The sequence below is a fragment of the Corynebacterium liangguodongii genome, from assembly GCF_003070865.1.
GTDB lineage: Bacteria > Actinomycetota > Actinomycetes > Mycobacteriales > Mycobacteriaceae > Corynebacterium > Corynebacterium liangguodongii.
This window is the reverse complement of the sequence record NZ_CP026948.1, coordinates 1-112,833: the sequence shown is the minus strand read 5'-3', so window position 1 is coordinate 112,833 and position 112,833 is coordinate 1. Positions and strand designations below refer to the sequence as shown.

Genomic DNA, 112,833 nt, shown 5'->3' with positions numbered 1-112,833 from the left:
GTGCTGCCCGGCACCCGCCAGGTCACCATCGGCGGCGCGATCGGGCCGGACATCCACGGCAAGAACCACCACTCGGCCGGGTCCTTCGGCAACCACGTCGTCTCCTTGGAGCTGCTCGTCGCCGACGGCCGCGTGCTCCACCTCGAGCCGCACGGTACCGCCGAGGACCCGGACGGGACGCTGTTTTGGGCCACGGTCGGCGGCATGGGGCTCACCGGCATTATCCTGCGCGCCCGCATCGAGATGACGCGCACAGAGACCGCCTACTTCATCGCCGATACCGACCGCACCGACACCCTCGACGAGACGATTGCGGCGCACTCCGACGGCTCCGAGGTCAACTACACGTACTCGTCGGCCTGGTTCGACGCGATTTCGGCGCCGCCGAAGACGGGCCGCTCGACGATCTCGCGCGGCTCGCTGGCCACCCTGGCTCAGCTCGAGGAGTTCGCCCCGAAGCTGGCGAAGGATCCGCTGAAGTTCAACGCGCCGCAGCTGATGACAGTGCCGGATGTCTTCCCGTCGTGGACGATGAACAAGCTCTCGCTCATGGCGATTGGAGAGGCGTACTACCTCATGGGCGCGCCGGCGCGCAACCAGGTGAAAAACCTCACGCAGTTCTACCAGCCGCTCGATCTCATCGGCGAGTGGAACCGCGGCTACGGTTCGAAGGGCTTTTTGCAGTACCAGTTCGTCGTGCCTACCGATGCAGTTGAGCCGTTTAAGGACATCATCTACCAGATCCAGGCCTCGGGCCACTACAGCGCTCTCAACGTGTTCAAGCTCTTCGGCGAGGGCAACCGAGCACCGCTGTCCTACCCGATGAAGGGCTGGAACGTGTGCGTGGACTTCCCCATCCGCCCCGGCCTCGGCGAGTTCCTCGACCGCCTCGACGAGCAGGTCATGGAGTTCGGGGGCCGCCTCTACCTGGCCAAGGAGTCGCGCACCTCTGCCGAGAACTTCCACGCGATGTACCCGGGCCTGGCGGGTTGGCTGGAGACCCGCCGAGCGATCGATCCGACCGGGGTGTTCGCCTCCGACATGTCGCGCCGCCTCGAGCTCAACTAAAAGGAGAACTTTTTCATGCTCAACGCAGTAGGACAAGCACAGCACATCCTTCTTCTCGGCGGCACCTCCGAGATCGGCCTGGCCATCGTCGGCGAGCTCGCCTCGCGCGGCGGCAGCCCCACCGTCACGCTCGCCGCGCGCGAGGGCTCCCCGCGTATCGACGCCGCAGTGACCGAGGCCCAGGCAGCCGGCGCCGGCGAGGTCCGCGTCGTCGACTTCGACGCTCGCGATACCGCCTCGCACCCCGCCGCAATCGAGGCCGCTTTCGCCGGCGGGGACGTCGATGTCGCCATCGTCGCCTTCGGCACCCTCGGCGATCAGGAGCAGCTCTGGCAGGACCAGGCCGCCGCGGTGGAATCCGCCGAGGTGAACTACACGGCCTTCGTCTCGGTCGGCGTGCTGCTCGGCCAGCGCTTCAAGGCGCAGGGCCACGGGACCATCATCGCCATGAGCAGCGTCGCGGGCCAGAAGGTGCGCCGGTCGAACTTCGTCTACGGCGCCTCCAAGGCGGGCATGGACGGGTTCTACCTGCAGCTCGGCGAGGCGCTGCGGGACTTCGGCGTGCGGGTGACCGTCGTGCGCCCCGGCCAGGTGCGCACGAAGATGACCGAGGGGCTAGACGAGGCCCCGCTGACGGTGAACAAGGAAGACGTCGCCAAGGCCGCCGTGGAGGCCGCCCTCGCCGGGCAGCGCGCGGTCTTCGTGCACAAGGCGTTCGGCCCGATCTCTTTCGTGCTCCAGCACATCCCGGCGCCGATCATGCGCCGGCTGAATTTTTAAGCTATGACACACTGTTAGCCATGACAGACACTCGCGGGGTAGGCGCGCACGTCGCGCGGGTCGCGGCATCCGCGCTCGGCGCGGCCGTGCTCGCTTTACTTTCCTGGTTCATCCTCCGCTCGGCATCCCTGCCCGCGTTTAACACCTCGATGGTGACCCGCGGGTTGGCGACGGCGTTTTCGATGCTCCTCATCGTCGCCACCGCGGCGGCCTTGTGGGCGTGGATCCGCGGCGCGCGAGCGCTGCTCACCGAGGTCATCGCCGCGCTCGCCCCGGCCGGCTTGGTTGTCACCTCGCTGGGCATCCCGCTGAGCGCAACCCGCCTCTACCTCGACGGGGTCCAGGTCGACCAGGGCTTTCGCACCCAGTTTTTGTCCCGGATGACTGAGACAATGTCCAACCAGGACATGAACTACGTCGGGTTGCCCACCTTCTACCCCATCGGCTGGTTCTGGCTCGGCGGGCGAATGGCGGGGGCACTCGGCATGGACGGTTGGGAGGTCTACCAGCCGTGGGCGCTGGTGTCCCTGGCTGCCGCCGCCGCGGCGCTGACGCCGGTGTGGCGCGCGCTCACCGGCTCCCTGCCGCTCGCGACCGCGATCGCGCTGGCCACCACCGCGATCGTGCTCACCGAGACCCCGGATGAGCCCTACGCGGCGATCGTCGCCATGTTCGTGCCGGCCGCGGCGGTCGCGGCTTCGAAGGCGCTTGCGGGGTCGTGGACGGCGACCGCCGCCCTCGCCCTTTACCTGGGGGTCTCCGCAACCTTCTACACGCTCTTTACCGCTCTTACCGCCTTGAGCGTAGTCGCCCTGGCGCTCGGCCTCGCCCTTGCGCGCCGCTCCTGGGTGCCGCTGGTGCACTTGGTTGCGGTGGGTGTGGCGTCGCTAAGCATCGCCCTGCTCTCGTGGGGGCCTTACCTCTACAACCTCGCCTTCGGCGACTACCAGGCGAGGTCCACGGCGAACCACTTCCTGCCGGTGCACGGAACCCAGTTCCCGCTACCGTTCTTCACGTTCTCCGTGCTCGGGGTGCTCTCGCTGATCGGGTTGTTCTACCTGTGCGCGGCGATCCGCCGCCCCGCGGTCACCGGGCTCGCGGTCACCATCGCGGTGTGCTACGCGTGGGTCTTCGCCTCCATGGTCACCCCACTGCTGGGCACCACGCTGCTCGGCTTCCGCGTCGAGGTGCTCATCCTGCTGCTCTTCGCCACCGCCGGCCTCGTCGCGCTGTCCCACACCGGCCCGCTCCTCGAGCGCGCCTTCGGCTCGCTCGCCCCCGCCGCGACCGCGGCCGGGGTGATCCTGCTCGCGGCCGCCGGGGGACTCTACATCCAGCAGATTCCCGAGAAAAACCAGGCCCACATCGACCAGGCCTACGCCGATACGGACGGCAACGGCGAGCGCGCCGACCGCTTCCCGGCCGACGCCGGGCGCTACTACGGGGAGGTCCGCAGCTTCATCTCCGCGCACGGCTTTGAGCCGACCAATACCGTCGTACTCACCGATGAGATCAACTTCATGGCCATGAACCCCTACTACGGTTTCAACGCGTTTACCAGCCACTACGCCAACCCCCTCGGCGAGTACGACCGGCGAGTGGAGGCGCTCACGACGCTCGCGGAAGGCTCCTACGACGCCCTGGAAGACCCGCAGGAGATGCTCGCGGCCCTCGACTCCCTGCCGTGGCGCGCGCCCGACGTGTTCCTCTTCCGCGGCAACCTTGACGACGAATCTGAGCCGTATAAGACCCACGTGGGCCACGACATCTTCCCCAACGAACCGAACATGGTCTACGAGCGATTGTTCTTCAACCCCGCCTCGTTCGACTCCCCCGAGTGGGATAAAGCCCAGATCGGACCGTTCGTGGTGGTGGTCCGTTCCCGATGAGCACGCACCGCCCAGTAGAGTTCAACGACGTGTTAGCCGAAGCCGAAAACCGCGCCCCCCGTCCGCTGGTCTTGTGCGCCATCGTCTCCGGGCTCCTCGCGTTCACCTGCTTCTTGCTCACCCCCATCCTCCCGATCAACCAGGTGGAATCGACGGTGAGCTGGCCGCAGAACGAGTCGCTGGGCTCGATCAACGCACCGCTGATCTCCCTGGCGCCCGAGTCGATCGAGCTCGATGTCCCGGTTAAGGAGTCCATCGCGGCGCTGCGTGACGGCGAGACGCTCATCGCGGGCACCCTGCCCGCCTCCTCCCAGGAGGCCAGCGACCGCGGGCTCTTCGTCTCCGCGCCGGACGGCGGCCTGCTCGTCACCTCGCTCAACGAGGTGCTCTTCGAGCTCGATGCCGCACAGGTTGCCTCCCTTCCCGCGAGCGCACTGCTTGAGGTCTCCGCCACCTCGGAGGGTACGAGCATCGCAATTTCCGGCACGGACCTCAGCGAGGACGGCGAGGAAGACCTTCGCCCCCAGGTCACCGGCATCTACAGCGAGCTAGAGGGCGAAGCGGGCACGCTTGTCGACGCCGGGCTCGCCGCCCAGGTCAACGTCAATTCCCGCTTCACCTCCTCGCCGACCGCGCTGAAATCCGGCGCGATGGCGCTCGGCGCGGCCTCCCTCATCGTCGCGCTCTGGGCGCTGTGGCGCCTCGACGCGCGCGACGGCCGCCGCTTCCCGCTGCTGCGCAGCCAGTGGCGCACCTTCCGCCCCCTCGACGCTCTCGTGCTCGCCGTGCTCGGCTTCTGGCACATCTTCGGGGCGAACACCTCCGATGACGGCTACCTGCTCACCATGGCGCGGGTCGCATCCAAGTCGGACTACATGGCGAACTACTACCGCTGGTACGGTGTGCCGGAATCTCCCTTCGGCTCGCCGTACTACGACATCCTCTCCGCCTTCGCGCAGATTTCCACGGCGTCGATGTGGATGCGCCTGCCGTCGTTACTCGCGGGCGTGGCCACGTGGTGGATCCTCTCCCGGGAGCTCCTGCCGCGGCTCGGGCCCGTCGTTGCCGAGAGGCGCATGGCCCACTGGACTGCCGCGCTGGTCTTCTTGAGTTTCTGGCTGCCCTACAACAACGGCACCCGCCCGGAGCCGATCATCGCGCTCGGGCTCATTGCCACGTGGGCGTCCTTCGAGCGAGCGATCGCCACCGAGCGACTCTTCCCGGCCGCGGTGGGCACGATCCTGGCCGCATTCACCCTCGCCTGCGGACCGACCGGCCTGGCCGCCGTCGGCGTGTTCCTCATCTCCTTACCGGCGCTTTTCGCCATCATGGAGCGCCGCTTGCCCCATGCCCCCCGGTTGGCTTTTATCGCCCCGTTCCTCGCCGCGGGCTTCGCGGTGATGCTCGCGGTGTTCCACGACCAGACGCTAGCCACCGTGCTCGAGGCGACCTCGGTGCGCTCGAAGGTGGGCCCCGCGCTGGACTGGTACTCGGAGTGGGTGCGCTACGGCACGCTGTTCGACCAGACCGTGGACGGCTCCATGACCAGGCGCTTCCCCACCTTCGTCTTCTTCGCCTGCCTGGGGCTTATCGCCTGGGCGCTCGTGCGGATGGGCTCCATCCCCGGCGCGGCGAAGGGGCCTACGGTGCGCCTGGTTCTCATCGTGGCGCTCTCGACGTTCTTCCTCATGTTCACCCCGACGAAGTGGACCCACCACTTCGGCATCTACGCGGGGATCGGCGGGGCGGTGGCCGCCCTCGGCGCCGTGGTGCTCTCCCACATCGCACTGCGCTCGGCGCGCAACCGCACCTTCGCGCTTGCCGGGGTGGCGTTTCTCATGGCCGTGACCCTGGCCGGGTGGAACGGCTGGTGGTACGTCTCCTCCTTCGGGGTGCCGTGGTGGGATAAGACGGTGCAGCTCCACGCCGTGGAGGCCAACACTGTCGTGCTCGTCATCGCGCTTGTGATCCTTATGATCGGGGTCTTCCAATCGCTCCGGCACGCCCGGGCAACGCGCGTGGGCGCGGGCCGCTTCGCGGGGCTCATGTCCGCCCCGATCGCGATCGTCGCCGCGCTCATGGTGGCGTTTTCCTGCCTCACCTTTGTCAAGGCTTTCCTTGACCAGGCCCCGGCCTACTCGGTGGGGATGGGTAACGTTCGCACCTTCGCCGGAAATTCCTGCCAGCTCGGCTCCGACGTCTTGCTCGAGACCAACACGAACGAGTCCTTCCTCTCCCCGATCGGGGGCGTCGCGTTGGCCGATTCCCTCGACAGCGGGGATAACCGCGGGTTCGACCCGGAGGGCGTGCCCTCCTTCATCGTGGAGGAGGACTCCAGCTCGTCCGCGTCGAGCCCGCGCACCGATGCCAATAACAACGCCTCGGCCTCGACCCTCGACCCGAGCGGGGCCACCAATAGCGCCACCACCGGCAACGGCACCGGCACCAACACCAACGCAGGGTCGGGTTCCGCGGATGCCGCGAAGGCCACCACCGAGCAGGAGCAGTCCACCACCCGTACGAGCACCCAGGGCAACCGCCCGGAGACCATGCGCGGGGCCAACGGCTCGACCGTCCGCCTGCCGTTTAACCTCGACTACACCAAAGTTCCCATGCTGGGGTCCTACTCCGAGGAGCCGACGGGCTCGGCCCAGCTCGAGACGGCCTGGTTCGCCCTCCCGCCCGCGCGCGAGGACGCTCCGCTCGTCGTCGCCTCCGCCGCCGGGCGCATCGCGCACAAGGACATCAACGGCGTGGAGCAAGAAGGCGCCGACCTCAAGCTCGAGTACGGCGCGCTTCGCGACGGCACCTCCGTCGAGCGCCTCGGGGAGGTCGAGATGCTCGACCAGGGCCCGACCCCGTCGTGGCGCAACCTGCGCTACCCCATCGCGGATCTGCCCGAGGAGGCAGACGTGGTCCGCCTCGTTGCAGAGGACTCCTCGCTGGCGGATCGGGATTGGATGGCGCTGACCCCGCCGCGCGTGCCCACGCTGGCGCCTCTCGGGGATGTCTTCGCCCCCTCCACCCCCGGGTTGCTGGACTGGTCGGTGGCGCTGCAGTACCCCTGCCAGCGCACCTTCAACCACTACGCGGGCGTGGCGGAGATCCCTGAGTTCCGCATCATGCCGGACGCCCCGGGCAAGGCCCAGCTCTCCGGCTTCATGGACTTCCTGGGCGGCGGCGCGCTGGCGACCACGGAGGCGGTGAACTACTCCTACGACATCCCCGGATACCTGCGAAACGACTGGGCGCGCGACTGGGGTTCTGTGGCGAAGTACGAACCGCGCACGAACTCCGCGGGCGAGGTCCCGCAGGTCGCAGCAGTGGAACACGACAATGCGACCCGCTGGGGCTGGTTCACCCCTGGCCCGATGAAGATCCGCGACCCCGAAGAGAAGAAAGACTAGAAGGCATGGCAGCGAGCACAGCAAGGACATTCATCAACGCGCTGGGCGCTGCGGCACTTCTCGCCGCCGTGACCATCGGTGCGACACCGCGGCCTGCCGGGGCACAGGAAATCTCGTCGAACAGGGCGAACACCGTGGTCAACGAGCAGGGCTGCAGCGCGCACTACCTCATCGCCGTGCCCGGCGGCGCCAACACCGTCGAAGGTCTGCCCACCGCGATCCCGCACGGCGGCAACGTCTTTAGCACCGGCCTGATTGTCGAGGCACAGACCCACGGGGCCGTGGAGGCGCTGTGGGTGTCCTACCGCTCGCTGCCCTTCGCCGTGGATACCTACCCCGCTGCCTTCGACGATGGTTACCGCGAGACCCGAAACGCGGTGACCACCCTCGCCCAGCGCTGCCCCGAGGCGCGCTTTAGCTTCACGGGCTACTCCCTCGGCGCCCACATCACCTCGCAGATGACCAGCGACATCGCCCACGGCCGCGGCCCGATCGGCCCCGAAAGGGTCGGCTCCGTGGCGCTGTTTTCCAACCCCCACCAGGGCGGCAACGGCGCGGTGCTATCGCCCGGGACCCCGCCCGATTCGAGGGGTGCGCTCGGCTCGCTGCCCGAGGGCTACGGCGAACTCGGGCCGCGGGTGTTGGAGATCTGCCACGCCGACGACGTCGTGTGCTCCATGCCTCCTAGCCTGCGCGGGCTGGTCGCCCCGGCGATGCAGGTTGGCCTGGCCAGCGGACTGGCGCCGCTAGCTCCGGTCGCCCACGTCTTGGCTACCTTGGGCCTCGACGTGTTCAAGCTCGCCGCCGGGATCACCGCCCACGGCGGCTACGAAGGCCCCGACCGCCGCGAGGCCGCGGGATGGATCACGGCGCACGCGTAGAGTGGTGGCATGAATGACCTCTTTGAGCTAGTGAACGGACAGTGGGTGGCCACCCACGAGATCCCGGCCGATCGCGGCATCGACGGCGCCTTTTACGCGTTGCGGGACAAGTCCGAAGCGGACGTCCGCGACCTGTTGGAAGACGGCGTCGGGCGCGGCGGCGATCTCTACTTGTCCTTCATGGATACCGCCGAGATCAACGCGGCCGGCCTCGCCCCGCTCGAGCCGGACCTGCAAAAGCTGGCGGTATCCAACATCACGGAGCTGGCCCGCAGCTTCGGTGAGCTCGAGCGCGTCGGCGTCGGCGCGCCCGTGACCTATTGGGTGGAGAAAGACTCCCAGGGCGAAGACTCGATCGCCTACGTCGTGCAAAGCGGCCTCGGGCTGCCGGACGAGGCGTACTACCGCGAGGAGCAGCATGCACAGACCCTGGCGGAGTACAAGGCCCACGTCGCTCGGATGCTGGGCTACCTCGATTCCGCGCCCCTGCTCGGGCTGCCCGCCGAGGTGGCCGCGGAGCGCGTGGTCAACCTCGAGACCCAACTCGCGGCGAGCCACTGGGATGTGGTTCGGTCCCGCGACGCGATCGCGACCTATAACCCGGTCGAGCTAGGTGAGCTTCCTCCGCTGGTGCAGGAGATTTTGCGCGGCTCGGGCCTGGGCGAGGGCCCGGTGGTGAACATGATGCCCTCCTATACTGAGGCGCTCGGCCAGATGCTGCGTCCCGAGACGCTGGCTGACTGGCAACTGTGGGGCGCGTGGAACATCCTGCGCTCGCGCGCGGGGCTCCTCCCAGAAGACATCGGGGCGGCGAACTTCGAATTCTTCGGCGTAAAGCTCGCCGGGGCGACCGAGCAGCGCGACCGCTGGAAGCGCGGGGTCAGCCTCGCGGAGTCCCTCGTGGGCCAGGAGATCGGCGCCCGGTACGTGGAGAAGCACTTCCCGCCTGAGTCGAAGGAGCACATGCTCGCGCTTGTGGGCTACCTGTTGCGCGCCTACCGTGAGCGCATCTCCCGGCTCGAGTGGATGGGCGAGGACACCCGCGCCCGCGCACTGGAGAAGCTCGAGCAATTTGCCACGAAGATCGGCTACCCCGATTCGTGGCGCAGCTTCGACGGCCTGGAGTTCAGCCAGTCCGGCAAGGACCTGATCGCCAACGTGCGCCGCGGTGCTGCGTTCGAGCACGACTACCAGCTGGGTAAGGTGGGCCGCCCGGCCGACCGCGGCGAGTGGGTGACCACCCCGCAGACTGTCAACGCCTTCTACAACCCGGTGGTCAACGACATCACCTTCCCCGCCGCGATCTTGCAGCCGCCGTTTTTCGACGCCGAGGCCGACGCCGCGGAGAACTTCGGCGCGATCGGGGCGGTGATCGGCCACGAGATCGGCCACGGGTTCGACGATCAGGGCTCGCGTTACGACGGCCACGGCAACCTCAACTCGTGGTGGACCGAGGAGGATCGCGAACGTTTCGATTCTCTCACCTCGAAGCTCGTTGAGCAGTTCAACGGCCTCGTCCCCGCCGTGCTGCAGGGCACCGAGGGGGTCAGCGGGGTCAAGGGCGAGTTCACCCTCGGTGAGAACATCGGCGACCTCGGCGGCCTGGGAATCGCGGTGGCGGCCTACAAGCTCTACCTCGATGACAACGGGCTGAGCGACGGCCCCGCCCAGCCGTTCGGCGAGCTCGAGGGAACCTACACCGGCCTCCAGCGCCTGTTTTTGGCGTGGGCGAGGGTGTGGCGCTCCAAGACGCGCCCGGAGATGGCCGCACAGCTCCTTGCCATCGACCCGCACTCCCCTAACGAGTTCCGCTGCAACGTCATCGCGGGCAACATCCCGGAGTTCTACGACGCGTTCGATGTGCGCGAGGACTCCGCGATGTGGGTCGCCCCCGCCGACCGGGTGCAGATTTGGTAGTCGGGCCGCTCGAGCAGGGCGCCGAGGGCGACTCCTACCCGCTCAACGAGCAAGAAGACCCGAACTTCAACGTCGGTGGGGTGCGCCGCACCCTCCCGGACAGCCTGCAGTTCGAACAGATCCGCTCCTACATGGAGGCGACCTACCCGCGCCCGAACGGCGCCGATGCGGACGAGCTTGACCGCTACCTCGCCCTCATGCCCGACCGGCTCACGCACGCGGCGATGCTTATGCTCGGCTCCGCGGTCGACCACACCATGCCGGGGGTGGCTTTCAGCGCCGGCGTGGAGGTGGGCACCTGCGACTACGGGGCGTGCATTCGACCCGCTGATCGCACAACCGGGGTGTGGGTTATCGCCGCCGGGCCGCCCACGCCACGGGCGCGGGAGTTTTCTTGGCAGCCCGAGGTCGCCGCGGTAGTGGCGCTGTCCGGAGCGGTGGCAATAGATGTCGACACGCGTGAGCTCATCGAGCCCGCCATCGCCTACGCGCGCTCGCGCGGGGCCACCGCGGTGGTGGCGTGGTTCGCCGGAGATGGCGCCGCGACCAGCGCTGATGCCGCAGTGCTGTCGTTTCCCAGCCGCCCGTCGGTCACCGGCCCCACCCTCGTGCAGGCCGCGCGTGGGGCGGGGGTGCGCGCGCCCGGCGCGGACGTCATCGAATACTACGCGGCTGAGGGGATCTCCACCCCCGCGGAGGCGCGGCGGCGCATCACCGAAGTCGCGGCGTATGTAGGCCGCTTCTCAGCCGAGGTCTAGCGGCGTAAACTTCACCGGCAGTCCGTCTCCGGGCTGCCAGCCGCTTATGCCCCGTCTCAGCCGCAGCTTCAGCGCCGCGAGGTCGTCGACCTGGTTGACGCCCTTTTTCACATCTGCCGTGTTCTCTTCGGCGTCTCCCCAGGTCAGGGCGGCGACGACCCAGACGTCGTCACCAATTTCGCCGAAGGCGACGCTGCCGGTCTGAGACTCCTGGTCGTCGGACCACCCCGTCTTCATGCCCTCGACGCGGTCCAAGGTGGCGGCGCCGAAGAGCTGATCGAAGCCGTCACGGGCCTTTTCCTGCATCTGGCGCATGCCGTCGAGCAGCGGCTCGGCGCGCGGATCCCACAGGATCGAGGCGATAAAGGTCGCCACATCGTAGGCCGAGGTCTCCGTCCTCCCCCACGCGCCGTAGCGGGCGGTGTCTTGCAGGTCGAAGTCGTCCGCGATCTCGCCGATGGCCTGCGGGTACTTGCGGTCGAGGCGCTGGGCGTAGTCGTCGCGGGAGAGCGCGATCATCTCCTCGACCAAGTCCTTGTCCTCCTCGGTGCCGTTGTATAACACCCAGTAGCCGAGGTAGAGCTTGGCCAGGGAAAGGGCGGGGCGCGGCTCGAGCGCGTCCTCCGATCCGGACCAGCGCCCGTCCGGGTGGACGACGGCGAGGGCGGTGCGATCGCTGTCGAAGTCGCGAGCGACCTCGTAGGCTCCCGCGGGGGCGACCGTCGATGCGAGCGCGGCGGCGAGCACCGCCGTCGCCGCTAGGGCAGCGAATGTTCTCACAGGCCCAGCACGGAGTCGGACTCGCTGAGCAGCTCCTCAGGCGCAGGAGCTTCTACCTCGCAGAGCGTCACGGTCGCCCCGGTCGGATCGGCCACGAGGACGAGGGGTCCAAAGGGCGAGTCTTCGGGGCCGTGTACGACCTCGCCACCGAGCTCTTGCGCGCGACGCGCCGCACGCGCGACGTCCTCCACGCCGAAATAGGTCTCCCAGAACCCGGCGAGTGCTGCGACGTCCGCGTTCCCCGAATCGTCCCGCAGCCCGAGGAAGGGTGCGCCCTCGGCGGTGGCCAGGTAGTAGCCCTGCGAGTGCGTCACCTCCCAGTCGAACAGCTCGGCGTAGAAGTCGATGCATTCACGGGCGCGATCGAGCGCGACGTACTCGTGCCAGACGGGAGTGCCCGGCTCCCCGGCCGCAACGAACTGGTCCTCCCCCGCCGGTTCGATCACGCCAAAGATGGCGCCGGCCGGGTCTGCGCACAGCACCATCGTTCCCAGCGACACCTCGGCGGTAGCCAGCACCTCACCGCCGCGCGTGACGACGCCCCTTTTCACCCCCTCCACATCGCGCGTGAAAAAGTAGGTCACCCAGGCATCGCTCATCGTCGGGTCGTCGAGCCCGCCGATGAACCCTGCCACCGGCAATCCCTGCGTGCGCGCCATCCGGTAGAGGTCGCCCTCGACCTCCCAGCCGAGCAACTTGGAGTAGAAGTAGGCGGACTTGGTGGTGTCAACGGTCGCGAGATCCTGCCAATACGGCATCCCCGGCAGCGCTTCGAAGGCGGGCATTTACATGTTCCTCCACTTCTCCGGGTCGAAGTCGTCGTTCGCGGTACGCTCATCAAAGTAGTCGCCGCCCTCGGCACCGGTGACTACTGTGAGGCTCTGGCCGGCGGCGGTGACCACGTCGGCGTCGACAAGCATGTGCCCACGGGCCGTGACCACCTCGCCGTTGACCGTGACCTGGCCGCCCGAGATGAGTTCCTTGGCGTGCCCGCCGGTCTCGGCGACGTTGGCTACCTTGAGAAACTGCCCGAGCTTGATCGAATCCCCGCTGATCTCTACATCCACGCGCTCAAGCTTAGCGGGCGACGGCGCAAAGCCCTTCGAGAAGCATCCACAGGGCGATGGCGACGAAGATGGCGCCGGTGACGCGGTCGATAACGAAGCCGTAGCGCTCGATGGGGGCGGCGAGCTGCCGCACCGCGAGCGCGAAGCCGATAAACCAGGCCAGCCCGATGGCGATGAGTGTCACCGCGATGGCGAGCATCGCCGCGCTACCCATGTCGGGGCGGACGAACTGGGCGAAGATCGCGCCGAAGAACAGCACCGCCTTGGGGTTAGAGAGGTTGGTGAGGATGCCTGCGCGCAGCGCCCGCGCCACGGTCGCGTCCGCCGTGGCGCGCGGTGCCGCCCCGCCCGTGCTGCGGATCGCGCCGATGCCCATCCACAGCAGGTAGGCCCCACCAATGATCTGGAGCGCGGCGAGGATCTCCGGCCGGGCCTGCATGAGCGCGCTGAGCCCCACCAGGGAGGCGACGATCCAGACCGTGTTGCCCACCATGATGCCCAGGGCGCAGGCCACGCCCGCGGCCCGGGACTTCGTGCCCATACGGATGATCTGGAACAGGTCGGGGCCGGGGCTGACGATGCCCGCGATCCACGCCCCTATGAGCGGAAGCACCTAGCGTTCCGCCTGGTCCAGCGGCATGATGCTGAGCGTGTCAATGTTGACGTGCGCCGGCATACTGGCGACCCAGCGCACCGTCTCCGCGATGTCCTCGGCCGTGAGGTTGAGCTTGCCCTCGTAGACGGCCCTTGCTTCCTCCTCGTTTCCGAGGCGGTTGACAGCGAAGTCCGTCTCCACCCGGCCCGGGTCGATTTCGGTGACGCGGATGAGGTTGCTCGCCTCCTCGCGGCGCAGTGCCCGGGTGAGCCCGCGCAGCCCGTACTTCGCCGCGTTGTAGCCGGAGCCGCCGGGGTAGGCGTCGGTGCCGGCAACCGAGCCGATGTTGATGATCAGTCCGCTGGCCTCAAGCAGCGCCGGGTAGAGCGCCTTGATCACGCGGGCGGTGCCGTAGACGTTGGTTTCGTACATCCAGCGCCAGCGCTCTTCGTCGGCGTCGCGCAGGTAGTCGACCCCCTTCGCGCCGCCCGCGTTGTTGACCAGCAGGTCAACGCGCTCCAGCTTCGCCGCCAGCTTATCGACGCTGCCCTGATCAGTCACGTCCAACTCAACCGCCACACCCCCGATCTCCTCGGCGATGCGCTGGCAGAGCTCGTAGCGCCGCGCGGCAACGTAGACGGTCCACCCGTCCGCCGCCAGTGCCCGAGCACTCGCCTCACCAATGCCTGCCGATCCGCCCGTGACTACCGCAATGCGTTCCATACTCTCTCACCTTATCTGTGCACCTGGCGCATCGTGATGTTGATCCTGCCCTCTGCCAGGCCCGTGCCCGCCGGTCCCGTGCCGGCCCTGGCGCCTGCCACCCCGTGGCGGGCCCGGCGCGCGGGTCCGCCGAAGACCAGCGCGTCGCCAGACATGAGCAGCACCTCGCGGCCCTCGATCCGAAACAGGATATCGTCGCCGATGGACAGGCTCACCACCGGGTTTTCGGCCTCTTCTTGGCCGTCGACGTGCTCGCCCATGCCGGCGCCCGGCGGGTAGAAGTTCACCAGAGCCGTCTCCACGCGGATCGACTGCCCCACCGCTTCGTCGACCTCGCGGGCGGCGGCGAGAACGCGATCGGCGATGCCCTGGAAGTTGTCCGGGACCGGCGGTACGGCGTAGCCGTCGACCTGCCGGACCAGCCGGTAGGGGTTCGTCGCCCAGAACCACCCCAAGGAGAGCAGGTAGGCCTTCATCTGGCCCTTTCCAACCATCGGGCGGCGCATCGCCACCGGGGTACCGGCGACGCTGCGCGCGATCTCGCGCGCCTGCACAACCAACTCCGCCTGCTGCTCGAGCTGCAGGAAGTTCGGCAGGTGCACGACACCGGGCATGATGCGCTTAGGGGGCCGGGGCAGGGCGGAGGCGTCGATAAGCATGCCCTCAACCTACCGCTGCTGGTAGCGTGAGCCGCATGACCAGAGATTTCAACGTGGCCGTCGTCGCCGCTGTCGTGGTCGCCGTGGTGGTTGCGGCGTACTTCCTCTCCGAGGGCACGTGGGCTGCCCCGCTGGTGGTGCTTGCGGCATCGGCGCTCGCGATCTTCTCGCGCCGGTGACCATCGGGGCTGGAACGCTTTTCGGACCCGCGTGTCAACTGATCACCGTGGGCCACCCCGTGGACGACCACGCCAAGCGCGCCGCAGGTTGGGAGATCGCCCACCCGATCACGATCGGCGATAACTGCTGGTTCGGCGCCGGTGCGATGGTGATGCCGAGGGTGACTATCGGCGACAATTGCGTGATCGCGGCGGGGTCCGTGGTCACAGCCGATGTGCCCGCGAACTCCCTCGTGGCGGGCGTACCGGCCGTGGTGAAGCGTTCGCTATGAACTTAAACCCCCTCACATGCAAGAGAACGTTCGCTCGAGTAGGCGGCGTCAGGGGCATTAATGCTTGTCGACGTCCACGCGCAGCGCACCACAGCCTGGTTTGCCGCCGGGTCAAGTCCTAGGCAGTGGGTAGCTGATGGTGTACCTCAGTCGGAGGTGGCCCCACCGACTCGGGATCGGGTGGACTACCTTGTACAAGTACCTTGCTAGTGGGGTCGGGTAGATTCCCTATTCTTTTACAGTCTGTGGCTCCCGAAAAATTTCCTCTCTCAGAGGGGCGATTTTAACCAGATCTAGTCAGCACATTGGCTGAACTCTTCCTGTGTGACAATGCTGGTCCCAGACCCTCCTATAACTGTACTTTTGCCGATGAGAATTTCACCAGGCTGAAGTTGGAGGAGCGACTCTTTTTGCACTGCTACCCCCGCGGTCTCTTTATCTTGACTAGACGAGAATGCACTAATGAGAAGCCACGCGGATTCATCTGCCGGCAGGTTGATCGGCGATTCGATTTTCCATGGGGCGGTGGGACTACTGAGGTTGACAGCAAACAGGTCCTGTTGGGGAACATCGGCTTTCAGCTTCCCAAAATCAGGATTACCCCCTGTGGACGGAGCTGAGGTATCGTTGGGTTCATTGGTTGGTTGTTTCAACTCCCCGGATATGGTGATTTGGTCTATCCTCGTGCCGCAAGGCTGAACATAGATTTCGATTTCGCTACTTGCATTTAGGGCTACCCCTGTTTTCCCCTCAATGTCCGTGTATACAAGGTTGCCGCAGGATGGCAGCACTGTAATCGCAAAAACGGTGAGACATACGGCCCCGGCTAGCTGCTTTTGGCGTCTGTAAACGCAGGTCTTAGTCATGCTTTTCCTCTAAGGGTTACTTATGTGCCCTTCCCAATGGGAAGGGTGTGCTACTACCACTACGTCGTAGTACATGCGGGCGTTCCTGCGGCATGGGGGAAGGTTTCGAGGGGTGTCTACATACACGTTGTTGCACACTGTGATGAGGTCTTTTTCGAACTGCCGGTTGCAAGCGTAGCGCATTCCCGAATCGGCATCATATTGCTCATAGCATAGATCATGACGGGCGCATGAACCGCGCAAATCCGCGATAACAGCACGTTCAGCGTAGGGGTAATCTGGCGATGCCGTCGGGTCGAAGAAGTCAGGTGAAGACGAACAGTAGTCGTGCAAGTTTCCTTTCGAGGGGTCATAAACGTATCTGGCTGGAATGCCGACACCCCCATCGTCGTATTTCGCGGTTGTAATTGCTGCGAAGGGGGTTAGGTCCTGCGGAGCATGGCCTGTTTTGTGCTTATTATCTGGGCAAACGTTATTGTCTACTTTCCGCCGAGGTTTTCGGTCAGCCCAGTGGAGATCCCCGGTCCAGACGAGTTTTCGCAAAGCAAACGGGTCCCCGTGGAGAGGCCGCGAATGCCGATCCAAACCATTAGCCAACCTCACCGGAGGAATGCGTGGTGGCTGAGGGGCGCCATTGTGTCTATAAGTACACCCCAGTGTCGATGACGGCCTTGGTGTTGCGGTAGGCAGCTATGGTCGTTGCGCTCGGACAGTAGGGACTCGGGAATTGCCCTTAATCCATGTCGCAGCATCAGGATCAATGAAGTTTGCCACCATCTGGATAGCGTTATCAATTGAGTCGAGATAGTCAGTTTCGCGGGATATATCGCTTTGCTGAACGATGGATTCGTGGTGAGAACACCTGTTTCGCATCTCGTAGATAGTAGCTACAAGAGCTTCAAAATGCTGTCTGCTGCCGGGCTTTTGCTTCAAGGCCTTCTCTACCTGAGGCCAAATGCTCGCCTGGTAGTAACTGCTTAAGAGGAAGCGCCAGAAGTCAAAGCTGAGCTCAGCGATGATTTTTCCCGGAAGCACCTCGCTGCCTCCGGCTCGCCCCTTACTCAAACTGAGTAAGGCCGACCGTAATTAATGTTCTCGTTACTTCTTTCTGTGAACGGTGACAGCAAGAAACGACTCTTCCATGGGCACGGGACCCGCCACAGGTACATGTTATCGCCTAAGTAGCCGTCTTCGTTTAGTGTTCCTTCCCGTTCAGGTTGGGGACGCACGATTCCCAGGAAATCTCCTGGGACACGAGCCTTACGTCCTACCGGATCCGACCATTGAAGATCCCGGTTCCAGGGGTCTTCGTCCATAAAGGGGCCGGTGAATTGGACGAGGATTTCACGCGGTGCGGCGCCGGAATGAGGGTAATCATCGATGGGAATGTCCTCGTACCAAATATCGTGGTTTATCCGTTTCCCCTCATCGATCCAGTCGAGGACCGTCTTTTCCTCGAAACTAGCCCCAGCCAGGATTTGTAGCGGATGGCGGGGAGTATCTAGGCGAAAACGTTTCACATACGCCAGATAGATACGAGGCGGGGCAACAACGCGGGGAATATTGTCAGTCATTGCCGGGGATCTTACATCCTACGCGGCTGGGTTTGCTATACACGCGTGCGTAAAAAGTACCAGTCGTGGTAACAATCTTTCCTTCTGTTACGCCGACGAACAAGGTTTCAACACCTCGACCAGCACAATCCTGTTCCAAATCTAGAGTTGAGTACTCATACGGGAGGCTGGAATTTTGATTGTACTTGTAATCTGGAGCGGGGTCATACCTGCCTCTTAGATTTGGTGCCTTTCGCCATGTTGCAAAGTACTTATAGCGCAACGTATTAGTGTGCATTACCTTAAGTACCCTTTCAGAGCATTTCGTGCGGGGCTTGAAGCCCACCGCGTTAAATGCGGAGCTTTTGCGAGCATGCGGGGAGTCTATCGAAAGTTCACAAGGTCCGTACCTCTTCCCTGCCGCTTGGAGACTAACCGAATCCGGTTTAGGGATACTTTCCAGTCCAGCCTCCACACGGTCGAAGAACTCTGCTGCTAGCTGGTCACTGGGAAACTCCAGGTAAGGTATAGTACCGATGAGCGCACCACCTGGCATCTCTTCTACCTTGAAAGACTCCAAAGTGCCACCTTCAAAGTCTTGAGTGACAGATACCCCCTCGTCTTTCGGGTCTCCCGTGGGGTATCCGTAGGAGCTTTTCTCGTAACCCGCTGCGGCCCAATCAAGAAGCACAGGATCCGTAACCGGGTGTGCTCCGTGTTGTGGTGTCCAGTAGATCATTCCGCCTTCGAAGACGTTGTAGCGTCCGATTCCGTCTGGGGTGGTCAACTCATCACTGATGGGAAAGCCAAGATCACTGTTGTGTCCGCCCATGGATTGCCACTTGTCGTAGATAGCTCCCTGGATGCTGGCCTGCGTAGCAGGTAGCGCATTATGCGTGTAGACGTGTCCGCCTTCAAAGTGTTGGACGTACCACTGGTTGCCCAGTGAGATGTCGCTGGTGGTGGGGTAGCCAAGGAACCCGTTTTCCCACCCGTGCCGCTGCCACACCGTGGACACGGGGATGCTCACACTGTGCGCACCCGTGCGGGGATGCCAGTAGATAAACCCGTTAACAAACTCGGAGCGCCTTCCCACCCCGTCCGGGTTGACCAGCTCATTAGACTTCGGAAGAAGCAAGAAACTGGTTGGTCCACCGATGGAGTCGTAGAGATTTTTAATTGCGCCGCAGACCTCAAACGGTGCCGGCCAATACACGCTACATCCTGGTCGGGCATTCAGCGTAGGGGTATCCGGGCTGGTCAGCCTGGCCTCTTTAACCTCAGCTTGATCTGCATCAGCCTTGCTGACCCCTGCCGGGACCTCTTCTTTGTCCGAGCGCATCTGCCCCGGAATGATCTCGCTTTGTGGATCGTTAGTGGGGTGCCACTGATCCAGGCCCTGGGGATTGAGTTCTTCCTGCGTGACCTGGTTAACCTCGTAGCCTTCAGCCCCGGGAGGAGTCGGGATACCCCACTCGGCGAAAGGACCCTCCAACGGTACTGCTATAGGTTCTCCGGCCGTATCCGGTATAGGTTGCCCCTCATTCGTCTCCGGTGGGGAGATGCCGTCATGTAAGGATGAGCCTGATGAGGCGGTCTGGGCTGTGGCGGCAGTGGGATGCGCGGCCATGAAGACAAGGATGGACAAAGCTGCTAGATACTTCTTTACCTGCAGTTTCATTGAATTCCTCTGAATTCCTGGTGTTGTGATGTGCGCTGGCTGCCCTTAGGCTACAAGCTGCCTGTCAATGCCGCAGTACAATCTGCAAAAATGTTCTCTAAAACTGCCCACACGAACCTCCTAGCGCAGGTAAAACGTATCCACGATCTCGTAGCGCGGTCCGCCACCGCGCCCCTTACCCAGGTGCGACTCCATGAGGTGGACCTCATCGACCCAGAACTCGGGACCGCAGTACACAGACAGGGCCCGGGAATGATCATCCATCAGCCACACATCGCGGGTGCGGCTACAACGTTTGGCAACCGTGAGGTGGGCCCGCTGCCGCTTGTCAACCTCCACCGAACAATCCGCCATCAGCTCGCGCAGCTGCGGCTTGTCCCCGCCGACTCCGATCCAGAGGGTACGACGATCAAACGCCCCCGCTCCTCTCAGGTGGAGGCGCAAGGGGCGTCGAAAAGCTGTGGCTTGGGCAAGGTGGTCGGTCACCGCGGCGGCGTCATTTGGTTGGTTGCCGTAGAACGCCATTGTGAGGTGCCACGTATCGGGATCCACCCACCTCAGCTCGGAGGAGAGCTCGCGGATGGGGCGCAACGCGCGGACAAGGTGCTCCTTGACCTCGTCCGGCGGCAAGACGGCGGCGAATAGGCGTCTCATGACGACGCTCATCTTAGCCCTTAGTCAGGCGAAAGAGAGGAACATCTTCTCCATGTCGGCAACATTTGGACTATCCACACCGTCGGTGGTCAAACAGCGCTCCATCATCCGCACAAGCACCTGGTAGCTCGCGCGGCTTACCGCCTTGTCCGCGGCCGCGAGCTGTGTGATGATCTCCTCGCAGTCGCGTCCCTCCTCCATCATGCGGATTACGGCGTCGAGCTGCCCGCGCGCACGCTTGAGCCTGCTTATCGACGGCCTTATCTCCGCCTCGTCGAATTTCACCCTAGACCTCCTGACCAAAGCTCCACGTGAGATACCCTCCACCGACGTTAGCGACCTCGATGCCGCGGCCCGCCAGCAGGGAGGCCGCCGTGTGGCCGCGCTGCCCGACCTGGCAGAACACCACGACCTTCTGGCCTTCGAACTCGTCGATGCGGTCGCGGATCGAATCGAGCTCGATGTTGATCGCCCCGGTGATGGTGCCCTTAGAGTACTCGGCGGGCGTGCGGACGTCGACAAGCTGCCAGCCGTCTTCCTTGTATTTCTCGATCTCGTGGTAGGCCACCGTGCGCTCGCCGCCGGCGATGTTGTCGTTGATGAAGCCGGCCATGTTGACCGGGTCCTTCGCGGAACCGAACTGCGGGGCGTAGGCGAGCTCGAGGTCTGCCAGGTCGGAGGCGCTCAACCCGCCGCGCATGGCGGTGGCGATGACGTCGATACGCTTATCCGCACCGTCCTCGCCGATGGCCTGGGCGCCGAGGATGGCATCCGTGTCGGCGTCGACGACAAGCTTGAGGTGGATCTGGCTCGCGCCCGGGTAGTAGCCGGCGTGGTTGGACGGGTGCAGGTAGACGGTGCGCACGTTGCGGCCAGCGGCGCGGGCGCGCTTCTCGTTCCAGCCCACCGATGCCGCAGCCAGGCCGAACAGGCCCACAACCGCTGTGCCGAGCACGGGGCGGGCGGCGGTGTCGCGCCCGGTGATCACGTCGGCGACTAGGCGGCCGTGGCGGTTGGCGGTCTGGGCGAGCGGCACCAATGTCGGCTCGTCATTGACGGCGTCGCGCTTCTGTGTGGCGTCGCCGACGGCGAAGATGCGCGGATCGGAGGTGCGCATGTGGTCGTCGACGACGATGCCGCCGCGCTCGCCGACCTCGAGGCCGGCCTCGGAGGCGAGTGTGCTGGCGGGCTTGACGCCGATCGCGGCGATGACGACGTCGGCGTCGATGGTGGTCCCATCGCTCAGGGTCACGCCCTGCTCGGTGAACTCCGCGGCGGCGGTAGACGTGAGCACCGTGACGCCATTGTCTTCGAGGCGTTTCTTCACGATGACGGCCATCTCGGGATCCAGCGGGCCCATGATCTGGGGGCTGGCCTCGATGATGGTGACCTCGACGCCGCGGTGCGCCACGTTCTCGGCGACCTCGAGGCCGATGAAGCCGCCGCCGATGATCGCGGCCCTGGAAGCGCCCTGCGTTGCCGCCTTGATGGCGTCCAGGTCCTCGACCGTGCGCAGGCTCAGCGTGCGCTCGATCCCGGGGATGGGCGGGCGCACCGGGGTCGCGCCCGGGGAAAGCACGAGGTAGTCGTAGGAAATGGTCTCCCCAGCCTCGGTGGTCACGGTCTGAGCGTCGCGGTCGATCTTCGTCGCGCGGGTGTTGACACGGACGTCGAGGTTGAAACGGGAGTTGAGGGATTCGGGGGTCTGGAGCAGCAGCGATTCGCGCTGCTCGATGGTGCCGGAGAGGTGGTAGGGCAGGCCGCAGTTGGCGAACGAAACGTAGCCGGAGGCCTCGAGGACGATGATCTCCATGTCCTCGTCGCGGCGGCGGAGGCGGGTGGCGGCGGACATGCCGCCGGCGACGCCGCCGATGATGACTGTGGTTGTCATGGGACTTTTCTCCTATCCGAAGAGCCGGAACTTAGGTTTGGGGGCCTCTCGCGGGCAGGTGCACCACTGGTTCGCGGGGACCTGCGCCTTGACGCTGTCGATGTGCTGGCCGCAGCCGGCCCAGGTGGTCTTGTGGCACGTGTTGCATGTCGTCGGGTAACACATGAGCGTGACTATACCCCGGGGGGTATATTGGGCGCAAGGGGGTGGGGTTGTCGGGGCTAGGGCCCGAGTGCCACATCTTCCCCCGGCGCGGGGCGGCCCGGCGAGACTCATACACCCAAAGGCAGATAGTTCACCGTCACCGATTGGTCACTCCTTTTCCAACGGCGATCTATCTGCCTTTGGGTGTATGACTCCTGGTGTATGACTTTGCGGCGACACCGCGCCCGCTACCCTGGAACCCATGTCCCCCGCCGCCTTCGACCTCGCCACAATCGGCGAAGGCCTGCCCGTCGCCGCGGTGATCGACCAGCTGCCGGACCGCGGCCCGCTCGTCGTCGAGGCCCCGCCGGGTACGGGAAAGACCACGCTGATCCCGCCGGCCATCGCCAACCAAGCGGGAAAGACGCTGGTCACCGCGCCACGCCGGGTGGCCGTGCGCGCCGCCGCGCAACGCCTAGCGCAGCTTGACAAAAGCGAGCTCGGCGACCGCGTGGGATATTCGATCCGCGGCGAACACGCCCCCGGGCGCCTGGTGGAGTTCTGCACCCCCGGCGTCCTGCTGAACCGGCTGCTCGCAGACCCAGGCCTGGACGGCGTGGGCGCCGTGGTCATCGACGAGGTCCACGAGCGCCAGCTCGACACCGACCTGGTACTCGCGATGTGCATGGAGGTCGCCATCCTGCGCGAGGACTTCTACCTCGCAGCGATGTCAGCGACCCTCGACGCGCAGAGGTTCGCCGACCACCTGGGCGCGCAGATCCTGCGCACGCAGGCACTCACCCACCCGCTTAGCATCGAGTACGCCCCGCACCCCGAGCGCGCGCAAGGAAGCCGCGACTTCTACCGGCACGTCGCCACGCTGTGCGACGCCGACGAGCGCACCCTCGTCTTCGTTCCCGGCGTGCGCGAGGTCGAGCTCGTCTGCTCGCTTGTCGACGACGCCGCGCCCCTGCACGGCCGCCTCACAAGCACGGAACAGGACCGGGCGCTTCACGGAACATCACGCGTCGTCGTCGCCACGTCGATCGCGGAATCCTCCATCACGGTTCCCGGCGTGCGCCGCGTCGTCGATGCGGGGCTATCAAGGGTGCCGCGTCGCGATGCCGCCCGCGGCATGACCGGCCTGGTGACCGTCTCGGCGGCGAAGACGAGCGCCGACCAGCGCGCAGGCCGCGGCGCCCGCCTCGGCCCCGGCACCGTCGTGCGGGCCTACTCGCAGGCCGACTACCAGCACTTCGCCCCCGACATCGCCCCGGAGATCACCACCAGCGACCTCACCTCGGCCGCGCTGGCGATGGCGGCGTGGGGCTCGCCCGACCTGCCTCTGCTCGATGCCCCACCGGCGCAGGCGATGCAGGATGCGAAGGCCACCCTCGCAGAGCTCGGCGCGCTGGACGGCTCGGGCATCACCGAGTTCGGGCGGAAGCTCGCGTCGCTGCCCCTGGATCCCCGACTCGGTGCGGCGCTCTTGCGCCAAGGAAGCGGAGCGGCGGAGACCGTCGCGGCGCTCGCGGAGGGGATGGGCGGCGACCTATCGCGGGCGCGTGCCCCGCGCAACCAGGTGCGCCGCCTGGAGAAGCTGGTCCCCCACACCGATCCCGTCCCGGCCGGCGACGTCGTCGCCGCGGCCTACCCGGGCTGGGTGGCCAAGCGCCTCGACGAAGGCTACCTGCTGGCCAGCGGCACCCGCGCCACCCTCGACGCCGGAATGGGACAACCCGAGTGGATCGCGGCCGCCGAGGTCCAGCTCACGCAGAAAGGGGCGGTGATCCGCTCCGCGGCGCCCTATGCCCTGCCCGCCGAACGCATCACAGAGGACACCAGGGCATCGCTTATCGACGGCGCAGTGCGCGGCCGGAAAGTCACCGCGATCGGCGCGATCGAGCTGAGCTCCACGCCGGTAAGGCTCACCCCCGAGGAAGCGATGGAGGCACTGGCCGGCCTCGACTTTGACGCATTGACGCTGGACGAGGGCGCGCAACAGCTCAAAAACCGCATCGACTTCCTGCACCAGCGGATTGGCGAGCCCTGGCCGAATGTCGAGGAGGGGGACTACTCGCCAGAGATTGGGGAGGTGGCCAAGGGGGCGTCGATAAGCAGGCTCGACATGCGCTCGGCCTTGATGCGGCAGCTGCCCTGGCCCGAGGCCGCGCGGCTGGACGAGCTCGCCCCGGAGCGTCTCGCGGTGCCCAGCGGCTCGCACCCGCGGGTGGACTACGCGATGGGACGTCCGGTCGTGCGCGTCAAGCTGCAGGAATGCTTCGGGTTGGCGCAGTCGCCGACGTGCGCCGGGGTGAAGGTGCTCTTCCACCTCCTCTCCCCGGCCGGGCGCGAGCTGGCCGTCACCGACGACCTGGAGAGCTTCTGGAACGGCCCCTACCTTCAGGTACGCAAAGAGATGCGCGGGCGCTACCCCAAGCACCCCTGGCCGGAGGACCCGTGGACGGCGGCGGCGACGGCGCGGACGAAGAGACACATGCGGAAGGAATGAGCACTAGGACGATTCAGGGTGAGCCGTCTGCCACGCCTCAAGAAGGCTTTGCGCCGCGCCATCGCCACCCGGAACGAACGTTTCCAGCAAGCTCTTTACTGGCCCTTCACGATTTAGAGTGCATTGATCTTGGTGTGCAGCTGTCCGGAGTGGATCAAGGATCGCAAGATGTAGTGCCCGAGGTTCTTGAACCCCAAAGCGATGCCGCGCAGATGCTCCAGGCGCCCGTTGATCGCCTCGACGGGCCCGTTGGACGCGCCGATATCGAAATACGCCAGCACGTCCTTCTGGCGTCGGTACAGCGTGTTTCCCAGCTGCTTAATCTCCTCTAACCCCTTCGGCATCGTCGATGAACGCAGCGCGCTGATCACCTTCCGCATCAGCTTCTTGCCCTCGGCTTTCTTCGGGTGCTGATAGGCGGCGATGATCTGCTGATACACCAACCACGTCACCTCCAAAGCCACGTACTCTTCGTCGGTGGCCCACAGTTGCTCGAGTCGCCGATGCTGTCGATCAGTCAGGAAGTCAATCCTGGTCAACAGGGTTTTCCGGTTCTTATACAACGGATCGTTTTTCTTGCCCCGCCGCCCGGTGGTCATCCGCTGCAGGCGCTGTCGGCACACGGTCAACTTGTCGGCGGCCAGGTGCACCACGTGAAAGGGATCCATCACCGCCTGCGCCCGCGGCAGGGCCTGTTTGGTGGCGGTGGCGTAGCCGGCAAACCCATCCATCGTGACAACCTCGACCCGGTCGCGAAAGCCCTGCCCACGCTGGCTGAGCCAATCGCAAAGTACCGCGGCGCTACGACCCGGGACCATGTCCAGCAACCGGGCCGGTCCGGCGCCGTCGATGACGGGGGTGATGTCGACGAGCACGGTGACGAACGAGTCCGGCTCACCGGCCCGGTGGGTGTGCTTCCACACCTGCTCGTCCACGCCCAGCACGCGCACCCCGGCAAGGTGGCCGGGGTCGTCGTAGACCAGGTGCCGGCAGGCATCCAGGGCGAGGTCGTTGACCAGGTCCCAGCCCAAGCCCAGGGCTTTGGCGGTGGCGGAGATACTCATTTTGTCGATCGCCAACCGTTGCACAATCCAGCGGGTCACCCGGCCAGTGACGGTGCGCCCGCGTTCGGCGCAGGCCAGTTCGCCCTGGTAGATCCGCTGGGCACAGGACTGATTCAGGCACAGGAACCGCGGCACGCGTACCTGCAGCCTGGTGGGGAAGCCGACGACGGGAAGATCGGTCAGCCGGCGCACGACGTGACAACGCAGCCGGCCTGTGTGTCCGCAGCCCGGGCACTTGTCGCAGGAGTCGATGGGACGAGCACTGATGACCGTGAACTCGCCGGCATCCGCGGCATCGGTGATCGTTAATCCCAGCTCCGCGGTGCGGCAAATGGTGTCGGCGACGAGGTTGAACGTAGGCTGCATTGTAGGGTCCTGGTTCGGTCAGATGGAAGCGGTGTAACTCTCATCTTGTACCGGCCAGGACCCCTACATGTTGTGCCACCCCGAACCGGGCTCTGCGGTCAGCTACGCACTCTCAATCCTGTAGAGCCATGTTACCACCTAGGGCGGAAAGTGCTCATCCTCTGCCGCCTTACCCCAGACCACCAGCAACGACACCAACTAGGCGACGGCGGTGAACACTGATGACATGACGCAACTACCCATTCAACCACCAGCAAAGGATCAAGAGCGAGGTACACCACCAGGGGACTGACCGAGTCACACGGAGTACCCGAAGTTGCAGATTGCGCACCAGCATCCGGAAAAACAGGGACGAGCGAAGGTGTTAAAATACAAAAATCTGCTACACTGTGGACGTCGGCCGCCCCCTGCAGCTGACATAGCAATTTGGGTGCCGTGGCAGCATCCACCACAAGCCATCCCTGGGCTCCCCTTAAATCAAAGCGCCTACTGAATCGGAGTACATATGAAGAACTTCACCATCGCAGCAGGGTTAGCCTTCCTTACTGCCCTAGCATGCGCAGTTAATACACCGACTGCCTCCGCACAAGTCGAAGCCAACCTGTTAGACGCGTCGGAGCGGGTAAGAATTCTTTCCTCTGGGGAGTCGATGAAGATTTCGAACGACGAACCTTGGGAATCGATCATCGCGGAACTTCCTCAGACCCATAACGCCAAGGGCGCGACAACCACCTACGCTGGGGATCTGGCACCATCTTGCATTAACGCCGTCTGGGAAAAGGGTTTCGTTCAGGTCTACAATAACTGCGGTTTTGACTTACGCATCAAAGTTGTTATGGCCTTTGCACCCGATTCTGCTTGTCACCTCGTCGTCGACGGAACACGCCACAACATATCCTTTGCATGGGGTCGAATCGATCGCGTTGAACTGTGTTAAGGTCTGGTAGGAAGGCGGCCATCCTTATGTTAATACTTTGAGAAGTGCAAAAATCGACGGCACTTCAAGTCCAAATCGCGAAGGAGCTGAAAATACATGGAAACCAATCCTGAGAAAATAATCGCTAATATCCTCGCCGACATGGCCGAAATCGGCGACTGGGCGAGCATTGCGGATGCGCTAGCCGCTAATGGCCGCAACTCGCACTTTGCAAGTCGCGAAGAGGTCATGGCCATTTTGAGGGTGCTCAAGAAGAGTCCGGAGATATCCGTCGGCAAGGTGGAGGGGGGTTTCCTTGACCTCCCCGACGATTGGGACCCCGCCGAGGTGGCCGACCAAATCTTCTCCGATCCACAGCCAGTAGGGGCCATGATGGAGACCTTCATTCGGCCGACCGGGGAATGGCCCCAGAGGGAAGACGGCGCGCGGGAAGAAACATCGTAAAGCCACCCGACGAGAAAATACGCAGTAGTAGCGATGAATCCAAGACTCCTTCACCAGCAGACAACTAACCAGCCTCTTAAGGACGTACCCTCAATGGAATTCTCTAAGCGTAAGAACGCAACCGCTTTCATTCCCGCACTCGCTGCTATCGGACTAGCTCTAATTGCTCCCGCAGTCGCTTCTCCAATCGCCGAAGCGCAACCAGTCGTGCGAGACTGCCCAGGAGACAACTATGTCACTCACTATACCAATTTCGACCAAATGCGCTCATATCTTGATGGCGTTTACAGGCGAGACGGACGGGTATGGCAGGCTCCCAATGATGAAGCGGTATGGCGTCTGTGGTGCGGCGCAACGCATGGCTCAGCTTTCTTGAACGGTGATACCGCCGTTCCCAACAGTATCACGCTCAACGATGGAACAGTCGTAAGTTTTCGAACGAAGAGTGGTTCTGGCGGATACACCATCGACATCAATAGTTTGAATCACTCAAAGCTCTTCAAGGTGCATGTTTCCTAGCGGCGTATCTCTCAAATGGATAGCTGGTTGTGGGGTATGTTGTGTTCATGAGTGCTCCTGCTGCTGCATTGCCTGTTTCTGAAGCTGACCGGTTGGTTTTGACGAAGCTGTCGAAGTAGACGACTGCTGCGCACCGTGACGTGATGAGGGCAAGGGGCCTGTTGGACGCTGCTGATGGTGTCGCCAATACTGTTATCGGGCTCTTCCCAATCAACGGTGTAGGTGTCGTTTGAACCCGCCGGCTTCCAGGAGGCTGCGGGCGATGTAGTGGGCGAGGTTGCCAAAGCCCAGGGCGATGCCGCGCAGGTGTTCCAGACGGCCGTTGATCGCTTCTGTGGGGCCGTTGGATGTGCCAGGGCGGTCGAAGAACGCGAGCACGTCGTCGGCGCGTCGAGCCAGGGTGCGCCCCAGGCGGGCGACCCCGGGCAGCCCGGCCGGGACACCAGTGGCGATGGTGTCGATCAGCGCGGTCATGGTGGCCTTCCCGGTCGCTCGGTCGGGGTCGCGGTAGGCGGCGATCATCCGCTTTTAGACGCTCCAGGTGACCTCGACCGCGGTGTGACGCTCATCGGCGAACAAGTCCTGCAGGCGCGTGATCTGCTTGTCGGTGAGCAGGTCGGCTCCGGTGTGCAGGCTGCGACGGGCCCGGTACAGCGGGTCGCCGGCGCGGCCACGGCGGCCGAAGATGTCCTGCTGGGTGCGACGTCGGCACTCGTCCAGGGCATCGGCGGCCAGGTGGACCACGTGGAAGGGGTCCATCACCGTCACCGCCTGTGGGACCTCCTCGACGGCAGCGGTCTTAAAAACCCGTGAACCCGTCCATGGCGATGGCCTCGATGCCATCGTGCCAGGCCTGGTCGCGCTGGCCCAGCCAGGTCTTTAAACACGGCCTTGGAGCGGCCCTCGATCATGTCCGAGCAGCCGAGCTGTCCCGGTCCCGTCGCGTACACCGGTGAGGTCGATGATGACGGTGACGTACTTGTCGCCCCTGGAGGGTGTGACGCCCCACATGCTCGTCCACGCCGATGACTTTTAACGGCTCTTCACGATTTAGAGTGCGTTGATCCGGGTGTGCAGCTGCCCGGAGTGAATCAAGCACCGCAAGATGTAGTGGTCGAGGTTGCAGAACCCCAGAGCGATTCCACGTAGATGCTCTAGCCGGCCATTGATCGCCTCGACCAGCCCGCTGGAGAGGGTGTCCGATTCTTTGTGTGCGGGGGGCTTGGTTTACAAGTAGTCCGCGAATCGGTCGGGGTAAGCCACGGCTAGTTGGTTGATGGCTTGTTTCCACCCGGTGGCTTTCGCTCCTTCAATATAGCCGTTGCATTCGATGGCGCGCTTGGCTTTCTTCGCTCGCTGGGCAGCGCGCTTGTCCTCGATGTTGCAGATCATCAGCCACAGCGTCTTCAGCGCCGCGGTATCGTTCGGGAACTGGCCGCGGTTGCGGGTGGCTTTCCGCAGTTCAGCATTCAGCGATTCGATCGAATTCGTGGTGTAGAGTACCCGCCGTGCCGCAGGCGGGAACTGCAGAAACGGCACGAACCGATCCCACGCATCACGCCACACCTTGACCGATTGCGGATACTTCCGTCCCAGCTCGGACGCCTCGAACGCGTCCAGGGCGGCGCGGGCGGTGTCCTCGTTCGGTGCGGTGTAGACCTCCCGTAGCGCACTTGATACGGGTTTGCGGTCTTGGTAGGACACCCACCTGTTGGCCGCCCGGATCAGGTGCACGATACTCATCTCGCACCATGGAATTCGGCCAGGTTGCCTCCACGGCTTCCGGCAGGCCTATAAGCCCGTCGCAGCAGACGATGAACACGTCTTGGACCCCACGGTTGGCAAGGTCAGCGCACACGGATGCCCAAAAACTGGCGCCTTCATTGTCTGCGATCCACAATCCCAGGATGTGTTTGATGCCGTCCATGTCGACGCCTACCGCCATGTAGCAAGACTTGTTGACCACGCGGTGGCCATCGCGGATCTTCACTCGCAGCGCGTCGAGGAAGATTACTGGGTAGAACTCGTCGAGCTGGCGGTTTTGCCAGATCATGACCTCTTCTAACACCGCGTCGGTAATGGTGCTGATCGTATCTGGGCTCATATCCACCCCGAGGGTGGTGGCGAGATGGTGCTGAATATCGCGCACGGTCATCCCACCGGCGTACAGCGAGATAATCATGTCGTCGAGCTCTGTGAGCCGACGGGAGCCTTTGGGCACCATCTTTGGAGCAAACGTGCCGGCACGATCCCTCGGCATGGTCACTTCCAACGCGCCGTACCCAGAATTAACGGTCTTGGTGTACGACCCGTTGCGGTGATTGCTCTCCTGTGCGGTTTCCACCCGGGCTTTCGCCTTACGGTCGGCATGGCCGTAGCCCAAATGTGCATCCATCTCCGCTTGCAGACCAGCGTTGATCGATGCCTGCAACAGGCCTTTGACCAGATCGCTTGCATTGTCAGTGGAGGTGGACAACTCGCCGATCAAGCTGGCGAGTTCAGGATTTTCCATCAGCTTCTCGCTGATCTCGTTGACCCTTGCCGGGTCGTGGCCTTTCTTCGGTGACACCGTAGTCATTATCGGTGAAACTCCTTTTAGATCAGAGCCTCACACACAAACTTCCTGACACCCTCCCGCTGGACGCCCCGATGTCGAAGTAAGCCAGCACCCCCTCGCGCCGACGCCACAACGTCCGACCCAGCTGGGCCAGCTCCTCCAACCCTTTCGGCACGCCCTTACACAGGGTGTTGATGATCCGTTCCATCAACTTCTTGCCCTCCGATTTCTTCGGGTGCCCGTAGGCCTGGATCATATCCTGTGAGAGCCATCCACATCACCTCGGAGCACCACGTAGTCGCCATCGGTGGCCCACAACAAGTCCAGACGCTGTTTCTGCCGCTCGGTGAGGTAATTCGTCCTGGTCAACAAGGTCCGCCGGTGCTTGTACAAGGGATCAACCTTGCGTCCACGACGCCCCGTGGTCTCCCGTTGGAGCCTCTGCCGGCAACCAGTGAGCTTGTCCGCTGCCAGATGCACGACGTGGAATGGATCCATCACCTTCCTCGCCTGGGGTAGAACCTGGTCGACGGCGGTGGCGTAGCCGGTGAAGCCGTCCATCGTCACCACCTGCACCTGACTACGGAAACCAGGGTCGCGTTCCTGCAGCCACGTGCGCAGCACGTCCGCACTATGCCCCGGGCGCATATCCAACAATCGGGCCGGCCCCGTCCCGTCGGCCAGCGGGGTGAGGTCGACCAGGATCGTCACCAGGTTCGACGGCTGGCCTGGCTTTCGGGCGTGCTTCCACACGTGCTCATCCACCCCGAGGATGCGCACCCCGTCCAGATGGGAGGGGTTGTCGTAGACGAGCTGCCGGCAGGCGTCCACAGCGACCTGATTGACCAACTCCCAGCCCACGCCCAAAGGGCCTTGGCGGTGGCGGCCACGCTCATCCGGTCGATGGCCAGTCGTTGGAGGATCCAGCCGGTGACCCGGTGGGTGAGCGTGGCCCCGTCATTGGCGCAGTTGAGGCAGGCTTGGAAGATTTTCCGCCGACATTGTTGATTGGTGCAGGTGAATCGGGGGACACGAACGTGCAGGCGGGTGGGAAACCCCACCACCGGCAGGTCAACCAGTCGGCGGACCACGTGATCACGTTTCTTCCCGGGGTGTCGGCACTCGGGACAGGTGGTGGCCACAGCTACCGGGGCGGCGTCGATGATGGTGAAGGTTCCGGCGTCGGCGGCTCCGGTGATGGTCAGGCCGATTTCCGCGGTACGGCAGATGGTGTCTGCGACGAGGTTGCCAGTAGGCTGCACAGTGGGGTCCTGGTTCGGTCAGATGGAAGCGTTGTAACTCTCATCTTGTACCGGCCAGGACCCCTACACGTTGTGCCACCCCGGACCGGGCTCTGCGGTCAGCTACGCACTCCAAAACGCGAAGAACCGGATTGCTCTCACGCGAAGGAGATAAATCAGAATGACTATTGTGACACAACGAGACGCGGTTGATAAGGCCAAGGTTGATGCGATCGAAAAGAAGCTTTTGGACACCCCCGAGGTGGCCACGCTGATCCGGGAGTTGGCTGTCTCAGCAACCGACGCCAACGACCCGGTGCGCTGCATGCTGCAGGCCTTACTGGCCAGTGGCCTGCAAGCGGAGATGGACGCCCGCCTCGGTTATCAGTCAAGTAATCGGGAAGGCCAAGACGGCAACAGGTACCTCGACTGCCGCAACAGGTCGTAGGTAAGACGGTGGACTCGAGCGGGTACGTCTGCCGTGAACCGTTTGACCCTACCCCTTGAATTGCCCGGTCACCGCGGGAGCGAGGGTGGTGTAGACGTGCTTGAGCTCCTGGTACTCGGCCAGTCCCGTCGGCCCGAGCTCACGGCCGTTGCCGGACTGCTTCATCCCGCCCCACTCCGCCTGCGGCAGGTAGGGGTGGAAGTCGTTTTTCCAGATCGTCCCGTGGCGCAAGCGGCGCGCGACGCGCTCGGCCTTGCCCGCGTCGGAGGTCCACACCGCGCCCGCCAACCCGTAGTCGGTGTCGTTTGCGATCGCCACGGCCTCGTCCTCGGTCCCGAACGTCTCAATGGTCACGACCGGCCCGAACGCCTCCTCGTGCACGCAGTCCATGTCGCGGGTGCGTTGATCCAGGATCGTCGGCAGGTAGTAGATCCCGGCGGTCAGGTCGGTCTCGCCCCGGATGTCTTCCGAGGTGGGCACCCTGCCGCTGGTGAGCACGCTCGCCCCCTGCTCGCGGGCCTTGTCGACGTACGCCGCCACCTTCTCGCGGTGCGCGACGGAGATCAGCGGCCCGGTCTCGGCGGCGTCGTCACGCGGCCCGCCGATCCTGATGCGCTCGGTGCGCCGCACGAACTCCTCGACAAACCGGTCGTGGAGGCTCTCCTCCACGACGATCCGCGCGCCCGCCGAGCACACCTGGCCGGAGTGGAGGAACGCCCCGGTCATTGCGTTGTCGATGGCGGCGTCGAAGTTGGCATCGGCGAAGATCACGTTCGGGTTCTTGCCGCCGAGCTCAACGTCTTGAGAGGTGAGTGGGAGGGGGACGTGAGCTCCCGTGGTGATGCGCTGGTGTGGAAGCTCATACCTTTGTTGCTGCGGCGCCCGGTGGTTACGTCCAGGATTGTCGCCGACGAGTTGAACATAACGCAGGTCAGTGTGCGCAAGGCACTGGATGCACGGGAGAGCACGGGAATCCTGGCATCAGCGATGCTGGACAAACGGACGCGAGCATGCCGGGCTGTCGAAGTCCTCGACCTGCTCGACGAGTTCGCTACCCGCGGCGGTCAACGCCGGACGCCGTGAGGTTTTGGCACCAGAGCCGTGAAGGTCGCGGGAGCACCACCGCGGCCATTTTCCTTCTTTGAACTGTCACACACTATTCTCTGGGAACATGACAACGGCGTCGAAGACCCACACCGTCACCATGTGGACCCTGGTCTCGCTCATCATCGGTTCCTGCATCGGGTCCGGCATCTTCGCCCTGCCGCAGAACATCGCCTCGTTAGCCAGCCCCGGCGCGATGCTCGTCGGCTGGGCGATCGCGGGCGTCGGCATGCTCTCCATCGCGTTTGTCTTCCAGATCCTCGCGCAGCGAAAACCCCACCTCGATTCTGGCGTGTACTCCTACGTGCGCGCGGGCCTCGGTGACTTCATCGGGTTTACTTCGGGGTGGGGCTACTGGCTCGGCTCGGTCATCGCGCAGGTGGGCTACGCCAACCTGTTCTTCTCCACCATCGGCCACTACGTGCCGGTGCTGCGCAACAACGCGGTTCTCGCGGTGGCGACATCGGCGCTGACGTGGGTCATCTTCGCCATGCTCACGCGCGGGGTGCAGCAGGCGGCTCTCATGAACGTGGTCACCACGGTGGCTAAAACGGTGCCCATCTTGTGCTTCATCGTGCTGGTGGCCTTCCTCGGCTTTCGTTGGGACACCTTCACCCTCGACTTCTGGGGCGCGGGCGAAGGGCTCCCGTTCGGCGAACAACTCCAGGGCATCATGCTCTTTACCGTCTGGGTGTTCATCGGCATCGAAGGCGCGAGCGTGTACTCCAAGCAGGCGCGCACGCGTAGCGACGTCGGTCGCGCCACCGTCGTCGGCTTCCTCTCCGTCCTCGCCCTGCTCGTGGCGGTATCCACCCTCTCCTACGGCGTGATGAGCCGCGAGGAGCTCGCCGCCCTGCCGGAGAACTCGATGGGCGCGGTCCTCGAGGCCGTCGTCGGGCCCTGGGGCGGCGCGCTGGTCTCGACCGGGTTGTGCCTGTCTGTGCTCGGCGCGTACGTCTCCTGGCAGATGCTGTGTGCCGAACCCATCGTGATGATGGCGCGCGACGGCATCCTGCCTCACCGCCTGGGCCGCACCAACGCGGCCGGCGCGCCGGTTGCCGCCCAGCTCATCTCCACCGCGGTGATCCAGGCCTTCGTCATCATCTTCTTTGTTAGCGAGGCCTCGTATACTTCGATGGTGCAGCTGGCCACCATCATGTACCTGCTGCCGTACATCTTCTCTTCGCTCTACTTGGTGCTCCTCGCCGTGCGCGGCAAAGGGCTCACCCACCCGCACGCGGGCACGCGTTTCGACGACTCCGGGCCCGCCGCCTCCCCGCGGGATGACCGCGCCCACCTCGCCGTGGGCGTGGTCGGCATGATCTACTCGCTCTGGCTGATCTACGCCGCCGACCCCGTCTACGTGCTCTTCGGGGCGCTGGCCGTGGTGCCCGGCTTCATCCCGTACGTGTTCACCCGCATCGCCCGGCGCGAACGAGCCTTCAACGCCTTCGAGTGGGGCGTCGTCGCGCTCATCGCGGCCGGGGCGATCGCCGCCGTCTTCGGCCTGGCGGGGGGCACGCTGACCCTGGGGTAGCGCGCCGCTATTGCGTCTTCACCGAGATGATCGGCCACAGCATGGCGGCTACGGCCTTGGCGTGCCGCTCGCGGTTCTTCAGGTCGAACACCGCGCGCGTGAGCACGCTGCCGACGACCATGGTGGCGATGACACCCCCGTTAACCCCTTCGGCGAAGCTGCCCGCCTTCACGCCCTTGGAGAAGTAGCGGCTAAACCCCGAGACCAGTTCGTCGACGACGCGCTCGCGCCACTCCTCGAGGAACTCCTCCGAGCTCGAGACCAGCGCGCCGATGAGCCGCAAGCCGATCTTGTTCTCCAGGTGGTCGTGGAGGTTGACGATGTAGCGCTCGAATCCCTTTTGGTCGGTGGGGTATTCGGCGGGGACATCGAGGGTGAGGTGGCGCAGGACGTCGATAAGCATGTCCACGCGATCGTCGTAGCGCCTGTAGATCGTGGTCTTTGCCACCCCGGAGTCGGCCACGACGGCGTCAATGGTCACGGCGCCGAAGCCCTTCTCCCGGGCGATCTTGAGCACCGAACGGTAGATCTTTTCCTCGGTGGCGGCCCGGCGCTTCGGGCGGCCGACGCGGGGGCGCTCCGCGGCGTGTGAATCGGAGTTAGTCATTGGCCTATAATGACACACCCGCGTGGCCGATACTTAGATATGGAATACTTCTGCCGGCCATAGCGGGCACCCGGAGTAGCATTTCCTGGGTGAGTACGGTAACCCGTTGGCTCATCGTAGCGCCCGCATCCGTCGTCCTCGGTGCCATCTTCGAGCGCGCGGGCCGTCGCTGGCGCAGCAGGACCACCTGTGGCCCGTATCCAGTTCATCTGCCTGATCCGCGTCGTGCGTTTTGCCAGATACCTAGCGGTCCTCGCCGAGGATTTCCTCGGCGAGGATATCCATCGGCATGGAGCCGAGCCGCAGGGCCTCGTCGTGAAACTCGCGCAGGCTCATCCCGCGCCCGCGCGCGGCCTCGCGCAGCTCGAGCCAGGCCCGGTAGCCCACACAGCAGGCGGGCGCCTGGCCCGGCCAGCCCATGTAGCGGTCCAGCTCGAAGCTCACTCGCGACTCCGGCATGGCCGTGTTGTCTCGCAGGAACGCCTTGGCGTATTGCGCGTCCCACACCCCGGTCTTGTCCGGGGTCTTCTTCTGCAGGTGGACGCCGATGTCCACGATCACGCGCGCGAGCTGGAGGCGCTTCGAGTCGAGGTGGCCGAGCTTCATCGCCGGCTCTTCGAAGTAGCCAAACTCGCCCATGAGCTGCTCGGCGTAGAGCGCCCACCCCTCGTCGTGGGCGGCGTTGGTGTAGACGGCGCGGCGCCACAGGTTGAGGTCCCCTCGCTGGCTAAGGGCCGTAGCGTGCATGACGTGGTGGCCGGGTGCGCCCTGGTGGAAGATGTGGGTGAGCTCGTGCCAGGTATGCAAGATGTTGTCACCCTCGGCCATGGACCACCACAGCGTGCCCGGGCGGACGAGGTCGTCGCTGGGCGGGGTGTAGCTGAGCCCGCCCGAGGCCGCCGGGTCGATGGCGCAGTCGAGGCGCTCGACGCCGGCGGGGATGGTAAAGCAGTTGCGCTGCAGCACCGCGTAGGCCTCGCGGACGGAATCTGTCATCCATTCCAGCAGCTCGTCGCTGGTGCGCAGCGCGTAGCGGCCCTCCTCGTTGAGCTTGCGAAACGCCGCGTGGATCGTCGTGGATTCCGAAAACATCGAGCGCACGAGCTGTTCTTGCTGCGAGACGACCTCGCGGAGGCGGTCGAGCGCCCACTCGTATGTCTCGTCGAGGTCAACCTTGCGGCCGAGGAAGAACTGGGAGAGGAACTCGTAGCGGTCGCGCCCGACGCTGTCGTCGTGCGAGGCCATCGGGGAGAGCTCGGTGGAGAGCCAGTCCGCCATCTCCTCGAAGGCGCGCTTGGCACAGGCCACGGGGTCGGACTCCGCCTCCACGCCGAGGCGCTCGAGCATCGAACCTTCTCCCCCGAGGGCCTCGCATTGGCTAATCACCGCGTCTATCTGGCGGTGGGTTGCCACATCACCCTGGCTCGCCGCCTCGGCGAGGGAATCGCGGTAGCCGGAGAGGGCATCGGGCACCTTGGTCAGCCGGGCAGCGACGTTGTCGAGGTCTTCCGCCGTAATCTTCGGCATCAGCGCGAGCGCGTCGCGGATGTGCTGGATCGGTGAGTCAATGTTGTTCAGCATCCGCAGGTCTTCGCCGCGGTGGTGCAGGTCGAGCTCCTGAATCATGCGGTCACGCAGGATGGCGGCGGTGAGGCTGTCGACGTGATCGAAATCGTCCTCGTCGTCGGATTCATCGGTGTTGTCGTTGAGCGCATCGACATCGGCCAGAAGGTCGCGGATCCTCTCTGCCATCTTGTCCCAGTACGCGGGGCTGAAGTCCTGCAACTCCTGGTCGTGGCCCTCGAGCCCGATTCGCGTGGCTAGCGTTGGGGATAATTCGACGAGATCGTAGACAAAATCCTCGCAGGTCGCATCAAGCAGCGATGGGGCCCGCCCCGTTTGCTCTCGCTTCATGGTGGCAGAGTCTATCCAACTGTCCACCCAACTGCCATTTGGTTCCTACACCGGCGCCCGTGCGTTAAGCTGCCTATCAGGTTGTTATTATATTCATCATGTCCTCGGCCCCTTTCTCCCTCCCGTCGAGTCCGGCGGCGAAGTGCCTGCACCTCGTTCGGCTGAGGGAGCTGACATCGAGAAGCGAGCTCGTGGAGGCGACGGGGCTGAGCCAACCCACGATTACACGCGCCATCGCCGCCCTAGCCGCGGCGGGCTACGTCGCCGAGCGCCCCGACCTGGCCCGCGCTGCGGGGCGCGGGCGCCCGACGATTCCGCTGGAGCTGGCAGTGCCGCAGGCCATCCACGCCGGCATCGCGGTGGGCACACAGTCGACCTACATCGCCCTGTTCGATCTCAAGGGCCACACGTTGCGCAGCATCGACGTCGACATCCCTGTCGCCGCGATGAGCCAGGACGATTTCATCCAGCACGTCATGGCGGCGCTCAATAGGCTCAACGCCGACGTACACCGCCCGCTGGCCACCGTCGGGGTGACCACCTCCGGCACGGTCACGGGCGACGGCGACGTCTACGCCCCGAACCTCGGGTGGCGCGGGGTGGACATCGGCGCCCAGCTGCGCGAGCAGTTCTCCGTGCCCGTTGTGGTGACCTCCGCCGCGGCCGCCATCGTCGGCTCCGAGCTTCAATCCTCCGCCGCGCTCGACGCGGAGGCGGTGATGGCCCTGTTCGCCGACGACTCGCTCGGCTGCGCGATCTCCACCCCGGGGGGCGTGGAGCCGGTCGCTGTGGAGCGCGAGGACCTCACCACGGAAGGGCTGATCGACTCCATTGACAAGCCCCACATTCGCACGCTTATCGACGCCGTCACCGACGCCACCTGCAAAGAGCTCACCCGAGGCGCGCTCGACCGCCGCGCCCGGGAGCTCGGCGTACTGGCCGCAGACCTCGCCGCGGCCCACTCCCCCTCCACGATCGTCGTGGCGGGCAGCGCGTTTATCGACGACCCCCTCGCCCCCGGCCCCTTCGCCCGCGCCGTCCGCGCGTCCGGCGCCGCCGGCTCCTCCGTCGAGCTGCGGATGATCCCGACCCACCGCGAGGTCGTGCGCGACATCGCCCGCGCCGTCGCCCTAGACCTCGTGCTGCGCGAGCCCCTCGCGGTGGCGGCGCCCTAGCTCAACATAATGGGCGGCGTGGGCGATCCGATCGGTACGCGAGGAGCCCGGCAGCTCCTTGCGCACCTTCGCCGGCACCCCAGCGGCCACCGAGAAGGGCGGGACGACCTGCCCCTCGAGCACAACCGCTCCACCGCCGACGATCGTGCACTCGCCGATGCGCGAGCGGGAAAGCACTGTCGAGTTCATCCCGATCAGGGAGGCGGGCTCGACGTGGCAGCCGTGCACCATGGCGAGGTGCCCGACGGTGACGTCCTCGCCCAGGATCGTCTCCCCGCCGGTGTCCACGTGGACCACGGCGCCGTCTTGAATGTTGGAGCGCGCGCCGATGCGGATGGCGCCGACGTCGCCGCGGATGACCGCACCGGGCCAGACGCTCACCCCCGCGCCGATGACGACGTTGCCAATAATGGTGGCCTCCGGCGCGATGTAGGCGCTCGGATCGATCCGTGGGGTGTGCCCCTCAAAGGTGTAGATCATGGCTTTGTTAGGTCCTCTCGTAGGTCTGTCGTCTCGGTAAAGCGCACGGTGCGCACTCCGAGGGCCGCCGCCGCGGCGAGCCACTCATCGCACGCATCGACGTAGAGCGTGGAGCCGGGCTTAGCTCCCATCGCGTCGAGCGCGACGAGGTAGGCGGCCGCGTCCGGCTTTCCCACCCCGATGTCGCACGAAAAAGTCACCGCGTCGAGCTCGGCAAGCCACGGGTGGCACTCGCGCACATGCGTGGCGACACCCAGCGGGACGTTATCGATCACCCCCACGGCGTAGCCGGAATCCACCAGCTCGAGCAGCAGATCCACCATGTCCCGCCGCTCGGACGCAAGCGAGGCCGCGTCCGCGGCGATCGCCTCGTAGACGTCGATGTCGGCCAGCCCGGCGCGCAGCCCCACCTGCTGCCACCACCGCGCGTCCGAGACTTCCCCGACCTCGAGGTCGGGGCGCAGCTCCGCGTAGGCACGCCAGAACCGCGCCGTATCGCCCGCGCCGGCCGCCCGCTCGACCGCTCGGCGCCCCGCCTCGGAGCGCGGCGCGAGGATGACGCCGGAGAGCCCGAATAGTACTGCGTCCATAGCCACCACAGTACGTCTCCCGTCCCCTTACAGCTCGAGGCTGTCGAGCACCGCGTCGAGGGCGTCGCCGACGCCCGTGCGCCACACCACCGGCACTTTCGGGTCAGCGCGGCCCGGGCCGCCGTTGATCACTGCGACTGGCTTGTGTGCGGCGAGGGCATCAAGCACGATTTTGTATCCGCTCATCACCGCCAACGAGGTGCCCAGCGCGATCACCCCGGTGGATTCCGCGAGCAACCGCGCGGCCTCGTCGCGGCGGCGCCTGGGCACCGATTCGCCGAAGTAGACCACGGACGGCTTGAGGCGCTGCCCGCCGCAGGAGCGGCAGGAGATCATGCGGAAGCGCTCGACGTCGCCGTCGCGCAGCTCGACGTCGCCGTCGGGGTTGAGCATGGAACCTGTCACGCGGACCGACTCGGCGTAGTGGGGGTTGGCGGCGGTGAGGCGGGCGTCGAAAAGCGTGCGCTCCTCATTCACACCGCAGTCCAGGCAGGACACGCTGCCCATGTTTCCGTGAAGCTCGATGACGCGGGCGCTGCCGGCCTCGCGGTGCAGCCCATCGACGTTTTGTGTGATGATTGCGCTGACCAACCCGGCGCGCTCGAGCTCGACGAGCGCGAAGTGGGTGCGGTTCGGCGCCGCGGTGCGCAGGTAGCGAATGCCCACGAAGGCGCGCGCCCAGTAGCGACGCACCGCCTCCGGGGCGTGGGCGAACTCCTGGTAGGTCATCGGCCGGCCTTGTGAAAGCCGGCCGTTCTCCGAGCGGTAGTCGGGGATGCCGGACTCGGTAGACACCCCGGCCCCGGTGAGCACGAGGACCTGAGGATCACCAAGCATGCTGACGACGTAGTCGAGCGCGGCGCCCGGCTCGGCCGGCTCGACGGTCTCGGCGACGACGCGCTCGATGGAACGGATCGCGCTGCGGTGGGCCATCTCGATGGCCGGGTCGCTAAACGTCATTAGCGGAAGGGGACCTCGCCGATGGTGCGGCGCAGCTTGCGGGTGCGCAGCCGCTCGGGGTGCTTCGCCAGCTTCTCCATCGCCTTCACCGCGCACATCACGTGCGCCTCCTTCGAGTTGGAGTAGAACGCCTGCGCACCAGCCGGCAGCTTGGGCACGGCGTGCAGCGGCAGGTCGGAGACCGCGAGTAGGGTGCCGTAGGGCACGCGGTAGCGGTACCCGTTGGCGGCGATGGTGCACGATTCCATGTCCACGGCGGTCGCGGTGGAGCCGCGCAGCCAGTTCCACAGCTCCTGCGGCGTCTTCCACTCCCAGTTGCGGTCCCCGGTGGAGAGCACTGTGCCGGTGCGCATGAGCGAGGGGTCCTCCCCGTAGATTTTCTCCACCGTTTTCTCCAACGTGCGCTGGATCTCGGGCACGGCGGGGATCGGCTGATCGCGGCGGATGTGGGAATCGAGCAGGTTGTCGTGGCGCTCGTAGGCGTTGCCCAGGATGAGGTCGCCGATGCGCATGCGCGCGTCCAAGCCAGCGCAGTGGCCGATCATGATCCACGCCTCCGGGCGCAACACCGCCAGGCAATCCGTGATCGTCTTCGCGTTCGACGGGCCCACCCCGATGTTGATCATGGTGATGCCGTCGCCGTCGTCGGTAACGAGGTCGTAGCGCGGCATCTGGCGCGGCGAGCCGAGGTCAATATCGTCGGGGTCCTCCCCCGGCTCGACCTCGCCGGAAGGCAGCACGAGGCGAGTGTAGCGGGAGTCGGGTTTTTCCATCGCGCGCAGCCCGAAGGCGACGAACTCGCGGGTGTGCATGGCGTAGTTGGTAAACAAGATGTAGCGCTGCACGGTGTCCACCTCGATGCCGGTGTAGTGCTCGATGCGGGCGCACGCGATGTCGAAGCGCTGCGGGCCGAAGTGGAACAGGGGTTTCTCGGCGCCGTGGAAGGATTCCCACTCGCCGTCGATGATGCCGTCGTGGACGTCGTCAAGCGTGGGCCGCGGCACCCCGGCGGGGTTGTTGGCGCGCACCTCCGCGAGCCCGTCAACGCCGCGGATGTACTCCGGGGGGATGCGAATTTCCGAGTAGCCGACCTCGATGACGGCATCGTAGTTCGCGCACAGCGCGCCGAGCTGGCTGCGCAGGTAGGGGGCCATCAGGTCAGGGCGCGACAGGGCGGCCGAATACGTCCCGGCCTCGTCGACGTAGCCGAAGGGCTCGCGGCGATCCACCGGCACCCACGTGGCGATCTTCACGGCGATCTTCGGGTAGCGCACGCCCTCGTACGCATCGGCGTCACCAGCCGGGATCGCGCGCCGCGCCAGCTCGCACGAGGCCTCGTAGAGCTCGATCAGCTTATCGACGCCCTCATCAACGCTTCCGACCTTCTCCATGCAGCCCAGCGTACTCAAGACCGCGTGGGGACCCCTGTAAACCACCTAGGGAGACTGGGTGGAAGTCAGGACGATGAACCACACCGTGTTGGTGAGAAGCAGCAGCGTCCCAACTCCCGCGTAGGAAAGAAAGATTCCCACTGCTTCCTGCGTGGATACACCGAAAGAGACCCCAAACGAAAACGCCGTCGCAAATCCTGCGGTCGTGGATATAGGAAGTGCCATAACTCCACTCGGAGCGCGTTCACAGCACCATATAGTGAGCGCGTTAGCGATGATCAGTGTCGCACCGCAACCAACGATCTGCCAAGGGGAAAACTGCGTGGGCGCCCCACGGTACAGCACCTCGCTCATGGGGCTATGCGGATCCCACGACAACCACGCCGCTGCGGCAAAAAACCCGGTCAGCACCCCGATAAGACATATCTTCCACAACGTGGGTCGGTAGGACTTCGGCCCGATGGCAAAGAACACGACAAGCGTGAGCACAGTCGGGATGACAACGAAGATGGACGTCCCTATCAGGAAGCCTTCGAACTGAAACTCTTGCCGCGTCATTTTGAGCCACCTCAAAGGTTCCTAACGTGACGGCCTGTCACTGCAGCCCAATACGTGTTGCGGAACTTGGTACACCCACCACGCCGAGCGTCAGACTTTGGATAGACTGACGTGCAAACAGTGTCCATCTCGCGGAATAGCTGATTATTGCATGCCCCGTACCCTTGCCCTCGGGTGTCAGATGCTTCCATACATTGGTCGTGCCTTGCGCACGCGCCGCTAAACTCAGCGTTCTTCCCAGGTGCTGGGAATTGGTCGGGCGATTTCGTACAGTAGTCATGGTATCCGGCGTGGGGCCAATCCCTGAAACCATCAATGCACGCCCAGTAATCATAACTAGGGGGAATCGTGATAGTGCCGTATTGTGGCTGCGTTGAATCTGGAATGGGGCATTTACTTGCAGACCTGCGCAAGGGGTCATTGCTTGACGCTGCCGATTGAGCTTCACCTGGGACTTCCACGCCATGTTGTTTTAGCAGGTCGATCACAAGGTTCGCCACGGTCTTATTGCCTATTTCTGTCTCGCCTGAAGTTTCAAATTCCTCGAAAACGTTCATGTGCCCGCCGCTGAATTGCTGCTCGACAACTACCGGGGCGTCCCTAGCCAATTGAGGAGTACCTGTCGGATATCCCCATTTTGACTTCTCATACCCCTTCAATGCCCAGATCATTAGAGGAAGGTCAAGGACTTCGTGCGATCCAGTTGTGGGCGTCCAGTAGATCATTCCGCCTTCGAACACGTTGTACCTCCCGATGCCGTCGGGGTGGTCAGTTCATCGCTGATTGGGTAGCCAAGCGAACTGTCTTGCGCTCCCATGGACTGCCACTTGTCGTAGATTGCGCCCTGGATGCTGGCTTGGGAAGCGGGAAGCGCGTTATGGGTGTAGACGTGCCCACCCTGGAAGTCCTGCTTGAACCACTGATCACCCAACGCCATGTCACTCGTAGTGGGGTAGCCTAGGAAACCTTGCTCCCACCCGTGCCGCTGCCACACCAAAGAAACTGGGAGGCTGACACTATGGGCACCAGTTGTAGGATGCCAGTAAATGAATCCGTTGAGGAACTCGGAGCGTTTACCTACCCCGTCGGGGTTGGTAAGTTCGTTCGACTTCGGTAAGTTGAGGAAACTGGACGGGCCGCCGATACTGTCGTATTTGGATTTGATCGCGCCGCACACTTCGAACCAAGACGGCCAGTACACACCGCACTCCTGCCGTGCCTGTAGACGTGAGGCGCCGCTAGGACTTAAACGCGCCTCGGTAACCTCCGCTTTATCGGCATCGGCCTTGGAAAAGCCTTCCGGCACTTTCTCCCGATCGGAACGCATACGCCCTTCGGTGATCTCGGCGTTCGGATAAGGAGTAGGATGCCAAGATTCCAGCCCCTGGGGGTTGAGTTCTTCATCTGAGGCCTGATTGACCTGATAGTCTTCTGCCCCCGGCGGGGTAGGAAGACCCCATACCGCGAAAGGCCCACGAGCCTCTGACTGCACGTCAGGCACTGCCACACCATCCGAAGACTCTGCCGATGAGGCCCACGCCGATAACGCTGACTGCGCAGATGCAACAGGACGTGTACAGGTGGCCAACAGAGTTATCACAATGGCAGCCGCCAGCTTGTTAAGAGTACGAGGCATGGGGAACCTTCCAGCTAGTATGACACTTTCCTGCCAGAACACTGACGACTACCGTAGTGCACCTTGTTTGTTTTGTCTAGGAAATATACTTCGAGTGTTCTGTAGCGGCGCCGGCACTCCCCGGTTACCGAGAACTACCGAAGGCCAACTGGCTCGGCGCGGATCCGAGTAAGAGAGCTCGCTTCCCCGTGATCGGCGTTGCCCGCGCGTGTCGGCAGCTCGGAGGGTTCCTCGACGCCGCGGGTGTACTCAGGCGCGGTGCGGGTGTCCGAGTAGCAGACGCGGATCTTAGCGTCATAGGCCGCGACGTCTCCCGCCGCGATCGCGCGCCGCGCCACCTCGCAGGAGGCGCGGCAGAGCTCGATCAGCCTATCGACGGCCCCTGCAACACTTTCCGCCCCTTCATATAGACCAGCCTACTGAAATGGCCGGAGATTGCTTTGTGGAAAATCCGGCTCAGCGCAGCGCGCTGCACAGGGCCGCGATGACGATGCCCAGCCCAATCGGGATGCTCAGGATGCTCAAAATTGCAGTCTGCACCGTGAAGTGGACACACACGCCAACTGCCACAATGCTCGCCCCGAGCGCCGCATGCACCCACCTTCGCCCAGGGGGCGTAGCGCTCACCGCGAAGTGCCACACAAGGGCGACGACGACCGACAACCCGACGAAAAGCGCGATTGAACTTCTCTGCGAAGCTGTCCTCCAGGGCAACATCAACACGGCCGCAACGCACAGGAGCGCCACGCACAGCTCCGCAAGCGGGTAGCTCAGGAGAACACTGCTACGGCGATTCAATCTCGATGCCTTTCTCAGGTAGGGATGAGCGGGACGATGATGGGCTAGGGTCAGGAGGTTTGCCCCTTGTTGCCTGCCTTATCCTTATCGTCACCGTAACCTGGATGATCTACTGCCGTCGCGCCGCGGCGTGCGTACATTCAAACGCGAGCATTGGGCGGAAAAGGGGCGCGGTGGGCCACATGCTCGTCTTTGAACACCCGCCCCCATCAGTGTCGCGAGCGCTTGGCCAAGTGATCACCGAGACTCTGGATCCCCTGTACGACAATAACCAAAATGATCACGGTGATGAGGATCGCCGCCGTGTCGAACTGCTGATACCCGTAGGAGATCGCGAGATCGCCGATGCCTCCGCCGCCGATAGTTCCAGCCATCGCGGTCGCCCCGATCAAAACGACGGTCGACGTTGTCAGCGCGAGGATGATCGACGGCCGCGCCTCCGGCAGCAGGAAGTGCCGGATGGTCTGCCATGTGGAGGCTCCCATGGATTCGGCTGCCTCGTAGATGCCGGGGTCCACATCCAAAAAGGCGGATTCCAAAAGCCGCGCCATGAAGGGGGCGACGAAGATCGTCAGTGGCACGAGCGCCGCCGTGGTACCGATCGATGTGCCCACGATGAGCTTCGTCAACGGCACGATCGCGACCATGAGGATGATAAACGGCAGGGAACGCACAATGTTGACGAATGTGTTAAGGACCGAGTAGACAGCCCTGTTTCCCCGCAGCGCCCCGGGCCGGGTAAGCACGAGCGCCAGGCCCAGGGGGATGCCGAGCACGCTGCCCAGCGCCAGGGAGATCAGCACCATGTAGGCGGTTTCCACACCCGCCTGCATGTACTGGCCGAAGGTCACGCTGGTCTCGAGTAGGTTCACTGGTGATACACCTCCGCGGTCGTTCGGGCGTCGTTAAGCGACGCGGGGACGCACGGGCTGGTCGTTGCAAGGGTCAGGTTGTGCAATGTGGCATTGCGCAGGGGCAGCGAGTCCGCCCGCACCAGAACCGGGTTCTCCCCGCTGAGCCGGGCCACCTCCGAGATGATCTCCTGGGGTGGGCGAATGGTGGTGACGCTCAACTGGTGTGGGCAAGCGGGATCCTCGGGGTTTCCGGTCCCTCCGCCGCGCGATGCCGACCCAACGAGCTCTCTTGCCTCCGGCGTGCGGGGGCGCATGAAGATCTCGCTCACGGGGCCACTTTCCACCACCTTGCCAGCGTCGAGCACGCTGACAAGGTCCGCCAGGCGGGCGATGACGTGCATTTGGTGGGTGATTATCACCACCGTGATGCCCAACTCCCGGTTGATGCGGGAGATCAGATCGAGGATCTGGCCCGTCGTCACGGGATCTAGGGCGCTGGTGGGTTCGTCACACAGCACGACCTTGGGGCTCGTGACCAGCGCTCGGGCGATCCCCGCTCGCTGCCGCTGGCCACCCGAAAGTTCCGAAGGGTAGTGCGTGGCGCGGTCGGAGAGGCCAACCATCTCCAGCACCTCGCGGACGCGCTCGCCGGAAGCCGCATTCTTCTCGCCCGCCAACACGAGGGGCATGGCGACGTTTTCCGCTACCGTCTTCGACTTCAACAGGTTGTGGTGCTGGAAGACCATCGAGACGGACCTTCGCAGCTCGCTGAGCTCTCCGCGCGAGAGCTTGGCTGGCTCCTTCCCCAGCACCTCGACGCGCCCCTCCGTCGGTCGCTCGAGCCCGTTGATCGTGCGCAGGAGCGTCGACTTTCCCGCGCCGGAGGCGCCGATAATGCCGTAGATCGATCCCTGCGGAATGTCGAAGTCAATCGAATCGAGCGCGGTGAATCCGTCAAAGACCTTCGACAGGCGCTCGAAGCGGATGATTGGAGACCGTTCCATGGGGCTAGCTGTACTCCGGAACGAACCAGTAGTTGTTGGTGTTCTCCGCTTCCATGAACTCCCTGAACTCCGGCGAGCGGTACGCGTCTGCCACCGCCTGAGCCCACTCGGAATCCACCTCATCCTGGCGGGTGACGGCCACGAGGATCAGCTCCGGGCGGAGGTTTTCTTGGAAATGGCTCCACTCCTGGTTGACCTTCGACGCATAAGACATCGAGCCGGGGATCACCGCCCAATCGAGGTCATCGAGGGTGCGCGGGAGCTGGGCCGAGTCCATCGGGCGGATCTCCAGGTTGTATTTGTTGTCCTGGATGTCGGTTTCGCTCAGCAAGGCCCGATCCGCTTCCGGCTTGATGGTCACCCAGCCGGCGTCGACGAGAATGTTGATCGCGCGCGACTTGTTGGAGGCGTCCTGGGGCACACCGACGGTCTGGCCTTCGGCTACTTCGTCCCGGCTCGCGTGCTGCTTGGAAAATAGCGCCGACGGAACCGTCGGGATTTCAGTGATGGCGGCGAGATCGGAGCCCGTGTTGTCGTTGAACACCTTCATATAGGCGGAGTGCTGGTCGACGATCAGGTCATTGGCCCCTTCCGCGACGGATGTATCGGCCTGCTGCAGGTCGGAGAAGTTGGAGTACTCCAGCGTGTAGCCCTGCTCGCTCAAGATCGGGTCGATACCTTCTTTAAAAAGCTCAGAGTACGGCCCGGGCGAGGTCGCGACCTTGATGGTCTTGTCCTGGTCGGGATCCCCAGATGCGGAGCAGCCGGTCAACAAGAGCGCCGAGGCGATGGCGCCGGCGAGGATCTTCTTCGACATTTTCCTTCTCCCCTCTCCTTTGGTTAGTTACCACTGGCCTACGATAGGTAAAGCAAACCGATTTGTCTACACATGATGGACAACACGGTCTAATCCGATCCCGCGCACCTTCACTACCCTGGGTTGCCATGGGTGTAGCAGACATTGCACGTTCGGCGGAGCATCGCCTGGCGCGTTCACAGGTGCGTCGTAAAGCACGCGCGGGATGGGAGCCACGTGCCACGGGATTTACTGGCTACGGCAGCCCCGAGCGAGCACGCGTGATGGGCCGGGTGCTCATGAAAGACCCCGCCTCAGCCGAGACAGGCAACGAGCGCGGATGGCGCCAGTTCATCACCGCGCAGGTCGCCCACACGCCGGTAACGGTGGAGCTTGGCAGCCAGCGTATCGGCACCCGCACCAACGACGAGGGCTACTTCGAGGTCATCATCACCGGCCACGGGCTGGAGCCCGGCTGGCACACGGCACGCATCACCCTCGCGATCGGCGGGCACCAGGAATTAGCACCGGTAGTGATCATCCCCGACACCGTCACCCGCGGCATCGTCTCCGATGTCGACGACACCATCATGGTCACCATGCTTCCCAGGGCCGCGCTCGCGGCGTGGAACTCCTGGGTGAAAAAGACCAACACACGCAAACCCGTTGCCGGAATGGCGGGATTCCTTCGCAGCCTGCGCGGGCCGGAGGACCCGGTGTTCTACCTCTCCACCGGCGCGTGGAACACCTACGACACCCTCACGGCGTTTATCCGCGACCACGGCTACCCGCGCGGACCCCTCCTCTTGACCGACTGGGGCCCGACCCCCACCGGCCTGTTCCGCTCGGGTCCCGAGCACAAGCGCGTGCGGCTGCGCAACCTTCTTATCGACTTTCCCCACATCACATGGACACTCGTGGGTGACGACGGCCAGCATGATCCCATGATCTACTCCGACCTCGTCGCCGAGCACCCCGACCGCATCGAGCTCGTGGCCATCCGGGAACTCAGCTCGCGCGAGCACGTGCTCGCCCACGGCAGCACCACCGCCATCGAGCAACCTGGCAATTACCACGGTGTTCCCGCGCTCTTTGGGGCAGACGGAGACGACTTAGCGCGCTATTGGGACGAACTCAACCGCGGCGCTTAATATCGACGCCGTGACATCGCGCTTCGTGTGTGCGGCATTATCCTCCATCACCGCCGCTTATCTCACCTCCGCCTGCTCGGTCCAGACAACCGGCGTGGCCTCCGCCGACCCTGCTACCCCGCAGCTCCCCATAGTCACTCCTGAACCGCCCGTTGACGTCATCTCCGCCCTCGCCGACCTGCAGGACGACCTCGAGGCGATCGAGGAGGACACGGGCACCCAGCTCGGCGTCTCGCTCGACAACGGCAGCGTCAACGCCTTCATCGGCCAACTTGAGACCCTACCGTCGTGGTCCACCATCAAGGTTCCCATCGCCCTGGCCGCCCAGGACTACTGCGCCTTTGACGACGAGACGATATCCGCCATGATCAAATCCTCGATCGAATACTCCGACAACGCCTCTGCGTGGCAGCTCCTCAACTGCGTCGGCCAGGGCGATGGGGTACTCGCCGATTCCCGCGTGAGCGAGGACGTCGCGCGAACGGGATCCACAATCGACATCCACCGCACCTTCGGGCGCTCCAACTGGCCAATCGCCGCCGCGTCCCACTACGCCTGGTACTTATCGACCCTCGACGAAGACAACGAGGTCATCGTGGCAATGCGCAACATTGCCGAAGAACAGAGCTGGGGCCTAGGCACACTCGAGAGCACCGCGTTCAAGGGCGGCTGGAGCGGCGACCGCCTCGACGGCTCGTGGCACTCGCGCCAGATGGGCTTCGTGCGTGTCGACGACACCCCGCTCGGCATCGCCATCGCATCACGCTCCCCGGAGGGATCGTTCACCGACACCACCGACGCGCTCGACCAACTCGCGGCAGCCCTCGGCGAGGAGCTGGGACTATAGCAGCCACGGGGCTGGTTTTTCACCCCCGATGCGGGGCCTTAGGCCAAGGTGTGACAGGCTTGAGCGCAGTCGCAATTTGTTGCACAGTACTGAAACACCACATTGATTCACGTGCTCGCAGAGATTTAACGGTCGTTTTCGACTCGCGGTGGCAGTGAATCATATTGTCGCTCGTAGCATCACCAGAAGAAACTTGAAGGTACAGATATGACACAGGGTACTGTGAAATGGTTTAACGGCGACAAGGGCTTCGGCTTCATCGCTCCCAACGACGGCTCCGCGGACGTCTTCGTCCACTTCTCCGAGATCCAGGGCAGCGGCTACCGCAACCTTGAGGAGAACCAGCAGGTCGAGTTCGAGATCGGCCAGGGCGCCAAGGGCCTGCAGGCCCAGCAGGTCGTCGCTCTCTAATCCGACGCCCGAGAAAACCGCCGCACCTTATCGGGTGCCGGCGGTTTTTGCTGTGTGGGCGAGGCGGCGGTGACATCAGATGCACCCCTGCACGATGCGACCTGGGAAAAGTGACAACGGTGACAGCAGCGCTGCAACCGATGTCACTCAGGGTCGCTAACGCTCCAGCCACTCCGAACGGAAGAGGCCGTGGCGCGAGCAGGCGGCCTCCCAGCCGACGGGGTTGAGCTTGACCACCATGCGGCGCTCGCAGAGCGGGCAGATGCGGGGCACATCCCAGGACCGGCCGGCGGGGTGGCTGAAGGCAGCCTCGCCGGAGAGGATGGCGCTGGCAAGCTCGGTGCTCTCGGGGATCCTCACAGCGCCTTGATCGTGTCGTAGACCGTGGGCATACCGAGGCTGGTCACGCGGTCGATCGCGTCGCGGTCGGCCTCCATGGGTCGGCCCGCAGTGGTGAGGTAGTTGCCGCCGATAATCGCGTTGGCCCCGCCGAGGAGACCGCGCTCTGTGCCGTCGTCGCCAAGCGCGAGCTCAGTGCCGCCAGCGAAGCGCATCTGCGCCGTCGGCATGGCTAGGCGGAACGCCGCTACGGCACGCAGCGCCTCGCCCTGGGGCACGAGCGGGCGATCCGCGAACGGCGTGCCGGGGCGCGGGTCGAGGAAGTTCATCGGCACCTCGTGCGGAGAGACCTCGGCGAGCTGGGCGGCGAACTCGGCGCGCTGCGCTAAAGACTCCCCGAGCCCGATAATGCCGCCGCAGCAGACCTCCATGCCCTCCGCGCGCACGTACTCGAGGGTGTTCTTGCGCTCTTCCCAGGTGTGGGTGGTCACGACGTTGGGGAAGAAGGAGCGGGCGGTTTCGAAATTGTGGTTGTAGCGCGACACCCCCATCTCGCGCAGGCGGCGGGCCTGGTCGCGGTCAAGGATGCCGAGCGAGGCGGAAATAGAGATCTCCACCTCGGCGTTGATCGCCTCGATCGCGTCGGCCACCTGGTCGAGGAGCCGCTCTGTGGGCCCCTTGACGGCGGCGACGATGCAGAACTCGCTCGCGCCCATCTTGGCGGATTGGCGCGCGCCCTCAACGAGCTCTTCGATGTTGAGGGTCACGGCGCGCACGGGGGATTCGAAAAGCCCTGACTGGGAGCAGAAGTGGCAGTCCTCGGGGCACCCGCCGGTTTTCAGCGAGATGATCCCCTCGAGGCTCACCTCCACCCCGCAGTACTTGATGCGCACCTGGTGGGCGAGCTCGAGCAGCTCTGTGAGCTCGTCGTCGGGCACGCTTAGGGCGTCGAGGATCTCGGCCTCGTTGAGGCCTTCGCCGCACTCGAGAACTTTGGTGCGGGCGGTATCGAGGATGCTTGCGCTCATGCTTGAACTCCGTTCAGTGTGAATGAGGATACTCTCTCACAAACTTAAACGGCGTTCAAGGACGCGGGGGGAGACTACGGCGTCTTGTACGTGACGACGCTGATTGTCTCGCGGATCTCCCGCATGACTCGACGTGCGTCCTCAGCGCTGCGCCCCTCCCGGATCGCATCAGTGAACTGGGCGATAACACCGCAGGAGATGAAGCGAGAGGTGTTCTTCAGGTGGCTCTCGGAGACTTCCTGCCCGTCCTTACTCAGCACCTCGGTGAGCTCTGCTCGCAGGAACGGCTCGACTTCGCTCATGCCGTAGGAGTGCAGACGCCAATGCACCGGGCCGTCGCAAAGATTGCTCAATGCGCTCCGGTAGGGTTCAATGAGTTCGAAGAGGCGCTCGACCGCACGATCGGGCCCGATGCCACCTCGGGAAACCTCACCCGCCCACTGCAGTGCAGGGTTAACCATCTGTTCACCCGCCGCGAGCAGCAGGGCATCCCGGTCCGCGAAGTGCTCGTAGAACACCTGGCGGCTCAAGCCCCCCACCTTCACAATTTGCGATACCGACAGGTCCTCCGATCGGTGCTCTCGCAGCAGATCAATCGTTGACTGGATCAACGTTTCGCGGGTCCTTACCGCCCTCGGATCAGTACTCGTTTCACGCCTTGCCACATCCACACCTTTCACGGTCTTGTATGAGGCGACCTTACATGCACTAGGTCGCATGTAACTAATTGGCCCACCCCCAACGCTAGACTTTGCGGCATGCAAGAAGACACCCCCATTGACGAAGCAGCCATCACATTGCTTAAACAGCTCGTCCGCAACGGCTGCGTCAACGACCTTACCGCCGACTCCGGAGGCGAGGCGAAAAGCGCCGATACGCTCGAGCAATTCTTCTCAGGCACCGACGTTCAGGTACGCCGATTCGAGCCACACCCGAATCGGGTGTCTATCGCCTTTACTATCGAGGGCACAGACCCGGAGGCCGAGCCGCTGACCCTGCTCGGCCACACCGATGTCGTCCCCGTCGACCTGCCGAAGTGGACGCGCGATCCCTTCGCTGCGGAGGAAGAGGCCGGCCGGATCTACGGCCGCGGCGCCACCGATATGCTCTACATCACCGCCGCCATGGCCGCAGCGACCCGCGACGTTGCCAGAAGCGGGGACCGCCCGAAGGGCACGCTGACGTTTGTGGGCTGCGCGGACGAAGAGGCCCGGGGCGGACTCGGGGCGGGGTGGCTCGCCAGCCACGCCGGCGACGCCTTTAGCTGGAAGAACTGCCTTTCCGAAGAGGGTGGGAGCCACCTGCCCGTCGCCGACGGCAGCGATGCGCTCGTCGTTGTCGTCGGCGAAAAGGGCGCGGCGCAGCGCAGGCTGACCATTCACGGCGACGCCGGGCACGGTTCGACCCCTTACGGCCGCGAACTCACCGTCGACCTCATCGCCGAGGTCGCGCGCCGCGTGTGCGCCATCGAACCCCCGGTGACCTCGGACGAGCTGTGGGAGGGATACGTGCGCGCGTTCCGCTTCGACGAAGATACGCAGCGCGCGCTTATCGACGGCTCCTCCTACTCCGCCCTGGGCGACCTCGCCCGCTACTCCCACGCGATGAGCCACCTCACCATCGCCCCGACGGTGATGCACGCCGGCGGGGCGATCAACGTGTTGCCGTCGACGGCCCACATCGAGCTCGACATCCGCCCGCTGCCCGGGCAGACCCAAGAGAGCATCGACGAGATGCTTCGCGACGCCCTCGGGGACCTCGCCGAGCGCGTCACCATCGAACACCTCATCACCGAAGACGCCACTGTCTCCCCGACCGAGGGGCCCCTCTACGAGGCCATTGTGGAGACCTTCGACGAGTTCTTCCCCGGCGTTCCCGTCGTGCCCACCATCGCCGCCGGTGGCTCCGACCTCCGGTTCGCCCGCCGCAAGGGCGGGGTGGGCTACGGCTTCGCGCTCCACGAACGGCAGCGCACGCTCGGCGGCGTGCTCGACCTGCTCCACTCCCACGACGAGTACGTTGAGGTCGCGGACGTCAGGCTTACCACCCTGGCCTACCGCAGCCTGATTCGCCGCTTCCTCGGTGTGTGATCTGCCTAGGAGGCGTGCCATTCGTAGAGGGTCTCCCCACCCGCGTGGACGCGCACGCCGGGGGTGGGGGCCAGGCAGGCGTCGATAAGCAGCTCTTGGGCGGAGTTGAAGACGCGCACGGTGATGGTCTCGTTGGTCTTTTCTCGCACCTCGAGGTCCGCGCGGGTGAGCCACGGGTTGCGCCTGCGCAGCCCGATTAACGCCTGGTACTGCGTGTAGAGCCAGCCCCCGAGGGGCGAGAGCTCGTCCGGGCTGGCCGGCAGTGCGGTGCGCACAGCGTCGTCGGCCTCGAAGCCCTCGGTGCGCAGTCCCTCGAAGCCCTGCTCGTCGCCGTAGTAGATCGACGGCATCCCCGGCAGGGTGAAAAGCAGCGCGGCGGCGATCACCGCCTTTGCCTGGCCGACCTTCGAGGCGATCCGGTCGACGTCGTGGTTGCCGATGAACGTGTTGGGCACAATCTCCGCCAGCATCGCGCGGTGCCGCCCCAAGGCGTGGTCGAGCTCGAAGAAGTTCGCGTCCACCAGGGAGGACCAGATGGCCTTCCACAGCTCGTATTGGGTCACCGAATCCATCTTCCCGGCGGTGGCGATGCCCGCGTAGTCGCCGTGGATCACCTCGCCGAGGATCAGGGCGTCCGGGAACTCCCCGCGGACCCGCGTGAGCACGTCCGCCCAGAAGTCCGAGGGCACCGCGTAGGCGACGTCGAGGCGCCAGCCGCTGATCCCGCGGCGCAGCCAGTGGAGCATGATGTCGGTGACCAGCTCGCGCACGCGCTCGTCGTCGTGATGGAGGGTGGCAAGCTCCTCGTGGCCCTCCCAGTTAGTGCTTCCTGCCAGGCCTTGGCCGACCGCAGGGTGCGTCCGCGCGACGTGGTTGAACACCCCGTCGAGCATGACCTTGATGCCACGAGAGTCGCACTCGGCGATGAGCCACTCGACATCCTCGTCCGTGCCGAGGCGGGAGTCGATGCGGTAGTGGTCGAGCGTGTCGTAGCCGTGGCCGACGGACTCGAAGATCGGGCCCAGCAGCAGCCCGTCGCAGCCGAGCTCGACAAGGTAGTCAAGCCAGGGCCCGAGGTGGCGCAGCCGGTGACCGGAGTCGTCACCCGCGCGGTCCCGGACCGGCGCGCCGGTCGCACCGAGGGGGTAGACGTGCCACCAGATCGTGTCCTGGATCATGAAACTCCTTATTGAGCTTTATTCAACAATGCTATGCTGGGCCTCATGCCACATCAACGCCGGCGGCTCGGAGTGGCCGAGCGACGCGAGGAGATCCTCGCCGCCGCCCGCCACGTCTTCTCCACCACCCCGTACTCAGACGCCTCCACACAGCATATCGCCGAAACGTGCGGCGCGTCCCAAGGACTCATCTTCCACTACTTCGGCTCCAAATCCGGGCTCTACACCGCGTTCCTTGAGGACAGCAGCCGCTCCCTGGCCAGCGCTTTGCGCGCCGCGCTTCAAGCCCACCCCCGGGCCTCTCGCAACGAGCTCCTCACACAGACACTGGAAATCTACCTTGACTACATTGCGGCCAGCCCGCTGATCTGGGCCGCCGGTCGGCGCGGCGGGGAGGAGCCCACCGAGACGATCAACTTCCGCATTGCGCAGCGCGACGTCTGCATCGAGGAACTCCGCGAATCGCTCTCGATAGACGACGCTGCGGGTACCCGTGCCGTCTCCGGCTTCCTCGGTTTCCTCGACGCAATCTGCCTCGACTGGGTCGACGAGGGCTGCCCGGGCGACCAGCGCGGGCTGATCATCGCCACCGCCTCCGGAGCGCTCACGGGAGCGCTGGCCGGGCCTAACCCCGCTTGATCAGCGGTTCGAGCTTGTCCTTTAAACGCCTGCGCCATTCCTCGGCAAAGCTCTCGTAGCCCTCCTCCCCCTCGTGCATGCCGCGGTGGGTGAACTTCACCCGCGTGCTCCCGCTCTCGCCTTCCTCGAGGTCGAAGACGATGTCGGTGTCGCTCCACTCGCTGTCCTCGCGCTCGTCCCCGGTCGGCTCGATGCGCCACACCAGCCGATCTCCTTGAACCGCCTCAGCCACGGTGACCTCGGCGCAGCTGTCCTCGGTGTCGACGCGGAACCCGCCGCCAGGCTCCCCGGCCGCGCCTTCGGCCCCCTCGATCTCCTCGTTCCACCACTGGTCGGGGCGGCAGATCGCGTCGAAGACCTGCTCGCGGGGCGCGTCGATAGTAAACGAGTGCGTGAAGTCCTTCACCGCCTCGAACCGGGTGCCGTCGGAGAACTCATAGTCGGGCAGTGCCGAATCCGGGTCATAGATGGAGACGCTAACGCCCTGGTCGCGGATGTGCCGGATCCCCTCCTTAATCAGCAAACGCCCGGCCTTGTTAAACGCGGTGACGTGCGAGACGTCGAGCACGAGATCGCGCTGAGAAAGGTTGCGTTCAGCGAGCTCGTAGAGGATCTTCTCCACCGCGGTGAAGTTGATCATGCCCTGCAGCGCAACCACGTTCGCCGAGCCCTTGCGGGTGACCGACTTGATTCCCGGGGCGAGGTAGTAATCGGACCCCATGAGGTTGAGCCCGAGGGCCGAGGAGAGTTCCCGGAAGAGCTTCACACCGCGCACCGAATTTCCCCTGTCGTTAAGCCGTGGGCTCAACGAGGCGATCCCGAGCTGGCCTGGCATGGTGCCGATCAACCCGCCGGAAACCCCTGACTTGGCGGGGATGCCGACGTTGACCATCCAGCGCCCCGACCCGTCGTACATGCCCGCGGACGTCATCACCGCCTGGGTCACGCGCGCCGCCTCCGCGGAGACCACGCGCTTGCCGGTCACCGGCTGCACCCCGCCGCCGGCAAGCGTGGCCGCCATGACCGCCAAATCCTTCACCGTGACCTGGATCGCGCACTGCTGCGTGTAGGAGTTCACCGCGTCCTCCGGGCTGTCTTGCACCATGCCGAATTCGCACAACAGGTGCGCGATGGCGAGGTTGCGGTGGGCGGAGGAGAGCTCGTTGTCCACGATCGCCTCGTCGATGGAGAGCTCGCGGCCGGCGAGTTCGGAGAAGAACGCCCGGATCTTCTCCACGCGGTCCTCCACCGAAGAGTTTGAGCCGTTAATGAGCTGGTTGACCGCCAGCGCCCCGGCGTTGATCATCGGGTTGGAGGGGCGGTTAGTCTCGCTATCGAGCGAGATCGCGTTAAACGCGTCCCCCGAGGGCTCCACCCCGACGACCTTGTGCACGGCCCGGGGGCCGTTTTCCTCGAGCGCCAGCGCGTAGGCGAAGGGCTTGGAGATGGACTGGATGGAGAACTCGTAATCATCGTCCCCCACCGAGTAGAGGTGGCCGGAGGTCGTACACAGCGCCAGGCCGAGCTTGTCGGGGTCCGCCTGGCGCAGCGCTTCGATGTAGTCGGCGACGGCGCCGGAGGTGTCATCCCGCACGGACTCGAGGAGCTGTTCCAGGTACTCAGGTACAGGTGTTGGTATGACCTCATGCTACGCCGTTTCTGGCCCGGCCCATCGTGCTGCGCGCGGGCGATAGGGTGTGAGCGTGCCCCGCTTTCCCGTCGTCCCGGTCGTGCTCATTACTGGCGTTGCGCTGCGCGTCGCCGTCGCGGCGCAGGGCTGGCTCTACTGGGACGATTTAGTACTCCAGGCAAAAGTCCGCGACCTTGGGCTCGCAGACGCGCTCCTCACTCCCCACGATGGCCACCTCATGCCCGCCGGGTGGTTGGTGGAGTGGGCCTTGGCCCGGTTCGCGCCCCTGAGCGCTCCCGCCGCGCTCGCCGTGCTCGCGGCGCTGCAGGCGGGCACGGCCCTAGCCGTCGCGTGGTGCTGTAGGGTCTTGACCCCGCGCCCGGCCGCTCCGCTTGCCCTCTACCTACTCAGCCCCCTGACCCTTCCCGCGACGACGTGGCTGGCAGCGGGCCTCAATTCCCTGCCCGTCCACGCGTCGTTGGCCATGGTGACCGGCCACGGTGTGCGCTACCTCCGCGGCGGGTCACGCGGGCACCTCGCGGCCGCTTCGGCCTGGCTCTGCGGGGGCCTGCTCTTTAGCGAGCGCGCGCTCGTCATCGGCCCCGCCGCGGTGGCGATGGTCACCTGTTGGGGGTTGCGCGAGCGCCTCGGCCGCCTCGCCGCTGTCCTGGCGCTGCCTACCGCGGCCTGGGCCGCCGCCTACCTCGCGCTGGTGGACCCCGCCGCGGAGGCCGGGGATCGCGGTGGGCTCGCCGGCCTGGCCACCCTAGTCGCCCGCGGCTACGTCTACGCCCTCCTCCCCGCCGCGGCGGGCGGGCCGTGGCATTGGCAGCGCTGGGTGCCCGGCCCGCCGTTTGCCGCGGAGTCCGCGCTGGGTGTACTTGCGGGGGCGGCGGTGGTTGCCGTCGTGCTCGCGTGGTCCCGCCGCCACCTCGTGGCGTGGGTGCCGGTGCTGGTCTACCCGCTCGCGCCGCTGCTCACGCTGTGGTGGGCCCGCTCTGGGGAGTACACCGCGGGAGAGATCGTGATGACTCTGCGCTACGTGTCCACCGCCGCGGTGATCGCTGCCTTGACGCTGGCGGTGCTCACCAGCCGGTGCGCACGCCCCCGCTTGTGCCGCCCGATCGCGCTCGTGGTGGCTGCATCCTGCCTGGCCTCCAGCACGTCATATGCGCGCGCGTGGGCAGAACAACCGGCCCGCGAGTACTTTGCCAACCTCCGCGGGCCGGTGTTGGACCAGGCGGTGCCGCTCGAGGTGTTGCTCCCCGTCACCAGCCCCTACAACCGGCTCAGCAGGCTCGCGCCGTGGGTCGTCGCGGATACCGTGGTCGAGCCTTCGCTTGTCGACGCCCACGGCAACCGCATCCCGGCCGCGCTCGTCACCCAGCGCACGAGCGCGGAAGGCTGCGGCGCAGGAGAGCTGCCGCTCGACGGCCCGCTCGTGGACTACGAATGGACGGTGTTGCTCAACTACGCCGCCGGTTCTGCGGGCAGCGCCGAGGTCTCGCTTGACGGCGCGCCGGTCTCGGTCCCGCTCGAGCCCGGGCTGCACCAAGCGTGGGTGAGGGTAGAGGGTGGCGGCGACCGGATCCGGGTCAACGCAGATGCGGACACCTGCTTCGGACGCAGCGAGGTAGGGCAGCTCGCCAGCGCCCCATAGGGACCGCTCACCCCCGGATAGGGGTAGCCGACACCGGCGGCCATGGGGCTAGATATGACCAGTTCAGGGGCCATTTCTGGGAGCCCGCGGACCCTCCGTTGCGCCGGCACGGTGCTGTCTCCGTGCCACGATCTGAACTCCCTGGGAATCATCACGACTATGTAACGCTCCGGTCACAGAACGCTTTCATGTTTTGTAGGCAAGATAATCCCATATCCCCACTTTTCAAGGCCGCTGGGCGCCACTACGGTCAAAAGCGTCCACAGATCACAACGAAAGGAAACGGACACCATGACCGAGATCATCACCAACCTCATCGACCTGTTCACCTCCACCGCCTCCGATCTACTGAAGTTCCCGCTGGAGTTCTCCTCGCAGCTCTCTTCCGCGCTCTTCTAGGTGCCGGAGTGCGCAACGCGGCCGCCGCCCCTCCGTGGGAAGGCGGCCGTTTTCGGCGCATTACCCCCGAATGAGGGTAGTTGGCGCGGCGCCTCGACAGATTTTTTCGGCGGATCATTGAGATTACTTTTGACCCGGATACCACGCTCCGCGTACGGCCCACACCGTGGCGATTGATACTTTCGTTCCCTGCCCCCGCGGCGCGAAAAACGGGCCTACCGGCGGGTATATGGCCCAGGGGAGTCTACGAAAGTACATAGTGCGCCATACTCGCGGCGTTGTACCTTTCAAGTGTTCCACCGACCAGCAACCGAAAGGAAGACACAATGTCTGCTCTCATCGATCTCCTCGTCAACCTCACCTCCACCGTCCTCGAGAAGCTGTCCTCCAGCGTCGACTTCGAGAGCCTCATCGAGACCGCCTCCTCCAAGGGCAGCTCCGCCATCGAGGGCCTGTCCTCCAAGATCGAGGCCAGCTCCGAGAAGTAAATTCGGACCTAGCTCGAATTCCGCGCCATACCTCTTCACCGGGGTGGGCGCGGTTTTTCGTGCCTCCGGCCCGCGCCTAATCCCGAGGGATCGCGGCCACGAACGCGCACGAGTTCTTGCCATCGAGCACAACGGCCCCGTCCCGGGACGAGACCCAGGCGGCCTCGCCCGGCCCGAGCTCAACGTCTTCTACCGCGAGCGAGCCGGAGACGTTGAGCACGATCGCCGGGCCCGTCACGCTCTCGCCCGATGGCACTACAGCGACGGCGAAATCATCGACGTCAACGGCGTAGCGCCCGCGCTCGGGCGCGACGGTCGGGTCCTCGAGCGTGTCAAACCGAAGGATGGAGAAAAGCTCGCGGCTATCCACGTGTTTCTGCGTCAGGCCGCCGCGCAGGACGTTATCGGAGCTAGCCATCACCTCCACCCCGAGACCGCGAAGGTAGGCGTGCAAGTTGCCGGCGGGCAGGAAGATCGCCTCGCCCGGCTCGAGGCAGACGTGGTTGAGCAGCATCGCCGCGACAACCCCGCTATCGCCGGGGTACTCGCGCGCAATCTCTTCCAGGTTGGCAGCTACTTCCCCGACAACACCGGGGCGGCCCTTCAATTCGGCGGCGCGCCGCCCCACAGCGGCGGCGGCGCTCGAGCCCATCGCCCGCTCAAGGGTGCGCGAGAGGCGATCGCGGGGGGTCAAAGAGGCGTCGGCAAGCGAGTGCTCTATGTCGGCGAGCTCGGGCAGGTCAAAAGCTCTCACGAGCTCCAGCGTGCCGGCCAGGGGCCGGAAACCCGCCATCGCGCGAAACGGCGTCAACGCGATGAGGATCTCCGGCTTGTGGTTGGCGTCCTTATAGTTGCGGTGCGCGGCATCGCGCGCAATCCCCGCGGCGTTTTCTCGCGCAAACCCGGCGCGCGCCTGGCTGCGCGAGGGGTGCGCCTGAAGCGACAAGGGTTTCGCGGCGGCCAGCAGCTTGACCATGAACGGCAGAGGCGCAGCTGACTCGCGGGCGTAGACCTCGTCCAAGGGGCCCTCGCTCGTGAGCGCCGGGGCGCTCGGGTGCGCGCCAAACCACAGCTCAGCCTCGGGAGCGCCAGTGGGTTCACGCCCCTGCAGGTCAGCGATGGCCTCCCGGTCCCCCCACGCGTAGTTGTGCATCGTGCCGGTGAGCTTCAAAACCACGTCATCCTCCAATCGCGCAGGCAGTGCGACACAAGGCTACACGCCCCAAATTGGGGTGACCTGTGACATGACAAACGTCATATTAAGAACGTGACAAACGGCTCTACCAGCACAAACTTCGGGCAAGCACACTCGTAGGCATGGAAACTCTTATCGACGTCCGCAATCTCACCAGAAGGTACGGCGACTACACCGCCGTCGACGGGGTCAGCTTTTCGGTGCACAGCGGCGAGTTCTACGGGCTGCTGGGCACGAACGGGGCGGGTAGGCACCCATAAATCCCCCCCGAGACGACATTCGGGAGAAAAAACCAACAGGCGTAGCCTTGTTTACCTATTGCGACGACGTCGAATAAGGCCACCTATCACCACAGCCGACCAGGTCACTACAATGCCGATGATCCACGCAGGCATGTCGAGTCCTTATCTAGATGCACACACTCTTAGGCCAATCCGTGTGGTCTGCCCAATACAAAATTGCGCTCCCTCCCGTTCCTGCGGTGATTCCGAGAGCGTTCATTACCGCGCGAGAAGGGCCGGGTATGGGCCTGGGTGTAGGGGTTAGCGTGTGAAGAGCATCACGAGAATCACGAGCGCCGCCGGCGAGAGGATCAGACCGAGGAAAACCCACGCCCCGCGGCGGGCGAAATTGAGGGTCGCCCCCATCGCGTGGTCCACCATCACCCTGCGGTCCTCAGGGTTGTAGTAGAACATGCCCCACGCCATGTGGCGGCTCAGCTCACTTTCCCCAGCGACGGCGTTGATATGCCAATTCGCTGCTCGAACATCGAGCGCGAAGCACACCACAACGCAGATGATCAGGGTAATTGTCACAATCGTGGCCGAGGGACCCGACCAACCGAGAAGGCTCGCCGTCAGGGTTCCCACGACCACCCCCGTGATCCCACACAGATTCTTCTGGATCACCGGGACGAGCTCGTTGGACGTCGCGCGCGCCCGATTGACCTCGGCAACGGACCGGCGCGGAAACCCCTCGTGGGCGGTTTTCGCCTGCTGGTGGGTGAGGAAGGTAACCAGGGGCGTGAGGAGCCCGAGCGGGACGGCAGCGATGGCGAACTGGCCGAATACCGCCTGCGGCGTTTTCTCCGTCCAGGCGTCCGGGCCGCCGAAGCCCCAATGGGTTGGTAGGGGGTCGGGAATGTGGTTCCAGCCGACGACGAGCAGCGCGGCGCAGCCCGCGATGAAGGCGTAGGTGGCGGGCAACCACCCCTTCGGCACGTCGTGAAGCTCGAGGTAGCGGTCCATGCGGCCAGTATATGGAGCTGATGTGGCGGATCTTTGGTCGGATAGAGGCCACGGTCAGCGGGGTGCGTTGGTTATTGGATCTGTGGGCGCGGGCGTCTGGCTGCGTGGTCGGGTCGGATGTCACGGTGAAGGGCTGGGTTGACTGTGACATCTGACCGCGCCGCCCACACCCCCGCACACGCAAAAACCGGCCACCTTAACGGTGACCGGTCCTCGTCTGTGCCCGGGGGGGGACTTGAACCCCCACGTCCTTGCGAACACTGGCACCTGAAGCCAGCGCGTCTGCCAATTCCGCCACCCGGGCGGGCGACTGGATTAATATATCACCCGGCGAGACTTAAGTTCAAAGTGCCAGCTCATGCCCAAGATTCACACGGGATACCGGTCCAGGGACCGGTTCGCGTCTAGGTTGATAGGGGCTACCCACATATACTGTCCTAGTTATTAGCAACCTAACCCACTACATGGCTGGAAGGGAGGTGTGGGTAGATGCCGATCATGGACAGGCTGGCGAAGCTCGACTCGTCGCTGCAGCGCGGGCTGGACAACTCAATGGCGGCGCTGTTTGGCGGCAAGGTCGTCCCGGCCGAGATTGAGGAGTTGGTCAAGCAGGAAACGCAGGACAGCCTCGTGCTCTCCGACCGCGACGAGCTCATTGCGCCGAACGTCTTCGCCGTGGGGGTCTCGAGCAAGGATTTAGAGAACCTCTCCCAGGATGCGGCTCTGCCCGCGCTCCTCGCCGACCAGCTCACGCGCTTCGTGCGCAACCAGGGCTGGCTCCTTGAGGGGCCGGCGGTCGTGCGCATCGCCGAGGAATCGGGGCTGCGCACGGGCCAGCTGCGGGTGTCGTCGTATATCGATCAGCGCCCGGATGTGGCGAGCGGGTACGACGCCATCTATTCGGAGCCCGCGGCCGCGAAGCGCACACGAGATCAGGAGGATGCATTGTCCGAGTCCCATTCCACCAACGCGGCCGCGAGCGGCGAGCCGACCGTGAGCCTCCTGCTGCAGGACGGTTCCTCGCGCACCTACCTGGTGCAGCAGGGCTCCAACATCTTGGGACGCTCTAACGACGCCGACTTCCGCCTGCCGGATACTGGCGTGTCCCGCCAGCACGCAGAGATCACGTGGGACGGGCAGGTAGCGGTATTGGTGGACTTGAACTCCACCAACGGCACGACCGTAAACGACGAGCCGATTGACAACTGGATGCTTGCGGACGGCGACGTGATCACCGTCGGACACTCCCACATCGAGGTACGCATCGTCGAGCCGCGCGCGCAGCGCCCGGAGCCGACCTTTGGCCTCAACCCGGACGAGGTGGCCAACCCCAGCACCGAGCTGTTCCGGGGGCCAACCCCGGACGAGATTTAAGGAGCACCCATGGATTCCGCCATCATCCTCGGCGCGCGGTTCGGCCTACTGATCCTCCTGTGGCTCTTTATCGGCTTTGTGCTGTGGGTCGTGCGCAAAGACGTGGTGGCGGCTTCCGGAGCGCGCAGGCAGTCGGCTCCCTCCACGCCGATCAGGCGGGAGAAGGCCCGCGAGCTCGTCGTCGTTGACGGCCCGCTCAAAGGCTCCCACATGGAGATTGCCAGCATTGAAGACTTAACTCTGGGGCGTGCCAACACGTGTGATTTCGTGCTGGGGGACGACTACGCCTCGAGCACCCACGCGCGCCTGTTTCGCCGTGGCAGCGAGTGGTTCATCGAGGACCTCGATTCGCGCAACGGCACGTTCGTCCAGGGCGTGCGCATCGATCAACCGGAGCGCGTCAGCGTGGGCACTGACATGAAAATGGGGCGCACGACAGTGAGGTTAAAGCCATGACACTCAAGCTCAACTTCGTTGCCGCCTCCGACCGCGGCCTCGTCCGGGGCAACAACGAAGACTCCGCCTACGCGGGCCCGTACCTGCTCGTGCTTGCCGACGGCATGGGTGGACACGCCGCCGGCGAGGTGGCATCCCAGCTCATGGTCGAGCACATGGAACACCTCGACCGCGACCCGGGTGAGGCCGACATGCTCGCCCTGCTCGGCGCCGCCGCCGACGACGCGAACGCCGCGATCGAGGCCTCCGTGGCCGAACACCCCGAGCAGGAGGGCATGGGCACCACGCTCACCTCGCTGATGTTCAACGGCGCCCAGCTCGGGCTCATCCACGTGGGGGATTCCCGCGGCTACCGGCTACGCGACGGCGAGCTCGCCCAGATCACCGAGGACGATACGTACGTCCAATCGCTGGTCAACGAGGGCAAGCTCGACGCGAGCGAGGTCTCCTCCCACCCGCAGAAGTCGCTCATCCTCAAGGCGTATACCGGCCGCCCCGTCGAACCCCACCTCGAGCTGCTCGAGGCGCGCCCGGGGGACCGCTACCTGCTCTGCTCCGACGGGCTCTCCGACCCGGTCACCCCGGAGACCATCGCTGGCGCGCTCAAGGAGGGCACGATCGAGATCGCCGCGCAGCGCCTCATCGAGCTCGCCCTGCGTTCCGGCGGGCCGGACAATATTACCGTGGTGATTGGGGAGGTCGTTGACAAGCGTGCCCCCAGCAGCCCTGAGGCGCCGCAAGCCCCCATCGTCGCTGGGGCACTCGCCCCGGGTGTCGAGGCCACCCACCCCAGCTCGGCGGCGAGCCGCGCGGCCGCGCTCATGCGCCCGGCAGAAGCCCCGCGCGAGGGCGACCCCGCCGCCAGCGAGGATCCCGCTGACGCCGCAGACGAGGAGGACCACCCACGCCGCACCATCTGGCCCTGGGTCATCGGCGCGCTCAGCCTCGCCCTCATAGCGCTCCTCGGCGTGGGCTACCTCCAAGCCCGCAATAACGACACGTTCTTCCTGCGGGCCAACGAGCAAGGCCACATCCTCATCGAGCAGGGCTCCGAGAGCACGCTCTTCGGCGCGCGCTCGCACAGGCCGATCCAGCTCGCGTGCATCAACAACCGCAATGAGCTCCAGATCGCCCCGCTGGATGATACTCCGGCGGACTGCCACATCTTCGAGCTTGCAGACCTTCCCGAATCACAACGCGGGGCCATCGCGGAGCCCGCCCCGGGCAGCTACGACGACGTTGTCGCCCAGCTCAACCGGCTCGCGGGCGAGGCGCTACCCGCCTGCGTCGAGGGGAAACCCGAGGCGGAGAAGACCGAACAACACGCCGATTGCAGGACGGTGAAGTAGCATGACCAGGATTTTCTCCCGCACCAAAGAGTTCGGCCTGCTCGTCTGCTCCGCCCTGCTCCTGCTGCTCATGCTCTTCGGCCTCGAGCTCTCCCAAGGCCGGGCCATGTCGACGGAGATGCTCTGGCTCGTCGGCGGGTTCATCGGCGTCTACGCGCTCGCCCACCTCGCGATCTGCCTCGCCGCCCCCCACGCCGACCAGGTGCTTTTGCCGACCGTGGCCACCCTCAACGCCATCGGCCTCGTCATGATCTACCGCCTTGACCTCGCGGAGCGCGCAGGCTACGGCCCCCTCGCTGAGCGGCAGGTCATGTGGTCATTCGCCGGCGTGGTGCTGCTGGTGATGACCCTGCTGGCCGTCCGCGACCACAAGTCGCTGACCCGCTACTCCTTCATCCTCGGGCTTGTAGGCCTAGTGTTCTTGGCGCTGCCTCTGGTCTGGCCGCAGCCGCCGGACTTCGCCGATGCGCGCATCTGGATCTGGATCGGGCCGTTTTCCATCCAGCCGGGTGAGTTTTCCAAGATCCTGCTGCTCATCTTCTTCGCGCAGCTGCTCGCCCAGAAGCGGTCGCTCTTCACCGTCGCCGGGAAGCGTTTCGCCGGGTTGACGTTCCCGCGTCTGCGCGACCTCGCCCCGATCTTGGTGGTGTGGGCCATCGCCATTGTCATCATGGCGATCTCCAACGACTTCGGCCCGGCGCTGCTGCTCTTTGCCACGGTGCTGGCCATGGTCTACTACGCCACCGGCCGGTTGAGCTGGCTCGTCATCGGCCTTGGCCTCGTCGCCGTCGGCGGGTACGCCGTCTACCAGGTCTCCGGCAAGATCCAGGAGCGCGTGACCAACTTCCTCGACCCCCTGGCCAACTACGACACCACGGGCTTCCAGCCCTCCCAAGCCCTCTTCGGGCTGAGCTGGGGCGGGGTCACTGGCACCGGGCTCGGCTACGGCCACCCGGACATGGTGCCCGTCGCCCACTCTGACTACATCCTCGCCGCAATCGGCGAGGAGCTGGGGCTCGCCGGGCTAGCGGCCGTATTGTGCCTCTTCTTGATCTTTGTCAACCGGGGGTTCCGGGCCGCCATGCAGGTGCGCGACACCTACGGCAAGCTTCTCGCCGCGGGCCTGTCAACGACGTTGATTATCCAGATCTTCGTCGTCGCCGGCGGGGTCTCCGCGATGGTCCCCATGACCGGTTTGACCACGCCTTTCATGTCCGCCGGCGGGTCGGCGATCATGGCCAACTACGTCCTGCTCGGCCTTTTGTTGCGCATCTCCAACAGCGCCAACCGCCCCACCGAGCGGGCAGCTGAGGCAGAAGCGCCCGCCGCCGGGCAGGGCGCCGTGGAGGTGGCGCGATGAACAAGTCCATCCGGCTCGGCGCCGTGCTCTCCCTCCTGCTTACCGTCGCGCTGCTGGTCAACCTCACCGTCGTGCAGGGTTTAAGCGAAGAGAAATACGCTCAAGATGCCCGCAACGCGCGCACCTTCATTGAGCTCAAGCAGGTCAACCGCGGCCAGATCAACGCCGGCGGCCAGGTGTTGGCGGACTCGGAGAAGGGCGCCGACGAGCTCTACCAGCGTCTCTACCCCACCATGCCGTACTCCTTCGGCCCCGTGCTCGGCTACGTCTCCGACCAATTCGGCGTCGGCGGGCTCGAGGCCGGCTACAACGCCGACCTCAACGGCGACGGGGCTGTGACCGGCAGCCGCTTCCTGCGCACCGGCCTGGAGCAGGACAAGGCGGGCAACTCGATCGAGCTCACCTTGGACCCGCAGATGCAGGCCCTGGCCTACGAGCAGCTCTCCAACCCTGGGTACCGCGGTGCCGTCGTGGCCATCCGGCCGTCGACCGGGGCGGTGCTCGCCATGGCGTCGGCGCCGTCGTACGATCCGAACCTCTTGGTCAATCCGGAGACCGCCCCGGATGCCTGGGCCGCGCTCAACAGCGACCCCGCCGCCCCCATGCTCAACCACGCCACGGCCGAGCAGCTGCCTCCGGGATCCATCTTCAAGATCGTCACCACCGCCGCCGGCCTGCGCTCCGGCTACTCGCCCGACTCCACGCTCACAGGCGAGGCGCGCATCACTCTGCCCGGCACCAACACGGACGTGCCCAACTACGGCGGGCAGGCCTGCGGCGGTTCCACGTCGACGACGCTGCGCACCGCGTTCGCGCTGTCGTGCAACACCGCGTTCGTGCAAATGGGGCTCGACATCGGCCCGGACGCTCTGCGCGAGGCGGCGCAGCGCTTCGGCATCGGCGAGGACTACGACCTCGGCGTGCCCACGGCCTCCGGCTCCCTCGGGGAGCTGCCCGGGCCGGCGGAGCTCGGCCAATCCGCCATCGGCCAGCGCGACGTCACCATGACGGCGCTGCAGGCGGCGGTCATGGCAGCCAGCGTGGCCAACGGCGGCAAGCGCATGGCGCCCTACGTGGTCGACAGGGTGTTAGCGCCGGACCTCAAGCCGGTGCGGCAGGCCAAGCCCCGCGAGCTCGCCGAGGCGCTCACGCCCGAGGAAGCGGAGACGATCACCCAGCTGATGTACGGCTCGGAGCGCTCCACCTTCGGCTACGACGGCAACGGCTTCGCCTCCAAGACCGGCACCGCGGAGCATGGCGAGGGCGCGGCGCCGCACGTGTGGTACGTCGCCTTCGACCCGAATAACGACGTCGCCGTGGCCGTCGTGGTCAAGGACGGAGGCAACCTCGGCGTCAACGCGACCGGCGGGCAGGTTGCCAGCTCGATCGGCCGGGCGGTGCTGCGTGCCACCCCGGCGAGCGGAGGGACAGGGACACAGTCATGAACGCTATGAATACCGATAATCGCGAAGACCTCCAGCGCCTCATCGGACCCGACTACACGCTGCAGTGGGTCATCGGCCACGGCGGGATGTCCACGGTCTGGCTTGCAGACGACACAGGTGGGGACCGCGAGGTGGCCATCAAGGTGCTGCGACCGGAGTTTTCCAACAACGAGGAGTTCCTCACCCGCTTCCGCAACGAGGCGCACGCGGCCGAGGGCATCTCCTCGCCCAACGTCGTGGCCACCTACGACTACCGCGAGGTAGACACCCCGGCCGGTTATACGATGTGTTTCATCGTCATGGAGTACATCAGGGGCGAATCCCTGGCGGACCTCATCGCCCGCGAGCGGCGTCTCGACGAAGCGTTGGCGCTCGACGTGCTGGAGCAGGCCGCCCACGGCCTAGCCGCGATCCACCGGATGGGCCTGGTCCACCGCGACATCAAGCCCGGAAACCTCATGGTGACGCAGAACGGCCAGATTAAGATCACCGACTTCGGCATTGCGAAGGCGGCCGCGGCGGTCCCGCTCACCCGCACCGGCATGGTCGTGGGCACCGCCCAGTACGTCTCCCCCGAGCAGGCCCAGGGCCTCGATGTCAGCGCAGCGTCCGACGTCTACTCGCTCGGTGTGGTCGGCTACGAGATGCTCGCCGGAAAGCGGCCGTTTACCGGGGATTCCTCCGTCTCCGTCGCGCTCGCCCACGTCTCCGCCGAGCCCCCGGCTCTCTCGACCGCCATCTCGGCCCCGGCGCGCGAGCTCATCGGCATCGCGCTGCGCAAGGACCCCGGGGTGCGCTTCGCCGACGGCAACGAGATGCAGCTCGCGGTGGCCCAGGTGCGCGCCGGCCGCCGCCCGCACCAGCCGATGGGTCTCGCCTCGACGAAGCTCGCAGGGGAGCCCTCCCCGACCGAGTCGACGCAGATGTTGGCCTCCGTCGCGCAGCCGACGACCGTGCGGCCCGCACCAGCGGCACGGAATACGGCACAGAATGCAGCGCCGAATCCAGCGCCGCCCGCGGTGGCGAACCGGGCGCCAAGACAGGGCGTCGATGCGCGTGCTGCCAAGAAAGAGTCCGGCGGGTTCGGCCTCGGTGTCGGTATTGCGCTCATCGTGCTCGCGGTGCTGGGCGGGCTGGCCTGGGCGATTTCGAACGGGATCTCCGGGTCCTCGCCCCGCACGTCGACGCCCCCGCCGCCCCCGGCCGTGGTCACGCAAACGGAGACGGTATCCCCGTCGGTCTCTACCGTGACCCAGGCGACGCAGGCCCCGCGCCCGGAGCCGTCGCGGTCTACCGCCGAGCCCTCAGCTCCCGGCACCGTGAGCTTCGTCGAGCCGCCCTCGAGCGCGCCGAGCCCGAGCTCCCGGCCCAACGCGCCCGCCCCCGAAGCGCCGAGCTCGAGCGCCGCGAGCCCGACCCGGCAGCAGCCCGCGCCGGAGACGGCCGCGCCCACCTCGGAGGCCGCGTTGGATCCCTTCAACGATTTCGTGAACCAGCTTGGCGGAGGTGCCTAAGATGACCCTGATTGGTAACCGATACCAGCTCGGAGGGGCGATCGGAACCGGCGGAATGTCGGACGTCTACGCGGCGACCGATACGGTCCTCGGACGCGAGGTCGCCTTGAAGATGCTCAAGACCGACATGGCGCGCGACGAGAACTTCCGCGAGCGCTTTCGCCGGGAGGCGCAAAACTCCGCGAAGCTCAACCATCCCAACATCGTCTCGGTCTACGACACGGGCGACGTCGACGTCGACGGGCTCGCGGTGCCCTACATCGTGATGGAGCGCGTCCACGGCCGCAACCTGCGCGACATCGTGCGCGAGGAAGGCCAGCTGCGCGCGGGTGAGGCTGCGGAGCTCCTCATCCCGGTCACGCGCGCGCTGCAGGCCAGCCACGACGCCGGCATTATCCACCGCGATATCAAGCCGGCGAACATCATGGTGACCAACACCGGCGCGGTGAAGGTGATGGACTTCGGCATCGCCCGGGCGCTCGACGATTCCACCTCGGCGATGACGCAGACCTCCGCCGTCATTGGCACTGCGCAATACCTCTCGCCCGAGCAGGCCCGCGGCAAGCACGCCGATGCGCGCAGCGATATCTACGCGCTCGGCTGCGTCATGTTTGAAGCGGTCACGGGCCGCCCGCCGTTCGAGGGCGAATCACCCTTCGCCGTGGCGTACCAGCACGTGCAGGAGGACCCTGAGCCGCCGAGCTCGCTTATCGACGCCTCCGCCGACGCCTCCGCCGGCGCCCTCACCGAGACCGAGGCCGTCAACGTTGACGCGGTGATCCTCACCGCGATGGCGAAGCACCCGGCTGACCGCTACCAGTCCGCCGCGGAGATGGGCGAGGACTTGGAGCGGCTCGCCCGCGGCGCCGTCACCGCGGCCGCGCGCAGCCACCTGGCCAGCTCCGGCGTCGACCCGGATGCGCGCACCGCCTTTGTCTCCTCCGTCGCCCCCGCCCCGTCTGCAGCCGCGCCCTCGCGCTACGAAGAGCACCGCCGCGCCCACGAGAAGGCCGGCGGTGGATCGTGGATGAAGTGGGTCGCGGCGCTCCTCGCGCTCGTCTTGGTCGGTGCCGGGGCGGTGGTGGCATACAACTATTTCCGCGGCGGTGAGAAGGACAGCGCCCCGGTTGTCGAGGAGATGGTGCTCGTGCCGGAGATGACCGGCAAGCCCCGCGAAGACGCCGTCGCGCAGCTCGAGGGCTTGGGCTTCGTCGTCGCCGTCAACGATGCCCCGAGCCCGGACCGCCCGCGCGGCGAGGTGCTGGGCACGAACCCCGTGGCGGGCTCGCAGCTGCGCCGCGGGACCCTGGTGACGGTGACCGTCTCGTCCGGGCGCGAGATCACCGACGTGCCGGATGTGACCAAGCTGACCCCGCAGCAGGCCGCCGAGGTCCTTGCCCAGGCGAGCTTAGAGCTCAACCCGGAGATTAGGCACGAAAACAGCGACGATGTGCCGGCCGGGGCGGTAATCTCCCAGAACCCGGCGGCAGGCTCCCAGCTGTCGAAGGGCTCCCAGGTCTCCGTCGTCGTCTCGGATGGCCGGGAGATGGTGACGGTTCCCTCGCTCGTGGGCATGAACGTGGAGCAGGCGACCGCGACGCTGTCCTCGCTCAACCTCAAGTCCACCATTACGCAGGTGGATTCGCGCAAGCCGGCGGAGGAGGTCCTCGCCGTCGCCGGGGAGAATACCGAGGTTGAGGTCGGCACCACGGTGGAGCTGCGCGTGTCCAACGGAATGCTTCTTCCCATGATCGAGATCACGCGGCTGAACCCGCGGGACGCGGAGCAGGCGCTGCGCGCCACCGGGTGGAACGGCAAGCTGGTTGCGGGGCCCACCGTGCCCACGGGTGCTCTGGTGGACCAGGGACTCATCGGCCACCAGGAGATCCCCGCAGGGCAGGATATCCGCAAAGACCAGCAGATCGGCTACAACCTGTGGAAGTTCGACGCCGCGCAGCTCAACCCGCTGAGGTGAGGTCCGCGGCGGGTGGTAGAGTCCAACACCAAACGATTGACAACAAGGGGAAGATTGCACAATGCCCAAGGCAAAGGTAACTAACGACGCCGCCGCGCTGCCGAAAACCCCGTCGGGCTCCACGCGCACGCCGGTGAAGATCAACACCGGCGGCACGCCGATGTGGTACAAGGTGATCATGTTCGGCCTGCTCATCTTGGGCTTGGCCTGGCTGATCGTGTTCTACGTCGCGGGCGACCAGATTTCCTTGCTCAAGGAGCTTGGCCCGTGGAACTACCTCATCGGGTTCTCCGCGATGATCGTCGGCCTGCTCATGACAATGGGCTGGCGCTAGCGTTCGGCGCCCTTTTCCACAAAAGTATACTTTTGTCGGTAGAACAACCCCCGTTTCGTTGATTCGTCATCGAAACGGGGGTATCTACGTGCGCCCATGACCTGGCGTTTTCCTCCGCAACGGGTGTGTACTTTCGTTACCTCGCTCGCGGCGAGCTGCGATGGGGAATAGACATTCACTCGTTAATGATCACACCGTTGGTCACCCCGCATCGAGGATCAAGAAAGGTCGCTTCGTGAATATCACCCGATTTGCCCGCCCCGCGGTAGCGCTCACCGCTGCCGTCGCACTCGCCGCCGGCGCGGCCGCCTCGTCGGCCGCCCACGCCCAAACGATCGAGGAGTCCCACCCGGAGACCGCCGCCACCAACGACTCCCTGCCGATCATCCACACCTACCGCGGCTCCGACCACATCAAGGCCAACATCCTCAACCCGCGCCCGGTGTGCAACTCCACCGAGGACTACCGCACGATCGTCTACAAGGTTACGGATAACTTCCTGCCCGTGGGCACGATCTCCACAACCAACCTCTCCGACTCCACGGTTCCTCTGACCCAGGACCTCTCGCGCACGCAGACCATCGAGGCCTCGATCAACGGGTCGAAGACCGAGACCCTCAACATCGGCGGGCAGGCCTCGCGCGACGGGCTACAGGGCTCCATCGGCTACGCCTTGGCCAAGTCCCTCGGCTGGTCCGTCTCCGGCAGCCTGTCGTGGAACGTCGGCCAGAAGATCGGCCCGTACGACGTGCCGGCCGGGCACACCGGTGAGGCCACCTACGGCTTCCGCACCATCACCATGACCGGCACCCAGCAGCGCTGCCGCCCGAACGGCACCTGGGCCAGCCCGACGGCGTGGATCGCCAACATGCCGGTGAAGAACGAGGTCCGGGTGAAGAACTACGCCACCCCGGCCGACTCGTGGGCCCCGAACAAGGGCGCCCAGGTCACCGAGACCCAAGACAACCCGAACCCGTCCTACAACGAGGACGTGCAGAAGCTGCGCAACGGCGAGAACCTTCCCGAGGCCCCGGCGCAGGAGTCCGGTGACGGCGCCATTGCCTTCGACGCAGCCGCGGACCTGAAGACCCTCACCGCGGCGAGCTCCTCCCTGGGCAAGGAAGAGCTCGACCTCAAGCCCTACTTCACCGTCTCGGGCGCAAAGCAGCCCGGTTTCGCCGGCAGCGTGGCGCTGCGTGTGAAGAACGTCGGCTCCAAGCGCTACTGGGCGGAGTTCCCCGCGATGACCTTCCGCGTCGAGGTGAAGACCCAGTCGGGCCCGAAGGGCGTCGACCGCCTCATCACCTCCTACGGCTCCAACGGCACCCACGTCCGCGACCTCGGCTACAACTTTGAGACCAACGCGCGCATCTTCGAGGTGACCCTGTCCAACCCGGTCAACGCCGGCGACGACATGCTACTCGGCGCCTTCAGCTTCGGCGACGGCAACACCTCGGAGGGCCGCCTGGTCAACTACATGACCGTCACGCAGACCGGCCGCCTGCCCGGGGACACCTCCGAGCACAACGATCAGAACGTCGATTCGCGCGTGTCCACGCGCAACGACTTCGGCAATCCCATCGCGGGGCTGTTCTAGCCGCTCCACAGCCTAGGGGGGCACGGTTATCCACAGCCTGTGGGAAAACTTGTGGATTCGCAGTTATCCCCACCTGTGGATAACTCTGTGCACTACCCCGCTTGATCGAACATCGCCGCAGGTGTAATCCCCTCCCCTGCGGCTTTCTCTATGCTTTCGGCAAGCCGTTCTAGGAATTACATCCCTGTTGTTATCCACAGTGTGGAAGAAATTGTGCACAACTTCGGGTGGGGATAACCGGGGGATAACCCGGTGCGATGTCAGCTGGCATCGCGTGGCGACGCCAGCGGCCACGCCAGCACCACCCCCGCCGCCAACCCGCCAAGGTGGCCCCAGATGCTCACGTTCGGGGCGAAGAACGTAAACGCCACGTTGGCCACGACGAGCGCAAGCGGGGCGCGGGGGTCGAGGTGGCGTCGATAAGCAATGGCGACAAGCAACGCTAGCAGGGCAAACAGCGCCCCCGACGCGCCCGCCGTCGGGGCGCCGAAGCTGCCCGCGAGGACCGCGAGGGACGAGGTGAGCGCCCCGGCAAGGTACGCGAGCAGAAACCGCGCGGTGCCCACCCAGCGCTCCACCTCGCCGCCGATGAGCACGAGCATGAGCATGTTGGCGCACAGGTGCGCCAGGTCCAGGTGCAAAAACGCCGCAGAGAGCACGCGCAGCCAGCCCGAGGGGCCCTCGCCCGCCACGAAGGGCCCGTAGAGCACCATGCGGATGCCGAGTGGGGATCCCCACACCGTGTCGGAAGGCGAACCGGCCTGCAGCGCGGCGACGGCGTAGACGACGAGGCAGACCGTAGCTATCGCCGCTGTCGCGGGGGCACGAAAGAAAATCTGTGTCGGGTGCATTAAGAAAACCCCCGGGCACGTGCGGTGCGCGGGGGCGGAGAGGTCGGGAGCCTAGCGCTCGATGTCGATGGACTCGATGACAACGTCGTCGACGGGGCGGTCCATGCGGCCGGTGGCAACGTTGGAGATCTCCAGCACAACCTTCTGCGAGGCCTCGTCGGTCACCTCACCGAAGATGGTGTGGCGGTTGTTGAGGTGCGGGGTCTTGTCCACCGTGATGAAGAACTGCGAACCGTTCGTGCCCGGGCCGGCATTAGCCATGGCCAAGAGGAACGGGCGATCGAACTGCAGCTCCGGGTGGAACTCGTCGGCGAACTGGTAGCCCGGGCCACCGGTACCGGTGCCGGTCGGGTCGCCACCCTGGATCATGAACCCAGGGATGATGCGGTGGAAGATCGCGCCGTCGTAGAACGGGCCCTCGCCCGAGCCGGAGGCGTTGCGGGTGGTGTAGTTCGCCTCGCCGGTGGCCAGGCCGATGAAGTTCTCCACCGTCTTCGGGGCGTGGTTGCCGAACAGCTCGATGACGATGTCGCCATGGTTGGTGTGCAGCGTTGCTTTCGCAGTTGAAATGGTCATGCCCGCCATTGTAGGTACATCGGGGCAGATCTGGTGTCGCCGGCCGGGCGCGCCTACGCCCTATAGAGGATGACCCGACCGTCCTGCGGCGACTTTTCCGCCATAACGTCCCCCGCCGCCTTCAATTCTGTCAGTGCCCTCGCGGTCTGCGAGGAGCTGAGCCCGGTGCGCTCTACAAGCTGCTCCTTGCTCAGCGGCGCTGCGGAGCGCGTCGATAACTTTATCGCGGTTGCTGCTCGGGGGCGTGGGCGCGACGTTTGCGGAGGGCGCCGCCGCTGGCAATGTATATGAGGTTCCTCGTCCGCTCCCGGTGGAGGTTGCGAGTCCGTAGCGAACCAGCTGCTGAAGTTCGTCGCGTGCCTGCGCAGAGTCCATCGGAAACTGGGACCCATAAGAGGTGTTGGTCACGCTCGCTCCCCCGCGCATTGCCACGAGAGCGTGCTTGTGAGCGACGCTGAGCTGCTCCGCACCGGGGAGGGAACCAAGCCATTCCAGGTCGGCACTCGGAAGCAGCGTCGAAGACGACAAGATGGGATTCCATCGCACCGAGCCGGACGGGCGGCACAATGCGTTCACGCGCCTTATGAGAGAGGCCACCCATGAGTTTCGGCGCATCGGTGACCCCGGATACAAAGACGTCTCCGCCCTCTTCAGAAACGCCCAGGACGATGAGCCCGCCCTCCGGCGCCTTCGCGAAGGCGCTCAACGTCTCGTCGAGCGATTCCGGGAGGCCGTGGCCCGCCGCTTTGGCTTCGATGCTCCACAGGTCGCCGCCGCTGGCGAGGAGCGTCTCGACGATCTGAGCAATATTCAGCGCACCCATGGCCATACTGTTACGCATTTGCGTCGCATCTGCGACGGACCTGAGGTGGTGAGCGCGTCACGTCAGGGCAGTTCGCCCAGCACCTCGTTGATGCCGATCTTCTCGCCGGAATCGCGGGTGATCGTTTTATGCGGCTCTTTGAGATGTCACAGTCAACGATCTGGGGCCGGCGTTTGCCCAGGTGGTCACAGTGAAAAATCGCTTCACTGTGACCTCTCACCTCAGCCCTAGAGGCCGGAGACGACCTCGTCGCGCGCGGCAATGAGGTTCTTCAGCGAGGGCTCGACCTCGGCGTAGCCGCGGGTCTTCAGGCCGCAGTCCGGGTTGACCCAGAGGCGGTCGGTGGGCACGTTCTCGAGCGCCGCCTTGATCAGCTCCACCATCTCGTCCTTGGACGGCACGCGCGGGGAGTGGATGTCCCACACACCCGGGCCGATCTCGGAGTGGAAGGTCTCGTCGATATCCTCGAGCAGCTCCATCTTCGAGCGCGCGGCCTCGATCGAGGTCACGTCGGCGTCCAGGCCGGCGACGGCGTCGATGATCTGGCCGAACTCGGAGTAGCACAGGTGGGTGTGGATCTGGGTCTCCGGGGCGGCCTTGAGCGCGACGAGGCGGAAGGCGCGCACGGCCCAGTCGAGGTAGGCGGCGCGCTCGTCGGCACGCAGCGGGAGCAGCTCGCGCAGCGCCGGCTCGTCGATCTGGATCACCTTGATGCCGGCGGCCTCGAGGTCGCGGACTTCGTCGGCAAGCGCAAGCGCGATCTGGTCGGCGGAGACGGCCAGGGGGACGTCGTCACGCTTGAAAGACCACGCGAGGATGGTCACAGGACCGGTGAGCATGCCCTTGACCGGCTTGTCGGAGAGCGACTGGGCGTAGGTGGCCCACTCCACCGTCATCGCCTCCGGGCGGGAGACGTCACCGAAGACGATCGGCGGACGGGTGCAGCGCGAGCCGTAGGACTGGACCCAGCCGTTCTCGGTGGCCACGAAGCCGTCGAGCAGCTCGGCAAAGTACTGCACCATGTCGTTGCGCTCGGGCTCGCCGTGGACGAGGACGTCGAGGCCGATCTCCTCCTGCAGCTCGATGACGCCCTTGATCTCCTTCTTCAGCGCCTCGACGTACTGCTCATCGGTGAGCTCGCCGGCCTTGTGGGCGGCGCGGGCCTTGCGGATCTCCGGGGTCTGGGGGAAGGAACCGATCGTGGTGGTGGGCAGCTGCGGCAGGCCGAGGACCTCGCCCTGGATGCGCTTGCGCTCAGCGAACTCGGGCGCGCGCGTGACCGCGCCAGCCGGCAGCTCCTCGACGCGCTTGACCACGTCGGGGTTGTGGATCGTATCGGACTCGGCGCGGGTGCGCACGGCGCGGTCCGAGCGGGCGAATGCGGTCTTCGCGGCCTCCTCACCGGCAACCAACGCCTGGATCTCCGCGATCTTCTCGTCTGCGAAGGAGAGCCAGTTGGCCACGTCGATGGGCAGGTTCTTCTCCGCATCGAGGGTGTGCGGGACGTGCTGCAGGGAGGTCGAGGTGGACACGGAGACCTCACGCCCGCCGGCGCTCAGGGCCTCAAGCACCTCGGTGCGCTCGCGCAGGTTCGCGGCCCAGACGTTGCGGCCGTCGATGATGCCGGCGACGAGCTGGACGTCCGCCGGGATGGTCTCCGCAACGCGCTGCGGGTAGCCGGGGTCGGAGGCCAGCGTCCACGGGGAGAGGTCGACGTGAAGCGCCTCGGGCTTGAGCTCTGCGAGGACAGGAAGCGCCTTGCGCACCGCGCCGTAGGGGGTGGTGAGGTAGAGGTTCGGGCGCTCGGAGGTGGGCACTGCGAGCAGCTTCGACCATGCCTGCTTGAGGTAGCCGGCCAGCTCCTCGTCGGTGGTGGACAGGTCCGCGACCAGGGCGGGCTCGGAGAGCTGGACCCACTCGACACCGGCTTCCTTGAGGGCCTTGAGAACTACTGCGTAGGCGTCGGTCAGCGAATCGAGCAGCGAGAACTCGACGGGCTTGGACAGCGCGAGCAGCGTGACCGGGCCGACGAGGGCGGGGCGCACGGTGTGGCCGGCCTCGCGGGCCTCCTCCACCAGGGCGACGATGCGCTCCGGGGCCGGGGTGATCTCCTGGCCGGCGGCGACCTCGGGCACGAGGTAGTGGTAATTGGTGTCGAACCACTTCGTCATCTCCAGCGGCACGCGCTCGGCGTTGCCGCGGGCCAGCGCGAACTCCTCGTCGAGGTCAGTGCCGCCGGCGATGAGGCCGACGGTCAGGCCCGTCTCGAGCACCTGGTCGTAGTAGGCGACGTCGGCCGGGATCGCGTAGTCCTCGGTGAGGCCCAAATCGCGCAGGTGGTTGTAGGTGTCCACGCGCAGGGCGTGGGTGGTCGAGCGGAAGGTCTCGGCGCTAATGCGCCCGGCCCAGTAGGACTCCAACGCGCGCTTGAGCTCGCGGTTTGCCCCGATGCGGGGGTAGCCCTCGATGGTGGCTTTAGGGAAATTCATCGTGTAGTTCGTCCTTATTTTCAGTGGTGGTGAGGCTCTTCGATGCCGATCCGGCCCAGCAGGTCCCGGGTGACGGCCAGGTTGTTGTGTGTATAGATGTGCAGGCCGCCGGCCCCCGCATCGAGGATCGTGCGGGTGAGCTCGGCGGTGAGCTCCATACCGATGTCGTATTCCTCCTGTTGCGACCCGGCGGCCGCCAGCCGCCTGGTCACGCACTCCGGCACCGTGATCCCGGACAGCACGCCCATGCGCTCAACCCGGCGCAGGCTGGTCATGGGCATGATGCCCGGGATCAAGGGGATGCGCACCCCGGCCAGGCGGGAGCGCTCGACGAAGTCGAGGTAGTCCTGCGCGGAGAAAAACAGTTGGGTGATGGCGAAGTCGGCACCGAGGCGCTGCTTGGCCAGCAGCACGTCGAGGTCCATGTCCGCGTTTTTGGATTCGGCGTGGCCGGAGGGGTAGCAGGCCACAGAGAGGGCCAGCTTGCCGGCCGCGAGGCGGAACGCCTGCTCGCGCTCGACGTCACGGATGAGCATAATGAGGTCGGTGGCGTGCTGGAGGTGGTCCGCGGGCAGGCCGGTCTGACCCTCGGGGAGGTCTCCGCGCAGGGCGAGGAAGCCGCGCACCCCGGCGTCGATAAGCGCGCGGATCCAGCCCGCGAGCTCCTCGCGCGTGCCCGCCGTGCAGGCGAGGTGCGCGATCGTTTTTAAGTCGGTGGTGCGGCTGATACGCGAGATGAGTGCGGCGGTGCCTTCGAGCCAATCGGAGCGGCGCGAGGAGGTCACCGAGACGTAGTCCGGGTGGTAGGCCAAAAGGCCCTCGATGAGGGTGTCGAGCAGCGCCGTGTCCGCGTCGTGGCGCGGCGGGATGAGCTCGAAGCTCAGCGCGACGGGGGCCCGGCGAGCGGGCGGGTAGCCTGGGTCTTCGTCGAGGCGATCTAGCGGGGCGGAGGCAGAAAGCCGCGTCGAAGGGGATCTCTCGGTCACGAGAAACTCAACCTTTCTTGATGGACACGGGTTGCCTGGCCGGGCTCGGCGCTTACGGATAACGTCGTTGGTGAGAAAATCTATAAACGCGCCCGCCAATAGACAACTCTGTTCACCTGAATTGCTCGGTCTGTGCAGGTCATTCGCAGTAGGGAGCGTGAATATAATTCGGGGGCGGGCCGCGCGGTGAATCGCTAGGCTGGGAAACACACTCGACCTTGCTCACGCTTGCTCACGACACAAAGGAATGACACATGAACCCGATGACCATCCGCCTCGCGCTCAAGGGAGCCGGCTCCGCGGTGAGCTACTTCCGCAACCTGGACAAGGACAAGCAGCGCGAGATCTACGACTCGCTTATCGACGCCTTAAAGAACGACAAGGTTGAAGGCATCAACGACCTCGCGCACATCGACGAGCTCGAAGACCTCTACAGCGCGGCCCGGCGCGAAGCCGGCGCCATTACCCGCAACGCGCACGACCGCCTCGACCGCCGCCGTGCCGCTTTCGCCGCGGCAGCTCCCTCGCGGGCTGAGCGGCGCAAGGCGCTGAAGCAGGAGGCTAAGGACGCGAAGAAGAAGTCGAAGAGCTCCGGCGGCAAGGCTGCCGCAGGCTTTGCCACTCTCGCCGCCCTCGCCGCAGCCGCTGGCGCCGGCTGGGCGGTGTGGGAGTGTGTGATTAAGGAGCGCAAAGAGGCGCCGACGTCTACCCCGGCCAAGCCCTCGGGCGCGACGAAGCCCGGGGAGAGCACGCTTGTCTACTCCAGCCGCACCGAAGACGACAAGTCCGATAAGGCGCAGGTCGCCGGCCCGCTCGGCGAGGAGCCGGCGGTGCGCGATGAGGAGCTGCTGAGCTCGATCGACGAGCAGCTCTCCACGCTGGACACGCTCGATAACGACCAGCGCGGTTCCACCCGCCTCTAGCGCTCCGAGCGCCTCCAGGCGAGCAGGAGGTGCTGGACCAGCCGGCGGCTGACGTCGGGAAAGAGCTCGTTGACCACCTCGCTCTGCGGGCGGGTCACCACAATGAGCTCCGAGGCCAGCTCGAGCGCGCTGATATCGGGATCGACGAGGCCGTGGCTCGCGGCCTTGTCCATGAGCACCTCGACGTCGGCGAAGAACTGGCCACGCTTGTCCATGAGCTCCGGGTCGATCTCCACCCTGCCCTGATCAGCCAGCGTGGCCACAAGCATGCCGATGCCGTAGTCGACGAGCCGCCAGATGAGAGCTTCCCAATGCGCCTCCGGGTCGTCCTCGAAGGTCTCTAGCGCCTCGTTGAGCGTGCCCGCGAGCGTGTCAAAGAGGTTGAGCGCGCAGGCTAGGCGCAGATCGTGCTTGGTGGGAAAGTGCCGGTAGAGGGTGGCGATGCCGACCCCGGCTTCCTGGGCGATGCCTTCGAGGGTGATGCGGGCATCGGGAACGGTGCGGAACTGGCGCGTCGCAGCGTCAATGATGAGTTCTCGCTTGCGCTTCGCATCTGCACGCATTCTCTGCATGCTATCACTTGACATTTTTGGGGCAAGGGAGAACCATTCACGCTTAAGTGATAGCCCTTCCTACGCTTAAGGATTTTGGCATGGACCCCCTCCTCCGCACCCAAGACCTGGTGCTGCGCAAAGGCGACGGCGCCTACTCCTTCGCGGCCGGCGAGGGCCTGACCCTCCTGCTCGCCGGCCGCGAATCGGGCGCCTCGACCCTGAGCATGGCGCTGGCCGGGCGGTATAACCCCGCCGCCGGCCACATCACGCTGCGCCACCCGGCGGGCACCGCGACCAGCACGCGCGAGCGCTTCCGCCACACCGCCCTCGCCGGGGTGAGCCTGATCGACTCCCTCGAGCGCTCGGTCACCGTCCGCGAAATCCTGCGCGAACAGATCGCCTGGCGCCAGCCCTTCTTCCGGCCGATTCCCCGCGACGTGTGCGCCCACGCGCTCGTGGAGCCCTGGCTTGCCCCGCTCGGTCTCGCGGGCCTCGACACCGACGCGCGGGTCGGGGAGGTAGAGACCGCGGTGCGCCTGCGGCTGCGCGTCCTGCTTGCTCTCGTCTCCCGGCCCAGGGCGGGAATGCTCGTCGTCGACGACCCGGACCAGCTGCGCGACATCGGGCTGCGCAACGCGTTTCTCGACGACCTCACCAACCTTGCCCAACACCTGCCCGTCGTTGTTACCAGCGTCAACCCCGACGTCGGTGGGCACGCCGCCCACGTAGTCGACCTTCGCGAAGGAGCCAGCCGATGATCTCCGGATTGCACCTAGGCAGCAACTTCCGCCGCTTCGGCCGCGGCACCCTGCCCCCGCTGGCCCTCGCGGTGATCATGGCGCTGCCGCTGATCTTCGGCGGGCTGTTCGTCTGGTCGTACTACGACCCGATTGGCAACCTGGGCCGGATGCCCGTCGCGCTCGTGAACTCCGATACCGGCGATGCCGGCGGCAAGGTGGTCGACGAGCTCGCCGACCGCCAACCGCTCGACTTCCACCTCGTGAGCGCCGAGGAGGCCCGGCGCGGCATCGCCGATGGAACGTACTACCTCGGCGTGGAAATCCCGACCGACTTCACCGAGGCCGTGACCTCGGTCGACTCGCCCGAGCCGCACCAGGCGAAGATCAACGTCACGCTTAGCGAGGCCAACGGCTTCATCCCCACCCTGCTGGGCAACCAGGCCACGACGATCATGACCTCGGTGATCGCCGATTCGGTCAGCCGCGAGGTAGTCAACCAGCTCTTCGTGGGCATCAACACGCTTGGCGACGGCCTCGACCAAGCCGCCGACGGCGCGCGCCAGGTCCACGACGGTGCAATCCAGGCTTCCGACGGTGGCGGCCAGCTTAAGGAGGGCACCGGCACACTCTCGAACGGCGCGCACGAGCTCGAAAGCGGCCTGGGCACGCTTACCGAGGGGACGGTCAAGCTCGATGAGGGCGTAAGCGCGCTTAAGGACGGCGCGGGCAAGCTCGACGGCGGCATCGCGGAGGCCTCCCAAGGCGCGGACGCGCTCGCCGATGGCATGGTCGAACTTCAAGGCGGCACGACCATGCTTGGCGACGGCGCCGCCCGCGTCGCCGGCGGGGTCGACCGCATCACCGCCGTCGCGCCCCAGCTCGAGACCGCCCAATCGATCTACGCCGACATCACCGCCTCCGTCGACCGCGTCGTCGCCGACCTCGACGCCGCCGGGCTCACCGCGCTCGCCGACCAAGCGCGCGGGGTGCAGTCCCAGCTCCACAGCGGAGAGCTCGCCGCGGCACTCACTCCCGATACCCTCCAGCAGATCTACGCGCTGAAGGCCGGGGCCCACGAGATCGCCCACCAGCTCGGGGACGCAGACGCGCAGTACCGCGCGGGCGTGGACAAGGCCGCCGCCGGCGCGAAGGCCCTCTCCCAGGGCCTGTCACTGCTCAAGGACGGCTCGGGCACGCTCGTGGCCGGGGTGGCCACGCTCAAGGACGGCTCCTCCCAGCTCGTCGTGGGGGCGCGAACGGCCGCCGATGGGTCGTCGAAACTCGCGGCCGGCTCGGACCAGCTCGTCGTCGGCGCGAGCGCGCTCGCCGATGGCCTCGTCCAGCTCGACTCCGGCTCCGGCGAGCTCTCCATGCGGCTTAGCGACGGCGCCTCCCAAGCCCCGCGCTGGCAGGGCGAGCGCCTCGATGCCGCCGCGGGCGCGGCCGCCACCCCCGTCGCCCCGGAGCGCGCCGGGGACGACGTGACCTTCTTCGGCAAAGGTCTCTCCCCCTTCTTCCTCTCCCTGGCGCTATGGTTCGGCGGGCTCGCTCTGTTCATGGTGTTTAACCCGATGCCGCGGCGGGCCATCGACTCGGGCACGAACCCGTTCAGGGCGCTGCTCTCCACCCTCCTGCCTGCCTTCGTCGTCGGGTTCGGGCAGGCGCTACTGCTGTGGCTCGTGCAGGTTTTCGCTATCGGCGTCGAGCCTGCGCACCCGGGACTCATGCTCGCCTCCCTCGTGCTCACATCGTGGGCGTTTATCTCCGCCATCACCGCAATCAACATCGTCTTCGGCCCCGCCCCGGGCAGGCTCATCACCATGGCTTTGATGTCGCTGCAGCTCGTCGCCTCCAACGGCCTCTACCCCACCGAGGTCCAGCCGCGCCTCATCCAGTGGATCCACCAGGTTGACCCGATGCGCTTTAGCGTTGATCTGCTGCGCCAATGCCTCTTCGGCGGGCAGCCCGGCGACCCCCGCGCCGGCATCGGCGTCGCGGTGCTCGTCCTTCTCGCACTCGTCTCGTGGGCGGTGGCCTCGGCCGGGCTGTGGAGGCACCGCATCATCATGGCCAAGGACATCCACCCCGAGCTGGCGATATAGGGCGTCTACTCCTGCGCCTGGGACCTCGCCACGGCGTCGTGTAAGGACATCCCCGGATTGTCCTCCCTCAGCCGCCGCACCACATCGGCAGAGGGAGCCGGCTTGCCGCGGTCGAGGTCGTCGGCCTTGGGGGCCTTGTGCGATTCTTTGAGCCCCCACACGCCAATGAACGCCGCCAGCGCGGCGAGCGGGAATTGCCCTGTGAACAGCAAGACGGCCGCGAGGGCAAGAAGGACGTAGGAGCTAGCCCGAGAGATCTGGTTCATGGTTGTTTTCTCCTTTCTAACCACTTATTGAAAACACTCGTTCCGGACAGCGGTGACTCCTGAAAGCTCTCCCGCCAATGCACCAAGCGCACCCCCCAAGGCCATCATTTTCTCGTAGCTGAAGCTCGCGCCCCACATGAGCCGCACCGCCTCTCCCACGCCTCCAAGGGCGCTGATGTACTTCTTGATCTTCAGGAGCTTTGCTGCACCTACCAAATTCCCAGCTGTTACTCCCAAGATAGCCTGAGTGCAGCCCCACACGCTTGCGTAGGTCGAGATCCCCCCATTCATCCATTGTGAGCCAGGCGCTGGGGGATTCATTCGTACCCACTCCTCAGTTGCCCTGTCTCCATTTTCAAGAACTTCGTCCGGAATTGAAGCAATATAGGAGAGCCCAAATTCAAATTCACGAGCTCGTTCTGCCAGATCAGGGTTTGCGAAGCTGGTGTTCAGGTGAGCTGATTCCGGTGTCGCAGCGTACGCGGGAGTTGCGTTGAAAGCTGTGACCATGGGCAGCGTTAGCGCAAATGCGACTGCACCCGCAGTGACCCGGGTAGATAAAAAAACACGATGACCTCAATTTTCCTGCCCGCAAGCCAGATGTTCCGAAATATGCACCTGTCGTTAACTTACGCGCAATTGAGACCATAACTGAAGAATCCTCGTCGGTCTATCCCCCTAGGCGAATAGTCTACTTTCGTCCCCACCCGTTCCACCCCCGGTTTTGCGCAAGATCGGGTCGGGGCGCCGCGTGGCGTCGCTACGATGAGGCGCATGAAGAAGACCCTTATTTCAACCTGCGCCGCCGCCTGCATCGCCGCACTCGCCGGGTGCGCACAGAGCGAGCCCGCGCCCGCAGAACCGGACCACAGCGCGCACGCTGAGCATTCCGAGCATTCCGAGCATTCCGAGCACTCTGGGCACTCTGGGCACTCTGGGCACAACCACCCCGCGGACGGCGGCCCGGTACCCGCCGGCATGGCTGAGGCTGCGGACCCGACCTACCCCGTCGGCACCAAGGTGACTCTCGCGGCCGACCACATGCCAGGAATGGAGGGCGCGCCCGCGACCATCGTCGGCGCCTACGACACCACCGCCTACGCCGTGAGCTACATGCCTACCGACGGCTCGGAGCCCGTGGCGAACCACAAATGGGTCGTGCAGGAGGAGATCAAGGGTGCAGGCAAAGAAACGCTCGCCGCGGGCACCGAGGTCACCCTAGAGGCCGACCACATGCCAGGAATGAAGGGTGCGGCGGCAACGATCGACTCTTCCACCGACGAGACGGTCTACGTCGTCGACGTCGAGGCCGACGGGATGACCATGACCAACCACAAGTGGGTCGTGGAAAGCGAGATTCGGGCGTCGTAAAAGCGCGGCCGCGTGGCCTCGCCGAATCGCGCTAGGCTAGTTGATGTATCACTAACGCAAAGGAAGGATATTCCTCATGTTCAACCGCACCAAGCACGACAAGACCTCCAAGACCAAGCTCGGGCTGAGCTCCGCGGCACTGCGCGTTCCCACCGGCTTGTTCATCCTCAACTCCGGGCTGGGCAAGCTCCAGGCCGATAAGGCAACCGCGGAGGGCCTGCAGGGCATGGCGGCGACCGGGCTGCCGTTTGTCAAGGAGCTCGACGCCGAGACATTTGCCAAGGCCCTCGCCGCGGCCGAGACCGGACTGGGCACTGCGCTGCTGCTGCCGTTCGTGTCCAACCGCCTCGCCGGCCTCGGCCTCACCGCGTTCGGCTCGGGCCTTTTGACCATGTACTTCGGCAACAGCGACAACACCGAAGACGACGGAATCCGCCCGTCCCAGGCCGGCACCCCCCTGGCCAAGGACTCCTGGCTCGCCGCCATCGGCGCCGCGCTCCTCGCGCTGCCGAAGAAGTAGGGGCAGCTAGAGCCCGAACTGGGCAATCACAGCGGGCCCTATAGGTGCAGCGTGAACGACACCCCGCCGAGCAAAGTGACGATCAGCGCAATGACCCCGAGGGCGATACCGATCGCCTGACCCGTATCCAGGCTGCTGCCCGACGCGGGATTGTCGCCGCCCGGTGCCGGGATATGGCCACCGCTCACGATCCCGGTGGGGCGCTCACCCGGAAGGGCCGCACGGTAGATCACTCCGGTGGTCTTGCCGGTCTGGGTGGACGCGGGGGTCTTCACAACGGTCGAGGACCATGCGGCGAAGTAATTATAGCGGCCATAATGACCGAACACGACGCCAGGAACGTCGTAGACCGCGCCGAAACCGTAGGCCCGGTTCTTCGGATTGAGCATGTGGATGAGGTGGCCGTTGTGTTCGTTCCACGCGCCGTTTGCGTCCCTCAGGGCCTGCAGTTCGCCCTTACCCCATTCGTTGATAATGGTGTCTCGCAGGTTCGGCGTACCGACGGCGAGGGACTCCCCGCTCCACTGCACCGTGCCTCGCTTCGCGGTGTTCACATCCGTGCCGTCGGGCCTCTTATGCTCGAACTTTACGGAAGCTTCGACGGCGCGCTGGGTAGCGATCCAGGTCAAGTCCTCGTCAAGTGAGACCGCGTTCTGGTACGCCTCCTTCGTGCGTAGGCCCTGTGAGCGAGCGGCGTCCTGCAGCGTCCCGGAGTACTCGTTGTTGTAAGCCCTAAACGGCGGGTTCTGGTCCCACATGTACCCACGCAGCTCCTTCAGCGCCGCGAGGCCCTCGCGCGCACCCGCAGAGGGATCATAGGTCACGCTCTTGCCCACGAACTGGTTCTGCGCGACGTTGAGCTCAACCCCCGTGGTCGGGTCGGGATCCGCGGAGGCCACGGCGGGCAAGCCGGTGGTAATGAGGGCGGTGGCGGTGAGGGGAACAAGGAAGCGGCGAGTGAATGCCCGCATGTGAATCATCTCCAAAGACGCTGTGCTGAAACTGTACACAGTATAGAACAGCTGTCTAGGAGATGTGAAACGGAAAACCCCCTCACTGGGGTGAGGGGGTGAGAAGTGGAGCATAGGGGAATCGAACCCCTGACCTTCGCATTGCGAACGCGACGCTCTACCAACTGAGCTAATGCCCCGCGCAAGGAAATACCGTACTCCCCTGCCCCCGGAAAAATAAAATCGCGGCGGGGCGCTGGCCTTTCCTACTCTCTCACCTCTGCTAGGCCGTAAAACCTCTCAAAGAACGCCTGAAGTTTTTGGGTCACGCGCTGCTTTTTCTCACCGTGGCCACCGCTCACCGCGAAACGGGACACAGGTGGAAGCACCTGAGCGATCGCGGTACCGGTCGTACGGAGAACGCCTTCGCGGAATGCGGTCTCAATGAGCGCTCGTGTGAGGTCTGGGCGGAGGCCTTCAGCCGTGATGATCTCACCGAGTTCTTCCTCACGCATCTTGGCGATGTACGCCCGCCATGCTTCGTCCACGTCGCTATCGACAGACACTCGATCGACAAAGGCGTCGATAAGATCCTTTTTGCTGCGCAGGCTCGGGCTCGCGTCCACGGCACGAGAGATCTCGGAGCGAATCTCCTTGTCCTGGCCATCGCCGTGTTGCTCGCGGTACTTCTCGACAAGCATGAGGATGTAGTCGACGTTGATTTCTACCTGCTTGATCAGCTCGATTTCGAAAACAACGTCGTCGCTGATCGGCTCCTTCTCCACAGCCTCCCGGTTGCGGAACTCCGCGTGGAGGTCGAGATAGAGACTGCGATAGTCCTGCCCCTGGCGTTGAGTGAGTAGCTCGTTCCCGGTGAACTCATCGAACGAGGTAAGGATGTTCTCTAATCGGAGGATCGCGCCGAACAGCGCAATGAACTCCTTCTGGGCCTTTTCCCCGATGATGCGCTCTCCCAGCGGGAACTTATCCAGCAGTTCCTGGACCTTTTCCGCATATTCTGCGTAGTAGTCCGCGTAAGGCTTGAGCAGGACGACGCCACGGGCGTCCTTATTTCCGAACAACTCGAGCGCCGCGTTGGTTTCCTCCTCGAGGTCCCGGAAAGCAACGATGTTGCCGTAGGTTTTCACCGAGTTCAGGATGCGATTGGTGCGCGAATATGCCTGGATCAGGCCGTGCGAGCGGAGGTTCTTGTCCACGAAGAGCGTGTTCAAAGTCGTCGCGTCGAAGCCGGTAAGGAACATGTTCACCACGATCACGAGGTCAAGTTCCCGGTTTTTCAATCGCTGGGATAGGTCCTTGTAGTAGTTCTGGAACCGATCTGCGGTAGTGTCATAGCTCGTTCCGAACAGGTCGTTGTAGTCCTGGATCGCGTCTTCGAGAAATGCTCGCGCGTCAACGCTCAATGCCGCGGTATCAAAGTCTTCTTCATCGAGAATTCCATCGTCTACCGCTTCGTTCCCTCCATACGAGTAGATCAGGCCAATCTTCAGCCGCTTTTCCGGCGGGAGCAGATCGTTTTGTGCCTGGAAGGCATTGTAGTACCGTCGGGCGGCATCAATCGAGGCAGTAGCGAAAATCGCGTTGAAGCCCTTCACCCGCCTTCTTTTCCGCAACGCCACTGCTTGTTTGCGGCTGCGTGTCGCCTCCACAACGTTGGTCACCACCGAGTGCTCGTAGCTCGATGTACGCTTCGTTTTCTGGTCGAAGTGTTCCAGGGTATAGCTCACGATGTTGCTGATACGTTGTGGAGAGAGGAGGGCCTCCTCAGACGCGATCGCGGCGACCTGCTTGTCGGCTACTTCCCCCTCCGCAATCGTGTTGACGTAGTCGATGCGGAACGGCAGCACGTTTTTGTCAGTGATCGCATCGACGATCGTGTAGGTGTGGAGCTTTTCGCCGAAAGCCTGCTCGGTGGTCTTGAGCTGAGGATTACCACCGCTTCCGCTGTTGGCAGCGAAGATCGGCGTGCCGGTAAACCCAAACAGGTTGTAGCACTTGAACGAGCGCGTGATGCTGGTGTGCATCTCTCCGAACTGGGACCGGTGGCATTCGTCGAAGATGATCACCACGTGCTGGTCGTAGACTGGGTGCTTCTTATTCGCCTTGATGAACGTGGATAACTTCTGAATTGTCGTGATGATGATTCGCGCAGCTGGGTCTTCGAGCTGCCTCTTCAGCACGGCCGTCGACGTGTTTGAGTTCGCCGCGCCCTTTTGGAAGCGGTCGTACTCCCGCATCGTCTGGTAATCGAGGTCCTTGCGGTCGACGACGAATAGCACCTTATCCACGCTGGGCAGTGCGGAGGCTAGCTGGGCGGTCTTGAACGATGTTAGCGTCTTACCCGAACCGGTCGTGTGCCACACGTACCCGCCGGCCTCGACGGTGCCGAGCTTCTTGTAGTTTGTGGCAATCTCGATGCGCTGCAGGATCCGCTCGGTGGCGACGATCTGGTACGGGCGCATCACCAGCAGCATCCGATCGGCTGTGAGCACGCAATACTTGGTCAGGATGTTGAGCAGGGCGTGCTTGGCAAAGAACGTCTTGGCAAACGAGGTGAGGTCCTGGATCGGCTTGTTCTGCGCGTCAGCCCACCACGAGGTGAACTCGAAGCTGTTCGAGGTCTTTCTACTCCTGCCGCGCTGGTTCCCCTCCTTGATGTGCTGGCTGCGCGTGGTGTTCGAGTAATACTTGGTCAGCGTGCCGTTCGAGATCACGAACAGCTGCACGTACTCGAACAAGCCTGAGCCCGCCCAGAAGCTGTCGCGCTGGTAGCGGTCGATCTGGTTAAACGCCTCGCGGATATCCACCCCACGACGCTTTAGCTCGATATGCACCATCGGTAAGCCGTTAACAAGGATGGTGACGTCGTACCGGTTTGCGTATCGGCCTCCGGTGCGGGTTTCGTCGGCAGGTTCAGCACGATCAACCTTGTACTGGTTAATCACTTGCAGGCGGTTGTTGTGAATGTTCTGCTTATCCAGCAACGTAATGTTTTTCGTCGAACCGTCGTCACGCTTGAGGAGCTGCACATGGTCTTCCTGGATACGCACCGTCTTTTCGACAATGCCGTCGTTTTTACCCGCGATGGAGTTTTCAAAAAAGCCCTGCCACTCCTCTTCCGAGAAGGTGATGTGGTTCAGCGCCTCTAGCTGCCGACGGAGGTTATCAATGAGTTTTTGCTCGGAGCTTATGGGCAGGTACTCGTAGGCCTGCGACTGCAGTAGGCGGATCAACTCGCGTTCTAGAGCCGCTTCAGACTGATACGCCGTCTCGGACGCAGCATCGGGAACATACTCAGCAACGACGGTGCTCTCGGCCGAGACCGCGATCGGATCGTATTTGCGGTGAGTGGCGTCACTCATGCGGAAAACTCCTTAAAGGTAAGCAGACGGTCGCGGTAGTACTCGTATTGCTTGCGCCGCGCCGCGATCTCGGCCGGAAGGCCGCTGTTGAGATCGTTGACGAGGGCGTCGAACTTGTCGAGAAAAGATGCAATTCGATTCTGCACCTCGATCGGCGGTAGAGGAACGGGAAAATCTTTAATAATTCTTACGTTCAAATCTGACCGTGCTCCACGACCCAGGGATTTTAGCGCCTCATAGTTTGATGCAATCCAGTAGAAGACATACCGATAGTCAGCCTGGGAAGCATCGATTTGGAGGTTACAGCAGTGCTGGTTAGTTGTAAGTGGAATCTTATTGATCGCGCAACGAGCCGCAGTGGCGCCTGAAATTGCAACGATCACACAATCGGATGGGATCCAGGAGGCGCCAGTCTCTTTAACAGCGGCTTCGGTGATCTTCACTTCCGTATCCCAGATCCTTCCAAACGTAACCTCGCCTGTACGAAGCCACGGGATACGTCCATCTTCGTAGTACTTCGAGGAACCCGCTTTGGGAGTTGCTCCGGTAGAAACACGAGCCGATACGGTCCCGAGCGTCGACCAGCGAACATCACCGCGCCCCGAGAAATCAAATGCGTGCGCGCGATAGTACTCATACTGGCGCCGCCGCGCCTCCAGCTCCGCCTCCAGCTCCGCCTCCAGCCTGGTGAACTTATTTAATATTAACACGATCTCCTGCTGGATTTCGAGAGGGGGGACTGGGATTCGAATCTTTGCCAGCGATGCACCAGAAATGCGTCGCACTTTGGTACCCGAGATATAACGACGCTTCTGCTCTTGGAACTTCTTCGCCTGGAAAAAGTAGGAGACATATCGAGGATCAAGCTCATGGCGGTAGATGTAGGCGTCACCACTCAATACAACATCAGATTTACCAAGCCAAGCCGTGGCTTTGGCAACTGCTTCGTCATCTTCGCTTGTCGTAGCAATGAGAAGGTCACCCGGACGAGCATGCCGGAGCTTAACAGCAGTCTCAGTTGAGGTGAAGGATTGAGTCACGGTTGTCCAGACCCCGTAGTGAGTGTGAATCTGACCGTAATGAATAGCTGGGACGCCCTCTTCGAGTAGGTCTTTCTTTTGAAGACCACTTCCCCGAATGAATTCACCGACTTCGCCTAAAGCACGGTACTCCACCCCATCCGGGCAGTGCTCCGCGATCAGTTCATCAATACGACTCATGCTTCACCCTCCGTGATCATACGAACAAGCAAGGAAATGATCAAGTCTTTCTCCTTTGGATCGCTCATTTCCTCCATGAGCGTTATTGCCGCCCGGTCGTTGTTGGTAATGCAAGGACTGCCTTCTCCTCGACCGTCGGATAGAGGTCCTGGCCACCGAATGACTGGTAGTTCGCACCGATGATGCCGGCGAGGGCGCCGGCATGCTCTGCGCCAAACAAAATGCCGTTGGGGAATTTCGCTTCCCCCTGTGCGATAACCGACCGGGCCTCGTCGATAGTCACCGTACAGCCCGGCACCGGCCTTGGAGCGGTGTCGATGCTGCCCCTCGTCGTAGACTCGCAGCAGCGCGAGGCCGGGTAGGTAGCTTGCCAGCACATCAGTAACCCCGGTGATGGGCTTGTCGCTCGAGCGTGACAGGATCTGCACGGTGCTACCAAGCTGCTCCAACCGCCTCTCGTTGATCGCGTAGCCCTGCGCGAGGTACTCACGGAGCCGCTGTGTCGCCCACAGGCAGAACTGCGTGGCCATCTTGCTGTTAACGCGGTAGCCGACGGAGATGATCGCGTCGAGGTTATGAAACGGGATCTCGCGGGTAACCGTGCAGGAGCGCTCGGTGCGAACCTGTCGGAATTTCCGACAGGTTGCCGCCTTATCGAGCTCGCCTTCTTCGTAGACGTGCTTGATGTGCTCGACGATGTTGGTCCGGGAGGTCTCAAACAGCTCCGCGATCTGCTGCTGGTTCAGCCAGACCGTTTCGGCGTCGAAGCGGACCTCGATCGCCGGTGAGCCATCGTCGCGCCGGTAGAGGGTCACCTCCCCGTTACGTCCATCCGTCATGCGGTTTACGCTTCCAGGTCTGCGACGATGGCGTCGATGGAGGTGCGCAGCTCCGCCTGCCGGGCCACAATGCCGGCAATCTCCGCGTTGAGCTCCGTAATGTCAATAACCTCGCGGGTGTCTTCGTGCTCGACGTAGGAAGACACGGTGATGTTGTAGTCGTTGTCCGCGATTTCCTCGTTCGGCACGAGCTTGGCTACATAATCGACGTCCTCGCGGGCAGTGAAACGCTCCAGGATGTGCTCCTGGTTCGCCGGCAGCAACTTATTCTTGTTGCCCACTCGGCTGAACTCAGCAGATGCATCAATAAACAGCACCGCGTTGTCCTTCTTCGACTTCTTCAACACGATGATGCAGGTGGCGATGGTGGTGCCGAAGAACAGGTCCGGAGGCAGCTGAATCACCGCATCGACGTAGTTGTTGTCGATGAGGTACTGGCGGATCTTGCGCTCCGCGCCACCGCGATAGAGCACACCCGGGAACTCGACGATCGCCGCAGTGCCGTTGACCGCCAGCCACGACAGGATGTGCATGGTGAAGGCTAAGTCGGCCTTCGATTTCGGGGCGAGCACCCCGGCGGGGGCGAAGCGTTCATCATTAATCAGCAGCGGGTTCGCGTCCCCCTCCCACTTAATCGAGTACGGCGGGTTGGACACGATTGCCTCGAACGGCTCATTGTCCCAGTGCTGCGGGTCCGTCAGCGTGTCCCCATGCGCGATGTCGAACTTCTCGTAATTCACGTCGTGCAGGAACATGTTGATGCGGGCGAGGTTGTACGTGGTCAGGTTAATCTCCTGGCCGTAGAATCCGCCGACGTTGTCGCGCCCAAGGACTTTCGCGAACTTCAACAGCAGGGAGCCCGATCCGACCGCTGGGTCATAGACCCTATTGACCCGCTTTTTGCCGACAACCGTGATCCGCGCAAGGACCTCGGAGACTTCTTGCGGCGTGTAGTACTCGCCGCCGGACTTTCCGGCCTGGGACGCGTACATCTGCATGAGGTACTCGTAGGCGTCGCCGAAAAGGTCGATCGTGTTGTCCTCGAAGTTCCCCAGCGGGAGGTCCCCGATGGCGTCGAGAAGCTTCACCAGCTTCTCGTTGCGCTTAGCCACCGTCGGCCCTAGCCTAGAGCTGTTGACATCGAGATCGTCGAACAGACCTTTCAGATCGTCTTCGCTTTCCGTGCCGTTCGCCGAGCCCTCAATGTTCTTGAATACTCGCTCGAGGGTCTCGTTGAGGTCTGGGTCGCGCGGCGCCCGTTCGCGAACGTTCTGAAACAGCTCAGAAGGAAGGATGTAGAAGCCCTTCTCGCGCACGGTCACGTCGCGGCCGAGCTCCGCGTCAGCGTCAGACATCTTTGTGTAGTCAAAGCCCTCGATCCCCGAATTGCGCTCACCTTCGTTGATGTAGGCGGTGAGGTTTTCCGAGATGAACCGGTAGAAAAGCATCCCGAGCACATAGGCCTTGAAGTCCCACCCGTCGACGCTGCCGCGCAGGTCATTGGCGATACGCCAGATCGTCTTATGCAGCTCGGTGCGCTGAGCTTCTTTTGTGGTCGGTGACATGTCGTTCTTCTCCCGCACGGGGGCGCATTTTTCGGTTTTGTATACGGTCTTCACATAGCGTACTGACGACCCCCGACACCAATGATTGCGACACCGACCTCGAAACAGCACACCCCCGGCACTCCTACGAGTGCCGGGGGTGTGCTTCTGCGTGAGCAGTGGAGCATAGGAGAATCGAACTCCTGACATCCTGCTTGCAAAGCAGGTGCTCTACCAACTGAGCTAATGCCCCAAGGTCCCTGGTGGGCCTAGCAAGAATCGAACTTGCGACCTCATCGTTATCAGCGATGCGCTCTAACCGACTGAGCTATAGGCCCTTGGAACGAGATAGAACATTACCCAGGGAGCTCCGGAAACAACAAATCGGCAGGTCAGGGCGCAGCTAATCCGGCCGCGCCGCGACCGCCTACCTGTTGACCATCGTGACAGTCAGCCCTCCCGTCAGGCCCGCGATCGCGTTGTACATCACCGCGGTCAGCGGCGCCATGACGGCAACAAACACGACGCCAACGAGCCCGATGAGCGCGGCCGCAGAGAGCACGAGCGGCGTATCGACGACCGTTTCACCGCCCACCCCAGCAAGCAGCGAGTTGATCGACTCGACCACGCCGGCCTGGGCGAGGAAGAAATAGACCAGGGAGGCGCCGATCATCCAGGCGGCGAACCCGGCGAGGGCGACGAGGGTGGCCACCCGGAACGCCGATCCCGGGTGGACGTGGGTGATGGTCACTTTACGCGCGGCCATGGTCTACTCCTCTTCACCGGATTCGTAATCGTGGGTGGGCCCGACGGGGTCCGCCTCGACACTGTTGACGTTGACCGGGGTTCCCGCGCTCGAGCCGCCCACGGTGCCACCCTGGGTGGTGCACTCCTGGGCCTCCTCGAGGGTCTTCTCGCCCTTGGCCACCAAGGTTGCCTCTTCCTCGCCCTCGTCCTCGACGTTGCGGTCGATGGCGAGCAGCTCGACGCCCTCGGCAAGGTCGACCAGGCGCACGCCCATCGTCGCGCGCGAGCTCGGGCGGATCTGGTTGACCTCGGTGCGGATGACCCCGCCCGCGGAGGTGATGGCGAAGATCTGATCGTCCTCCCCGACGGCGAGCGCGCCGATGAGCTTGCCGCGCTTCGGGGTGTACTTAAACGTCATCACACCCATGCCTCCGCGGCCCTGGGTGGAGTATTCCTCGATCGCGGTGCGCTTTCCGTAGCCACCCGACGTGGCCACGAGGAGGAACTCCCCGCCGTGGACGACGGTCATGGCGAGCAATTGGTCGTCGCCACGAAAACGCATGCCCTTCACGCCGGCGGTCGCACGACCCATGGGGCGCAGCTGCTCGTCGTCGGCGCTGAAGCGGATCGACTGGCCCTGCTCGGAGACGAGCAAGATGTCGTCGTCACTGGAGGCCAGCACGGCCCCGATGAGCTGGTCACCCTCGTTGAGGTTGATCGCGATGAGCCCGGCGGAGCGGGCCGATTCGTAGTCGGTCAGGCGCGACTTCTTCACCCTGCCCTCCCGCGTCGCCAGCACGAGGTAGGGAGCGTCTTCGTAGGAGCGGATCTGGATGACCTGGGCGATGCGCTCCTCCGGCTGGAACTCCAGCAGGTTGGCCACGTGCTGGCCGCGCGCGGTGCGCCCGGCCTCCGGAAGCTCGTATGCCTTCAAGCGGTAGACGCGGCCGAAGTTGGTGAAGAACAAGATCCAGTCGTGGGTGGAACAGATGAAGAAGTTCTTCACCACGTCGTCCTGCTTGAGCTCCGCGCCGCGCACGCCCTTGCCGCCGCGCTTTTGCGCCTTGTAGGCGTCGACCTTGGTGCGCTTGGCGTAGCCGGTGGCGGTGATGGTGACCACGACGTTTTCGCGGGCAATGAGGTCTTCCTCCGAGACGTCGCCCGTGGCCGCGACGATGCGGGTGCGGCGGTCATCGCCGTAGCGCTCGACGATCTCGGCGAGCTCGTCGGCGACGATCTGGCGCTGGCGCTCCGGGTTGGCCAGGATGTCCTTGTAGTCGGCGATTTGGCGTTCGATCTCAGCCAAGTCGTCGACAATCTTCTGGCGCTCCAGCGCCGCGAGGCGGCGCAGCTGCATGGCCAGGATCTCGTTGGCCTGGATCTCATCGACGTCGAGAAGGCTGATGAGGCCCTGGCGGGCGTCGTCGACAGTCGGCGAGCGGCGGATCAGCGCGATGACCTCGTCGAGCATGTCGAGGGCTTTGACCAGGCCGCGCAGGATGTGGGCGCGCTTCTCGGCCTCGTCGAGGCGGTAGCGGGTGCGCCGGACGATGACCTCGACCTGGTGCGTGACGTAGTAGCGCAGCATCTGGTCGAGGCGCAGGGTACGCGGCACGCCGTCGACGATCGAGAGCATGTTCGCGGAAAAATTCGTCTCCAGCTGCGAGTGCTTGTAGAGGTTGTTGAGCACCACGCGTGCCACGGCGTCGCGCTTGAGGGAGACGACGATTCTCATGCCGACGCGGTCGGAGGATTCGTCGTCGATACGCGAGGCGCCCGGCAGCTTGCCGTTCGCGATGTTGTCGGCGACGCTGGCGATGAAGTTATCCGGGTTGACCTGGTACGGCAGCTCCGTGATCACGATGGCCTGGCGTGAGCCGACCTCCTCGATCTCTGTGACCCCGCGCATGCGGATCGAGCCGCGGCCGGTGGTGTAGGCATCCTTGATCCCCGAGTCACCGACAATGAGGCCGGAGGTGGGGAAATCGGGGCCCTTGACGCGCTCCATGACCGCCTCAAGAGTGGACTTATCGTCCGCCTCTGGGTTTTTCAGGATCCAGTAGATGGCCTCGGCCAGCTCGCGCAGGTTGTGCGGCGGGATGTTGGTGGCCATGCCGACGGCGATGCCGCCGGAGCCGTTCATCAGCAGGTTGGGCACGCGGGAGGGCAAGACGTCCGGTTCCTTCGTCTTGCCGTCGTAGTTCGGCGAGAAGTCCACGGCGTTTTCGCGGATGTCGCGCACCATCTCCATCGCCAACGGCGAGAGCTTGCACTCCGTGTAGCGCATCGCCGCGGGGCCGTCGTTGCCGGGCGAGCCGAAGTTGCCCTGGCCGTCCACAAGCGGGTAGCGCATCGACCAGGGCTGGGCCATGCGCACGAGGGTGTCGTAGATCGCGGAGTCGCCGTGCGGGTGGTAGTTACCCATCGTGTCCGCGACAGGCTTGGCGGACTTCACGTACGAGCGCTCGGGGCGGTAGCCGTTGTCGTACATGGCGTAGATGATGCGGCGGTGCACGGGCTTCATGCCGTCGCGCACGTCCGGCAGGGCGCGGCCGACGATGACGCTCATCGCGTAGTCGATATAGCTCGTCTGCATCTCGTCGTTGATGTCGATCGGCTGGATGCGATCGAAGCCATCACCGGTGAGAGTGTCATCACTCATGGGGTGCCTTTCTTTTCGGTTACTCATGGGATCCTACCCGCCGCTGTGGCGTTGTTGCGGGGGCATGCGGTATCACTTTGGTATGGCTATGACGCTGCGGTTGACCGCTGACGAGGACCACGCGCTCGTGCTGCTCGCCTCCGCGTGGGGCTGCTCGAAGCAGGAGGCGGCGCGGCGCGCTGTGGTCACCGCGGCATCGCGCCTGCTTGACGACGCCGCAATCACCGCCCTGGCCCGCAAGCACGTGAGCGCGTATGCCGCCACCGAGGCCCGGATCAGGCAGGCGCGGGGCAATGAGGGCGCTTAGCCCGGAGCAGCTCCTCGCGATCGCGGACGAGTTCTGCGCGCCCAGGGGCGCGCGCGTGCGGTCCTTTTCCGCGTTGTGCGCAGCGGCCGCTGTGCCCGGGGCACGGGTGCATGGGGTGCCGGTGTTCGATTCCGCCACGGCAGCCGGCGAGGCCCTGGCGGAGGCGATTGTGGCGCTGGAGCCGCTCAACGGGGGCAACCGCGCGTTCGGCGAGGTGGCGCGGCGGGTGTACGTGGAGTGGGTGGAGTAGCGCGCCGTTGTTGCGCGTGTTATTTTTGTTGCTGTTGTGGCTGCAGTTGCTTCTGATATGTGAGGTTGCTGTGGCGGAAGAGCTGCAACCACCGACCCCGCCCCCCGGGCGGGGTTTTCGTTTGGCGAATATGTGTTCGAATTGGTGTTCGGGCGTGTCGCATGGGCGTTCTAGTGTGTATGCATCACACCAGGAAAGGAGGTGCCCATGACCACCCAACTAGCCCACCTTGTCGATGACATCGCCAACGCCACCCACGCGCTGTCGGAGGCCTTCTCCACCCCGGAGTCGCTGACGTTCCACGCAGTGCGCGGCGAGATGGAACGGCTCTACGCCGCGCTAGAGAAGTTCGGGTTCATCGACGCCTCCTTCGCCTACCTCGCCGAGCGCGACGGGGCAGGCTCCGTGGTCGGGGCACACCACGCGATCCAATACTTCGTCGACGTCCTCGGGTTCTCCCGCGCCGAGGCGATGGATCGCATTATGCGCGGCAAACGCCTCTTCGGCGAGCCCGAGGTGCCGCCACAACCCGACGAGCCGGCGGAGGATCCGGAGGCGCAGGCGCGGCGGGAGCAGGAGGAGGAGCGTCGCAAAGCGGAAGCCCGCAAGGCCCGCGCCGAGGCCCGGAAGGAAGCCGCCCGCGTGAACGCCGAGAAACAAAAGATCATCGCGCAATGCCTGCGCGACCTCAACGAACACTCCAACCCCGGGTTCGACGCGCTGCACAGCCTCGCGCTCAAGGAGGCCACATCACGCACCCCCGAAGACCTGCGCGCCTGGCTGCGTGACCAGGTGGCCCGGGCCAACCGGGCCGGACGCGACTACGACGACAAGAAAGACCCCCTCGCCGCCTGGAAAAAGCGCGGCGTCACCTTCGGCCACCCTGACTCCGACGGCCTGGCCCGCATGGTGGTGACCGGCCCGAAGGCCGAGCTCTCCCTGTTCAAGGCGCTCATCCAGCCTGGCTACGCCCCCGGCACGAACACCGGGGTTGATCCTTCGGCCGACACCCGCACCCGCGCCCAGCGCGGATTCGACCAGCTCATGGCCATCGCCCGGGCCTATGACGCGGAGAAAGCCAAGCGCTCCCACGGCGTGTGCTCGATCGTGTTATCGCTCACCCTCGAGGACCTGCTCGGGTCCGAGGCAGGGGAGGCCTTCCCCACCAACACGGGAACGGACCTCAGCGCCCTCGACATCCTCCGCCTCGGCCTCGGCAAGACCGACTTCATCCTCCAACTCGACGACGTGACCGGGCTTCCGCTCTCACTCGGAGCGACCCGGCTCGCCAGCGTGCACCAAAAGCTCGCGCTGCTCGCCGCCCAAGGCGTCTGCGCGTGGGCCGGGTGCGACAAGGCCGCAATGGAGCTCGAGGCGCACCACGTGCTCGCGTGGAAAGACGGGGGCCGCACCGACATCGACAACCTCGTCGGGCTGTGCAGGCAGCACCACCGCTGCAACAACGACGCCCGCGACGGGGCCGGCAACAAGGGCTTTGTTGACATCAACCCAGACACCGGGCGCGTCGAGCACCACCCCGCCGACGGGTCGCCGCCGCGCACGAACGAAACCCACGGCTACCACACCTCCGCCGGCGCCAAGATCAGGCGGCGGGCCAAGCGCAATAGGCGCCGCGGGCCGACCCAAGCCGTCCTCTTCCCTCCCTAGGCGCCTGTATGCTCGGGGCAATGAGCGAACTTTCCACCCTGCTGGGCGAGACCGTACGCCCCCTCGCCGTCAACGACCTCACCGACCTCGCCCGCCGCACCATCGAATCCCAGTCCGGGCTCACCGGAATGGCGCTGAAGTCCGCCCTCGGGGCCGCCACCAAGGCCAACCCGGAGGCAGTGTCCAAGGGAATCGACAGCGCTCTGCCCGAGATCGTGAAAACGCTGAGCCCCTATTGGAACGACTACGACCCCCAGAACTCCGCAGGTTTCGGCAACTACCTTGCCTCCCGCCAGAGCGAGGTCGTCTCTAGCGTCCTCGCCCTAGGCGACAAGTTCGCCGAGCGCGCACCCGGACCCGCGCGCGGGGTGTACTCCAGCCTGCGCGGCAAAGCCGAGAAAATCCTCGCGCCGGTCCTCCCCGAGCTCGGGGACATCCTCGAGCGCCACGCGATTTAGGCGCCGAGCTCTTCTTCCACAAACCGGATCAGCCGGCGGCCCACGACCTCCGGCTCCCGCGCCCACCGGTTGTGCCCGAGCCCGCCCTCGAGCTGCTCGACCCTAGGGTGCGCAGAAGGAACGTGCATCGCCAGCGCATCCGCCGAGGCGAGCGTGCAATCGTCGTCATTGTTAAAGCGGGTATAGAGCACCGGCACCGTCACCCTCAGCAGGGCCTCCACGTAATCTTCCCCCGCGATGTGGGCCACCGAGTTGGTGCGCGAAAGCCTCGCCCACTCGGCGACGTGCGCCCGCGCCTGGCGCCCGTAATTGGCAATATCGAGAGGGCCCGCGGGCCAATAGCCCATCACCCGCGACACCGCGTCCATCAGGGTCGCCCCCACTCGCAGCGTGCGCCGCGTCTTGCCGTCGAACGCCTTCCAATAAGGGCTGCCGGCGCCCACGCCCATCAGGCCGCGCACGTTGAGGGCCCGGGCGGCAGGGCTGGAGAGAAATAGCGTGCCAATTTGCCCACCCATCGAGTGCGAAAGCAGGACCACCGGGTAATCCCGACCCAGGCCGAAGGCTTCCTTCGCCGCCGAGATGGTCAAAGGGTAGTCCTCACTGGCCATGGTGTGGTAACTCCAGGTGTGCGCCCGCGTGGCAACGGCCGTACTCGAGCCCTGCCCGCGAAGCTCCCCAATCGCGGTGGGATAACCGCGGTCCGCCAACCACTGAGCAATAGGCCGGTAATAGTGCGCGCCCATCCCGAACCCGGGCCAGATCACCACTAACGGGTGCTCCTGCTGCTGGGCGGGGTAGAGCAGGACAGTACTGGTGGACCCATCGGGCAGGGAGATCTCGACTTCGGTGGTTGCCATGACAAAAGTGTAGACAACGAGCGCCTACCCTACCGCGGACCTACCCGCCCAGCTTCTCGTTGCGCGGGATCCGCTCCCCCGTTACTACCCGCCTTCCCAACAGGCCCAGCTTGACGCGGCGCTTATCGTGCAGCGTGTGGGTGCGCAGGTCGCGCCACCACCTATCCAAGGGATCCTGCCCCGCGGCACCCGCGGTCCCGGTCACCTCAAACAGCCTCTGCACCGTGCGCAGCGCCGCATCCTGGATCGCGAGCTTCGCCGCGGTGACGTCCTCCGCGACTTCGTTCGCGTCGGCCGAGGGGTCGTCGAGCGCGCCCAGCATGCTGCTGAGCGACGCCCGCGCGACGTACAGCTCGACCTCCACCTCCCCGACGAGCGCGCTCAGCAGCTGGTCCTCGCCCCCGGCGTTGCGCGGGAGGCCGGCGCGTTCATAGGCGGCACTCACTGCCCCCTCGAACAACCCGAGATCGATGCCGGCGTGGAGGGCCTGGGCGTAAGCGCCGTAGTGGCGCAGCGCGAGGGCGTCGCTACGCAGCGAGCGCGGGGCCTGCGCGACATCGACGCGATCGAACCGCACGGTCCCGCTGGCGGTGTAGGACTGCCCCATGGCCGCCCAATCGCCCGTAACCCCCACCCCCGGTGCGTCCGCCCTGATAAGCACGGCAACCGCGGGCTCCGCGCTCACGGTAACCGCCAGCAGGTCGGCGTAGGCCGAACCGGTGCAAAAGCGCTTCTCCCCTGTCAAAAGCCCGTTTGTTATGCCCACCTCTGGGTCGCCGTCAACTTGGGCGTTCGCGATCAATGCTCCGGCCGGGATGTGGCCGGGAAAGCGCCTGGCAAAGACGAGGTGACTCTGCGGGATCTGGGCCAGGGAGCCGTCGACGCGCGCGAGGCGCCGCACCACCTCGACTCCCGTGGACAGCGGCATGCCGTCCAACCGCAGGGCGGGGCCGGATTTAAGTGCCGCGACGGCGCGCCGGACTGCCTCTTTGCGCTCGGTGCCCTGCTGCGTGGCCGCGGTGAGCACTCCGGCGGCCCGCTCTGCGGCGCGGATGGCATCGTGGGCGTCAGGCATGCACCGGCGCCTTGCCCGCGCGCAGGGGCGCGATGATCTCGCGGCCGAACCGCTGGACTTCTTCGTCGAAGTGAAGGAAGCCGGTGAGCACGAGGTCGACTCCGATAGAGCGCAGCTCCTCGAGGCGTTCGCTGACCCGGTCGGCCGTGCCAATCAACCCCGTCTTAAACCCGTCGTTGTACTGAACGAGGTCTTCGAGCGAAGAGTTCGCCCACATTCCCTTGCCGTCCTTCGTTGCGGCCCCGGCGTCTTGCACGGATTTCGCAAACGTTTTCACGGACTCCGTGTCTGCGTGCGCGATGATCTCGCGCAGACGATCCTCCGCCTCTGCCTGGGTATCGCCCAGGATGACGAAGGCGTTGACGCCGATCTTGGTCTCCCGGCCTGCTTCCTCGGCGTGGCGGCGTACCTCGGCGACTTGGTCACGCAGCTCCTCGACGCTGCCACCGTTGGTGAAATACCAGTCCGCATACCGCCCGCCGTTGGAGCGCGCCGCCGTGGAGGTGCCGCCCTGGAAAAGCTCCGGAGCCTTGCTAGGCCGGGGCTTGAGCGAGTAGTCGCGGATGCGGTAGAAATCACCAGCGAAATCCACCGTATCCTGCGTAAATAGGGCGCGCAGAACCTGGAGGAACTCCGCCGAGCGGCGGTAGCGCTCGTCGTGGTCGAGCCAGGGTTCGCCGAGCGCCCGGAACTCGTCGCGCAGCCACCCGGAGACGATGTTGAGGGCGAAGCGCCCGTCGTATAGCTCGGATGCGGTAGCCGCGAGGTTGGCCAGCACGCCCGGTTGCCACAGGCCCGGGTGGACGGCGGCGATGACGTTGAGGCGTTCGGTCGCCTCAAGTAGCGCAAGCGAGAAACTCACGGACTCGTGCTGGAACTCGGCTGAATAGCTCGACAGGTAGCGCACCTGTGTCAGTGCGTAGTCGAACCCGGCCTCCTCCGCGTGGCGGGCGAGCTCCCGGTTGTACTCGATGCCCCAATCGGTGCGCTGGTGAACGGTCGAGGTGACTAAGCCCCCGGAGACGTTGGGCACCCAATAGGCGAAAGAAAGGTCGTCGGCGATGCGGGACGTGGTCATGGAATGTAAGTCCTTGGGGTGTGTTAGACGGTCGTGGTCACAAGCGAGCGGTGGAAGATGAGCGGGCGATGATCTTCGCCCGTGCTCGCGTTTTCGATGCGCGCGATGGCCAGGATGTGATCGCCGACGTCGACCTCGTCGACGAGCCGTGTTGTCGCTTGGAGCGCGGCACCCGGCAGCAGGATCGCGTGGCCATCGGTGTCGTAGTCGAGGTCCTCGAAGCGCTGCCTTGACGGGCGGTAGAAGTTCTCGAGCGCGCCGCGATTGGCCTCGGAGAGGATGCTCAGGCCGATGCTCTCGGCGCGGCGCAGGCGGGGCCAGGTCGTGGAGGTCTTTTGAATGCTGATGCTCACCAGCGCCGGGGCGAGGCTGTGCCCGACGAAGCTGCCGATGATCATGCCGGTCGGCTCGCCATCAACAAGCGCTGCGGCCGTGGCCAAGGGTGTGGGGGCGAGCGCGAGAGCGTTGCGCAGGGAGCGGGTATCGGCGATGTCGACAAGCGCGGGGGAAGAAATGGTGGCGGTCATAAGCGTGTCCTTTTGTTTCGGGGATGAGTTCGGTTAGGCGGTGCGCGGCGCGAACGGCACCTGCTGGTGTTGGCTGGCCGCGACTGCCGAGTCGTGGTGTGCGACTTCGATGCCGAGCTTGTGCAACTCGGGCACGACTCCCTCGCCGACGTGGAAGGTCTCTTCTAGGTGCGGGTAGCCGGAGAGGATGAAGTGGCCAAAGCCTTCGTCGATGTATTCCTTGATCAAAGCCGCGACCTCGGCATACGAGCCGACGAGGGCGGTTCCCGCCCCGCCGCGCACGAGCCCGACGCCGGCCCACAGCCCGGGGTAGACCTCAAGCTCGTGCGGGTCCTGCCCGGAGTGGAAGTCGTGCCCCTGCCCGTGCAGCTGCGTCATGCGGCGCTGGCTTTCGGATTGCGACTTGGCTAGGCCCCGCTGGATCTTCTCGACGTCCTCGGCGCTGATGTGGGAAAGCAGGCGGCCTGCCTCGGCCCAGGCTTCCTCTGTGGTTGGCCGGGCGATGACGTGGAACCGGATGCCGTAGTCGAGCTCGCGGTCGCGCTCCGCCGCTGCCTCCGCAACCCGGGCCCGCTTCTCCCCCGCCGCCTGCGGCGTCTCGCCCCAGGTGAGGAACACATCGGCGTGGCGCGAGGCGATATCGATCGCGCCCTCGCTTGAGCCGCCGAGGTAGATCGGGGGGCTGACCGCCGGGCGCTTAGCCAGGCTCGCATTCTCGGCAGTGGTGTACTGCCCGGCGTAGTCGAGTGGCTCCGGCTTGTTCCACAGGTGGTGGGTGATATCGAGTACCTCCCCGGCGCGGGCGTAGCGCTCGGGCTTGCTTAGGGTGTCGCCGTATGAGCGCTGCTCGTGGTCCTCGCCGCCGACGACGACGTTGAGTAGGACCCGGTTTCCGGAGAGCGCCTGGAAGGTGGCGGCCTGCTGGGCGAGCAGGAGCGGGGAGACGAGGCCCGGGCGCAGCGCGACGAGGAACTTCAACCTGCTGGTTGCGCCGATGAGCGCGGCGGTGGCGAGCCAGGCGTCTTCGCACCACTGGCCGGTCGGGGTGAGGACGGATTCGAAGCCGTTGCGTTCGGCGGCGAGCGCGATCTGGGTGAGGTAGTTCAGGTCGGCGTCGCGCGCTCCGGTGTGCAGCCCGGCGCCGTGCCCGCCCGGCATGATGGTGCGGGAGTCGCCGTAGGTGGGTAGGAACCAGTGCAGGGTTGCCTTGTGTTGCGCTGTGGTTGACATGCCTGCAAGTAGACCATGCAGTCTAATGTGCGGCCAGCGTTCGATTCACCGTGCATAAAACCCAGGTAGTCGAGCCTCTCTAAGCCCGTCCCGCCGCGCCTCCATATAGACCGCTCTGTCTTTATCGGGTACCCTAGCGCCATGACCGCACCCCCGAGGACCCGAAGCGCCGCCCGCCCAGTCCACTTCCGCCTCCCCGCGGATACTGCCGCGCGCTGCCTCCAACAGCTGCGCATCCACCCCGGCATCACGCGCCGCCAGCTCCAGGCCGACCTGGGCCTGACCCAGCCAACCACCACCCGCCTCGTCGCCCGGCTCGAGTCCGCCGGCCTGGTACGCATGGGAGCCCCGCTGGGTGGGTCTCCTTCCTCCGGCCGCCCGAGCGCGGGCATCTACCTCGAAGGCTCCGCCCTCGTCGCCGCCGGGGCTCACGTGGGCAAGCGGGAGACCCGCATCGTGCTCACCGATTTCAGCGGTGCCACCCTCGCCCAGGACCTCCTGCCCCACGACGTGAGCACCGCCTCCGCGCAAGATACCCTCGAGGCGATCGCCTGGCGCCTCGCCCACCTCACCCAGCACTCGCCGCATCCCGTGCGGCACGTCGGCATCGCGTTTTCCGCGGATATCGACTCCGACGGCACGATCACGAGCGAGACCTATGGGTGGGACCGCGTCCCGGCGCACGCCGCAGCCTGCGCCGCGCTTGAGCGCGTGGGGTCGGCGGCGCACCTCGCTCCCGGGTACACGGTGGAGGTGAGCACGGGTGTTGCCGCCATGGCGGCCCACGAGCTGGCGCACACCGACCTCGCGCAGCACAACGAGGAGGCCCTGACCCGCTCGTCGCTCTACGTCTACGCGCGCGAGGTGCTGGGCTACGCCTGGATTGTCCACGGCGCAATCCACCGCCCCCGCCTCGGCCACCAATCCCCTTTGCTGGCCCGATTGCTCTCCGGCTCGCCTCTTTCTGAGCCCGCGCGGCGCCGTGGAATCGACCCGCTGAGCGTCTCCGCGCTGCTCGAGGTCGCGGCGCAGCGCGGTCAGGCGGCGTCTAGCCTGCCTGAGCTCATCGCGGCCGCGCGTGACGACGCCCCCTTGGCCGCCCTCCTCGACCACCGCGCGCACATCCTCGCCGAGGCCATTGACATCGCGGTGCAGGTCGTCGATCCCTCCGCCGTCGTCTTCGCCGGCGAGACGTTTAGCGCCGACCCCAAGCGCACGCGCCGCATCGCCCGGCGTGTGCGGGGGGAATCGAGGGGCGACTACACCCTGAAGGCCTACCCCGCGAACGTCGAAATCGTCGCCGAGGCGGCAAAGATGATCGCCCTGCACGCGCCGTGGCAGCGCCCGCTTGAGGGCACAGGGCCCTAGACGTCGAGGAAGCGGACGTCCTTCGCCTTGCGGGTAATAAAGGAGCGGCGCGCGGCGACGTCGTCACCCATGAGGATGGAGAAGAGCTCGTCGGCAAGCTGCGCGTCTTCAACGTCTACTCGACGCAAGATGCGGTGCTCCGGGTCGAGCGTGGTCTCCCACAGCTCGCTCGGGTTCATCTCGCCGAGGCCCTTGTAGCGCTGGATGCCGTCATCGGTGTTGATCTTGCGGCCGGCCTCGCGGCCTTCTGCGAGCTGCTCGTCGCGCTCGCGGTCGGAGAAGGCGTAGCCCGGCTCGCCCTTGGCCCACTTGAGCTTGTACAGCGGCGGGTTAGCCAGGTAGACGTGGCCCTGCTCGATGAGCTCGGGCATGAAGCGGAAGAGCAGGGTGAGCAGGAGGGTCGCGATGTGCTGACCGTCGACGTCCGCATCCGCCATGAGCACGATCTTGTGGTAGCGCAGGCGCGCGATATCGAACTCATCGTGGATGCCGGTGCCGAGAGCGGTGATGATGGCCTGGACCTCGGCATTTTTTAAAACCCGATCCATGCGGGCCTTCTCCACGTTGAGGATCTTTCCGCGCAGCGGCAAGATCGCCTGGAACATCGAGTCGCGGCCCTGCTTCGCGGAGCCGCCGGCGGAATCGCCCTCCACGATGAAGAGCTCGGAGACCTTCGGGTCCTTCGAGCGGCAGTCCGCGAGCTTGCCGGGCAACCCACCCATATCCCCGGCGGACTTGCGGCGCACGAGATCGCGCGCCTTGCGGGCGGCTTGGCGCGCCTGCGAGGAAGAGACAGCTTTGTTGATGATCACCTTGGCCTCGGCCGGGTTGGCGTCGAACCAGTCGGAGAGGTGCTCGCCCACGGCGCGCTGGACAAAGCCCTTGATCTCGGTGTTTCCCAGCTTGGTCTTCGTCTGCCCCTCGAACTGCGGGTCGGACACGCGCACGGAGACAATCGCCGAGAGCCCCTCGCGGCAATCGTCGCCGGTGAGGTTGGGCTCCTTGTCGCGCAGGAGCTTGTGCTCGCGCGCGTACTTGTTCATCAACGAGGTCAGCGCTGCGCGGAAGCCCTCCTCGTGCGAGCCGCCCTCGTGGGTGTTGATCGTGTTGGCGAAGGTGTGGACGGATTCCTTAAATCCGTTGTTCCACTGCATCGCGATCTCGGCTTCGTGCTCGGTGCCCTTAGCCTCGAAACCGATCACGGAGGGGTGGATAGGGGTCTTCGACTTGTTGAGGTGCTCGACGTAGTCCACCAAACCGTTCGGGTAGTGGTAGGTCACCTTCTTCTCGCGCTTCTTCTGCACCGCCGGGCTCACCCCGGCGGATTCGGAGACCACGGTGTCGTCGAAGGAGTCTCCTTCGACGGCGGCCGCCGACTCCCCCTCCTCGACGATGGCTTCGAGCTCGAGTTCTTCCTCCGTGACCCGCTCGTCCTTGAGCGTGATGGTCAGGCCCTTGTTCAAAAACGCCATTTCCTGCAGGCGCCGCGCGATGATGTCGTAGTTGAACTCGACGGTTTCGAAAATCTCGGCGTCGGGCCAGAACCTGATGGTCGTGCCGGTGCCGCGGGCGTTGCCGCCTTCAACCAGCCCATCGGGTACGGCGTAGGTGAAGTTCTGGTACCAGTGCTTGCCGTCGCGCTTGATGTCGGCCTCGACGCGGGTGGAGAGGGCGTTGACCACGGAGATGCCCACTCCGTGCAGGCCGCCGGAGACGGCGTAGGATTCCGAGTCGAACTTTCCGCCGGCGTGCAGCTGGGTCATAACAACCTGGACGGTGGGGGCTCCCGCGGGGTGCATCTCCACAGGAATGCCGCGGCCGTTGTCGATGACCTCAATTCCGCCGTCGGCAAGCAGTGTGACATCGACCCGGTCGGCGTAGCCCGCCATGGCCTCATCGACGGAGTTATCCACGACCTCCCACACGAGGTGGTGCAGGCCACGCACGCCGGTCGAGCCGATGTACATTCCGGGGCGCTTGCGCACGGCCTCGAGGCCCTCCAGAATGGTGATCGATGACGCGTCGTAGTGTGGTTCGTTGGTAGCCACGATGTGGGTCTCTCCTGTCGCGCTAAAAGGGCTTTAACCCGTCTAATCCTACACCCCGTAGGGGAGATTGCCCGCACTTGCCAACTCCGCGAGACGGCGCTGTAGGCCCAATTTTGGCTATCCGTAGGTATCGCGCGGGCCGCGGCCCTTGACGTGGAGGGGGCCCTTGCGCCAGTTCTTGGTCCTCGGCGGGTAGACGTGGAGGGCGGTGACCACCCCTGGTCCTACCTTCTGCGCAATCGCGCTCAAGATGGTCGCCTGCATGTACTTCAGCTGCGTCGCCCAGGCGGTTTGGTCGCAGGTGATAAAGACCTCCCCTTCCTTAATCATCTGCACCTGCGTGTGCTGCGCAATCTTGTCGCCAACGAGCTGCGCCCAGTTGCCCATGACCCACCCGTACGCCATGTTCTCGGTCCAGTCGCGCTTGCGGATCTCGGCGCGCACCAAGGTGCCAAAGCCCTTGACCTGGTAGCTGCGCCCGAGTGCGCGGCCATCGGGCCCGGTGGGCCTGCCCCTGGCCGGCCCACGCGGGGACGGCGCGGTGTCGAGCTCTAACCCGGGCACGCTTATCGACGCCCCCGCGGCACCATCCCGCAGCGACAGCGCGCCCGCCCGCCGCGGCACCACCGACCCACCCTGGCGCCGCAGGTCGGGCACGCGACCGCCGCGGGCCTTGGCCGTCTCGCGCAGCGCGCGGAAGGTCTCGCTGACCAGGTCAGGCATCGTCGCGCTCCAGGGTCGAGGCGCCGTCTACCATCGTCACCGCGTAGCGCGCCGTCACCGTCTCGGCCAGGCTCGCCGGCAGGTCGTCTCCCACCGCTGCGGTGATGAGAACCTGTTCTGCCTGCTCGGCAACGGCGACGAGGCGCTGGCGGCGCGCGGTGTCGAGCTCGGCAAACACATCGTCGAGGATGAGCACCGGGGCCGAGCCCTCGGCGGAGAGCAGGGCGTATTCGGCGAGGTGGAGCGCCAGGGCGAGCGACCACGTCTCCCCGTGGCTGGCGTAGCCCTTGGCGGGGGCATCGCCCAGCATGAGCACGACGTCGTCGCGGTGCGGTCCGACCAGAGTGGTGCCGCGCTCGATCTCCTCTTTGCGGCGCCGCGCGAGCTCGCTGAGCATCGCCGCCTCGATGACCGCGGCGTCCCGGGTGCCCTCGCCGGCGAGGCGCTCGAGCGCCGCGTCGAGTGTGGAGGAGTAGCTCACAGAAGCGGGGCGCGATTCGGGGGCAACGGCGGCGTAAGAGCTCTCGATGTGGGGAGCGAGGGCGTCGAGAAGCGCGAGCCTGCCCGCGATGACCTGCGCGCCGTGGCTGGCGAGCTGCGAGTCCCACACATCGAGGGTGGCCAGCGCGCTTGCGCCCGCGCCGTCGCCGTAGCCGCGGCGCAAATCCATCGCCGAGTGGCGAAGCAGCGCGTTTCTCTGGCGCAGCACCTTGTCAAAATCGGCCTTCGCGCCGCCCAGCCGCGGCGCCCGCTCGGCCGCGAGGTCGTCGAGGAAGCGCCGTCGCTCGGCCGGCTCCCCCACGACAAGACGCAGGTCTTCCGGAGAAAACATCACGGTGCGCAGCACGCCGAGCAGCTTCCGCGGGGATTTCAGCCGGGTGCGGTTGATCTGGGCCTGGTTCGCACCGGAGGCTTTGAGCAGCAGGTGGGTGGTCAGCTCCCGGCCGGCGTTGACGGTCGTGCAGGACACCCGTGCGCTGGCGGCCCCGGCGCGGATGAGCGGGGCGTCCGAGGAGACCCGGTGGCTGCTCAGCTTGGCCGTGTAGTGCAGCGCCTCGACGATGTTGGTCTTGCCGTGTCCGTTGCGGCCGGAGAACACGGTTGCCCCTGGCCCCAGCTCGCAGCCGAGCTCCGGCCAGGAGCGAAAATCGCGCAGGTTGAGTTCACGGACGAACAAGGGGCAGCGACCGACTATCCGGGCAACCGCACCGGCATGAGCAGGTACGTGAAGTCGGTCGCCGGGGTGGCAAACGTGCCGTCCGCCTCTGCCTCCGGCAGGGCCTCGGGCTCGGGGATCATGATCGCCGGGCGGGAGGCCTCGGTGAACCCGAAGACGACGCGCGGGGTGGAGATGACCCCCAGGCCGTCTTTGAGGTATCCCGAGTTAAACGCAATGAGCAGCTCGTCTGCGCCCGTAAACGCGGCCTCCACCGTCTCGCTCGCCTCCCCGGAATCCGCGCCGGAGGCATACAGGGTGACCTCACCCGGGCGGAAGTGCATCCGCACCTGGGCGTTGCGGTCCGCAACGAGGCTGACGCGGCGGATCGCCTCGAGCAGCGGGGAGATCTCGACGCTCGCCATTGAGGTGTGCGTCTTCGGCAGCAGCGGGGAGATGTTGGGGAAGTCGGCGTCGAGCATACGCGTCGTCGTTTCCCGGTTGGCGGAGTGGAGGCCGAAGAGGCCCTCGCCGCCGACGTTGCCGGCCGCACCCACCGCGATCTCGATCGGGTCGTCGAGGTGGGTATCGAGGGTCCGGGCGTTATCGAGGAGGGTCTTGGCCGGGATGAGCAGCTTGGCTTCGACCTCTGGGGCGACCGGCTCCCAGCTCACGCGGCGGATGGCGAGGCGGAAGCGGTCGGTCGCGGTGAGCTGCAGGTTGGTGCCGGAGACTTCCATGTGGATTCCGGTGAGCATCGGCAGGGTGTCGTCCCGCCCGGCCGCCGAGGCGACCTGGGTGACGGCGCCGACGAAGGTTGCCGGAGAGATCCTGCCGGTGACCTCGGGAAGGGCGGGCAGCTGAGGGTAATCATCGAGCGGCATAAGCGGCAGCTCGAAGCGGGCGGCCCCGCCCTTGAGCAGCATGGTGGTGTCGTCGGTGGTCACCTCCATCGGCTTGGCGGGCATGTTGGCCACGATGTCGGCCATGAGTTTGCCGGCCACGGCGACGCGGCCTGGTTGGCTGACTTCGGCGGCGATGCGCACGCGGGAGGAGACTTCGTAGTCGAACCCGGCGAACTCAAGCCCGTCGGAGTCTGCGGTGATGACCACTGCGCGGAGCACCGGCTGGGTGTTTTTCGTCGGCAGCATGCGGGCGACCCAGGCCACCGCATCGGAGAGGTCGTCCTTGTGGACGCGGAACGACACCGAAGTCGACGCGGGGTTTCCTACGTTGTCATCCATGCCAGCGGATACTCCTTGCGCGCTCGATGCGGCGCAGCCCACAAGCGACGCCACGAGTTACATGTCATTTCGCTCCACCTTAGGCGCGCGGGTCCCCGTTTTCCATTCGCGTGGCGACGCCGGGAGCGGGGGCGGCAGGCGGCGATTTCACACACCCCGTTTCCCTCAGGATGAATTACAAGTAAAAGAGCGGTAACAGCAGTAAGCCCTGTGCACTCTGTGGAGGACGGGCGATCCGCGCCGCTCGCACGGCGTGTCGGGCGTGTGTCCTACGGTGTGGAAAAACTGTGGATATCTCCTCGCAGTTGTGGATAACTTTTCCGCCTGCCTCAGCCGTCCACAGCGCGGCGGTGTTTCCTCACTGGGATTTCACACTCAGCGCGGGGTTATCAACAGCGCCCGAAAAGTGTGTCCCGCGCCACAAGTGAGCAAGCTCACCGAATCACAACGGTGGAATTACACAGCTGTGAGTAACCCTGTGGATAAAGAAAAAGCCCCGGCTGGCGGGGCGATCGTGCAGGGGTACTACCGGGGAAAGAATTACAGCTAGTGGGTCCGAGCGCGGAGCTTGATGAGCTGAGTGAGCTCCTTAATCTCGTCGTAGGTGCCGCGGTTTTCCGTCATTTCCTTGCGGATCTTCCGGTCGGCATACATCACCGTCGTGTGGTCCTTGCCCCCGAACTCGGAGCCGATCTTCGGCAGCGAAAGGTCGGTGAGCTCGCGGCACAGGTACATCGCTAGCTGCCGGGCGTGGGCGACCTGCCTCGTCTTCCCCGCACCCGTGAGCTGCTCAAGGGAGACGCCGAAGTACTCGGCCGCCGCCTCTTTGATGGCGGTGGCACTGATGTTGATCTCCCCGCCGTTGGGCAGGATGTCGCGGAGCGCGACCTGCGCGACGTCGAGGGTAATCGGCTCGTTGATGAGCGAGGAGTACGCCGAGACCCTGATCAGGGCACCTTCGAGCTCCCTAATCGACGACTCGAACTGCGAGGCAATGAGCTCGAGCACGGTGTGATCGACGCGTGTGCCGTCGGCGGAGGCCTTCTTCATCAAAATCGCGATGCGGGTCTCCAGGTCGGGCGGCTGGACGTCGGTAATAAGCCCGCCCTCGAAGCGGGTGCGCAGCCTGTCCTCCAGCGTCGTGAGCTGGCGCGGGGGCCGGTCGGAGGACAAGATGATCTGCTTGTTCTGCTGGTGTAAGGCGTTAAACGTGTGGAAGAACTCCTCCTGGGTGCCCTCCTTGCCTTCGAGGAACTGGATGTCGTCGACCATGAGGATGTCGAGGTTGCGGTAGCGCCGCTTGAAGCTCTCCTGGCGGTCGTCGCGCACCGAGTTGATGTAGTCGTTGGTGAACTCCTCGGAGGAGACGTAGCTGATGCGCAGGTTCGGCTGCAGGAGCTTGGCGTAGTTGCCGGCCGCGTGGAGCAGGTGGGTCTTGCCCAGCCCGGAGCCGCCCCAGATAAACAGCGGGTTGTAGGCGCGAGCGGGGTTTTCAGCCACGGCGACCGCGGCACCGTTGGCAAAGCGGTTCGATGAGCCGATGACGAAGTTCTCGAAGGTGTACTTCGGGTTGAGGCTCGCCTCGCGGTCGGGGTTGTGGGCGGGGGTCTCGCGCGGCAGGCGCGGGGCCACCGTCGGGTGGGCGCCGGTGTGCTTGCGCTCGCCCTGTGCGCCGCCCTCCCTCGTTTCGCGCTGTTGGGAGTGCAGCCTGGCCAGCTCGTCTAGCCCCATGGGGATCTGCTCGCCGACGACCCTGCCGCCCGTGGCCTGCGGCGGGTAAGCGGGTGTGCTCGTCGTGGCGTACCACCCGCCGTCGGCCGGTGGCTGGGCGGCGGGTTCCGCGGATCGTGCGGGCTCGGACGACACAGCCGGCTCAGCGGGACCCGTCGGCTCTGTGGGCATTGTGGGCTCTGTGGGCTCGCTACTCGCGGGCTTGATGGACACCGCCAGGGTGCAAGGTCGGCCCAGCTTCCGGGTGAGCAGCGAGGTGATGTGCGTGCCCAGGCTGTCCTCGATGACCGCCTTGGCGGTGGGGTTGGGCGCGGCGAGGATGACGTAGCCATCGACAGCCATGACCGGCGTGACCAGCCGCAGGTAGATCCGCTCCTGGTGCGTGAGCGTCGGGATGGTGGAGTTGGGGCGCTCCGAGAGGTTGAGGAGCTCCGTTACGACGTCTCCCCAAAGCGCCCCAAGCTGTTCGTCTGCCACGTCTGCCTTTTCCCTCTAGTGAGTACCAACGCCGTGCCGCGGCGGCACCTGCGGTGTGTCTGTCACTGTCATTCACAGCCCGCAGGCGCCGCCAAGGCCGGCCTTACCTTGTGTTCCACAACTTT

At 65.1% G+C, this 112,833-nt stretch carries 101 protein-coding genes, 4 tRNA genes and 6 pseudogenes (1 of these 111 only partly in view); 44 read left to right on the top strand and 67 right to left on the bottom strand.

Annotation, left to right across the window (positions count from 1 at the left end):
* The 7 genes in view from dprE1 to C3E79_RS00495 are tightly spaced (at most 20 nt apart) and all read left to right on the top strand, a layout consistent with a single transcriptional unit that may run on beyond the window.
* Positions 1-1,068, top strand: the 3' portion of a protein-coding gene (gene dprE1 / locus C3E79_RS00525; RefSeq protein ID WP_108403151.1) for a decaprenylphosphoryl-beta-D-ribose oxidase. It extends 348 nt beyond the left edge of the window; only the last 1,068 of its 1,416 coding nucleotides appear in the window; the start codon falls outside the window, past its left edge; the stop codon is at positions 1,066-1,068.
* Positions 1,069-1,083: 15 nt separating this feature from the next.
* Entirely contained in the window at positions 1,084-1,848 is a 765-nt protein-coding gene (dprE2, locus tag C3E79_RS00520) for a decaprenylphospho-beta-D-erythro-pentofuranosid-2-ulose 2-reductase (RefSeq protein WP_108403150.1), read from the top strand.
* Between the two features lie 20 nt (positions 1,849-1,868).
* Complete coding sequence (locus tag C3E79_RS00515) at positions 1,869-3,737, top strand: arabinofuranosyltransferase (RefSeq protein WP_108403149.1); 1,869 nt, start codon at positions 1,869-1,871, stop codon at positions 3,735-3,737.
* Complete coding sequence (locus C3E79_RS00510) at positions 3,734-7,144, top strand: arabinosyltransferase domain-containing protein (RefSeq protein WP_108403148.1); 3,411 nt, start codon at positions 3,734-3,736, stop codon at positions 7,142-7,144. The genes C3E79_RS00515 and C3E79_RS00510 overlap by 4 nt, the downstream gene beginning before the upstream one ends.
* Positions 7,145-7,149: 5 nt before the next feature.
* Complete coding sequence (locus tag C3E79_RS00505) at positions 7,150-8,025, top strand: cutinase family protein (protein ID WP_108403147.1); 876 nt, start codon at positions 7,150-7,152, stop codon at positions 8,023-8,025.
* A 9-nt stretch (positions 8,026-8,034) separates the two neighbouring features.
* Positions 8,035-9,942, top strand: a complete 1,908-nt coding sequence (locus tag C3E79_RS00500) for a M13 family metallopeptidase (protein ID WP_108403146.1) — start codon at positions 8,035-8,037, stop codon at positions 9,940-9,942.
* Positions 9,936-10,700 carry a hypothetical protein gene (locus C3E79_RS00495; protein WP_108403145.1) on the top strand — a complete coding sequence of 255 codons (765 nt, stop codon included), beginning with the start codon at positions 9,936-9,938 and terminating at the stop codon, positions 10,698-10,700. Before C3E79_RS00500 ends, C3E79_RS00495 begins: the two co-directional genes overlap by 7 nt.
* On the opposite strand, the gene C3E79_RS00490 is transcribed toward C3E79_RS00495, so the two are convergent.
* Genes C3E79_RS00490 through C3E79_RS00465 form a run of 6 tightly spaced genes read right to left on the bottom strand, consistent with a single transcriptional unit; the run spans position 10,686 to position 14,524 of the window.
* On the bottom strand, positions 10,686-11,480 hold the full coding sequence (locus C3E79_RS00490; protein WP_235840717.1) for a hypothetical protein: 795 nt from the start codon (positions 11,478-11,480) through the stop codon (positions 10,686-10,688). The genes C3E79_RS00495 and C3E79_RS00490 overlap by 15 nt on opposite strands.
* On the bottom strand, positions 11,477-12,265 hold the full coding sequence (locus C3E79_RS00485; protein WP_108403144.1) for a VOC family protein: 789 nt from the start codon (positions 12,263-12,265) through the stop codon (positions 11,477-11,479). Before C3E79_RS00485 ends, C3E79_RS00490 begins: the two co-directional genes overlap by 4 nt.
* Entirely contained in the window at positions 12,266-12,547 is a 282-nt protein-coding gene (locus C3E79_RS00480) for an RNA-binding S4 domain-containing protein (RefSeq protein WP_108403143.1), read from the bottom strand.
* A 10-nt stretch (positions 12,548-12,557) separates the two neighbouring features.
* Positions 12,558-13,160 carry a LysE family translocator gene (locus C3E79_RS00475; RefSeq protein ID WP_108403142.1) on the bottom strand — a complete coding sequence of 201 codons (603 nt, stop codon included), beginning with the start codon at positions 13,158-13,160 and terminating at the stop codon, positions 12,558-12,560.
* Positions 13,161-13,865: an SDR family oxidoreductase gene (locus C3E79_RS00470; RefSeq protein ID WP_108403141.1), complete on the bottom strand. Its 705-nt coding sequence runs from the start codon at positions 13,863-13,865 to the stop codon at positions 13,161-13,163. It lies immediately after the preceding gene.
* A gap of 11 nt (positions 13,866-13,876) precedes the next feature.
* Positions 13,877-14,524, bottom strand: coding sequence for an alpha-ketoglutarate-dependent dioxygenase AlkB (locus tag C3E79_RS00465; RefSeq protein ID WP_108403140.1), 648 nt, complete (start codon positions 14,522-14,524; stop codon positions 13,877-13,879).
* Positions 14,525-14,559: 35 nt separating this feature from the next.
* On the opposite strand from C3E79_RS00465, the gene C3E79_RS11240 reads away from it, so the two are divergent.
* Positions 14,560-14,703, top strand: coding sequence for a hypothetical protein (locus tag C3E79_RS11240; protein WP_158268511.1), 144 nt, complete (start codon positions 14,560-14,562; stop codon positions 14,701-14,703).
* Positions 14,694-14,975: pseudogene (locus tag C3E79_RS00460) on the top strand (DapH/DapD/GlmU-related protein); the annotation flags it as partial. The gene C3E79_RS11240 and the pseudogene C3E79_RS00460, both read left to right, overlap by 10 nt.
* Before the next feature lie 293 nt (positions 14,976-15,268).
* Here the strand turns inward: C3E79_RS00460 and C3E79_RS11235 are convergent.
* The 6 genes from C3E79_RS11235 to C3E79_RS00430 form a co-directional block, all read right to left on the bottom strand.
* Complete coding sequence (locus C3E79_RS11235; RefSeq protein WP_146183422.1) at positions 15,269-15,841, bottom strand: hypothetical protein; 573 nt, start codon at positions 15,839-15,841, stop codon at positions 15,269-15,271.
* A 1,061-nt stretch (positions 15,842-16,902) separates the two neighbouring features.
* The gene (locus tag C3E79_RS11535) at positions 16,903-17,415 is read right to left on the bottom strand and encodes a hypothetical protein (RefSeq protein ID WP_235840716.1); all 513 of its coding nucleotides are present in this window, start codon (positions 17,413-17,415) and stop codon (positions 16,903-16,905) included.
* Complete coding sequence (locus C3E79_RS00445) at positions 17,408-19,075, bottom strand: LGFP repeat-containing protein (protein WP_244280437.1); 1,668 nt, start codon at positions 19,073-19,075, stop codon at positions 17,408-17,410. The genes C3E79_RS11535 and C3E79_RS00445 overlap by 8 nt, the downstream gene beginning before the upstream one ends.
* A gap of 120 nt (positions 19,076-19,195) precedes the next feature.
* Positions 19,196-19,729, bottom strand: a complete 534-nt coding sequence (thpR, locus tag C3E79_RS00440; protein WP_108403139.1) for an RNA 2',3'-cyclic phosphodiesterase — start codon at positions 19,727-19,729, stop codon at positions 19,196-19,198.
* A gap of 24 nt (positions 19,730-19,753) precedes the next feature.
* A complete protein-coding gene (locus tag C3E79_RS00435; protein ID WP_108403138.1) occupies positions 19,754-20,014 on the bottom strand; it encodes a metal-sensitive transcriptional regulator in 261 nt (86 codons plus the stop codon).
* Position 20,015: 1 nt separating this feature from the next.
* Positions 20,016-21,620 (bottom strand): FAD-dependent oxidoreductase, encoded by a 1,605-nt coding sequence (locus C3E79_RS00430; protein ID WP_108403137.1) that lies wholly within the window; start codon positions 21,618-21,620, stop codon positions 20,016-20,018.
* A 406-nt stretch (positions 21,621-22,026) separates the two neighbouring features.
* Between C3E79_RS00430 and C3E79_RS00425 the strand changes: the two genes are divergently transcribed.
* Complete coding sequence (locus C3E79_RS00425; RefSeq protein ID WP_108403136.1) at positions 22,027-24,276, top strand: ATP-dependent RNA helicase; 2,250 nt, start codon at positions 22,027-22,029, stop codon at positions 24,274-24,276.
* Between the two features lie 113 nt (positions 24,277-24,389).
* Here C3E79_RS00425 and C3E79_RS00420 read toward each other — a convergent pair whose 3' ends face one another.
* Positions 24,390-25,706 carry an ISL3 family transposase gene (locus C3E79_RS00420; RefSeq protein ID WP_108403135.1) on the bottom strand — a complete coding sequence of 439 codons (1,317 nt, stop codon included), beginning with the start codon at positions 25,704-25,706 and terminating at the stop codon, positions 24,390-24,392.
* A 505-nt stretch (positions 25,707-26,211) separates the two neighbouring features.
* Here C3E79_RS00420 and C3E79_RS11230 point away from each other — a divergent pair.
* From C3E79_RS11230 to C3E79_RS11225, 3 genes are all read left to right on the top strand, one after another.
* The gene (locus tag C3E79_RS11230) at positions 26,212-26,643 is read left to right on the top strand and encodes a hypothetical protein (RefSeq protein WP_146183436.1); all 432 of its coding nucleotides are present in this window, start codon (positions 26,212-26,214) and stop codon (positions 26,641-26,643) included.
* A gap of 96 nt (positions 26,644-26,739) precedes the next feature.
* A complete protein-coding gene (locus C3E79_RS00415; RefSeq protein WP_108403134.1) occupies positions 26,740-27,087 on the top strand; it encodes a hypothetical protein in 348 nt (115 codons plus the stop codon).
* A gap of 93 nt (positions 27,088-27,180) precedes the next feature.
* Entirely contained in the window at positions 27,181-27,606 is a 426-nt protein-coding gene (locus C3E79_RS11225; RefSeq protein ID WP_146183435.1) for a hypothetical protein, read from the top strand.
* Between the two features lie 210 nt (positions 27,607-27,816).
* Here C3E79_RS11225 and C3E79_RS00410 read toward each other — a convergent pair.
* From C3E79_RS00410 to C3E79_RS11775, 4 pseudogenes are all read right to left on the bottom strand, one after another.
* A pseudogene (locus C3E79_RS00410) lies at positions 27,817-28,654 on the bottom strand (ISL3 family transposase); the annotation flags it as partial.
* A 2-nt stretch (positions 28,655-28,656) separates the two neighbouring features.
* A pseudogene (locus C3E79_RS00405) lies at positions 28,657-28,800 on the bottom strand (ISL3 family transposase); the annotation flags it as partial.
* A gap of 33 nt (positions 28,801-28,833) precedes the next feature.
* Positions 28,834-30,184 (bottom strand): annotated as a pseudogene (locus C3E79_RS00400) (IS256 family transposase).
* 49 nt (positions 30,185-30,233) lie between these two features.
* A pseudogene (locus C3E79_RS11775) lies at positions 30,234-31,425 on the bottom strand (ISL3 family transposase); the annotation flags it as partial.
* Positions 31,426-31,585: 160 nt separating this feature from the next.
* Here C3E79_RS11775 and C3E79_RS00390 point away from each other — a divergent pair.
* A complete protein-coding gene (locus C3E79_RS00390) occupies positions 31,586-31,852 on the top strand; it encodes a hypothetical protein (protein ID WP_108403133.1) in 267 nt (88 codons plus the stop codon).
* Between the two features lie 48 nt (positions 31,853-31,900).
* Here the strand turns inward: C3E79_RS00390 and C3E79_RS00385 are convergent.
* A pseudogene (locus C3E79_RS00385) lies at positions 31,901-32,650 on the bottom strand (aldehyde dehydrogenase family protein); the annotation flags it as partial.
* A 373-nt stretch (positions 32,651-33,023) separates the two neighbouring features.
* Between C3E79_RS00385 and C3E79_RS00380 the strand changes: the two are divergent.
* Complete coding sequence (locus C3E79_RS00380; protein WP_108403131.1) at positions 33,024-34,493, top strand: amino acid permease; 1,470 nt, start codon at positions 33,024-33,026, stop codon at positions 34,491-34,493.
* A 7-nt stretch (positions 34,494-34,500) separates the two neighbouring features.
* Here C3E79_RS00380 and C3E79_RS00375 read toward each other — a convergent pair whose 3' ends face one another.
* The gene (locus tag C3E79_RS00375; protein WP_108403130.1) at positions 34,501-35,100 is read right to left on the bottom strand and encodes a TetR/AcrR family transcriptional regulator; all 600 of its coding nucleotides are present in this window, start codon (positions 35,098-35,100) and stop codon (positions 34,501-34,503) included.
* 243 nt (positions 35,101-35,343) lie between these two features.
* Positions 35,344-37,014: a DUF885 domain-containing protein gene (locus C3E79_RS00370; protein ID WP_108403129.1), complete on the bottom strand. Its 1,671-nt coding sequence runs from the start codon at positions 37,012-37,014 to the stop codon at positions 35,344-35,346.
* 98 nt (positions 37,015-37,112) lie between these two features.
* Between C3E79_RS00370 and C3E79_RS00365 the strand changes: the two genes are divergently transcribed.
* A complete protein-coding gene (locus tag C3E79_RS00365; protein WP_108403128.1) occupies positions 37,113-38,189 on the top strand; it encodes an ROK family protein in 1,077 nt (358 codons plus the stop codon).
* On the opposite strand, the gene C3E79_RS00360 is transcribed toward C3E79_RS00365, so the two are convergent.
* The 11 genes from C3E79_RS00360 to C3E79_RS00310 all read right to left on the bottom strand — a co-directional run bounded on the left by C3E79_RS00360 (position 38,145) and on the right by C3E79_RS00310 (position 47,277).
* On the bottom strand, positions 38,145-38,669 hold the full coding sequence (locus C3E79_RS00360) for a gamma carbonic anhydrase family protein (protein ID WP_108403127.1): 525 nt from the start codon (positions 38,667-38,669) through the stop codon (positions 38,145-38,147). The genes C3E79_RS00365 and C3E79_RS00360 overlap by 45 nt on opposite strands.
* On the bottom strand, positions 38,666-39,259 hold the full coding sequence (locus C3E79_RS00355) for an HAD family hydrolase (protein WP_108403126.1): 594 nt from the start codon (positions 39,257-39,259) through the stop codon (positions 38,666-38,668). Before C3E79_RS00355 ends, C3E79_RS00360 begins: the two co-directional genes overlap by 4 nt.
* 27 nt (positions 39,260-39,286) lie before the next feature.
* A complete protein-coding gene (locus tag C3E79_RS00350; RefSeq protein WP_108403125.1) occupies positions 39,287-40,219 on the bottom strand; it encodes a Sir2 family NAD-dependent protein deacetylase in 933 nt (310 codons plus the stop codon).
* Positions 40,219-41,610: an AMP nucleosidase gene (gene amn / locus C3E79_RS00345; RefSeq protein ID WP_108403124.1), complete on the bottom strand. Its 1,392-nt coding sequence runs from the start codon at positions 41,608-41,610 to the stop codon at positions 40,219-40,221. Before amn ends, C3E79_RS00350 begins: the two co-directional genes overlap by 1 nt.
* 45 nt (positions 41,611-41,655) lie before the next feature.
* A complete protein-coding gene (locus C3E79_RS00340; protein WP_108403123.1) occupies positions 41,656-42,168 on the bottom strand; it encodes a hypothetical protein in 513 nt (170 codons plus the stop codon).
* Positions 42,169-42,179: 11 nt separating this feature from the next.
* The gene (locus C3E79_RS11520; RefSeq protein WP_244280436.1) at positions 42,180-42,893 is read right to left on the bottom strand and encodes an LGFP repeat-containing protein; all 714 of its coding nucleotides are present in this window, start codon (positions 42,891-42,893) and stop codon (positions 42,180-42,182) included.
* Positions 42,890-43,669 carry an LGFP repeat-containing protein gene (locus C3E79_RS11515; RefSeq protein ID WP_235840653.1) on the bottom strand — a complete coding sequence of 260 codons (780 nt, stop codon included), beginning with the start codon at positions 43,667-43,669 and terminating at the stop codon, positions 42,890-42,892. Before C3E79_RS11515 ends, C3E79_RS11520 begins: the two co-directional genes overlap by 4 nt.
* 269 nt (positions 43,670-43,938) lie before the next feature.
* A complete protein-coding gene (locus C3E79_RS00330) occupies positions 43,939-44,142 on the bottom strand; it encodes a hypothetical protein (RefSeq protein WP_108403122.1) in 204 nt (67 codons plus the stop codon).
* 669 nt (positions 44,143-44,811) lie between these two features.
* Complete coding sequence (locus C3E79_RS00320; protein WP_108404979.1) at positions 44,812-45,435, bottom strand: methionine ABC transporter permease; 624 nt, start codon at positions 45,433-45,435, stop codon at positions 44,812-44,814.
* Between the two features lie 35 nt (positions 45,436-45,470).
* Positions 45,471-46,460: a methionine ABC transporter ATP-binding protein gene (locus C3E79_RS00315; RefSeq protein WP_108403120.1), complete on the bottom strand. Its 990-nt coding sequence runs from the start codon at positions 46,458-46,460 to the stop codon at positions 45,471-45,473.
* A 4-nt stretch (positions 46,461-46,464) separates the two neighbouring features.
* Complete coding sequence (locus C3E79_RS00310; RefSeq protein ID WP_108403119.1) at positions 46,465-47,277, bottom strand: MetQ/NlpA family ABC transporter substrate-binding protein; 813 nt, start codon at positions 47,275-47,277, stop codon at positions 46,465-46,467.
* Between the two features lie 128 nt (positions 47,278-47,405).
* Between C3E79_RS00310 and C3E79_RS00305 the strand changes: the two genes are divergently transcribed.
* The 3 genes from C3E79_RS00305 to C3E79_RS00295 all read left to right on the top strand — a co-directional run bounded on the left by C3E79_RS00305 (position 47,406) and on the right by C3E79_RS00295 (position 49,665).
* Positions 47,406-48,407 (top strand): App1 family protein, encoded by a 1,002-nt coding sequence (locus C3E79_RS00305; RefSeq protein WP_108403118.1) that lies wholly within the window; start codon positions 47,406-47,408, stop codon positions 48,405-48,407.
* Between the two features lie 10 nt (positions 48,408-48,417).
* A complete protein-coding gene (locus tag C3E79_RS00300; RefSeq protein WP_108403117.1) occupies positions 48,418-49,254 on the top strand; it encodes a serine hydrolase in 837 nt (278 codons plus the stop codon).
* 207 nt (positions 49,255-49,461) lie between these two features.
* Positions 49,462-49,665 (top strand): cold-shock protein, encoded by a 204-nt coding sequence (locus C3E79_RS00295; RefSeq protein WP_108403116.1) that lies wholly within the window; start codon positions 49,462-49,464, stop codon positions 49,663-49,665.
* A 156-nt stretch (positions 49,666-49,821) separates the two neighbouring features.
* Here C3E79_RS00295 and bsaP read toward each other — a convergent pair whose 3' ends face one another.
* The 3 genes from bsaP to C3E79_RS00280 form a co-directional block, all read right to left on the bottom strand.
* Positions 49,822-50,025 (bottom strand): biotin synthase auxiliary protein BsaP, encoded by a 204-nt coding sequence (bsaP, locus tag C3E79_RS00290; RefSeq protein ID WP_108403115.1) that lies wholly within the window; start codon positions 50,023-50,025, stop codon positions 49,822-49,824.
* Positions 50,022-51,032 (bottom strand): biotin synthase BioB, encoded by a 1,011-nt coding sequence (bioB, locus tag C3E79_RS00285; protein WP_108403114.1) that lies wholly within the window; start codon positions 51,030-51,032, stop codon positions 50,022-50,024. The genes bsaP and bioB overlap by 4 nt, the downstream gene beginning before the upstream one ends.
* 74 nt (positions 51,033-51,106) lie before the next feature.
* Positions 51,107-51,562, bottom strand: a complete 456-nt coding sequence (locus C3E79_RS00280) for a hypothetical protein (RefSeq protein WP_159078257.1) — start codon at positions 51,560-51,562, stop codon at positions 51,107-51,109.
* Between the two features lie 228 nt (positions 51,563-51,790).
* On the opposite strand from C3E79_RS00280, the gene C3E79_RS00275 reads away from it, so the two are divergent.
* Entirely contained in the window at positions 51,791-53,122 is a 1,332-nt protein-coding gene (locus tag C3E79_RS00275; protein ID WP_108403112.1) for a M20/M25/M40 family metallo-hydrolase, read from the top strand.
* 5 nt (positions 53,123-53,127) lie between these two features.
* Here C3E79_RS00275 and C3E79_RS00270 read toward each other — a convergent pair whose 3' ends face one another.
* Positions 53,128-54,300 (bottom strand): alpha-amylase family protein, encoded by a 1,173-nt coding sequence (locus C3E79_RS00270; protein ID WP_108403111.1) that lies wholly within the window; start codon positions 54,298-54,300, stop codon positions 53,128-53,130.
* A 45-nt stretch (positions 54,301-54,345) separates the two neighbouring features.
* Between C3E79_RS00270 and C3E79_RS00265 the strand changes: the two genes are divergently transcribed.
* On the top strand, positions 54,346-54,939 hold the full coding sequence (locus C3E79_RS00265; RefSeq protein WP_158268498.1) for a TetR/AcrR family transcriptional regulator: 594 nt from the start codon (positions 54,346-54,348) through the stop codon (positions 54,937-54,939).
* Here C3E79_RS00265 and C3E79_RS00260 read toward each other — a convergent pair.
* Complete coding sequence (locus tag C3E79_RS00260; RefSeq protein WP_108403109.1) at positions 54,926-56,578, bottom strand: glutaminase; 1,653 nt, start codon at positions 56,576-56,578, stop codon at positions 54,926-54,928. The genes C3E79_RS00265 and C3E79_RS00260 overlap by 14 nt on opposite strands.
* A 64-nt stretch (positions 56,579-56,642) precedes the next feature.
* Between C3E79_RS00260 and C3E79_RS00255 the strand changes: the two genes are divergently transcribed.
* Together C3E79_RS00255 and C3E79_RS11220 are read left to right on the top strand one after the other, a co-directional pair.
* Positions 56,643-58,229, top strand: coding sequence for a hypothetical protein (locus C3E79_RS00255; protein ID WP_108403108.1), 1,587 nt, complete (start codon positions 56,643-56,645; stop codon positions 58,227-58,229).
* A 725-nt stretch (positions 58,230-58,954) separates the two neighbouring features.
* A complete protein-coding gene (locus tag C3E79_RS11220; protein WP_158268499.1) occupies positions 58,955-59,116 on the top strand; it encodes a hypothetical protein in 162 nt (53 codons plus the stop codon).
* A gap of 76 nt (positions 59,117-59,192) precedes the next feature.
* Here the strand turns inward: C3E79_RS11220 and manA are convergent, their stop codons facing one another.
* Positions 59,193-60,293 (bottom strand): mannose-6-phosphate isomerase, class I, encoded by a 1,101-nt coding sequence (gene manA / locus C3E79_RS00250; protein ID WP_235840654.1) that lies wholly within the window; start codon positions 60,291-60,293, stop codon positions 59,193-59,195.
* A 140-nt stretch (positions 60,294-60,433) separates the two neighbouring features.
* Here manA and C3E79_RS11215 point away from each other — a divergent pair, with 140 nt between their 5' ends.
* A complete protein-coding gene (locus C3E79_RS11215; protein ID WP_158268500.1) occupies positions 60,434-60,571 on the top strand; it encodes a hypothetical protein in 138 nt (45 codons plus the stop codon).
* Between the two features lie 282 nt (positions 60,572-60,853).
* Here C3E79_RS11215 and C3E79_RS00245 read toward each other — a convergent pair whose 3' ends face one another.
* Entirely contained in the window at positions 60,854-61,558 is a 705-nt protein-coding gene (locus tag C3E79_RS00245; RefSeq protein ID WP_108403107.1) for a DUF1648 domain-containing protein, read from the bottom strand.
* A 220-nt stretch (positions 61,559-61,778) separates the two neighbouring features.
* Positions 61,779-61,862 (bottom strand) — tRNA-Leu (locus C3E79_RS00240).
* 185 nt (positions 61,863-62,047) lie between these two features.
* On the opposite strand from C3E79_RS00240, the gene C3E79_RS00235 reads away from it, so the two are divergent.
* The 9 genes from C3E79_RS00235 to C3E79_RS00195 all read left to right on the top strand — a co-directional run bounded on the left by C3E79_RS00235 (position 62,048) and on the right by C3E79_RS00195 (position 72,962).
* A complete protein-coding gene (locus C3E79_RS00235; RefSeq protein ID WP_108403106.1) occupies positions 62,048-62,932 on the top strand; it encodes a DUF3662 and FHA domain-containing protein in 885 nt (294 codons plus the stop codon).
* Positions 62,933-62,941: 9 nt separating this feature from the next.
* Positions 62,942-63,388, top strand: a complete 447-nt coding sequence (locus tag C3E79_RS00230) for an FHA domain-containing protein FhaB/FipA (protein ID WP_108403105.1) — start codon at positions 62,942-62,944, stop codon at positions 63,386-63,388.
* Entirely contained in the window at positions 63,385-64,737 is a 1,353-nt protein-coding gene (locus C3E79_RS00225; protein ID WP_108403104.1) for a PP2C family protein-serine/threonine phosphatase, read from the top strand. Before C3E79_RS00230 ends, C3E79_RS00225 begins: the two co-directional genes overlap by 4 nt.
* A gap of 1 nt (position 64,738) precedes the next feature.
* Complete coding sequence (locus C3E79_RS00220) at positions 64,739-66,097, top strand: FtsW/RodA/SpoVE family cell cycle protein (protein WP_108403103.1); 1,359 nt, start codon at positions 64,739-64,741, stop codon at positions 66,095-66,097.
* Positions 66,094-67,542, top strand: a complete 1,449-nt coding sequence (locus C3E79_RS00215; protein ID WP_108403102.1) for a penicillin-binding transpeptidase domain-containing protein — start codon at positions 66,094-66,096, stop codon at positions 67,540-67,542. Before C3E79_RS00220 ends, C3E79_RS00215 begins: the two co-directional genes overlap by 4 nt.
* A 5-nt stretch (positions 67,543-67,547) precedes the next feature.
* Positions 67,548-69,056 (top strand): serine/threonine-protein kinase, encoded by a 1,509-nt coding sequence (locus C3E79_RS00210; protein WP_108403101.1) that lies wholly within the window; start codon positions 67,548-67,550, stop codon positions 69,054-69,056.
* 1 nt (position 69,057) lies between these two features.
* Positions 69,058-71,031: a Stk1 family PASTA domain-containing Ser/Thr kinase gene (pknB, locus tag C3E79_RS00205; protein ID WP_179948295.1), complete on the top strand. Its 1,974-nt coding sequence runs from the start codon at positions 69,058-69,060 to the stop codon at positions 71,029-71,031.
* 61 nt (positions 71,032-71,092) lie between these two features.
* Complete coding sequence (crgA, locus tag C3E79_RS00200; protein WP_108403100.1) at positions 71,093-71,365, top strand: cell division protein CrgA; 273 nt, start codon at positions 71,093-71,095, stop codon at positions 71,363-71,365.
* Positions 71,366-71,600: 235 nt separating this feature from the next.
* A complete protein-coding gene (locus C3E79_RS00195) occupies positions 71,601-72,962 on the top strand; it encodes a hypothetical protein (RefSeq protein WP_179948294.1) in 1,362 nt (453 codons plus the stop codon).
* A 260-nt stretch (positions 72,963-73,222) separates the two neighbouring features.
* Here the strand turns inward: C3E79_RS00195 and C3E79_RS00190 are convergent, their stop codons facing one another.
* From C3E79_RS00190 to C3E79_RS11865, 3 genes are read right to left on the bottom strand one after another with little or no spacing between them, the layout of a single operon-like run.
* Complete coding sequence (locus C3E79_RS00190; RefSeq protein ID WP_108403099.1) at positions 73,223-73,813, bottom strand: rhomboid family intramembrane serine protease; 591 nt, start codon at positions 73,811-73,813, stop codon at positions 73,223-73,225.
* Positions 73,814-73,864: 51 nt separating this feature from the next.
* Positions 73,865-74,398, bottom strand: a complete 534-nt coding sequence (locus tag C3E79_RS00185) for a peptidylprolyl isomerase (RefSeq protein ID WP_108403098.1) — start codon at positions 74,396-74,398, stop codon at positions 73,865-73,867.
* A gap of 44 nt (positions 74,399-74,442) precedes the next feature.
* Positions 74,443-74,781 carry a DprA-like winged helix domain-containing protein gene (locus C3E79_RS11865; RefSeq protein WP_108403097.1) on the bottom strand — a complete coding sequence of 113 codons (339 nt, stop codon included), beginning with the start codon at positions 74,779-74,781 and terminating at the stop codon, positions 74,443-74,445.
* Between the two features lie 137 nt (positions 74,782-74,918).
* Between C3E79_RS11865 and C3E79_RS11210 the strand changes: the two genes are divergently transcribed.
* On the top strand, positions 74,919-75,443 hold the full coding sequence (locus C3E79_RS11210) for a hypothetical protein (RefSeq protein ID WP_146183396.1): 525 nt from the start codon (positions 74,919-74,921) through the stop codon (positions 75,441-75,443).
* On the opposite strand, the gene metE is transcribed toward C3E79_RS11210, so the two are convergent.
* The gene (gene metE, locus C3E79_RS00175; RefSeq protein ID WP_108403096.1) at positions 75,440-77,701 is read right to left on the bottom strand and encodes a 5-methyltetrahydropteroyltriglutamate--homocysteine S-methyltransferase; all 2,262 of its coding nucleotides are present in this window, start codon (positions 77,699-77,701) and stop codon (positions 75,440-75,442) included. The two genes, C3E79_RS11210 and metE, sit on opposite strands and share 4 nt — an antisense overlap.
* A 20-nt stretch (positions 77,702-77,721) precedes the next feature.
* Positions 77,722-78,687 carry a methylenetetrahydrofolate reductase gene (locus tag C3E79_RS00170; RefSeq protein WP_108403095.1) on the bottom strand — a complete coding sequence of 322 codons (966 nt, stop codon included), beginning with the start codon at positions 78,685-78,687 and terminating at the stop codon, positions 77,722-77,724.
* A gap of 254 nt (positions 78,688-78,941) precedes the next feature.
* Here C3E79_RS00170 and C3E79_RS00165 point away from each other — a divergent pair, with 254 nt between their 5' ends.
* Positions 78,942-79,610, top strand: a complete 669-nt coding sequence (locus tag C3E79_RS00165) for a hypothetical protein (RefSeq protein WP_108403094.1) — start codon at positions 78,942-78,944, stop codon at positions 79,608-79,610.
* On the opposite strand, the gene C3E79_RS00160 is transcribed toward C3E79_RS00165, so the two are convergent.
* Complete coding sequence (locus C3E79_RS00160; RefSeq protein WP_108403093.1) at positions 79,607-80,173, bottom strand: TetR/AcrR family transcriptional regulator; 567 nt, start codon at positions 80,171-80,173, stop codon at positions 79,607-79,609. The two genes, C3E79_RS00165 and C3E79_RS00160, sit on opposite strands and share 4 nt — an antisense overlap.
* A gap of 89 nt (positions 80,174-80,262) precedes the next feature.
* Between C3E79_RS00160 and C3E79_RS00155 the strand changes: the two genes are divergently transcribed.
* Complete coding sequence (locus C3E79_RS00155; protein ID WP_108403092.1) at positions 80,263-80,922, top strand: P-loop NTPase family protein; 660 nt, start codon at positions 80,263-80,265, stop codon at positions 80,920-80,922.
* Entirely contained in the window at positions 80,919-83,006 is a 2,088-nt protein-coding gene (locus tag C3E79_RS00150; protein ID WP_235840655.1) for a YhgE/Pip family protein, read from the top strand. Before C3E79_RS00155 ends, C3E79_RS00150 begins: the two co-directional genes overlap by 4 nt.
* A gap of 5 nt (positions 83,007-83,011) precedes the next feature.
* On the opposite strand, the gene C3E79_RS00145 is transcribed toward C3E79_RS00150, so the two are convergent.
* A complete protein-coding gene (locus C3E79_RS00145; protein ID WP_108403091.1) occupies positions 83,012-83,272 on the bottom strand; it encodes a hypothetical protein in 261 nt (86 codons plus the stop codon).
* Between the two features lie 24 nt (positions 83,273-83,296).
* Complete coding sequence (locus C3E79_RS11205; protein WP_146183397.1) at positions 83,297-83,782, bottom strand: hypothetical protein; 486 nt, start codon at positions 83,780-83,782, stop codon at positions 83,297-83,299.
* 264 nt (positions 83,783-84,046) lie between these two features.
* Between C3E79_RS11205 and C3E79_RS00135 the strand changes: the two genes are divergently transcribed.
* On the top strand, positions 84,047-84,643 hold the full coding sequence (locus tag C3E79_RS00135; RefSeq protein ID WP_108403089.1) for a YdhK family protein: 597 nt from the start codon (positions 84,047-84,049) through the stop codon (positions 84,641-84,643).
* 76 nt (positions 84,644-84,719) lie between these two features.
* Positions 84,720-85,163 (top strand): DoxX family protein, encoded by a 444-nt coding sequence (locus tag C3E79_RS00130; RefSeq protein ID WP_108403088.1) that lies wholly within the window; start codon positions 84,720-84,722, stop codon positions 85,161-85,163.
* Positions 85,164-85,201: 38 nt separating this feature from the next.
* On the opposite strand, the gene C3E79_RS00125 is transcribed toward C3E79_RS00130, so the two are convergent.
* From C3E79_RS00125 to gyrA, 10 genes are all read right to left on the bottom strand, one after another.
* Positions 85,202-86,134, bottom strand: coding sequence for a CAP domain-containing protein (locus C3E79_RS00125; RefSeq protein WP_108403087.1), 933 nt, complete (start codon positions 86,132-86,134; stop codon positions 85,202-85,204).
* A 106-nt stretch (positions 86,135-86,240) separates the two neighbouring features.
* A tRNA-Ala gene (locus C3E79_RS00120) sits at positions 86,241-86,313 on the bottom strand.
* A gap of 66 nt (positions 86,314-86,379) precedes the next feature.
* Positions 86,380-89,496 carry a type I restriction endonuclease subunit R gene (locus tag C3E79_RS00115; RefSeq protein ID WP_108403086.1) on the bottom strand — a complete coding sequence of 1,039 codons (3,117 nt, stop codon included), beginning with the start codon at positions 89,494-89,496 and terminating at the stop codon, positions 86,380-86,382.
* Positions 89,493-90,716: a restriction endonuclease subunit S gene (locus C3E79_RS00110; protein WP_108403085.1), complete on the bottom strand. Its 1,224-nt coding sequence runs from the start codon at positions 90,714-90,716 to the stop codon at positions 89,493-89,495. The genes C3E79_RS00115 and C3E79_RS00110 overlap by 4 nt, the downstream gene beginning before the upstream one ends.
* Positions 90,713-91,555, bottom strand: a complete 843-nt coding sequence (locus C3E79_RS00105; protein WP_108403084.1) for a virulence RhuM family protein — start codon at positions 91,553-91,555, stop codon at positions 90,713-90,715. The genes C3E79_RS00110 and C3E79_RS00105 overlap by 4 nt, the downstream gene beginning before the upstream one ends.
* Positions 91,556-91,560: 5 nt before the next feature.
* Positions 91,561-93,120 (bottom strand): type I restriction-modification system subunit M, encoded by a 1,560-nt coding sequence (locus tag C3E79_RS00100; RefSeq protein WP_108404974.1) that lies wholly within the window; start codon positions 93,118-93,120, stop codon positions 91,561-91,563.
* Between the two features lie 159 nt (positions 93,121-93,279).
* Positions 93,280-93,352: transfer RNA gene (locus C3E79_RS00095), tRNA-Ala, on the bottom strand.
* 8 nt (positions 93,353-93,360) lie between these two features.
* Positions 93,361-93,437, bottom strand: a tRNA-Ile gene (locus C3E79_RS00090).
* Positions 93,438-93,526: 89 nt separating this feature from the next.
* Positions 93,527-93,865 (bottom strand): DUF3566 domain-containing protein, encoded by a 339-nt coding sequence (locus tag C3E79_RS00085; RefSeq protein ID WP_108403083.1) that lies wholly within the window; start codon positions 93,863-93,865, stop codon positions 93,527-93,529.
* A 3-nt stretch (positions 93,866-93,868) separates the two neighbouring features.
* Positions 93,869-96,508: a DNA gyrase subunit A gene (gene gyrA, locus C3E79_RS00080; protein ID WP_108403082.1), complete on the bottom strand. Its 2,640-nt coding sequence runs from the start codon at positions 96,506-96,508 to the stop codon at positions 93,869-93,871.
* A gap of 82 nt (positions 96,509-96,590) precedes the next feature.
* On the opposite strand from gyrA, the gene C3E79_RS00075 reads away from it, so the two are divergent.
* The 4 genes from C3E79_RS00075 (at position 96,591) to C3E79_RS00060 (ending at position 99,191) form a co-directional block, all read left to right on the top strand.
* On the top strand, positions 96,591-96,815 hold the full coding sequence (locus tag C3E79_RS00075; RefSeq protein WP_108404973.1) for a CopG family transcriptional regulator: 225 nt from the start codon (positions 96,591-96,593) through the stop codon (positions 96,813-96,815).
* On the top strand, positions 96,802-97,065 hold the full coding sequence (locus tag C3E79_RS00070; protein WP_108403081.1) for a TetR family transcriptional regulator: 264 nt from the start codon (positions 96,802-96,804) through the stop codon (positions 97,063-97,065). Before C3E79_RS00075 ends, C3E79_RS00070 begins: the two co-directional genes overlap by 14 nt.
* 207 nt (positions 97,066-97,272) lie before the next feature.
* Positions 97,273-98,733, top strand: coding sequence for an HNH endonuclease signature motif containing protein (locus tag C3E79_RS00065; RefSeq protein WP_108403080.1), 1,461 nt, complete (start codon positions 97,273-97,275; stop codon positions 98,731-98,733).
* 20 nt (positions 98,734-98,753) lie between these two features.
* Positions 98,754-99,191, top strand: a complete 438-nt coding sequence (locus C3E79_RS00060; RefSeq protein WP_235840656.1) for a DUF6918 family protein — start codon at positions 98,754-98,756, stop codon at positions 99,189-99,191.
* Here the strand turns inward: C3E79_RS00060 and C3E79_RS00055 are convergent.
* From C3E79_RS00055 to C3E79_RS00035, 5 genes are read right to left on the bottom strand one after another with little or no spacing between them, the layout of a single operon-like run.
* On the bottom strand, positions 99,188-100,051 hold the full coding sequence (locus C3E79_RS00055) for an alpha/beta fold hydrolase (RefSeq protein WP_108403078.1): 864 nt from the start codon (positions 100,049-100,051) through the stop codon (positions 99,188-99,190). The genes C3E79_RS00060 and C3E79_RS00055 overlap by 4 nt on opposite strands.
* A gap of 40 nt (positions 100,052-100,091) precedes the next feature.
* Complete coding sequence (locus tag C3E79_RS00050) at positions 100,092-101,126, bottom strand: acyl-CoA dehydrogenase family protein (protein ID WP_108403077.1); 1,035 nt, start codon at positions 101,124-101,126, stop codon at positions 100,092-100,094.
* Positions 101,119-102,204: a dimethylsulfone monooxygenase SfnG gene (sfnG, locus tag C3E79_RS00045; protein ID WP_108403076.1), complete on the bottom strand. Its 1,086-nt coding sequence runs from the start codon at positions 102,202-102,204 to the stop codon at positions 101,119-101,121. The genes C3E79_RS00050 and sfnG overlap by 8 nt, the downstream gene beginning before the upstream one ends.
* A 23-nt stretch (positions 102,205-102,227) precedes the next feature.
* Complete coding sequence (locus C3E79_RS00040) at positions 102,228-102,731, bottom strand: flavin reductase family protein (RefSeq protein ID WP_108403075.1); 504 nt, start codon at positions 102,729-102,731, stop codon at positions 102,228-102,230.
* Between the two features lie 33 nt (positions 102,732-102,764).
* Positions 102,765-103,961: an LLM class flavin-dependent oxidoreductase gene (locus C3E79_RS00035; RefSeq protein WP_108403074.1), complete on the bottom strand. Its 1,197-nt coding sequence runs from the start codon at positions 103,959-103,961 to the stop codon at positions 102,765-102,767.
* Positions 103,962-104,102: 141 nt separating this feature from the next.
* Between C3E79_RS00035 and C3E79_RS00030 the strand changes: the two genes are divergently transcribed.
* Positions 104,103-105,329: a MarR family transcriptional regulator gene (locus C3E79_RS00030; RefSeq protein WP_108403073.1), complete on the top strand. Its 1,227-nt coding sequence runs from the start codon at positions 104,103-104,105 to the stop codon at positions 105,327-105,329.
* On the opposite strand, the gene gyrB is transcribed toward C3E79_RS00030, so the two are convergent.
* The 5 genes from gyrB to dnaA all read right to left on the bottom strand — a co-directional run bounded on the left by gyrB (position 105,326) and on the right by dnaA (position 112,708).
* A complete protein-coding gene (gene gyrB / locus C3E79_RS00025; protein WP_108403072.1) occupies positions 105,326-107,377 on the bottom strand; it encodes a DNA topoisomerase (ATP-hydrolyzing) subunit B in 2,052 nt (683 codons plus the stop codon). The genes C3E79_RS00030 and gyrB overlap by 4 nt on opposite strands.
* A gap of 117 nt (positions 107,378-107,494) precedes the next feature.
* The gene (locus tag C3E79_RS00020; RefSeq protein ID WP_108403071.1) at positions 107,495-108,100 is read right to left on the bottom strand and encodes a DciA family protein; all 606 of its coding nucleotides are present in this window, start codon (positions 108,098-108,100) and stop codon (positions 107,495-107,497) included.
* Positions 108,093-109,277 carry a DNA replication/repair protein RecF gene (recF, locus tag C3E79_RS00015; protein WP_108403070.1) on the bottom strand — a complete coding sequence of 395 codons (1,185 nt, stop codon included), beginning with the start codon at positions 109,275-109,277 and terminating at the stop codon, positions 108,093-108,095. Before recF ends, C3E79_RS00020 begins: the two co-directional genes overlap by 8 nt.
* A 14-nt stretch (positions 109,278-109,291) precedes the next feature.
* Positions 109,292-110,500: a DNA polymerase III subunit beta gene (dnaN, locus tag C3E79_RS00010; RefSeq protein WP_108403069.1), complete on the bottom strand. Its 1,209-nt coding sequence runs from the start codon at positions 110,498-110,500 to the stop codon at positions 109,292-109,294.
* Between the two features lie 546 nt (positions 110,501-111,046).
* Positions 111,047-112,708, bottom strand: coding sequence for a chromosomal replication initiator protein DnaA (gene dnaA / locus C3E79_RS00005; protein WP_108403068.1), 1,662 nt, complete (start codon positions 112,706-112,708; stop codon positions 111,047-111,049).
* Positions 112,709-112,833: the final 125 nt, after the last annotated feature.

Bases quoted from the DNA above. Each gene is read 5' to 3' on its own strand.
- thpR (WP_108403139.1), bottom strand. From the start codon at position 19,729: ATGAGACGCCTATTCGCCGCCGTCTTGCCGCCGGACGAGGTCAAGGAG.
- C3E79_RS00225 (WP_108403104.1), top strand. From the start codon at position 63,385: ATGACACTCAAGCTCAACTTCGTTGCCGCCTCCGACCGCGGCCTCGTC.
- C3E79_RS00135 (WP_108403089.1), top strand. From the start codon at position 84,047: ATGAAGAAGACCCTTATTTCAACCTGCGCCGCCGCCTGCATCGCCGCA.
- C3E79_RS00110 (WP_108403085.1), bottom strand. From the start codon at position 90,716: ATGAGTCGTATTGATGAACTGATCGCGGAGCACTGCCCGGATGGGGTG.
- C3E79_RS00055 (WP_108403078.1), bottom strand. From the start codon at position 100,051: ATGGCAACCACCGAAGTCGAGATCTCCCTGCCCGATGGGTCCACCAGT.
- C3E79_RS00100 (WP_108404974.1), bottom strand. From the start codon at position 93,120: ATGTCACCGACCACAAAAGAAGCTCAGCGCACCGAGCTGCATAAGACG.
- C3E79_RS00150 (WP_235840655.1), top strand. From the start codon at position 80,919: ATGATCTCCGGATTGCACCTAGGCAGCAACTTCCGCCGCTTCGGCCGC.
- C3E79_RS00030 (WP_108403073.1), top strand. From the start codon at position 104,103: ATGACCGCACCCCCGAGGACCCGAAGCGCCGCCCGCCCAGTCCACTTC.
- C3E79_RS00510 (WP_108403148.1), top strand. From the start codon at position 3,734: ATGAGCACGCACCGCCCAGTAGAGTTCAACGACGTGTTAGCCGAAGCC.
- C3E79_RS00355 (WP_108403126.1), bottom strand. From the start codon at position 39,259: ATGGACGCAGTACTATTCGGGCTCTCCGGCGTCATCCTCGCGCCGCGC.
- C3E79_RS11205 (WP_146183397.1), bottom strand. From the start codon at position 83,782: ATGGTCACAGCTTTCAACGCAACTCCCGCGTACGCTGCGACACCGGAA.
- C3E79_RS00230 (WP_108403105.1), top strand. From the start codon at position 62,942: ATGGATTCCGCCATCATCCTCGGCGCGCGGTTCGGCCTACTGATCCTC.
- C3E79_RS11535 (WP_235840716.1), bottom strand. From the start codon at position 17,415: ATGACTGACAATATTCCCCGCGTTGTTGCCCCGCCTCGTATCTATCTG.
- C3E79_RS00390 (WP_108403133.1), top strand. From the start codon at position 31,586: ATGACTATTGTGACACAACGAGACGCGGTTGATAAGGCCAAGGTTGAT.
- pknB (WP_179948295.1), top strand. From the start codon at position 69,058: ATGACCCTGATTGGTAACCGATACCAGCTCGGAGGGGCGATCGGAACC.
- C3E79_RS11240 (WP_158268511.1), top strand. From the start codon at position 14,560: ATGACCAGAGATTTCAACGTGGCCGTCGTCGCCGCTGTCGTGGTCGCC.
- C3E79_RS00515 (WP_108403149.1), top strand. From the start codon at position 1,869: ATGACAGACACTCGCGGGGTAGGCGCGCACGTCGCGCGGGTCGCGGCA.
- metE (WP_108403096.1), bottom strand. From the start codon at position 77,701: ATGAATTTCCCTAAAGCCACCATCGAGGGCTACCCCCGCATCGGGGCA.
- C3E79_RS11235 (WP_146183422.1), bottom strand. From the start codon at position 15,841: ATGACTAAGACCTGCGTTTACAGACGCCAAAAGCAGCTAGCCGGGGCC.
- crgA (WP_108403100.1), top strand. From the start codon at position 71,093: ATGCCCAAGGCAAAGGTAACTAACGACGCCGCCGCGCTGCCGAAAACC.
- dprE2 (WP_108403150.1), top strand. From the start codon at position 1,084: ATGCTCAACGCAGTAGGACAAGCACAGCACATCCTTCTTCTCGGCGGC.
- C3E79_RS00415 (WP_108403134.1), top strand. From the start codon at position 26,740: ATGGAAACCAATCCTGAGAAAATAATCGCTAATATCCTCGCCGACATG.
- C3E79_RS00465 (WP_108403140.1), bottom strand. From the start codon at position 14,524: ATGCTTATCGACGCCTCCGCCCTGCCCCGGCCCCCTAAGCGCATCATG.
- C3E79_RS11215 (WP_158268500.1), top strand. From the start codon at position 60,434: ATGGAAACTCTTATCGACGTCCGCAATCTCACCAGAAGGTACGGCGAC.
- C3E79_RS00320 (WP_108404979.1), bottom strand. From the start codon at position 45,435: ATGCAGGCGGGTGTGGAAACCGCCTACATGGTGCTGATCTCCCTGGCG.
- C3E79_RS00190 (WP_108403099.1), bottom strand. From the start codon at position 73,813: ATGCACCCGACACAGATTTTCTTTCGTGCCCCCGCGACAGCGGCGATA.
- C3E79_RS00340 (WP_108403123.1), bottom strand. From the start codon at position 42,168: ATGACGCGGCAAGAGTTTCAGTTCGAAGGCTTCCTGATAGGGACGTCC.
- C3E79_RS00295 (WP_108403116.1), top strand. From the start codon at position 49,462: ATGACACAGGGTACTGTGAAATGGTTTAACGGCGACAAGGGCTTCGGC.
- C3E79_RS00075 (WP_108404973.1), top strand. From the start codon at position 96,591: ATGGCTATGACGCTGCGGTTGACCGCTGACGAGGACCACGCGCTCGTG.
- C3E79_RS00060 (WP_235840656.1), top strand. From the start codon at position 98,754: ATGAGCGAACTTTCCACCCTGCTGGGCGAGACCGTACGCCCCCTCGCC.
- C3E79_RS00165 (WP_108403094.1), top strand. From the start codon at position 78,942: ATGAACCCGATGACCATCCGCCTCGCGCTCAAGGGAGCCGGCTCCGCG.
- C3E79_RS11520 (WP_244280436.1), bottom strand. From the start codon at position 42,893: ATGATCTACTGGACGCCCACAACTGGATCGCACGAAGTCCTTGACCTT.
- C3E79_RS00470 (WP_108403141.1), bottom strand. From the start codon at position 13,865: ATGGAACGCATTGCGGTAGTCACGGGCGGATCGGCAGGCATTGGTGAG.
- C3E79_RS00070 (WP_108403081.1), top strand. From the start codon at position 96,802: ATGAGGGCGCTTAGCCCGGAGCAGCTCCTCGCGATCGCGGACGAGTTC.
- C3E79_RS00430 (WP_108403137.1), bottom strand. From the start codon at position 21,620: ATGACAACCACAGTCATCATCGGCGGCGTCGCCGGCGGCATGTCCGCC.
- C3E79_RS00040 (WP_108403075.1), bottom strand. From the start codon at position 102,731: ATGACCGCCACCATTTCTTCCCCCGCGCTTGTCGACATCGCCGATACC.
- C3E79_RS00105 (WP_108403084.1), bottom strand. From the start codon at position 91,555: ATGACGGATGGACGTAACGGGGAGGTGACCCTCTACCGGCGCGACGAT.
- C3E79_RS00245 (WP_108403107.1), bottom strand. From the start codon at position 61,558: ATGGACCGCTACCTCGAGCTTCACGACGTGCCGAAGGGGTGGTTGCCC.
- C3E79_RS00115 (WP_108403086.1), bottom strand. From the start codon at position 89,496: ATGAGTGACGCCACTCACCGCAAATACGATCCGATCGCGGTCTCGGCC.
- C3E79_RS00375 (WP_108403130.1), bottom strand. From the start codon at position 35,100: ATGACTAACTCCGATTCACACGCCGCGGAGCGCCCCCGCGTCGGCCGC.
- C3E79_RS00220 (WP_108403103.1), top strand. From the start codon at position 64,739: ATGACCAGGATTTTCTCCCGCACCAAAGAGTTCGGCCTGCTCGTCTGC.
- C3E79_RS00485 (WP_108403144.1), bottom strand. From the start codon at position 12,265: ATGCCCGCCTTCGAAGCGCTGCCGGGGATGCCGTATTGGCAGGATCTC.
- C3E79_RS00500 (WP_108403146.1), top strand. From the start codon at position 8,035: ATGAATGACCTCTTTGAGCTAGTGAACGGACAGTGGGTGGCCACCCAC.
- dnaN (WP_108403069.1), bottom strand. From the start codon at position 110,500: ATGGATGACAACGTAGGAAACCCCGCGTCGACTTCGGTGTCGTTCCGC.
- C3E79_RS00160 (WP_108403093.1), bottom strand. From the start codon at position 80,173: ATGCGTGCAGATGCGAAGCGCAAGCGAGAACTCATCATTGACGCTGCG.
- C3E79_RS00145 (WP_108403091.1), bottom strand. From the start codon at position 83,272: ATGAACCAGATCTCTCGGGCTAGCTCCTACGTCCTTCTTGCCCTCGCG.
- C3E79_RS11210 (WP_146183396.1), top strand. From the start codon at position 74,919: ATGGGATTCCATCGCACCGAGCCGGACGGGCGGCACAATGCGTTCACG.
- C3E79_RS00420 (WP_108403135.1), bottom strand. From the start codon at position 25,706: ATGCAGCCTACGTTCAACCTCGTCGCCGACACCATTTGCCGCACCGCG.
- C3E79_RS00275 (WP_108403112.1), top strand. From the start codon at position 51,791: ATGCAAGAAGACACCCCCATTGACGAAGCAGCCATCACATTGCTTAAA.
- C3E79_RS00185 (WP_108403098.1), bottom strand. From the start codon at position 74,398: ATGGCGGGCATGACCATTTCAACTGCGAAAGCAACGCTGCACACCAAC.
- C3E79_RS00085 (WP_108403083.1), bottom strand. From the start codon at position 93,865: ATGGCCGCGCGTAAAGTGACCATCACCCACGTCCACCCGGGATCGGCG.
- C3E79_RS00425 (WP_108403136.1), top strand. From the start codon at position 22,027: ATGTCCCCCGCCGCCTTCGACCTCGCCACAATCGGCGAAGGCCTGCCC.
- C3E79_RS00130 (WP_108403088.1), top strand. From the start codon at position 84,720: ATGTTCAACCGCACCAAGCACGACAAGACCTCCAAGACCAAGCTCGGG.
- C3E79_RS00210 (WP_108403101.1), top strand. From the start codon at position 67,548: ATGAATACCGATAATCGCGAAGACCTCCAGCGCCTCATCGGACCCGAC.
- C3E79_RS00305 (WP_108403118.1), top strand. From the start codon at position 47,406: ATGGGTGTAGCAGACATTGCACGTTCGGCGGAGCATCGCCTGGCGCGT.
- sfnG (WP_108403076.1), bottom strand. From the start codon at position 102,204: ATGACCACGTCCCGCATCGCCGACGACCTTTCTTTCGCCTATTGGGTG.
- C3E79_RS00380 (WP_108403131.1), top strand. From the start codon at position 33,024: ATGACAACGGCGTCGAAGACCCACACCGTCACCATGTGGACCCTGGTC.
- C3E79_RS00065 (WP_108403080.1), top strand. From the start codon at position 97,273: ATGACCACCCAACTAGCCCACCTTGTCGATGACATCGCCAACGCCACC.
- C3E79_RS11225 (WP_146183435.1), top strand. From the start codon at position 27,181: ATGGAATTCTCTAAGCGTAAGAACGCAACCGCTTTCATTCCCGCACTC.
- C3E79_RS00035 (WP_108403074.1), bottom strand. From the start codon at position 103,961: ATGTCAACCACAGCGCAACACAAGGCAACCCTGCACTGGTTCCTACCC.
- C3E79_RS00235 (WP_108403106.1), top strand. From the start codon at position 62,048: ATGCCGATCATGGACAGGCTGGCGAAGCTCGACTCGTCGCTGCAGCGC.
- C3E79_RS00445 (WP_244280437.1), bottom strand. From the start codon at position 19,075: ATGAAACTGCAGGTAAAGAAGTATCTAGCAGCTTTGTCCATCCTTGTC.
- C3E79_RS00370 (WP_108403129.1), bottom strand. From the start codon at position 37,014: ATGAAGCGAGAGCAAACGGGGCGGGCCCCATCGCTGCTTGATGCGACC.
- C3E79_RS00360 (WP_108403127.1), bottom strand. From the start codon at position 38,669: ATGATCTACACCTTTGAGGGGCACACCCCACGGATCGATCCGAGCGCC.
- C3E79_RS00125 (WP_108403087.1), bottom strand. From the start codon at position 86,134: ATGCGGGCATTCACTCGCCGCTTCCTTGTTCCCCTCACCGCCACCGCC.
- amn (WP_108403124.1), bottom strand. From the start codon at position 41,610: ATGGAGAAGGTCGGAAGCGTTGATGAGGGCGTCGATAAGCTGATCGAG.
- C3E79_RS00050 (WP_108403077.1), bottom strand. From the start codon at position 101,126: ATGCCTGACGCCCACGATGCCATCCGCGCCGCAGAGCGGGCCGCCGGA.
- C3E79_RS11865 (WP_108403097.1), bottom strand. From the start codon at position 74,781: ATGGGTCCCAGTTTCCGATGGACTCTGCGCAGGCACGCGACGAACTTC.
- C3E79_RS00265 (WP_158268498.1), top strand. From the start codon at position 54,346: ATGCCACATCAACGCCGGCGGCTCGGAGTGGCCGAGCGACGCGAGGAG.
- C3E79_RS00505 (WP_108403147.1), top strand. From the start codon at position 7,150: ATGGCAGCGAGCACAGCAAGGACATTCATCAACGCGCTGGGCGCTGCG.
- C3E79_RS00020 (WP_108403071.1), bottom strand. From the start codon at position 108,100: ATGCCTGACCTGGTCAGCGAGACCTTCCGCGCGCTGCGCGAGACGGCC.
- bioB (WP_108403114.1), bottom strand. From the start codon at position 51,032: ATGAGCGCAAGCATCCTCGATACCGCCCGCACCAAAGTTCTCGAGTGC.
- C3E79_RS00215 (WP_108403102.1), top strand. From the start codon at position 66,094: ATGAACAAGTCCATCCGGCTCGGCGCCGTGCTCTCCCTCCTGCTTACC.
- C3E79_RS11230 (WP_146183436.1), top strand. From the start codon at position 26,212: ATGAAGAACTTCACCATCGCAGCAGGGTTAGCCTTCCTTACTGCCCTA.
- C3E79_RS00350 (WP_108403125.1), bottom strand. From the start codon at position 40,219: ATGACGTTTAGCGACCCGGCCATCGAGATGGCCCACCGCAGCGCGATC.
- gyrA (WP_108403082.1), bottom strand. From the start codon at position 96,508: ATGAGTGATGACACTCTCACCGGTGATGGCTTCGATCGCATCCAGCCG.
- C3E79_RS00155 (WP_108403092.1), top strand. From the start codon at position 80,263: ATGGACCCCCTCCTCCGCACCCAAGACCTGGTGCTGCGCAAAGGCGAC.
- C3E79_RS11220 (WP_158268499.1), top strand. From the start codon at position 58,955: ATGTCTGCTCTCATCGATCTCCTCGTCAACCTCACCTCCACCGTCCTC.
- C3E79_RS00310 (WP_108403119.1), bottom strand. From the start codon at position 47,277: ATGTCGAAGAAGATCCTCGCCGGCGCCATCGCCTCGGCGCTCTTGTTG.
- C3E79_RS00315 (WP_108403120.1), bottom strand. From the start codon at position 46,460: ATGGAACGGTCTCCAATCATCCGCTTCGAGCGCCTGTCGAAGGTCTTT.
- C3E79_RS00270 (WP_108403111.1), bottom strand. From the start codon at position 54,300: ATGATCCAGGACACGATCTGGTGGCACGTCTACCCCCTCGGTGCGACC.
- C3E79_RS00365 (WP_108403128.1), top strand. From the start codon at position 37,113: ATGTCCTCGGCCCCTTTCTCCCTCCCGTCGAGTCCGGCGGCGAAGTGC.